A 115,343-nucleotide genomic window follows, 5' to 3' on the forward strand; every position below is an offset into this window, starting at 1 on the left:
TTCGCCTGGACGGATCGGCTCCGCCGATCGGGCGTCCGGATATCGATGGATGGGAAAGGTCGGTTCCTCGACAACATCTTCATTGAGCGGCTGTGGCGAACCCTGAAATACGAGTGCGTCTACCTGCATGCCTGGGAGACCGGATCAGAGACGAAAGCGGCCATCCGGAAATGGATGACCTTCTACAACCACCAGCGTCCTCACTCAGCCCTCGGCGGCAAGCCTCCGGTGCTGGCCTATTGGCAGAGAAATGATATCAACCAACCCGATCAGCAGGTGCAACGAGTAGCTTAAATTACGCCAGATCCTGTCCAGCCGATGGGGAGTAGCTCATTGGGCTTCATCTTCGTTCCTTCGTCACTACGACGAAGCCCAAATCCTCCTTAAATCACAACCTCAAATCTGTGCCATGAGCGCTGACGGGGAACAGTCAATCTGGTTCCGCCAAACCTGCGCGGTAAACAGGATTATAGTACTATCGCAATTCGTTAACCGAAACGTTGCAACTCGGCTGCGCCTTTTTCAGAACGCCAACGCAGTCTCCCCATTATCCCATCACGTTCCGGGCCACCGTCAAGCGCTGCGGCACCGGTAAATTTCGGCAGCTTTCCCAATCCGCCTTCTTACGGAGCGCTTTTGGAGAACGCCGACGACACTCTTCAATCGGCGTATCGCGCAAATACCTCAATGCACTCGACACCGTCGAGCAGATCCCGCACGGTTCTCTGTTCCGCCCGGACGGGGATAAAGGAGACAAGGGTCAAACGATCGGCTTCTGTAAACAGCCTGGCAACCCACCAATACATCGACTGTGTTCGACGTCCACGCCCAAGCGGTGAAACCGCAGGATCGCATCACCTGCCTGCTTGCACAGCTCGGCAACTTTTCCGATTTCGCTCGACCAGGTCACAATCTCTCCCCCACATCCCGTCATGCCTGCCCGGCACCTGGGGCCGTACCTCTTCGCTTGCGGCGGCTTTGTCAAGCGGAGACCCGGCCACGGCATTTCCTGCGGGAGAGAACCGACGCCCAGGCCTTTCCCCTCCCTCCTGCTGCCACCGTGCTGTCAGCAACGGTGCGGGGAGAGCGGAAATGCGCGGACAAGCCGCAAGCGCGGGGTTTTCCGGCCGAGGCTTTCGCCCCATATTGCCGCCATGGCCAAGCGACCCTCCTCCTCCCGTCCGAATGCCGGCGCGCCCGACCCCGACGCGCTGCCCACCGGCGACGATGCGCCCACTGGTTTCGGCGAAGCGCCTCAGGCTTCTTTCGAGGGCGCGCGCCTCTCCGGCGGGGTGTCCGATTGGGCGCGGCAGATATCCGAGGAAGACGGCGCTCCCACTTCCGCTGACAAGACCCAAGAACCGGCAGCTCCATCCAAGGCGAAGAAGGCCGACAAGGCCGCGACCAAGACGGGCGCCAAGGCCAAACCGGCCCGGTCGGCCCGGGGCACCTCCATGGGCGCCAGCAACGACCCGCGCGAACGCGCCGCCGGCGGGCTCAATCCGGTCGCCGGGCTCGACATCTCGCTGGAGGATGCCGAGGCGCTGCTGGAAAAGCAGGTCGCGGAGACGAAAAAGCGCAACAAGCGCAAGGGAAAGGCACCGCCGCCGGAGATGTCCGATGGCTCCACCGGCCATACCGAAACCGTGCGCGCCCTGTCGGTGCTGATCGAGAGCGGCAACCCGCTGCACAAGAACGGCGAGGCCTGGGCGCCGCACCGCCCGGTTCGCCCCGCAAAGTCCGAAGGCGGCGTGCCGATCAAGCTGGTCTCGGAGTACGAGCCGAAAGGCGATCAACCGACCGCCATCGCCGATCTGGTCGAGGGGCTTGCCGACGAGGACAAGACCCAGGTTCTGCTCGGCGTCACCGGCTCGGGCAAGACCTACACCATGGCGCAGGTGATCGCCCGCACCCAGCGCCCGGCGCTGATCCTGGCGCCGAACAAGACGCTGGCCGCCCAGCTCTACGGCGAGTTCAAATCGTTCTTCCCCGACAATGCGGTGGAATATTTCGTCTCCTACTACGACTACTACCAGCCGGAGGCCTATGTCCCGCGCACGGACACGTTCATCGAGAAGGAAAGCTCGATCAACGAGCAGATCGACCGGATGCGCCATTCGGCCACCCGGGCCCTGCTGGAACGGGATGACGTGATCATCGTCGCCTCGGTCTCCTGTATCTACGGTATCGGTTCGGTCGAGACCTATACGGCGATGACCTTCGCCATCGAGGTGGGCGAGCGCATCGACCAACGCCAGTTGCTCGCCGATCTCGTCGCTCTGCAATACAAGCGCAATGACGCCGCCTTCCAGCGCGGCACCTTCCGGGTGCGCGGCGACACCGTCGAGATCTTCCCCGCCCACTATGAGGACCGGGCCTGGCGGGTGTCGCTGTTCGGCGACGAGATCGAGGCGATCACCGAGTTCGACCCGCTCACCGGGCAGAAATCGGCGGAGATGAAGAGCGTCAAGATCTACGCCAACTCCCACTATGTGACACCGAAGCCGACGCTGGCACAGGCCACCAAGTCGATCAAATCCGAATTGAAACAGCGGCTGGAAGAACTCACCGCCCATGGCCGGCTGCTGGAGGCGCAGCGGCTGGAGCAGCGCACCCTGTTCGATCTGGAGATGATGGAGGCGACCGGCTCCTGCGCCGGCATCGAGAACTACTCGCGCTACCTCACCGGCCGGGCGCCGGGCGAGCCGCCGCCGACACTGTTCGAATACCTGCCGGACAATGCGCTCGTCTTCGCCGACGAAAGCCATGTGACGATCCCGCAGATCGGCGCCATGTACCGGGGTGACTTCCGCCGCAAGGCGACACTGGCGGAATACGGCTTCCGCCTGCCCTCCTGCATGGACAACCGGCCCTTGCGCTTCGAGGAATGGGACGCGATGCGGCCGCAGACCATCTGCGTCTCCGCCACCCCCGGCTCCTGGGAGATGGAAGAAGCCGGCGGCGTCTTCGCCGAACAGGTGATCCGTCCGACCGGGCTGATCGATCCGCAGATCGACATTCGCCCCGCCTCCTCCCAGGTCGACGATCTCCTGGGCGAGGTGCGCGTGGTCGCCGCCAAGGGCCTGCGCACGCTGGTCACCGTGCTGACCAAGCGCATGGCCGAGGACCTGACCGAATACCTGCATGAGAACGGCGTGCGCGTGCGCTACATGCATTCGGACATCGACACACTGGAGCGGATCGAGATCATTCGCGACCTGCGTCTCGGCGCCTTCGACGTGCTGGTCGGCATCAACCTGTTGCGCGAGGGATTGGACATTCCCGAATGCGCGCTGGTCGCCATTCTCGATGCGGACAAGGAAGGCTTCCTGCGCTCGGAGACCTCGCTGATCCAGACCATTGGCCGCGCGGCGCGAAACGTCGACGGCAAGGTGGTGCTTTACGCCGACCGGACCACCGGGTCGATGGAGCGGGCCATCGCCGAGACCAACCGGCGCCGGGAGAAGCAGACCGCCTACAACACCGAGCATGGCATCACGCCGGAAAGCGTGCGCCGGACCATCGGCGACATCCTGCAGAGCGTTTACGAACAGGATCACGTGACGGTGGACTCGGGCTTCGCCGAGGAGGACGGGCTCGTCGGCCACAATCTCAAGGCCCATATCGAGGATCTGGAAAAGCAGATGCGCGAGGCGGCCGCCAACCTGGAGTTCGAGACGGCGGCGCGGCTGCGCGACGAGGTCAAGCGGCTGCAGGAAACGGAGCTGGCCGTCGCCGACGATCCGCTGGCGCGCCAGTCGGCGGTGGAAGAGCGCAGCGGCGGCTATCGCGGCGACAAGAAATACGGCGCCAGCGCCAACCTGCCCACGGCCTCGAAGGTGCGCAAGAATACCCTCGATGAAATGACGGTGGGCCGGACGGAAGTGCCGTTGTCCGGCAAGCCGACGCCGCAGAAGCGGCGCCCCGATGCGGCCACGGCGGAAGAGGATGTCCGCCCGGTCGTGCGCGGCAAGATCGGCGCCGGCTCCTACGAGGACCCGACAGAAGAAAAACGCCATCGCGGCCGCCCGAAGAAAAGCGGCAGGCCGGGGCGGTAACGGCAACCCGCTCCTCCCGGCGTCATCCCGGGCAAGCTTTTGCGCGACCCGGGGTCGGAGAGCCGAAAGACGCGCGTTTGCAATGGACTGGACCCGACAGACCGTGGCTCGCCGATCCCGGATCTCCGCTTGCGCGTCGTCCGGGAGGACGCGGAGCGGGGGAAATGTCCGGGACAAGGCGGAGGACGCAGGCGCTCGCTGCAACGCCGAGGCAAAACCGACAGGACGGATACCGCACTTTCGGAGCGATGGCCCGCCCAGGTCGACCCTTCCGATCCCCTTTCGCCTTTTCCGATCACCGCCCGGAGCTTACAGTCGCGCGATGAGCATCTGTCCTGACATCACCTTCTCCGCCCCGCATCCGCCGGCCCGCCTGCGTCGGGCGTCCAGAGCCGCGCGGTGCGCCTTCGCCGGGGTACTGCTGGCGCTGCTGCCCTTCCCGCATGTCGCCTCAGCGCAGGACATGCCGGCCTGCGCCCAGACCGGCGCATCCTCGGTGATGATCAACGGCCGGCCCGCGCTACGGCTGTCGGATGTGGCGACCTGCCCGCCCGGCATGTTCGAGACCGTGCCGGGGATCATGGTCGAGGGGCAACCAGCGGTGCGTTTCATCGCGCCGGTGGAGGGCTGCGTGGCGGCCGGTTCGGCCGATGTGCTCATGGGCGGCGCACCGGCGGGCCGTGCCGGTGATGCGGCCTGCCCGCCGAAGTGACCCCTTGGGCGGAGCCTTATCCCTTCCCTCAGTTGTCGCCGCAGCTTGTGCTCCGAAGCGCGATTACCCGCCGAGGAACAGCAGCGCCGCCCCGAGCAGCACGAGCCCAGCTCGGAGCAGCGGATTGAGCGGGGCGATCACGCCGCAGGAGATGGCGGCAAGGCCGGCGCCGACCTTGACCATCGCCAGCAATGCGGCGACCGGGGCGGCGGTCAGCTCGATCAAGGCCGGATTGGCGATCATCCCCAGCGGCACGAGATAGAGGCCGAGCCCCAGCGCCATCGCCGAGATCGCCACCTTCAGCCAGTTTTCGCCGACCATGCCGGCGGCGATGAACACCGCGCCACAGACCGGCGGGGTGATGGTCGACAACAGCGCATACCAGAAGACGAAGAGATGGGCCTGCAGCGGTGACAGCCCCAGGTCGATCAACGCCGGGCCGGCGACGGACACACAGATCACGTAGGCCGCTGTCGTCGGCACTTCCATGCCCAGGATGAGACAGGCAATGGCGGTGAGCAGCAGCGCCGGCCAGAGCAGGCCACCGGAGCCGGACAGGATCAGCGAGGTGATTTTCACGCCGAGCCCGGTGAGGCCGAGCACGCCGATGATGATCGAGGCGCACAGGATGATGGCGGCGATGGTGGCGATCTGCCGCCCGCCGGTGATGCAGACGGTTTCGATCCGCCCCAGCGTGCGCCGGCGATCGAAGCTGAGCCGCACGTCAAGCGTCAGCAGCAGCGCCCCGGCGACGATGGCAAGACAGGCGGCGTATTGCGGGGTGACCCCGGCGCCGAACATGCCCCAGAGCAGAACCGAAAAGGGCACCAGGAAGAACGCCGAGGTGATCAGCACGAGACGCGGCGACGGGCGCTCGTCGGCCGGCAGCCCCTTCAGCTCATGGCGCAGGGAAAAGGCGTCGATACCGACCCAGACGGCAATGAAGTAAAGCAGCGCCGGCAGCGCCGCCGCCGCCATGATGCCCACATAGGGGGTGCCGGTCAGCTCCACCATGACGAAGGCGCCGGCGCCCATCAGCGGCGGCATGATCTGACCGCCCGAGGAGGCCACCGCCTCGACCGCACCAGCGAGCGCGCGCGGATAGCCGAGCCGGGTCATCGCCGGCAGGGTGATCGCCCCGGTGGAGGCGACATTGGCCGAGGCGGAGCCGGAGATCGAGCCGAACAGCGCCGAGGACAGGACGGACACCTTGGCGGCGCCGCCGCGCAGCCGTCCGGCGGCGGCGGCAGCCACATTCATGAAGCCCTGCCCGGCCTCGCCGGCATTGAGCACAGCGCCGAAGATCACGAAGATCGACACCACGGAGACGGACACCCCGGTCAGCGAGCCCCAGACCCCGCCTTCGGTGATGGTCAGGGTGCCGAACAGGCTGGACATCGGCAGGCCGGAATGGCCGAACTCACCGGGGATGTATTCGCCCCAGACCGCATAGGCCAGCGCCAGCGCGGCCACCAGCGGCAGCGGCCAGCCGATGGCGCGGCGGGCCATCTCCAGCACCACCGCCAGCAACACCAGCGCCAGCGCCATCTGCCCCGGCCCGGTCAGGTAGCCGTATTGATCGCCCAGCGCCGAAGCGTTCAGCGCGATCCACAGACAGACGCCGATGCCGATGGCGGCGATCACCGCGCCGGAGCGGCGCGCGGAGGCGCTGCCGGCCATCAGCACGAGGACGAAGGGCAACGCCAGCGCCATGTGCAGCGGCCGGGAAACCAGATTGGGCACCAGACCGGAGAACACCAGATAAAGGTGAAAGCCGATCGACAGCGCGCCAAGCGCCGTCCAGAACAGGCGGGCGGGGACAGACATTCGCGAACTTTCCGGAAAGACCGGCCCGGCCCCGTCCTGATCGATGGACGGGAAAGCCGGGTCCGGAGACCTTGCCGGCCACCAAAGGCGGCGACCGGTCAAGACGATGTCGTCACTTCTGCGCGTCAGTCAGGGCAACGCCCGCCTCGGCGTAGTAGCGCGCCGCGCCGGGATGGATCTTGCCGCTGATGTTGGCCAGCATCTCGGTGGTCACACCCTTCCACCAGGGCGCCGTATCGGCCATCTTCGCCTTCTCTTCCCAGAAGGTGCGGGTGATCAGATAGGCGGTGTCGTCGTCCATCGCCGTGGTGGTGTAGGCGATCACCGGCAGCGAGGTGGTGGTCACCGGCGCGTCCTGTCCGGCATAGGTGCCGGCGGGAATGACCAGCTTGGTGCGCTTGGTCTTGGCGATCTGCTCGTCGGAGAGCGACAGCAGCGTGATGCCGGTGCCGGCGGCGGCCTCGATCACATTCGGCGCCGGGTAGGACCCGGAGGTGACGAAACCGTCGATCTGGCCGTTCTTCAGGGCAGGACCGGCGTTCGACAGTTCCGCGTCGGCGAGCTTGACCTTGTCGGTCAGGCCGAAGAGCTCAAGATACTTGGCCCCTTCACGCGCGCCGAAGCTGCCCTTGCCGATCAGGATCGTCTTGCCGGCCATGCCGGGGAAATCCGTCACGCCGCTGTCGGAGCGCATGACGAAATGCATGGTCAGCGAGGGGATCGGGAACAGCGCCCGGATCTCGTCGAACTTCGGGTTGCCCTTGTCCTTGAACATTGCCTTGCCGCCCTGGGCGAGCCCGATCAGCGCCGGCGGCGAGGTGAAGAAGTAGTTCCCCGGACGCACCGCCGCTTCCATCACGTTCTGGACGGAGCCCTGGCTTTCCTCGACGGTGACGATCACCTCGCCATCGGTGCCGGCCTTGACCGCCTCGGCGATCTGCACCGCCATCTGGTAGTAGGACGATCCGGTCTTGGCGGCTTTGTAGGTGATGCGCGTTTCGGCGGCGGCCATCTGCGGCAGCAGCGCGGCGAGGCCGACAAGGGCAAACTTGCTCCAGAAGGTCATGAGGGCACCCGGGATCCTGTTCTCGTTGAATGGGAGCCAGAGACTACTTGCTCCCACGGCCCGATGCACCTGCAAGAGCGTCGGTTTTTCACCTTTTCTCCACAGGGCCTCACGGTTGCAGCTCCGGTGCATTCTCCCTTTTCCGGGAAAGACATCCACTATAGCCTTCAGACCGACACAAGAGAATCTTCCGGAGACGTGAGACCCCATGCTGGTCTATGCCGCCAAACGACTGGCCAGCCTGTCCGCAACGCTGCTGCTGGCGACGCTGGTGGTGTTCCTCGTTCTGGAAATCCTGCCCGGCGATCCGGCCGAACTGATGCTGGGCATGAATGCCAGCGAAGACACGCTGGCCGCACTGCGCGGCGAACTTGGCCTCGACCGGCCGGCCTTGCTGCGCTACGGCGACTGGGTCGCGGGCTTTGTCACTGGGGATCTCGGCATCAGCCACACCTATGCGGTTCCGGTCTCGGAGCTTGTCGCCGCGCGCCTGCTGGTCTCGCTGCCGCTGGCGCTCTTGGCGCTCGTCCTGTCCACCGCCATCGCCATTCCGGTCGGGGTGATCGCCGCCAGCCGGCGCGGAAGCTGGCAGGACAGCAGCCTGATGGGCCTTGCCCAGATCGGCATTGCCGTGCCGAATTTCTGGTTCGCCATGCTGCTGGTGTTCGTCTTCGCGGTGAGTTTGCGGCTCGTGCCCTCCGGCGGCTTTCCCGGCTGGGAAGCGGGGCTGGTGCCGGCGCTGAAGGCGCTGCTGCTGCCGGCCATCGCCCTGGCCCTGCCGCAGGCGGCGATCCTCGCCCGGGTGATGCGCTCGGCGCTGATCGACACGCTGGGCGAGGATTACATCCGCACCGCCCGGGCCAAGGGGCTGACTCGGCACGCCACCTTGTGGCGCCATGCGGTTCGCAACGCGCTGATCCCGGTGCTGACCATTCTCGGCCTGCAATTCTCCTTCCTGATCGCCGGCACCATCATCATCGAGAACGTGTTCTACCTGCCCGGGCTGGGGCGGCTGATCTTCCAGGCCATCACCCAGCGGGACCTGATCGTGGTGCGCAGCGTGGTGGTGCTGCTGGTCGCCACGGTGATCCTCGTCACCTTCCTGGTGGATCTGGCCTATGCGCTGGCCGATCCGCGCCTGCGGAGCCGCTGAGCCCATGGCCGTGCGCGCGTTCCTCCGCACCCTGCGGCAGCACCGGGCCCTGGCGGTCGGCGGCACCATCGTTGGCCTGGTCACTGCCGCCGCCGCGCTGTCGCTGGTCTGGACGCCCTACCCGATCGACGTTCTCTCGGTCGCCGACCGGCTGCAAGGCCCGTCCCTCGCCCATCCCTTCGGCACCGATCACTATGGCCGCGACATGCTGTCGATGCTGATGGTGGGCGCGCGCACCTCCATCGCCGTTGCCCTCCTCGCCGTGGGCATCGGCGCGCTCATCGGCGTGCCGCTGGGCCTTCTGGCAGCCGCGCGCGGCGGCTGGCTCGACGAAGCGCTGATGCGCCTCAACGATCTGGTGTTCGCCTTCCCGGCACTGTTGTCGGCGGTGATGATCACCGCGATCCTCGGGCCGGGCGCGGTCAACGCGGTGCTGGCCATCGGCATCTTCAACATCCCGGTGTTCGCCCGGGTGGCGCGTGGCGGCGCACTGGCGACCGGATCGCGGGAGTTCGTGCTGGCCGCGCGCGTGTCCGGCAAGGGGCAGCTGCGCATCACCGCCGAGCACATTCTGCCCAACATCGCCAACCTTCTGATCGTGCAGGGAACGATCCAGTTTTCGCTCGGCATTCTCGCCGAGGCCGGCCTCTCCTACGTCGGGCTCGGCGCCCAGCCGCCGCTCGCCTCCTGGGGGCGGATGCTGAACGAGGCGCAGACCATGATGATGATGGCGCCGTCGCTGGCGCTCTATCCGGGGCTGGCCATCGTCCTCACCGTGCTCGGGCTCAACCTGATGGGCGACGGCCTGCGCGATGCGCTCGATCCGCGCCTGAAGCGGCGGCGGTCGCAAGGGATGGCACCATGACGCTGCTGGACGCGCGCGGCCTGTCGCTGTCGATCCACGGAACGCCGATCCTCCGATCTGTCGATCTGAGCATCGCGCCGGGCGAAACCCTTGGCCTTGTCGGCGAGAGCGGGTCGGGCAAATCCATGACGGCGCTGGCGGCGATGCAATTGCTGCCTGAGGGGGCGGAGGTGCGCGGCACCTTGCGTCTTACCGGAGCGGACCTTCTTTCCATGCCCGAGCCGGAGCTGTGCCGCCTGCGCGGCCGGCGCATCGGCATGGTGTTTCAGGAGCCGATGACCGCGCTCAATCCGGTCAAGACCATTGGCGCGCAGATCGCCGAGGGGCTGATCTGGCATTTGCGGCTCTCCCGCAGTAAGGCGGCGGAGCGGGCCCGCGCCCTGCTCGACCGGGTGGGGCTGACCACCGCCGGGGTCGGTCCGGAGCGGTTCCCGCATCAACTATCCGGCGGACAGCGGCAGCGGGTGGTGATCGCCCTCGCCATCGCCTGCGATCCGGAACTGCTGATCGCCGACGAACCGACCACCGCGCTCGACGTCACCATCCAGGCGCAGATCCTCGACCTGATCCGCGATATCGTCGAAACCCGCAAGATGGGGTGCCTGCTGATCAGCCACGACCTGGCCGTGGTCGCGCGCATGGCCGACCGGGTGGCGATCATGAAGGCCGGCGAAATCGTCGAGACCGGGCCGACGGCCCATCTGTTCGCCAATCTCGCCCATCCCTATTCCCAGGCACTGCTGGAGGCGACGACCCATGTGCCTGCGCGCGCACCAGAGGCCCCCGCGGGACCGCCCTCACCCCAGACGGCGCCGCTGCTGTGCGTGCGCGATCTGGTGCGCTGCTATGCCGGACGGCGGCGGTCGCTGTTTCGCCGCCCGCCACCGGTGACGGCGGTCGATCGGGTCAGCTTCGACATTCATCCGGGCCAGAGCGTCGGGCTGGTCGGCGAAAGCGGCTGCGGCAAGTCCACGCTGGCGCGGGCGTTGCTCGGGCTTGAAGCGCCGGATGACGGCGCCATCTCCGTGCTCGGACAGGATCCGTTTTCCGCTCGGGGCGAAACCCGGGAGGCGGTGCACCGGACGGTGCAGGTGGTGTTTCAGGACCCCTATGGCAGCTTCAATCCGCGCCATCAGGTGGGGCGGATCATCGCCGAGCCGCTGCATCTGCTGCGCCGGGAGATCACCCCGGCGGAGAAACGCCAGCGGGTGCGGGACGCGCTCGACGAGGTGGGACTTTCCGCCACTGACGCGGGCAAATATCCCCATGAGTTTTCCGGCGGTCAGCGGCAACGCATCGCCATCGCCCGGGCGCTCGTCACCCGCCCGCGGCTGATCATCGCCGATGAACCGGTCTCCGCGCTGGATGTATCGATCCGGGCGCAGATCCTCGACTTGTTCGCCGACCTGCGCGCCCGCCTCGGGCTGGCCTATCTGTTCATCTCCCATGACCTGTCGGTGGTGCGGGCGATCACCGACGAGGTGATGGTGATGCGCGGGGGGCAAATCGTCGAACGCGGGCCGACCAGCGCGGTGTTCGACCAGCCCCACCATCCCTATACACGGGAGCTGGTGGCCGCCGCCCCCAGCCTCGACGCAGCCCTTGCGGCACGGCGCGCGGACGAAGCGGCGGAACGGGCGGACGGCACGCCAGCGCCAGCCGGGCGGAGATGACAGTGGACGGAGGAGTACCCATGCGGCTCGGGATCGACTGGGGCGGCACCAAGATGGAGATCATCGCGCTTGGTCTTGATGGCGAGGAACGCTTTCGCAAGCGGCTGCCGACCCCGCGCGGCGACTATGAGGGCTGCATCCGCACCGTCACCGATCTGGTCGCCGCCGCCGAACAGGCGGCCGGGCAACGCGGCACGGTCGGGCTCGGCATTCCCGGGTCGCTTTCGCCGGCCACCGGCCTCGTCAAGAACGCCAACTCCACCTGGATGAACGGCAAGCCGCTCGACCGCGATCTGGAGCAGGCGCTGGGGCGCCCGGTGCGGATCCAGAACGACGCCAATTGCCTGGCCGTCTCCGAGGCGACGGACGGCGCCGGGGCCGGCGCACGAATCGTCCACGCCATCATCATCGGCACCGGCTGCGGCTCCGGCATCGCCATCGACGGCAAGGCCCATCGCGGTGCCAATGGCATCGGCGGGGAATGGGGCAACATCTCCCTGCCGTGGATGCGCGAGGACGAGTTTCCCGGGCCGATGTGCTGGACCGGCCATCGCGGCACCATCGACCTTTTGTGTTCCGGCACCGGCTTTCAGCGCGACTACCGCGACAGCACCGGCGAGGAACTGACCGGCGCGCAGATCATGGAGCGGGTGCATGCCGACGAGCGGGCGGCGCAGGCAACGCTGGAGCGCTATATCAGCCGGCTCGGCCGGGCGATGGCGATGGTCGCCAACATCCTCGACCCGGACGTGTTCGTGCTGGGCGGCGGCATGTCCAACATCCCGGAGCTTTACGCCGCATTGCCGGAGGCCATGCAACCGCATATCTTCTCAGATCAGTATGACGTGCCGATCCGCAAGGCGATGCATGGAGACAGCTCCGGCGTTCGCGGCGCGGCCTGGCTGTGGAACGACTGATGAGGTGACGGCTATGGCGCACGCACGCCCCCGCCTCTGCTGGCTGACAACGGCCGGGCTGACAATGGCGCTTCGCCGGCTCGGCGCCGGCGCGCTGCTGCTGTGTCTCGTCCTTGCGCCAGCCAGCGCCGAACCCCGGACCTTCGTGATCGACCCGGCGCATTTTTCCATCGTCTTCAATGCCGAGCACATCGGCTATGAACGGCTCTGGGGCATGTTCCTGAAGGGCGAAGGCCGGTTCGTCTTTGATGAGGACACCCGGGCGCTGAGCGACCTTCGCGTTACCATCGATACGACCAGCGTGTTCAGCAATCACACCCAGCGCGACCAGCATTTGCGCAGTGCCGATTTCCTCGACGCCAAGCAATTCCCGCTGATGACATTCGTCATGACCGATGCCACGCCGGTGACCGACCGCACCGGCACCGTGACCGGCGACCTGACATTGCGCGGCGTGACCCGGCCGGTGACGCTCGATGTGACACTGAACAAGATCGGCCCCTACCCGTTCGGCGGAACCTATGTGGCCGGCATCAGCGCAAAAACCCGGCTGAAACGCTCGGATTTCGGCATGGTCTATGCGGTGGAGAACCAGCTTGTCGGCGACATGGTAGAGATCCATCTCGACCTTGAGGCCATCCGCCAGTAGCCCGGCTCATGTAACCCGCCTCAAGAGCCGGGGGGCGCGGTCACCGTCCGCAGATGGCCGGATTTGACATAGACCCGCGCGCCGGACGCGCCAGCCCGTGCGGCCAGCTCCATGCCCGGTGGCAGACGCAGCCATGCGTCCTTGCCAAGCAGCTCGCCGTCATGGGTGAAGCCGCCCTCCAGCACGAAGAGTTCCAACCCGCCCGCATCGGCAAGGCGAATGTCGCTGCCTGCGTCCCAGACCTCAATGCGCACATCCTCATGGGCATCGCGGTAGAGCGGCAACACCGACACGCCCGGCCGAGCGCGGTGGGGCACCGGCGCCGCCTTGCCGGTGTCGATGCGCACATGGGTGCGATCTTCCGGGTCGAACTGCCAGAGCTTGACGAAGATGGTGCAGCCGCCGGCCGCCGCTGGCGCATGGGAGGAACCCGGCGGATTGCGCACATAGGTGCCGGCCGGGTAGTCGCCGTGTTCGTCCTGGAACACGCCTTCCAGCACGAGGAACTCCTCGCCGCCCGTATGGGTATGGGCGGGAAACCGGCTGCCCGGATCGTAGCGGACGATGGAGGTGGCGCGGGCGACTTCGCCGCCGAGCCGGTCGAGCATCCGCCGGCTCACCCCCGCCATCGGCGAGGGGATCCAGTCGAGCCGGTCGGCATGAACCACCGCCGGCGCTGTAAAATCCGCATTCAGCTGCATGGCCCTCATCCCTCGCCGCGCTGGCTCCGCCGCGTCTCGCGCGGCGAAGCGTTCCGATATGTGGGGCGTCTCCCCTTTCAGGGAAAGGGCGTGCGGATCACACCCGGTTGAGCAGTCGCGCGCGGATCGTGCCGGACAGGCCCCGGATTTCCTCCAGAAGCTCGACCGCCCGGTCCACCGGCCCATCGGCGTCGAGCACCACATAACCGATCTCGCCATCGGTCTGGTAATGCTGGGCGGCGATGTTGATCTTCCAGGTGGCGAACAGGTCGTTCAGCTTGCCCAGCTCGCCCGGAAGATTGCGCTGCACCTGGATGAAGCGGGTGTTGTTGGTGCCCTTGGGCAGTTGCACCTGCGGGAAGTTCACCGCGCCGATGGTCGAGCCCACGTCGGAATATTCCACGAGGCGGCGGGAGACTTCCTCGCCGATGCGCTCCTGCGCTTCCTCGGTCGAGCCTCCCACATGCGGCGTCAGGATCACATTGTCGAGACCGCGCAGCGGGCTGACGAACTCCTCGTCATTCGACTTCGGCTCGGTCGGGAAGACATCCACCGCCGCACCGGCAAGATGCCCGTCCTTCAACGCCTCGGCCAGCGCCTCGATGTCGAGCACCGTACCGCGCGCGTTGTTGATCAGGTAGCTGCCCTTGCGCATGGACCGGATCTCGTCGCGGCCGATCATGCCCCGGGTTTCCGGCGTCTGCGGCAGATGGATCGACACCACGTCGGAGGCGGCCAGAAGCTCCTTCAGATCCGACACCGGCTCGACATTGCCGTGGCGCAGCTTGTCGGTCTGATCGAAGTAGATCACCCGCATGCCCATCGCCTCGGCCAGCATCGACAACTGGGAGCCGATGTTGCCGTAGCCGATGATGCCGAGGGTCTTGCCGCGTACCTCGTTGCTGCCGGCGGCGCTTTTCAGCCAGCGGCCGTTGTGGGCGGCGGTCGACTTGGTGAAGGCGCCGCGCATCAGCATGACGATCTCGGCGATGGTCAGTTCGGCGACGCTGCGGGTGTTGGAAAACGGCGCGTTGAACACGGTGATGCCGCGCCGGTTGGCGGCCACGAGATCCACCTGATTGGTGCCCACCGAGAAGCAGCCGACGCCGACCAGCGTCCCGGCGGCGGCGAGAACCTCTTCATCCACCTGGGTGCGCGAGCGGATGCCCAGCATGTGGACACCCTGCAGCGCCTCGATCAACGCCTTCTTGTCGAGCGCGGTCTTCAGATGCTGCACATTGGTGTAGCCGGCGGTGCCAAGCACATTGACGGCGGTCTGGCTGATGCCTTCCAGGAGCAGCCAGCGGATCTGATCCTTGGGGCGCGACAAGCCGATGTTCATGAGATCTTTCTCGTCCTTGGGACTTGGGGGAGTTCGAACAGTGCCGAAGTGAGGTGCCCCGTCCAGACGAAAAGATCAAGCGGACCTTGCGCAAAAAGCCGTTCAGCGGGCCGCGACCCAATCCCGCAGGCGTGCGGAAAATGCCTCCAGACGGCTGCACAGGGAGGCGAAACCATCCGTCTTCCGGTAGGTTTCCACATCCATGTAGAGCGCCCGGTTGACCTCGATCTGCAGCGAATGGCGCCCGGAGGCGGGATCGCCATGCCGGCGCAGAATCTCCGCCCCCCGGAACGGATCGTTGATCTGCACGGAAAACCCGAGGTCCAGGAGAATCGCCCGGGTCGCGTCAATGAAGTCTCCCGCGCAGCTCGTTCCCTCCCGGTCCGATAGTACAATGTCCGGCCGGGGCGCGCCGCCGGCATCCTCATGCATGACATTGGCCAACGGCTGCATCGAATGCAGGTCGAGGTGATAGACATGGGCGGCGCCCGTCTCCCGGCGCACCCGCTCGAACAGCGCCGATAGCCCGTCGTGATAGGGTTGCCAGACACGCGCAAGGCGGGCAACCACCATGGCCCCGGTCGGCGGCCGGGCAAGCAGCGGCGCGCCATCGGGCGGGGTCGCGGTCCAGATCACCCCCTTGCCGAGCCGCGCCTTGGGACCGGGGGCAAGGCTCAGCCCATCGGCCTCGCGCACCGCTGCCGGGTCGAGATCATCCGCCGCCCGGTTGACGTCGCAGTAGCTCCGACCGACACGGCAGGCCATCAGCGGAATGCCGAGGCCGGGCGCCGCGGCGAACAACTCGTCCACATACATGTCCTCCGCCCGGCGGTAGCGCTCGGGCGGCTGGGCCGGTTCGAAATCCTCCGGATACCAGGTGCCGGAATGCGGGCTGTCGAACAGCAGCGGCACCACCTTCCCTTGCGGATAGCGCAAGGTGAAGGCACCGTCTTCCGCACTCGCCATCTCCTCACCCCCTCTCGTCGTTGAGATGGCAGGCGGAGGTCCAGCCCGGCGCGATCTCGCGCAGGCGCGGCACTTCTTCGCGGCAGCGCGCCGTCGCATGTGGGCAGCGCGGATGGAAATGACAGCCGGAGGGCGGCGAGAGCGGCGACGGGATCTCGCCCTTGACCGGCTGGAACGCGCGCTTGCGCCGGTCGATGCGCGGCACCTCGTCCAGCAGGGCGCGGGCGTAGGGGTGGTTCGGCCCACCGAACAGCGCCTCGGTCGGCGCGCTTTCCACCACCCGGCCGAGATACATGATCACCACCCGGTCGGAGAGATGTTCGACGACGCCGAGATCGTGGGAGATGAACAGGTAGGTCAGGCCGAGATCGGTGCGCAGGTCCATGAACAGGTTGAGCACCTGCGCCTGGATCGACACATCGAGGGCGGCGATGCTCTCGTCGCAGACAAGGAAGTCCGGCTTGACCGCCAGCGCCCGGGCGATGCCGATGCGCTGGCGCTGGCCGCCGGAGAACTGGTGCGGATAGCGGGTCTTGTAGGCCGGATCGAGCCCCACCCGCTGCAGCATCTCATCCACATAGGCCGGGATATCGGCGGCGGGGACCAAGCCATGCACCCGGGGCGCTTCACCGATGATATCCGCCACCCGCATGCGCGGGTTGAGCGAGGACATGGGGTCCTGGAAGATCATCTGGATCTTCAGCAGCGCGTCGCGCCGCGCCGCGCCGGTGAGGCCGGAGACATCCTTGCCGCGCCAGATCACCTTTCCATCGCTGGGCTGATGCACCCCGGCCACCACCCGGCCGAGGGTGGACTTGCCGCAGCCGCTTTCGCCGACAAGGCCGACCACCTCGCCCTCGCGCACGTCGAGCGAGACATCGTCGACCGCGTGAACCACTTCCTCCCGGCGGCGACCACCGACGAGATTGACGAGTTTTTCCGCCGCATCGAGGTGCTTGGTGAAGCGCTTGGAAACACCTTCCAGACGGAGCAAGGGCTGTTCGCCGCTCATGCCCGTGCCCTCCCCGTCTCGCCGATTGCGCCGCCTGCCGCCTCGCCAGGCGGCAGATGCGGATGGTGGCAGCGCATCGCCCGGCCGTCTCCCGAGCCGACCAGATCCGGCATGACCGCACAGGCGCCATCGGCGCGCGCGCATCTGGGTGCGAAGCTGCAGCCCGGCGGCAACGACAACAGCGACGGCGCCATGCCGGGGATCTGGGTCAGCTTCTGGCCGCGCTGGTTCTGGCTCGGCACGGATCCGACCAGCCCATGGGTGTAGGGATGCAGCGGCCCATCGAGCACCGCGTCCACCGGCCCTTCCTCGACAATGCGCCCGGCGTACATCACCGCCACCTTGTCGGCGAGACCGCCAACCACCGCCAGATCGTGGGTAATCCAGATCATCGCCATTCCCGTTTCCGCGCAAAGCTTGCGCACCTCGTAGAGGATCTGCGCCTGGATGGTGACGTCGAGCGCGGTGGTCGGCTCGTCGGCGACGATCACATCCGGCTCATTGAGAAGGGCAATGGCAATCGCCACCCGCTGGCGCATACCGCCGGAGAACTGGTGCGGATAGGCGGCCAGCCGCTCGTCCGGCGAGGGAATGCCGACCCGGGCAAGCGCCGCCCGCGCCCGCTCCCGGGCATCCGCCTCCGACACCGGCGCATGGGCCCGGATCGCCTCGATCATCTGCGTGTCGATGCGCAGCACCGGATTGAGGGTCATCATCGGATCCTGGAAGATCATGGCGATGCGGGTGCCGCGTAGCGCCTGCCAGTCCCGCTCGGAGCGGCCGATCAGCTCCTCGCCGCCGAGCCGGATCGACCCGCCGACGATCCGCCCCGGCGGATCGACGAGGCCGAGCAGGGAAAAGCCGGTCACGGTCTTGCCCGACCCGCTCTCGCCGACCAGCCCCATCACCTCACCCCGGCCGAGGGAAAAGGAAACGCCGTCGACGGCTCGGGCAACGCCCGCCCGCGTGAAGAAATGGGTCTGCAGGTCCTCGACCTGGAGCACCGGTGAGGTCTGGCTCATGGTCGTCTCACTTCTGCAGGCGCGGATTGAGCACATCGCGCAACTGGTCGCCGACGATGTTGATGGAAACGATGGTCAGCAACAGCGCCACCCCGGGGAACACGGCGATCCAGTATTTGCCGGACAGCATGTATTCAAAGCCGTTGGAAATCAGCAGGCCAAGGGAGGGCTCGGTCAGCGGCAGGCCGACGCCGAGGAACGAGAGCGTCGCCTCAAGGGCAATGGCATGGGCGGTCTGCACCGTGCCGACGACGATCAGCGGCGCGACACAATTGGGCAGGATGTGGCGAAAGACGATCCGGGCATGGCCGAGACCGAGGCAGGCGGCGGCCTCCACATATTCCCGCCGCCGCTCCACCAGCGCCGAGGCGCGCACCGTGCGCGCGTAATAGGCCCACTGGGCGATCACCAGGGCGATGATGATCTTGTCGACGCCCTTGCCGAGAATGGCGAGCAGGATCAGCGCGATCAGCACCGCTGGCAGGGACAATTGCAGATCGACGACGCGCATGATCAGGGTTTCGGTGCGCCCGCCCGCATAGGCAGCGGCGAGACCGACGCTCATGCCGACGATGATGGCGATGATCCCGGACATCACGCCGACGGAGAGCGAGATGCGCAGCCCGTAGAAGATCGCCGACAGGAGATCGCGTCCGGCCCCGTCGGTTCCCAGCCAGAAGGTGGTGCCGTCCATGCTGGTGCTGCCGGGCGGCAGGCGCGCGTCGAAGATCGAGACCACCGCCAGATCATAGGGATCCTGCGGCGAGATCCAGGGCGCGAACAGGGCGATCAGGATGATCACCGCCAGCATCAGCGTCGCCAGCAGCGCCAGCCAGCTTGCGGAAAAGTCGGACAGGAAGCGCCGGAGCGGGCTTTCTACCGGGGGCACGGCGGGCATCGCCGCCGCCAGCGCGGAACCGCCGGGAGGCGTGGCGCCCGGTTGCGTGTTGGGTGTGGTCATGGCCGGATCTCACGCGCCGCGATCGCCGAGCCGCACGCGCGGATCGAGGATCGAATAAAGGACGTCCACCACCAGATTGATGACGACGAACAGGAACACGATCATCATCAGGTAGGCGACGATGACCGGACGGTCGAGCTGCTGGATGGATTCGATCAGCAGCTTGCCCATGCCGGGCCAGGCGAAGATGGTTTCGGTCACCACCGAAAACGCGATCAGCGAACCGAACTCCAGCCCAAGCACGGTCACCACCGGGATCAGGATGTTCTTCATCACATGAACGCCGACGATGCGGCCCCGCCCCAGCCCCTTGGCCCGGGCGAACTTGATGTAGTCCTGCAGCATCACCTCCCGGGTGCCGGCACGGGTCAGCCGGATCACCAGCGAAATCTTCAGAAGCGCCAGGTTGAAGGCCGGCAGGATCAGGTGGCGCAGACCGTCCAGAGTCAGGAAGGAAACGGGCACGCCCAGCACCTCGACGGTCTCGCCGCGCCCGGTGGAGGGCAGCCAGCCGAGCATGACGGCAAAGACCATGATCAGCATGATGCCGACCCAGAAGGTGGGCAGTGAAAAGCCGAGAATGGACCCGGCCATGATCGTGCGCGACACCGGGCTGTCGGGCTTGAGACCGGCGTAAAGGCCGAGCGGAATACCAAAGACGATCGCCATCAGAAGCGCGATGAAAGCCAGCTCCAGGGTCGCCGGCATCCGCTCCAGGATCAGGCCCAGCGCCGGCTGGCCGAAGACGAAGGACTGGCCGAGATCGCCTTGCAGGGCGCTGGTGACGAAGGCCCAGAACTGCTCCAGGATCGGACGGTCGAGACCGAGCGCGCGCACCACCTGCTCGATATCCGCCTGATCCATGTCGGGCGAGACGAACATGTCGACCGGATCGCCGACCAGATGCATTCCGAAAAACACGATGGCGGCCATCGCCACCATCACCAAAGCGCTCTGCATGAGGCGGCGCAGGATGAAAACACTCATGGGCCGGGATCTTTCCACGGGAGCGCAGAGGGGCGCGAAAGACGTGAAGACAGCGGAGAACGGGCGAACCGGGACAGGGGCTTCCCCCAAGAAGTCCGGCGGGGCGAAGACGGGCATCCGTCCCCGTCCCGCCGGACAGTCAGCCGTTACTGGGACCGGGCGTAATGGGCGAGCGTGTACTCGTCCGAACGCGGCGTGTAGACGATCCCCTCCCGCGAGGCCCAGGTGTTGACCTGGTAGTGGATCGGGATGATCGCCAGATTGGCCATCGCCAGTTCCGTCGCCTCGGCGAGCAGTGCCGCACGCTTGCCATCGTCCACGGTCTTCAGCGCCTGCTCGACCAGCTCATCCACCTTGGCATCGGAATGCCGGCCGCGATTGGCCGCACCCATGCCCTTTTCCTTGTCATAGGTGGCGATCAGCGAGCGCAGCGGCGAAGAAGCCTCGCCCGACCCGGCACCCCAGCCGACGAGGATCAGAGAGAATTCGGGCAGACCGCCCTCCGCGCCCGTGGAGGCGCGCTTGAAATAGACCGATCGCGGCATGGTCTCGACCTTGGTCTTGATGCCGACGCGGGTCAGCATCTGGGCGATGCCCTCGACGATCTTGGCGTCGTTGATGTAGCGGTCGTTCGGGCCATGGATGGTCAGCTCGAACCCGTCCGGCACGCCGGCCTCGGCCAGAAGCGCCTTCGCCCCTTCCGGATCGTAAGCCTCAGGCTTCAGCTTGTCGGAGACGCCGAAGAAGCCGTCGGGCAGAAGCTGACCGGCGGGAATCGACAGCCCTTCCATCACCCGGTCGCGGATCAGTTCGCGGCTGATCGCCTTGGAAATCGCCAGCCGCACCTTCTGGTCCATCAGCGGGTTCTTGATGTCGCCGCCACCGTTGGCCTTCACGAAGGGCGAATTCTCGCGGAACTGGTCCACATGCAGGTAGATCACCCGGTTGGACACACCCTGCGACAGAACGATGCCCTTGGTTTCCTTCAAGGTGCCGATGTCGGTGGTCGGCACGCCGCTGATCATGTCGACATCGCCGGCCAAAAGCGCGGCGACCCGCGACGGACCGGCCTTGATCGGCTTGATCGTCACCTTGTCCCATTCCGGACGGCCGCCCCAATAATTCTCGTTGGCCGCCAGCACGATGCGGTCGCCGGGCACGTATTCGACGAACTTGAACGGGCCAGTGCCCATCGCCGCCTTGCCGTCGTTGAAATCGGCGGTGGTGGCGCCGCAGCCGACCTCATCGGAAATCACCGGGATCACCGACAGGTCGTTGGCCATGGTCGGATAGGGCTCGTCGGTCGTCACATGGACCGTGAAGTCATCGACCTTCTTGAAGGTCTTGCCCTTGATGTAGGTGGAGAAGCTGGCCGGGGAATTGGGCACCTCCGGCGCCCGCGCGAAGGTGCACAGCACATCGTCGGCGGTGAAGGGCGAGCCGTCATGGAAGGTCACCCCTTCCCGCAGCTTGAACTCCCAGGTCGTGTTGTTGATCGGCTTCCACGACACGGCAAGGCCCGGCTCAAGCTGCTGCCGGTCGCCCTGGTTGATCAACCGGTCGAAGATCTGCGACGCGATCTGGTTGTTCGGTCCCAGATTGTGGAAATGCGGATCAATCGAGGTGGCTTCCGAGGCCACGCCGATTCGCAGATCGGATGCCAGCGCCGGGGCGCTCACGGCAGCCGCACAGGCAAAGGCCACGGCCGCGCGCAACAGCGGCGTTCGAACAGACGTCATTTGGTAGTCTCCCCTCCCGATCCCTTGTCGCTTTTGTGTTTCGCCGGGGCAGGATCGCGGTGAACCCCGGCAGCTTGTCGGGAAGGCTATTATGCGATTATATGATCGACAATCTGAAAACGATAACAAAACAACATACTGATATTCTCAAGGCAAATAGATGGATCGGGAACAAGCCGGCTCCGCCCGGCGCAACGGCTTCACATTGCGCGAGCTGGAAGTGTTGCGGGCGGTCATCAGCGAGGGCAAGACGACAGCGGCGGCGCATCGGCTGGGGATTTCCCAACCGGCGGTAAGCCGGGCGCTCGCCCAGCTTGAGGAGCGATTCGGCCGGCCGTTGTTCCGCCGCACCGGCAACCGGTTGCAACCCACCTCCGAGGGGCTGGCGCTGAACGAGGAGATCGAGCCGATCTTCACCACGCTGGCGCGGCTGCGCACCGCCGACAGCAACAAGCCCAACCCGAAACGCCTGCGGATCGCCGCGCCGCCGACCCTGAGCCACCGGCTGATGTCCTGGCTGTCCGGCTCGTTCCTGAAGCACAACCCTGGCACGACCATCCATCTGGAAATCGGCATGTCGAACAACGCCGTGGCGGCCGTGGCGGACGACAATGCGGACCTCGGGATCAGCGACGGCTTCATTCGCCATGACGGGCTGACCGTTCACCCGTTCCGCCACGCGGTGGCCCATGCGGCGATCCCGGCCGGGCACCGGCTGGCGGACAAGGTGGAGATCACCCCGGAAGATCTCGCGGACGAGCCGTTCATCGCCCTGACCCGGCGCTTTCACCAGCGCAACGTCTACGACCGGATCTTCACTGAGCGGGGCATCCAGCGCGACATCAGGGCGGAGACGGCCACCAGCATCGCCATTTGCGAGATGGTGCGCGAGGGCGTCGGCATCGGTCTCGTCAACCCGTTCCCGGTGTGCCTGCGCCCCTATGAGGGCCTGGTCTTCCGCCGGTTCTCGCCCCGGGTGGACTACGTCACCAAGTTCTTCGTGCCCGCCGGGCCGGTCACGCCGATCGCCCAGCGTTTCATTGAATACGCGCGCCGCACCGTGCCGGCGGATGCGTATTCGCATCCGGCCTGAACCGGCCACCAGAGGACCCTCATGCTGCAGACCGTGACCCCATCACCGACCGACATCCTCAGGGATCTCGTCAGCTTCGACACCACCAGCCGCAATTCCAACCTGGAGCTGATCGCCTGGGTCGAGGCCTTCCTGGAGGCGCGCGGCATCCGCTCGACGCGGATCTACGACGAGACCAGCGAGAAGGCCAATCTGCTGGCCACCATCGGCCCGGTGGATGTGCCCGGCTATGTGCTCTCGGGCCATACGGATGTGGTGCCTGTCGACGGTCAGGACTGGACCAGCGCGCCCTTTTCGCTGACCGAACGCGATGGCCGGCTCTATGGACGCGGTGCCTGCGACATGAAGGGGTTCCTCGCCTGCTGCCTGTCGAAGGTCGGCGAGATGGCCGCCCGCGATCTCAAGGCGCCGATCCATCTGGCCTTTTCCTATGACGAGGAAGTGGGCTGCAAGGGCGTGCCGAGCCTGATTGCCAAGCTGGTGGAAACGGTCGCCAAGCCCCGCGCCTGCTTTGTCGGCGAGCCAACGGAAATGCAGGTGGTGATCGGGCACAAGGCCAAGCGCTCCTACCGGGCCATCGTCACCGGCTATCCCTGCCACTCCTCGCTGGCACCGCACGGGGTGAACGCCATCGACTATGCCGCCCGGCTGTTGCTCCGAGTGCGGGAGATGGGGATCGCGCTGGCCGAAGGGCCGAGCGACGCGCTCTACGACATTCCCGTCACCACCGCCCATACCGGCACCATCGCCGGCGGCACGGCGCTCAACATCGTGCCCGAGCATTGCACCTTCGCCTTCGAATTTCGCGTGCTGCCGGATCAGGATGCGGATGCGCTGGTCGCCGAGGTGATGCGCTACGCCCGCGAGGAGTTGGAGCCGGAAATGACCGCCCGGGCCGCAGGCACCGGCATTGCATTCGAGGAGATTTCCTCCTTCCCCGGGCTCGCCACCGATCCGGAGGCCGAGATCACCCGGCTGACCAAGCGGCTTGCCGGCCGCAATGGCCACAGCAAGGTCGCCTATGGCACCGAGGCCGGGCGGTTCGTCGAGATCGGCGCCATCCCCACCATCGTCATCGGCCCCGGCTCCATTGAGCAGGCGCACAAGGCCGACGAGTTCATCGCCATCTCCGAGCTGGAGAACTGCACCGCGTTTCTCGACCGGCTGATCGAGGAAGCCTGCCGCTGACCCATCCGACGTTTTTTTGACAACAAACATTTCCACTTCCAAGGAGCCCGCCCGCATGGACGCCACGAGCACGCCCCCGTTCTCCATCGACCTGCCGAAGGTCGACATCACCCCCTACCGGGCGGGAAACATCGGCCTTGAGGGAATTACCACCCTCGACAGCGGCCGGCCGGGGCCGCATGTGGCGATCTCCGCCATCGTGCATGGCAATGAACTCTGCGGCCCCATCGCCCTCGACTGGCTGTTCCGTCAGGACGTGAAACCGCTCAAGGGGCGGCTGTCGCTGGTGTTCGTCAATCTCGATGCCTATGACCGGTTCGACCCGGCCGACCCGTTCGCCTCCCGCTGGGCCGATGAGGACATGAACCGGCTGTGGCAGCCGGAAACCCTTTCCGGCGGCGATACCGCGGAGCGTCGCCGCGCCGCCGTCTTGCGCCCGTTCTTCGACACGGTGGACCTGCTGCTCGACCTGCATTCGATGCAGAACGCCACCGCGCCGCTGATCCTGTCCGGCGCCCACCGCAAGGGCCGCGATCTGGCCCGGTCCTTGCGCGCGCCGCAGCTGGTTGTCAGCGACGAGGGACACGCGGCGGGCAAGCGCCTGCGCGATTATGCCGCCTTCGGCGATCCGCAGAGCCCGCGCAACGCCCTGCTCGTGGAATGCGGCCAGCATTGGGAAAAATCGAGCGCCGAGGTCGCCATTGACGCGAGCATCCGCTTCCTGCGCGCCTGCGGCACGGTGGAGACCGACTTCGGCGCCGAGGTGCTTGCCACCCGCCCGCTGCCGGAGCCGCAAAGCTTCATCGAGATCGTCACGGCGGTGACGGTGGAGAGCGACAAATTCCACTTTGCCGCCGAGTATCAGGGGCAGGAAGTCATCGAGAAGGCCGGCACCGTGATCGGCCATGACGGCGACCGGCCGGTCACCACGCCGGAGGACCGGATGGTGCTGATCATGCCGTCCCGCCGACTGACAAAGGGCATGACGGCGGTGCGTCTTGGCCGGTTCGTCGAGGACGACTGACCTCGGCCCGCAAAAACGGCCGGGAGAAAACTCCCCGGCCTGCTGGCAATCGGCCGTTGCGCGCGGCGGCCGATTGCGCTACTGACGATGCCATGAACACGATGATGACCCTGTCCAGCGGTTGGTGGTGGCGCCTCTCATAAAGGCGGCAATCGACAGCCCGTGACCTGATGTCACTCAAGCAGTTTCGAACAGACCGCCGCGGACCCCGCCGGCGGCTTTTTTGTATCCAGCAGCCTGCGGAGACCTCCAGCGGCAGCGGTACAGGAGAATGAAATGCAAGCGGGACACGCACAGACCTTCCAGACAGAGGGCGGCATCACCGTCTCCGTCGCCTCGCGGCCAGCCGACTACGCGGAAGGCATTTCCCGCTGGGTCGACCGGCTCGACAGCGAACGCGGCGTGGTCCTCTCCTCCTCCTATGAGTATCCCGGCCGCTACACCCGCTGGGACATGGCGCTGGCCAATCCGCCGCTGGTGCTGGAGGCGCAGGGACGCCGGGCCAATCTGCGGGCGCTGAACGCCCGGGGCGCGGTGCTGGTGCCGGCCATCGAGCAGGCGTTGCAAGGCCACCCGGACATCGCCCGCCTCGACCGCGATGGCGACACGCTCCTCATCAAGATCGCCGTGCCGAGCCGGGCCTTTGCCGAGGAAGAGCGCTCGCGCCAGCCCTCCGTGTTCTCGGTAATGCGGGCGATTTCCGCGCTGTTTGCCTGCGACGACCCGCATCTGGGTCTTTACGGCGCCTTCGGCTATGACCTTGCCTTCCAGTTCGAGCCGATCGACCTCGTCATCGAGCGCCCGGACGACCAGCGCGACGTGGTGCTCTACCTGCCGGACGAAATCCTGCTGGTCGACCACTATGGCCGCAAGGCGCATGTGCTGGAGTATGACTTTTCCTTCGGCGACCGTTCCACCGAGGGGCTCGCCCGCGATGGCGAGGCGGTGCCCTACCATCCGGCGAGCGAGGATCCGGGGCGCGGCGACCATGCCCCCGGCGAATACGCCGAGCTGGTGCGCGCCGCGAAGGAGTATTTCCGGCGCGGCGATCTGTTCGAGACCGTTCCCGGCCAGACCTTCTATGAGCGCTGCCCGGCGCCCCCCTCGGCGGTCAGCCGCAAACTGCAGGACATCAACCCCTCGCCCTTCGGCTTCTTCATCAATCTGGGCAATGCCGAATACCTCGTTGGCGCCAGCCCGGAAATGTATGTGCGGGTGACCGGCGGCCGGCGGGTGGAAACCTGCCCGATCTCCGGAACCATCCGGCGGGGCCGCAACGCCATCGAGGACGAGGCGCAGATCCGCAAGCTGCTGAATTCCGCCAAGGACGAGGCGGAGCTGACCATGTGTTCCGATGTGGACCGCAACGACAAGAGCCGCATCTGCGTGCCTGGATCGGTGCGGGTGATCGGCCGGCGGCAGATCGAGCTCTACTCCCGGCTGATCCACACGGTCGACCATATCGAGGGCACCTTGCGCGACGACCTCGACGCGCTCGACGCCTTCCTGTCGCACACCTGGGCGGTCACCGTCACCGGCGCACCGAAACGCTGGGCGATGGAGTTCATCGAAAAGCACGAACGCACCCCGCGCGCCTGGTATGGCGGGGCGATCGGCGCGATCCTGTTCAACGGCGAGATGAACACCGGCCTCACCTTGCGCACCGTGCGGATCAAGGATGGCGTGGCGCAGATCCGCGCCGGCGCGACGCTGCTCTACGACAGTGTGCCGGAAGACGAGGAAGCGGAGACCGAGCTGAAGGCCGAGGCCATGCGCACCGCCGTGCGCGAGGCGGGCCAGACCGGCCCCGCCGGCGGCAACACCGAGCGGGACCTGCCCGGTGCGGGCCTGCGCATCCTGCTGGTCGATCACGAGGACAGTTTCGTCCACACCCTTGCCAACTACTTCCGCCAGACCGGGGCGGAGGTCGCCACCTACCGCTCGCCGGTCAGTGACGCGGTGTTCCACGATGTCGATCCGGATCTGGTGGTGCTGTCGCCCGGACCGGGCAGCCCGAGCGATTTCGACTGCGCCTCCACCATCGGCCGGGCGCGGGCGCGCGGCCTGCCGATCTTCGGCGTCTGCCTCGGCCTGCAAGCGCTGACCGAGGCACTCGGCGGCTCGCTGGCCCAGCTTGAGGTGCCGATGCACGGCAAGCCTTCACCGGTGACCTTCACCGGGGATTCGCTGCTGTTTGCCGGACTTTCCTCACCGGTCACCGTCGGGCGCTACCATTCGCTGCATGCCCGGCGCGACACTCTGCCGGAGGGGCTGCGGATCACCTCCGAAAGCGCCGATGGGGTGATCATGGCAATCGAGCACGAACGCGAGCCGATCGCCGCCGTGCAGTTCCACCCGGAATCGATCATGTCGCTCGATCAGGAAGCCGGGCACCGGATCATCCGCAACGTGGTCACCAGGCTCGCCCGCGCGCGCCAGCCCCAGGTGGCCGCCAGCGCCTGACGCAAAACGAAAACCACCGGCGCGAAGGCCTTTCGCGCCGGCGGTTGCAATGGTCGTTGGCCGAGACAATCAGGCCGGCAGGATCGCCGTGCCCTCGATTTCCACCATCGCCTCGGGCTCCACCAGCGACAGGACCTGCACCACGGCCATCGCCGGGAAGTTCCGCCCCATCACCGAGCGATAGGCCGGGCCGAGATCCTTGAGGCAGGCGCGATAGGCCTCCATGTCGGTGACATACCAGGTCAGCCGGGCAATATGCTCCGGTCCGCCGCCGCCCGCGCGCACCACCGCCACGACGTTTTCCAGCGTCTGGCGGATCTGCTCGACGAAATCGGCGGAGAACTTGCCTTCGGTGTTCCAGCCGATCTGGCCGCCGGTGAGGACGAACCGCCCTTCCCCGGCCATGCCATTGGCATAGCCCTTCGGGGTCGGCCAGCCGTCGGGCTGGACCGGAGAGACTCCCGTTCCGGCAGGGTTGGTGTCGGGAACGGCGGTGGCGGCTTTGGCGCCGGCATTCAGGGTGGTGGTCAAGACGCGATCTCCGCTGTCGATCAGGAACAAAGGTTACGGGTCAGGACGCGGCACGGGCCGTGTCCTCATGGGAGGCGATCTCGCGCAGGGCGAAGCGTTGCAGCTTGCCGGTCTCGGTGCGCGGCAGCTTGTCGACGAACTCCACGGCGCGCGGATATTTGTAAGGGGCCAGCTCGGCCTTGATGTAGTCCTGCAGCTCCTTGACGAGCGCAGCATCGCCGGTGACCCCGGGCTTCAAGACCACATAGGCCTTGACGATGCGGCCGCGCTCCGGATCCGGAGCACCGACCACGCCGCATTCGGCCACCGCCGGATGGGCCAGCATGGTGCCTTCCACTTCCGGTCCGGCGATGTTGTAGCCGGCGGAAATGATCATGTCGTCGGAGCGGGCCTGATACCAGAAATAGCCGTCGGCATCGCGAATGTAGGTGTCGCCGGTGACGTTCCAGCCATCGACCACGTAATTCGCCTGCCGGTCGTCGGCCAGATAGCGACAGCCGGTGGGACCGCGCACGGCCAGCCGGCCCGGGGTTCCGTCCGGCACCTCCGCGCCATCGGGGCCGATCACCTTGGCCTCGTAGCCCGGCACCGGCTTGCCGGTGGCTCCGGGGCGCAGCTCGTCCTCGCGGGCGGCGATGAAGATGTGCAACAGCTCGGTGGCGCCGATGCCGTCCATGATCCTGATCCCGGTCGCCGCGAACCAGTCGTCCCAGATCGCCTTGGGCAGCGCCTCGCCGGCGGACACGCATTTGCGCAAGGACGAGAGGTCGGCGTCCCCTTTCCGGGCCAGGATCGCCCGATAGGCGGTCGGCGCGGTGAACAGAACCGTCGGGCGCATCTGCGGAATCGCCGCAAGCAACTCGTCCGGCCCGGCGCGCTCCAGGAGGATCGCCGTCGCCCCGACGCGGAAGGGAAACAGCACCAGCCCGCCCAGACCGAAGGTGAAGGCGAGCGGCGGCGAGCCGATGAACACATCATCCTCGCGCGGGCAGAGCACCTTTGCCGAATAGCAGTCGCAGATGGTCAGCATGTCCCGGTGGAAATGCATGGTCGCCTTCGGCTCGCCGGTGGTGCCGGAGGTAAAGCCGAGCAGGCAGACATCGTCTGCCGCCGTGTCACAGGGCGCGAATTCGGCCGAAGCCGCCGCCATGCGGGTTTCCAGCGCCTCCGCAGTGCCGCCACCGGCGTAGACAATCGTCTTCAGCCGGTCGGTGCGCCCGCGGGTCAGTTCCATTTCCTCCGCCAGCCGGTGATCGCAGATCGCCAGCGACAGCTCCGCCTTGTCGGTGATGGCCGCCAGTTCCTTGGCGCGCAGCAGCGGCATGGTGGCGACCACCACCCCGCCCGCCTTCAGGACGGCGAAATAGACCGCCGTCATCATCGGCGTGTTGGGGAACCGCAACAGCACCCGGTTGCCCGGCACCAGACCGAAATCGGTGACCAGAACATTGGCGATGCGATTGACCTTCTCCGCCAGCTCCGCATAGGTCCAGCGCTCGTCGGGAGAGACCAGCGCCAGCTTGTCGCCGCGCCCCTCGGCCACGTTGCGGTCGATGAGCTCGCTGGCGCAATTGAGCCGCTCCGGATAGCCGAGACGGTCGAGATTGATAAGGTCCGGCCACTGCGCGCGCGGCGGCAGGTTGTCGGCGGTGAAGGTATCGAGATGGGCTGACTTGGCCATAAGCCTCTCCTCTGGACGGTCTTCCCGCCGGTTTTCCGGCGGTATTGTTTGTCGTTATTCGGCTGCCGCCGCCTGTGCGCGGGCGGCATGGTCGGCAATCGCCTGGCGGGCAATCACGATCTTCTGGATTTCCGTGGCGCCCTCGTAGATCCGCAGGGCCCGGACATCGCGGTACAGCTCCTCCATCTTGCAGCCGACGCGCACGCCGTTGCCGCCATGCAGCTGCACCGCGCGGTCGACCACCTTCTGGGCGTTTTCCGTGGCCACCATCTTGGCCAGCGCCGCCTCGCGGGTGATGCGCGGCGCGCCCTGGTCCTTGGTCCAGGCGGCCCTGTAGACCAGCAGCGCCGCCGCATCCACATCGGCGATCATGTCGGCGAGGGTGCCTTGCGTCATTTGCAGGTCGGAGAGCGGCGCGCCGAAAAGCTGGCGCGTGGTGGTATGCGTCAGCGTGTCATCGAGCGCGCGGCGGGCAAAGCCCAGCGCCGCAGCCCCGACGGTGGAGCGGAAGATGTCGAGCGTCGCCATCGCCACCTTGAAGCCCTCGCCCGGCTTGCCGAGGCGCTGGCTGACCGGCACCCGCACGGTGTCGAAATCGAGGGTCGCCAGCGGATGCGGCGCCACGGTGTCGATCCGCTCGCGCACGGAAAAGCCCGGCGCGTCGGCATCGACGACGAAAGCGGACAGCCCGCGCGCGCCCGGCGCCTCGCCGGTGCGGGCGAACACCACATAGTGATCGGCGATGCCACCGTTGGAAATCCACGTCTTGTCGCCGCTGATGCGCACATGATCCGGCCCGTCCGGCTCGGCGGTGGCGGCAAGCGCTGCGACGTCCGATCCGGCGGCCGGCTCCGACAGGGCGAAGGCGGCGATCTTCTCACCGCGCCCGACCGGCGGCAGATAGCGGGCGCGCAGCTCCTCGGACCCGTAAAGGGAAATCGAGCCGGTGCCGAGCCCCTGCATGGCGAAGGCGAAATCGGCAAGGCCATTGTGGCGTGCCAGCGTCTCACGGGCGATGCACAGGGTGCGCACGTCCAGCCGCTCATGCAGCCCGCCCTCGGCCGCCGGGATGGCGGCACGCAGGAAGCCGGCCTCGCCGAGCGCGACCACCAGCCGGCGGCAACTGCCGTCGACATCATGGTGATCGACCAGCCCGGGCACCGTCTTGGCCGCCCAGGCATCGAGCCGGGCGGCAAAGACGCGGTGGCCCTCATCGAAGAAGGGCCAGTCGAGGAAGCTCATGTCGGTCATCGCAAAGCTCCTCAATTGCCTTCGAACACGGGCTTCTGCTTGGCGGCGAAGGCGTTGAAGGCCCGGGTGTAGTCCTCGGTCTTCATGCACACCGCCTGGGCCATGGCTTCCGCCTCGATCGCCTGATCGACGGACATGTCCCATTCCATGTGCAGCATCCGCTTGGTCATCGAATTGGCGAACGTCGGTCCGGCGGACAGGCTGTCGGCCAGCTTGCGCGCCTCGGCAAGAACGCTATCGGCCTCGGCGAGCCGGTTGAAGAAGCCCCAGCGCTCGGCCTCCTCGCCGCTCATCACCCGGCCGGTGTAGAGCAGCTCGCTGGCCCGGCCCTGACCGATAATGCGCGGAAGAATGGCGCAGGCGCCCATGTCGCAGCCGGCGAGGCCGACCCGGTTGAACAGGAAGGCGACCTTGGCGCCCGCTGTGCCGACGCGCAGATCCGAGGCCATGGCGATGATCGCGCCGGCGCCGACGCAGATGCCGTCGATGGCGGCCACGATCGGCTGCGGGCACGCGCGCATCGCCTTAACCAGTTCACCGGTCATGGTGGTGAACTGCAACAGGCCCGGCATGTCACGCGACAGGAGCGGTTCGATGATCTCGAACACATCGCCGCCGGAGCAGAAGTTGCCGCCGGCGCCGGTGATCACGATGGTCTTCACTTCCGTGTCGAACTGCAGGGCGCGGAACAGGTCGCGCAGCTCCGCGTAGGACTGGAAGGTCAGCGGGTTCTTGCGGTCCGGGCGGTTGAGGGTGATGGTCGCCGTCTTGCCGTCGACCTCCAGCAGGAAGTGCCGGGGCGTATAGTCCCGAACCGGCAGCGTGATCGCGTAGGTTTCCAGCGGAGCCATCTGCGGAGCCATGTCAGCCATGGGCGTCATCCTTGTCTGTAGAGGTCGGTAAGACCCGGGCCTGGGCAGCGCGGGCGGAGGTTTTTGCCTTGCCAAGAAGGCGCATCAGGGTGTCGATGTCGGCCTCGTCGAGACCGTCGAACATCTCGCCGATCCAATCGCCGTGATCGTGGGCCATCTCCTCGAACGCCTTCCGGCCCTTGTCCGTGAGATTGACCAGTGCCGACCGCCGGTCGCCAGGGGCGGGACGCCGGTCGACCAGCCCGTCCTGCACCAGACGCTCGACAAGGCCGGTGACATTGCCGGCCGACACCATCATGCGGCGCGACAGATCGCCGAGGGTCATGCCCTCGGGCGCCTTTTCAAGCTGGGCCATCAGATCGAAGCGCGGCAGGGTCACATCGAAGCGCGCCCGCAGCCGCGAGCGGATCTGGCTCTCGATCAGCGTGGTGCAGGTGAGAAGGCGCAGCCACAGCCGCAACTCGGCACGGTGATCCTCCCCGCCCTGCATCCGGGTTTCCGCATCGACTGTCATCGGGCCGGTATCCGGCATTGTCTCACCCATCACGACCTCACATCACTTCGCCGCCGGCCACGGCGATCGACTGCCCGGTGACCGCACCGGCACCGTCGCCGGCAAGCCAGGCCACGCAATCGGCCACCTCGGCCGGATCGATCAACCGCTTCTGCGGATTGTCGCGCACCATCTCCGCGATGATTTCGGCCTCGTCGCGACCGGTCTTTTCCCGAATCCGGGCAATGCTCTCGCGCACCAGATCGGTATCGGCGAAGCCGGGGCAGACCGCATTGACGGTGATGCCGGTTTCCGCCGTCTCCAGTGCCAGCGACCGGGTCAGGCCGACGACCGCATGCTTGGCGGTCACATAGGCCGAGACATAGCGATAGCCCTTCAGACCGGCGGTGGAGGCGATGTTGATGATCCGTCCGCCCTTCGCCGCGATCATGCCGGGCAACACCGCGTGACAGGCGGTGATGACGCTTTCCAGATTGATCGACAGCATTCGCGCAAATTGCTCGGGCGGCGTCTTCAGGAACGGTGCGCTTTCCGCCGCACCGGCGTTGTTGACCAGAACGGCGACACCGCCATGGCGCTCCTCGGCCTCGCGAATCGCGGCGATCAGCCCTGCCCGGTCGGTAACATCGGCGGCGGCGAAACCGGCGGCGCCGATCTCCCGCGCCATGGTCTCCGCCCGCACCGCATTGCGGCCCAGAATGGTCACCACGCCGCCTTCGGCCACCATCTTTCGGGCAATCGCCACGCCAATGCCGCGCGTGCCCCCGGTCACCAGAACATGCCGGCCGTCGAACGGACCCTTCGTCACGTCGCACCTCCTCTTCGAGCCGGCCCGTTTCGCCGGATTTCCGCCAATCCGGGCCCTTGCCAAATCGGCATTGCATCCTCAATTATTTTAAGCTTAAAATATCTCTCGAATGGACGCAAGCCGTCGTTGCCCGAAACCGGGGAGGCGGAACGGCAACTGGGAGAAGGGACAGGTCAATGCGTATTGAAGTGATCGGAGGCGGACCCGCAGGTCTTTATTTCGCGATTCTGATGAAGAAGGCGCGGCCGGAGGCCAGCATCACGGTCCATGAACGCAACCGTCCGGATGATACGTTCGGCTTCGGCGTCGTCTTTTCCGACCAGACGCTTGAGACTTTCGAGCAGTATGATGCGGAAAGCTATCGGGCGATCACCGAGAACTTCGCCTATTGGGACGACATTGCGATCCACTACAAGGATGCCTCGTTCCGCATCGGCGGCAACGGCTTCTGCGGCTGTTCCCGTCGCACCCTGTTGCTGCTGTTGCAGGAGCGGGCCCGGGAGCTGGGCGTGGAGATGCGGTTCGAGACCGACATCACCGACCTCTCCCAGTTCGCGGGCGCCGACCTGATCGTCGCCGCCGACGGCATCAACTCGGCGGTGCGCGAAGCCCATCGCGATCATTTCCAGCCGAGCGTCGACCTGCGCCCCAACAAGTTCACCTGGATGGGCTCGACCAAGCCGCTCGACGCCTTCACCTTCTATTTCAAGGAAACGCCGGCGGGCATCTTCATCGCCCATACCTACCAGTATGAGCCGGGCCGCTCGACCTGGGTGCTGGAGACCGATCCGGAGACCTTCGAGCGCTCCGGCCTCGGCGACATGAGCGAGCAGGAGGCCGCCACCTATCTGGAGGGCGTCTTCGCCGAGGAACTGGACGGCCATCCGCTCCTGATCAACCGCTCCATGTGGCGCAATTTCCCGATGATCCGCAACGCCCGCAGCACCATGGGCAACGTGGTTCTCCTGGGCGATGCCAAGTCGACCGCCCATTTCTCCATCGGCTCGGGCACCAAGCTGGCGATGGAAGACGCCATCGCCCTTTACGAAAGCGTGATGCGCACGGACGGCATCAGCGCCGCGCTGGCCGATTTCGAGGTCAGCCGCCGCGAGGACGTGGAAAAGACCCAGCACGCGGCGGATGTGTCGCTGGTGTGGTTCGAGCACGTCAAGCGCTACTGGCACATGGACCCGGTGACCTTCGCCTTCGGCGTGATGACCCGGTCCAAGGCCATTACCTATGACAATCTGGAGCTGCGCGCACCGGAGTTCGTCGCCGAGGCCACCCGTACCTTCGCCCGCAAGCTGCGCGACAGCGGTTTCGACATCGACACCGAAAACCCGACCGTGCCGGCCTTCCAGCCCTTCGCCCTGCGCGACATGACGCTGGCCAATCGCTTCGTCGTCTCGCCGATGTGCATGTATTCAGCCGTGGAGGGCGTGCCGCAGGACTTCCATTTCGTCCACTACGGCTCGCGCGCCATGGGCGGCGCCGGACTGGTCTTCACCGAAATGACCTGCGTCTCGCCGAGCGCGCGCATCACCCCCGGCTGCACCGGCCTGTGGAACGACGACCAGCAGGCCGCCTGGACCCGCCTCACCGACTTCGTGCACGGTCAGACCGATGCGAAGATCTGCCTGCAGCTCGGCCATGCCGGGCGCAAGGGCGCCTCGAAGCTGATGTGGGAGGGCATGGACCGGCCGCTGCCGGAGGCCGAGGCCTGGCCGATCCTGGCCGCCTCCGCCCTGCCCTATTACCCGGAAAGCCAGGTGCCGAAGGCGATGGACCGGGCCGACATGGATGCGGTCAAGGCGGATTTCGTCGCCAGCGTCGAGCGTGCCATCGCCTGCGGCTTCGACATGATCGAGCTGCATTGCGCCCATGGCTACCTGCTGGCCAGCTTCCTGTCGCCGGTCACCAACATCCGCGAGGATGAATACGGCGGCGCGCTGGAAAACCGGCTGCGCTTCCCGCTGGAGGTGTTCAAGGCCATGCGTGCCGTCTGGCCGGCCGACAAGCCCATGTCGGTGCGCCTGTCGGCAACCGACTGGATCGAGGGCGGCCTGACCGGCGAGGACAGCGTCGCCATCGCCAAGGCGTTCTCCGAGGCCGGCGCGGATCTGATCGACGTCTCCACCGGCCAGACCAGCCCGGAAAGCTCGCCGGTCTATGGCCGCATGTTCCAGACCTCCTTCGCCGACCAGATCCGCAACGAGGCCGAAATCGCCACCATGGCGGTCGGGGCGATCACCACGGCCGATCAGGCCAACACGATCCTGACCGCGGGTCGCGCCGACCTCATCGCCCTTGGCCGGCCGCATCTGGCCGACCCGGCCTTCACCCTGCGCGCCGCCGGCGAATACGGGGTGGATGATGTCTTCGCGCCGAAGCAGTACCAGCCGGGCAAGTTCCAGCTCCTGCGCAATGGCGAGCGGGCCCGCGAGGAGCTGCGCGAGTTGAAACTCAAGGCCAAGCCGAAGACCCACAATCCGGCCTTCCGCGAAGCGGCCGAGTAAGCCCGCAACACACCAACCGCCCCCGATCCTTCCCGACGTTGCGAAGGATCGGGGGCGGCCTTGCCGGGCCAGCATCCGGTTCGGGGACGAGGTGTTCGGGCTTCACGTGTTCGAGTGGCGGCCTCTTGCCATCGCCCGGCAAAGCGCCTACCTCCGAAATCATGCTGAACAAGACCCCTCCCCCCGCCGCCCCTTCCGAAACCCCGCGTGCCGAGAAGCGTCCCGTCACCCACGAGATCCACGGGATCGCGCGGACGGATGACTATGCCTGGCTGCGTGCCGACAACTGGCAGGAGGTAATGCGCCAGCCGGAAACGCTGGACGCCGGCATCCGCGCCTATCTGGAAGCGGAAAACGCGCATCTGGAAGCGGGCATGGCCGACACCGCCGGCCTGCAGGACACCCTGTTCGCCGAGATGAAGGGCCGGATCAAGGAGGATGACAGCTCCGTTCCCGCCCCCGACGGCCCCTATGCCTATGGCATCCGCTATGTGACCGGCGGCCAGCATCCGAAGCTGGTGCGCTGCCTGCGCGAGGGCGGCGCGGAAACCCTCATGATCGACGGCGACAAGGAGGCCGAGGGCAAGGCCTATTTCCGTCTCGGCGGAGCGATGCATTCGCCCGATCATTCCCGGCTCGCCTGGGCCTATGACGACAAGGGATCGGAGTATTACACGCTTCTGGTGCGCGATCTGGCCACCGGCGCGGATCTTGCCGACCGCATTCCCGACACCGGCGGCGGCGGTGTCTGGTCCGCCTGCGGCCGCTATCTGTTCTATGTGCGGCTCGATGACAATCACCGGCCCTCGAAGCTGTTCCGCCACGAGGTCGGCACCGATCCGGCCGGCGACGTGCTGGTCTATGAGGAGGCCGATCCGGGCTTCTTCATGGGCGTGGGCCAGACCCAATCGGCCCGCTTCATCCTGATCGACAGCCACGATCACGAAACCTCCGAGGTGCGGGTGATCCCGGCCGACGACCCGACCGCCGAACCGCGCCTGATCGCCCCGCGCGAAACGGCGGTGGAGTATTCGGTGGAGGATGACGGCGAACGCTTCGTCATCCTCACCAACGCCGATGGCGCGGAGGATTTCCGCGTCGTCACCGCGCCGGTGGACGCGCCCGGCCGCGACAATTGGCAGGACCTGGTGCCGCACCGGGAAGGCCGGCTGATCCTCTCCGTCACCGTCTACGCCAAGCACATGGTGCGGCTGGAGCGCGAGGACGGGTTGCCGCGCATCGTCGTGCGCCGGCTCGCCGATGGGCTGGAACACGCCATCGCCTTCGACGAGGAAGCTTATTCCCTCGGCATGTCGGACGGGTACGAGTTCAACACCAACCGCATCCGCTTTTCCTATTCGTCGATGACGACGCCGAGCCAGGTGTTCGACTACGACATGGAGACCCGCGAACGGGTGTTGCGCAAGACGCAGGAAGTGCCCTCCGGCCATGATCCGGCGGACTATGTCACCCGGCGCCTGCAGGTGCCCGCCGAGGATGGCGAGACCGTGCCGGTCACCCTGCTCTACCGCGCCGATACACCGCTCGACGGCAGCGCGCCCTGCCTTCTCTACGGCTACGGCTCCTATGGCATCTCGATCCCGGCGAGCTTCAACACCAACTGCCTGTCGCTGGTCGACCGGGGCTTTGTCTACGCCATCGCCCATATTCGCGGCGGCAAGGACAAGGGCTTTCGCTGGTACGCGGACGGGCGCCGGCAGGCGAAGGCCAACACCTTCACCGATTTCGTCGCCGCCGCCCGCTACCTCGCGGCGGAACGTTTCACCTCGGCGGACCGGATCGTCGCGCAAGGCGGCTCCGCCGGCGGCATGCTGATGGGGGCGGTGGTCAACATGGCGCCGGACGCCTTCGGCGGCATCATCGCCGAGGTTCCGTTCGTCGATGTGCTCAACACCATGCTCGACGACACCCTGCCGCTGACTCCGCCGGAATGGCCGGAGTGGGGCAACCCGATTGCCAGCGAGGCCGACTACCGGACGATCGCCGCCTATTCGCCCTATGACAACATTGCGGAAAGGGACTACCCGCCAATCCTCGCGCTTGGCGGTCTGACCGATCCGCGCGTCACCTATTGGGAGCCGGCGAAATGGGTGGCGCGGCTGCGCGAACGGCGCACCAATGACGCGCCGCTTTACCTGAAGACCAACATGGATGCCGGCCATGGCGGCGCCTCCGGCCGGTTCGACCGGCTGAAGGAGGTGGCGCTGGTCTATGCCTTCGCCCTGAAGGTGACCGGAAAGGCGTGATACCCGGCGCGCACCGATACCAGATACGAATGCGGCGCGAGGGGCTCCCTCGCGCCGCATCCACATCTCAAGGAAAGCCAGAGTCTCCGGAAGCCCCGTCCTGCTCCCTCACCCGGCCTGTTCCCGGGTCAGTCTGTCGGCCAATCCGCCTTGTCCGTCAATCTGCCTTGCAGGTGCGGATGCCGAAAACTGTGTACGCCGGGCACCATTTCAGAAAGGCGGTCAGGAGCGGCATGACGCCGATCCAGCCGACCCATTTCCAGGTGATGTCCGCCGGACCGAACAGCGCGAAGGCGATCAGCGCCACGCCAACGATGATCCGCACAATACGATCAGCCGTGCCCACATTGGTGGTTACCAGTGCCATGTCATGTCTCCCAGCATCAGGCGCGCGGCCTGCCGGATCCTCCGGCGCCGCCCGTTTTGTTTCGATTTCCCGAAATTATCAGATCCATCTGACAGCTGTCGGTGACTAGGTCACAGTTCCTCGGAGGATATCTCGCCCAAGCGGCGCAGTCCCTCCGGGCGCAACACGGCGATGGTGCCCCGTTGCCGCGCGACAATGCCCTCGCGCGCCCAGCGGGCGATCTGGCGCGACACCACTTCCCGCGCCGTTCCCAGCTCTCCGGCCAGCTCGGCCTGGGTGGCGGCGATCTCCTTCCCGTCTTCGGATTTTTCCAGCAGCAGGCGCGCCAGCCGGGCATCGATCCGGTGGAATACCGCGTCCTCCATCCGCTTCAGGATCTCGCCAAGGCGCTGGCCGAAGCCATTGAAGACGAGGCGCCGGAATGCAGGCGATTCGTCGAGAAAACGTGTCACCGAGGGCGCCGGCAGCATGAAGGCGCGGGTCGGCGCCTCGGTTTCGCCGGTGGCGGAATAAAGATCCTCGCCCAAGAGACAGGCGGTGGTCAGGACGCAGGTTTCGCCGCTCGCGACCCTGTAAAGCAGCATTTCCCGCCCGGTATCGGCGGTGAACGTAACCCGCACCGAGCCGGACAGAACCAAAAGCCAGCCCTGACACGCCTCTCCGGGGGCGAAAACCCGCTGCCCGACCGGGAGCTCAATGACCCGCCCGGCCTGCCAGAGCCGGTTCGCCGTGCCCTCGTCCAGTCCGGTGCCCCCCAGGGCTTGCAGGCTCGCGGCATTGGTCGCATTGTTCATCGAAGATACACTCGTGCCGGTGTGACTGTCGTGCCGACGCCAAAAGCGTCGACAGGCCCTGTCAAAGGGCTTACACCGTCGCGGCTCCCCGTGCCACGGTGGAGCCGCCTATCCGCCCAGAGGAGCCTCATGTCCAGACCGCTGACAGCCACCGTTCTCGCCGCCAGCCTCACGCTCGCCGCTTGCAGTCCGACCAGCACCACCACTGGCAGCGTGGTCGGCGATATCCTGTTCGCGCCGACCTATGACGAGGCTTATGTGCCGCAGACCTATGGCACGCGCTATGACTGCCGCGCCATGGCGGCGCAATACGGCGCGGACAACATCTGGCGCGGTCTGGTTGGCGGGCGCAAGCAGGTCGATTTCAAGACCCGCCCCTATTCGCGGGAAGGCTGCTTCCAGACAGAGGCGGAATGCCGTGCATTCGTGAGCTATATTTCCGGCTTCCTGCTGCAGACCTTCACCCGCGAATGCCGCAAGGGCTACTGAGCGCCAGCGCCCCCTATCCGCGGGACCCACAAAAAAGGCGGCCACCGGGGCCGCTTTTTTTTCAGACTGCCGCCAAAGGACAAAGGCAGCTGCCGCGAGGCCAACGGACTGACACCGAAACGCCGTGGCTCTCCGGTCCCGGATCTTCGCTGATGCTTCGTCCGGGAGGACGCGGAGTGTGGGGCGGTGTCCGGTGTCGGGCCGCCGTTGCCCATGAAGTGGCGTCGTCCGGAGCAAAGGCAACTCCTGCGTCATCCCGGTCCCCGAACCGGGATCGGAGAGCCGAAAGACCTGCGTTTTCAATCAGCAAGGACGAGGGGCCGTGCCTCTCCGCCCCCGGATCTTCGCTGACGCTTCGTCCGGGAGGGCACCCCTTGGGGGCATTGCCATCACAAAAAAGGCGGCCACCAGGGCCGCCTTTTCCGTATCCGGGGGCCTTTAAGAGGCTGCCTGGAACAGCTCGTCCACATAGTCCCAGTTGATCATGTTGTCGACGAAGGCTTCCAGGTACTTCGGCCGGGCGTTGCGGTAGTCGATGTAGTAGGAATGCTCCCACACGTCGACGCCGAGCAGCGGCGCGGCGCCATGCACCAGCGGATTCTCGCCGTTCGGCGTCTTCATCACGACCAGCTTGCCATCCTTCATGGCCAGCCAGGCCCAGCCGGAGCCGAACTGGGTGGTGCCGGCGGCGATGAAATCGGCGCGGAACTTGTCGAAACCACCGAGATCGCTGTCGATCTTCGCGGCCAGCGCGCCCGGCAGCGAGGAGCCGCCACCATTCGGCTTCATCCACTTCCAGAAATGAATGTGGTTGTAGTGCTGGCCCGCGTTGTTGAAGAGGCCGGCGTTCTTGCCGTAGCTCTCCTTGACGATGTCCTCCAGCGACTTGCCTTCCAGGCCGGAGTCCTTCAGCAGATTGTTGCCGTTGGTGACATAGGCCTGATGGTGCTTGTCGTGGTGATACTCCAGCGTCTCGGCCGACATATAGGGCCCCAGAGCATCATAGGCGTAGGGAAGGTCCGGGAGTTCAAATGCCATAAAGAGGTCCTCCGAATGGGGCATGTCTCTTGCCGAAGCCACGAACCGAGGGCCGGTCCGGCTTCGCTCACGGGAGGCAACTTAGGCATGTCTCCCGCGCTCGGCAATGTCCGATCAGGAAAATCCCCGATGTGTGCGACATTTACCCAGCGCTAGCTGCGGAGACTTCCCCCGCGTTTGGCGCCAGCGTGAAGACCGGCGCCGCACAAGGCACCGGTCTTCATGGTCGGATTGCCGCACGTGCGGCGAGGCCTGCCGGATTGCCGCCGGCGCGGCGAACCGGCCTCGGCCGGCCCTCAGTAGGTCATCATCGGCGCCAGCTCTTTCGCCTGCTCGACCCATTTCACCACGTTCTTCTCGCTGGGCACGAGGCGGACGAGTTTCTTCTCGTCGTTGACCTCTTTCATCTTCGCCGCGAGATTTTCCGCATTGCGGTGCTTCAGTTCCTTGACCGTATCGACGCCGGCCGCTTCCAACAGCTCCGAATACTCTTCGCCGACACCGCTGATGCGCATCAGATCGGCCATGTTGGCCCATTTCAGGATACGTTTGTCGTCAATGCCGGTCTCCTCGGCCAACGCCTTGCGCCCCTTGGGGTCCTTGGCCCGCTCCAGATAGTCGCCGGTGGTCTTGATCCCCACCGCCGTCAGCTTCTCCGCATAGACCGGGCCGATGCCCTCGATTTCGATAATGGGATACGACATCAGTTTCTCCACCAATGAAGCCGGCCTCAACGCAGCCGGCGTTGCAATGCCTGATTACAGGATCTGACCAAGACCTGGGATCGCGTCGACCACCTCGTCGACGAGCTCCGGTCCAGCCTTTTCGCGGGCGAAAGAGACCAATTCGCGGGTCACGCCCTGTACCTGCCCCATATCGAGGCCGACGTTGGTCAGCTTGTTGAGCGCGGCCATGGCCCCCATGCCGCCACCCATCATGCCGCCAAGGCTGCCGAGCAGACCACCACCACTGGAGCCAGCCTCATCAAGCAGTCCCTCGGCGCCGGGCAGGGCCGCCATCAAACGGGCCACCTGCTCCTTGGGACCATCCGAATTGAGGAAATTGAGGATAATCTTCACCGCCTGTCCGGCGACGTCTTCGCTCACGCCAACGGCGCTGGCGATGCGGCTGATGAGTTCGTCCATGCGCCTTCTCCAGAATCACGCTTCAATGCAGGACGTATCTGACAATAGACTGAAGCGGATCACAACGGCTGTACAGCGCCGTTACCGCAAGGTACATCACGGGTTGCCCCTATTCTGACCGGCCCTGCGGCGCATCTGTGACGCCCCCAACTACCGGCAAACAGCGGAGACCATGACGTGAGCGCTGACGACAGACTTTTCCTCGGCGGCTCGGTGAAGCCGGAATACCTGTCGCTGCGCCTTGCCAACCGCCATGGGCTGATCACCGGCGCCACGGGCACGGGCAAGACCGTCAGCCTGCAAATCCTCGCGGAAAGCTTTTCCAATGCCGGCGTGCCGGTGTTCTGCGCCGATGTGAAGGGCGACCTGTCCGGCATCGCCGCCGCCGGCGAGCCCAAGGATTTCCTGGAAAAGCGGGCAGCCGATATCGGTTTTCTCGAAGACTATGTCTATGAGGACTTCCCGACCGTGTTCTGGGACCTTTTTGGCGAACAGGGCCATCCGATCCGCACCACCGTGTCGGAAATGGGGCCGCTGCTGCTCGCCCGGCTGATGGATCTCAACCCCACCCAGGAAGGGGTTCTGAACGTCGCCTTCGAGCTGGCCGACGACGAGGGGCTCCTGCTGCTCGACCTCAAGGACCTTCAGGCCCTGCTCGCCCATGTGGCCGAGCGCTCCTCCGAACTGTCCAAGCTCTATGGCAATGTGTCGAAAGCCTCGGTCGGTGCGATCCAGCGCCAGCTTCTGGTGCTCGACCGCCAGGGCGGAGAAGCCTTTTTTGGCGAACCGGCGCTCGACATTCGCGACATGATGCGGATCTCGCGCGACGGGCGCGGCGTCGTCAGCGTGCTGGCCGCCGACAAGCTGATGGCCGCGCCTCGCCTCTACGCCACCTTCCTCCTGTGGCTGTTGTCGGAGCTGTTCGAGGAGCTGCCCGAGGTCGGCGACCCGGAAAAGCCCCGGCTGGTGTTCTTCTTCGACGAGGCGCATCTTCTGTTCGACGAGGCGCCGAAGGCGCTCCTCGACAAGATCGAACAGGTGGTGCGGCTGATCCGCTCCAAGGGAGTTGGCGTCTATTTCGTCACCCAGAACCCGCTGGACGTGCCCGAAACCGTGCTTGCCCAGCTCGGCAACCGGATCCAGCATGCGCTGCGCGCCTATACCCCGCGCGAGCAAAAGGCGGTGCGGGCCGCCGCAGAGACCTTCCGCCCCAACCCGGAGCTCGATACCGAGCAGGTAATCATGGAACTGGGGGTCGGCGAGGCGCTGGTCTCGACGCTGGAAGGCAAGGGCATTCCTTCGGTGGTGCAACGCACGCTGATCCGGCCGCCCTCCTCCCGCCTCGGTCCGCTGACCGCCAGCGAGCGCCGCGCGTTGATCCGGCTCAGCCCCGTCGCCGGGATCTACGACGAGGCGCGCGACCGGGACTCCGCCTTCGAGGTCCTGCGCCGGCGCGCCGAGGAGGCCGCCCGACTGGAAGAGCGCCAGCGCGACCGGGAAGCGCAGGAGACCAAGCGCCGAGGGGCGCCGCGCCGCACAAGATCGGGTTTTTCCGTGCCCGATTTCGGCCGGGACGACACGCCTGCCCCGTCGCGTAGCCGCAGCCGCAGCCGTCGCTCCGACAGCGTCACCGATACGGCGGTCAAATCGGTGGTGCGCTCGCTCGGTTCCGCACTTGGCCGGGCATTGGCCCGCGGTATTCTCGGTTCGATGAAGCGGGGATTTTAGGCTGCCCCCCCGAACGCAGGCGCAGGAGACAGGCATGCCCGCAAACGCCCACCCACCGCGCAGCGACATGGAGATCGAGGCTCGGGCCCTGACGGTCGGCAAATGGGCCAACCTCTTCATGGCGGTCGCCGGTGTCGCCACCGCGCTGCTGTCGCACTCCGATGCGATGCTGGTGGACGGGCTTTATTCCGCAGTCAACTTCCTCTCCGCCATCGTGGCCGCGCGCATTGGCCTGTCCATCGCCCGCCCCGCGAACCGGCGGCGCCCCTGGGGTTATGACTTCGACGAAGCGCTTTACGTCACCTTCCGCAGCATGATCCTGATCGGCATCCTGATCTTCGCCCTGTTCGTCAGCCTGTCAAAGATCGCCACCTATCTGACCGGCGGCACAGTGCCGACGCTGGTGTTCGGCCCGATCGCCGTCTATGCGGTCACCGTGGTCCTGATTTGCGCCGGTCTCGCTTACAATTACCACCGCGCCTACGTCACCACCGGACGGCGCAGCGCCATTCTCCAGACCGAAAGCAAGGCGTCGCTGATCGATGGGGCCATCAGCCTTGGCGCCGGCGGTGCGCTGCTGTCCCTGCCCTTCCTGCCTGGCACCGTGCTGGAACCGCTGATCCCGATCGGCGATGCCCTCATCGTCGTCACCCTCGTGGCGCTGATCATCTGGCAACCGGTCAGCCTGTTCCTGCGCTCGCTGGCGGACCTTGCCGGCATCAGCGCCCCTCCGGCAACGGTCGCCGCTGTCGCCCGCCGCACCCGCGCGGCTGCGCTGGAGACCGGCTTCCGCTACCTGCGCTGCGCCGTCCTGCGCGCCGGGCGCAGCCACTATGTGGCGGTCTATCTCGATCCGCAGCGTTCGGTCACGGCGGCCGAGATCGACGCCTTCCAGGCCCGGCTGCGCACGGCTCTGGACGAAGCCATCGGCTCCCTGCGGCTGGAGGTGATCATCACCGAACGGCGCGGGCCAGAAATAGGGGACGCCAGACTGTTGCCCTGACGCTTCCCTCAAGTTCTGCGACCCGCCTTCCGTCGGGTCTTTGGTCAAAGAAGCGCCAAACTCCCCTTTCGCGAGAAAAGATCAAGCGGTTTCAACCAACTATTAATTCTTGAGTCATTGACTCCTGTTTTGCCCCGGTCTATCGAGGCGCCCATGTTCTGACCTCCCGGTCAGGCCCTGACCTCTTCGGACCGCCCCCAGCTCCTCCCGCCAGGCCCGCGGCCGTTTCCATCACATCCCAGATTCGGAAAGTCCCGTTCACCGCCAGGTGGCGCGGAGCGAGCGCCTTCGCGCGCGCCGCTGCCCGCCCTGCGGCCCGGGAAGGCAACGCCATGACCCAGACCCTTCGCCGCCGGCCGGCGCTGACACTGACCACCACCGCCCTTTGCGGCTCCCTCGCCCTTGTTCCCCTCCTCGGCGCCAGTGCCCTTGCCGGGGATGGCAGCACCGGCGATACCCGCAAATGGGGGCCGCATATCGAGGTCGGCGGCAAGGCCGGCACCAAGCGGAGCATCGGCGAGACATCCGTGTTCGTGCCGCTGTTCCAGAGCTTCGACCGACTGATCTACACCGACATTCGCGGCACGTTCGGCAGCGAAGGCTCGCAGGAGGTCAACGCGGGCCTTGGTGTGCGCCAGATCATCGACGGGCGCTGGATCGCCGGCGCTTACGGCTTCTTCGACTACCGCCGCACCGAGCACAACAGCCACTTCACCCAGTTCACCCTCGGCGGCGAGGTGATGACCGAGGCGCTCACCTTGCGGGCAAATGCCTACCTCCCCTTCGGCAAGACCACCCAGTCCGTTGCGGCCTTCGACACCGCCAACGTGGGCGGCAGCGGCATCACGGTGCGCGAGGGTCAGGAACGGGCGATGACCGGCTTCGACGCCGAAGCCGGCGCCCTGCTCAAGGGCCTGAGCCTGCTGCCGGAGGGCAAGGACCAGCTCTGGCTTCACGCGGGTGGCTACGCCTTCTTCGACGACAAGGCGGATACGATCTGGGGGCCGCGGGTACGCGCCGAATACCGTATCGACGATGTGCTGGTGGAAGGCACCCGGCTCAGCCTTCTCGCCGAATACCAGTATGACGAACCACGCGGCAACCAGGGGTTCTTCGGCGCCCGCCTGCGCCTGCCGCTGCAGCGTGCGCTTGGCATGGACGAGGGCCCGCAGCTCAGCCCGCTGGAAAAGCGCATGACCGAGACGGTGGTGCGCGATGTCGACATCGTCGCTCAAGGGGGCGCCTATGGCCGGGCGGTCACCGGTGTGGATGCGGCAACCGGCGCCGCGCTCGACAATCTCACGATCCTCGACGCGGGCAGCGCAACGCTGGAAAGCGACATCGCGAGCGCCGGCTCCGCCCGCCAGATCTTCGTCCATGGCGGTACCGGCCCGGTGGACATCTCCGGCACCATCACCCTGTCCGACAACCAGCGCGTGGCCGGCGCCTTCGACGTGCGCAACCCGCTGACCGGGCGCAGCGTGCGGGTGGGCGGCGCCCACCTCAACGCCACCGACGCGGGTGCCGATATCTTCCAGATGGCCAATGACAGCTCCGTCACCGGCTTCACGCTGACGGGCGGACGGACGGCGATCACCGCGCAAGGCGCGAACGGGGTCACCGTGGCCGACCTGCGGCTGGCCGGCCAGGCGGTCGGCGGCGTCAACGTGGAGAACGGCGCTGGCCTGACGGTGCGCAACGTCGCCATGTCGGACATCAGCTTCGCCGGCGCGGACGGCTTCAGCAACTTCGACCCGACCGCGCTGGTCAAGGGCGTGGGCCTGCGTCTCGACCGGGTCGATGGCGCCGATATTTCGGGCGTCTCGATCAACCGGGTCGGCACCGGCTTCTTCGCCAATGTTTCGAAGAACCTCACCGTCCGCGACATGGCGATCACCGAGACCGCCAAGGAAGGCGCCGTCTTCCACTATGTGCACAATGCCGACCTGGAGCGGCTGAACATCGACCGGACCGGCGCGGACGGCTTTGCCTTCGTCGCCTCCGGCGACATCGCCTACCGCAATTCCTCCCTGACCAATCTTGGCGCGGTGACCAACCTGGGCAAGCGCAGCGGTATCAACATCAGCGGCTTCAGCGGCGATGGTTCGATCATCGTCGGCGCCGAATCGAACAAGGGCTATCACTTCGAGGGCCTCACGATCGCCAACGCCAGCAACAGCGGCATGATGATCCAGGAGATTCGCGATTCCGACTTCCGCGACATCTCGATTTCCAACGTCGACGTCATCGGCATCCAGTTGATGCAGATGATGAACCCCGCGGACAATCTGACCTTCGCGGATATCACCATCGACCGTGCCGCCAAGGCCGGCTTCTGGATGATGGGCACCTTCTCCGGAATGAACGGCAATGTGAGCGTGACCAACTCGGGCAACGATTGCGGCCGCTCCCCCTACATGGCGAGCGCGCTCAATCAGGCGGCGGGCGACGCCTTCTCGGTGAACGGCACGCAAATTACCAGCGCCAACATCGAAAGCGCCTGCGTCCAGGTGAGCAACTTCTAGGGCAAAGATCGCCTCTCCCGGACAGCCAATGCGCGGGGCCGTTTTCCGATCTGCGGAAAACGGCCCCGCCTGCGTCTTGCCTCGCCTGGTGATCTGTGGCCATGTACGGCCCTCAAATCCTGCCATCATCACATTGTTTCTGGAGCATCTCATGTCGCAGCTTGACCGGGTTCTCGCGCGGATTGACAGCGATCTCGACACCTCGCTGAACCGTCTGTTCGACCTTCTGCGCATCAAGAGCATTTCGACCGATCCGGCCTACAAGGACGACTGCCGCCAGGCGGCCGAGTGGCTTGCCCGTGAACTCACCGAGATCGGCATTCCCGCCACCGTGCGCGACACCACCGGCCATCCGATGGTGGTCGGTCACCGCAAGGGCGAGGGAAAGCCCGGACCGCATGTGCTGTTCTACGGCCATTACGATGTCCAGCCGATCGACCCGATCGAACTGTGGGAGGAAGACCCCTTCGCCCCGCGCATCGTTACCCGCGAGGACGGCAGCAAGATGATCGTTGCCCGCGGCGCGGCCGACGACAAGGGTCAGTTGATGACCTTCGTGGAGGCCGCACGGGCCTTTATCGCCGAAACCGGCGACCTGCCGCTCTCCGTCTCGGTGCTGCTGGAGGGCGAGGAGGAATCCGGTTCGCCCTCGCTGCATCCGTTCCTCACCGCCAACAAGGACGAACTGTCCTGCGACCTGGCGCTGGTCTGCGACACGGGCATGTGGGACCGGGAGACCCCGGCGATCACCACCATGCTGCGCGGAATGGTGAAGGAGGAGGTGACCGTCACCGCCGCCGACAAGGACCTGCATTCGGGCATGTTCGGCGGTGCGGCACGCAATCCGATCCATGTGCTCACCAAGGTCCTCACCGGGCTGCATGACGAGAACGGCCGGGTGACCCTGCCCCATTTCTATGAGGGCGTCGTGGAGATGCCGGAGGATGTCACCGCCCTTTGGGACAGCCTTGGCTTCGACCAGGAGGCCTTCCTCGGTGGGGTCGACCTGAAGGAGCCGGCGGGCGAGACCGATCGCTCGGTTCTGGAGCAGATCTGGACCCGGCCCACCTGCGAGGTCAACGGCATCTGGGGCGGCTACACCGGCGCCGGCTTCAAGACCGTCATTCCCTCCGCCGCCCATGCCAAGATCTCGTTCCGCCTGACCGGCGACCAGGATCCCGATCAGGTCCGGCTGTCGTTCCGCACCTATGTGCGGGCGCAGATGCCGAGCGACTGCACCGTGACGTTCCACGACCAGAGCGGCAGCCCGGCGCTGCGCATGCCGTTCGACAGCCCCGCCCTTGCCAAGGGACGCAAGGCGCTGTCCGACGAATGGGGCCGCGAAGCAGCTTTGATCGGCTGCGGCGGCTCGATCCCGATCGTCGGCGACTTCAAGACCATGCTCGGCATGGATTCCATGCTGATCGGCTTCGGCCTTGACGACGACCAGGTGCATTCGCCGAACGAGAAGTATGAAATGACCAGCTTCCACAAGGGTATTCGCTCCTGGGCCCGGGTGCTCGACGCCCTCGCGGCGGAGTGATCAGCGCCTGCTGACAGCCTTGAGCCCGGCGCGCCCAGCGGCGCGCCGGCACACGCCCTCCCGAGAAAAAAGGACAGGCAGTTGAAATCCATTTGTGTCTTTTGTGGCTCAAGCATGGGCGGACGGCCGGACTACCGGGCCGCCGCCGAACAGGCAGGTCAGGCGATTGCCCGCAGCGGCCGTCGTCTCGTCTATGGCGGGGCAAAGGTCGGGCTGATGGGCGTTGTCGCCGATGCCGCCCTTGCCGCCGGCGGTGAGGTGGTCGGCGTGCTGCCGGTCTCCCTGCAGGAAAAGGAACTGGCCCATGAGGGGCTGACCGAGCTGCATGTGGTCCGCTCCATGCATGAACGCAAGGCGATGATGGCGGATCTTTCCGACGGCTTCATCGCCCTGCCCGGCGGCGCCGGCACGCTGGAAGAGATTTTCGAGATCTGGACCTGGGGCCAGCTCGGCTATCACCGCAAGCCCTGCGGCTTTCTCAATGCCGCGGGCTATTACGACGGCCTTCTGAGCTTCCTCGACCTGCAGCGGGACGAGCAATTCGTGCGCCCGGAAATGCGCGCGATGGTGCTGGTCGACACCGATGCCGGTGCGCTGCTCGATGCGTTCGCCGCCTATCAACCGCCGTCAACGCCGAAGTGGATCGAACGCTCGCAAACCTGAGAGACGCCGAAAAAAGCCTGCTGGCGCCGGCGCTTCAGCCGAGCGCCAGCAGCCCGTTCAGGTCGGTCAGCACCGCCGCCGGCGGCAGATCGGCATATTCGTCGGCCGCGCCCGTGCGGTTGACCCAGACCGTGCGGAAGCCGAAGGCGCTGGCGCCGGCGATGTCCCAGCGGTTCGATGACTGGAACGACACGGTTTCCGGATAGATGCGGAACTGGTTGGTGACCAGTTCATAGACGTCCTGGCGGGTCTTGTAGGTGCGCAGGAGATCCGTGGAGAACACCTCGTCCAGCAGATCTTCGATGCCGGCGGCCCGCACCGCCGCTTCCAGCATCTGCGGCGAGCCGTTCGACAGGATCGCCAGCCGGTGCCCCTCATCCTTCAGCCGCTTCAGAACCGTCGGCACCTCCGGATAGCAATCCAGCTTCCAGTAGGCGTCGAGCAGCTTGCGCCGCAGTTCCGGGTTTTCCATGCCGACGATGGAAAAGGCGGTATCGAGCGCCTGTTCGGTCAGCGACCAGAAATCGACATAGCGATCCATCAGCGCCCGGGTCCAGGAATATTCAAGCTGCTTTTCCCGCCAGATCACCGACAGGCGCAGCGCCTCCGGGCCCATCCCGCTCGCGTGACGGCGCACCGCCGCATGAACATCGAACAACGTTCCATAGGCGTCGAACACATAGGCCGAGATCGGCTTTTGCGGGGAGAGAGACATGATGACCCTTTGCGCGGCATGCTTTTTCTTGTTCCGCTGCCAAGAAAACAGCCATCACAGACCAAGGTCAATGCTTTTGTGCGGCGCAAAAAGCCGCGTTCATCCTGCTGGCGGCGGCACTTGCATCCTGCCTGACGCATCGAGCGGAAAGACCGGATTGAAAGCAAGTTCCAGCAGATGCCCTCCGGGAATACGGACATAGCCTGAATAGCCGCCCCAGAAGACGGCCTGCGGTGGCTTGATCGGCTCCGCCCCGGCCGCCACCGCCTCGGCGAAGGCGGCATCGACCTCCGCCTCGCTGCGCCCGTTCCAGGCGATCGAAGTTGCAGTGAAGACGCCGCCATCGTCCGCAACGCCCGCATCCTGCGCGAGCGCCGCCCGGCCGAACAGCCCGAGGATGGAACCGCCGGTGTCATAGAACGCCACGTCGTCGCCGCCGAAGCCTGCGGGCCGCCAGCCCAGCCCCTCTTCGAAGAACCGGCGGGCCCCGGCGAGGTCCTCCACGCCCAGCGTCACCAGTGTCAGCCTCTGCTCCATGTCGCCCTCCTCGCCGTCGACGGACAATGCAACATTCAGATGAGAACATAAGAGAAACAACCGATCAATCCCGGCACCGCGAACACCTTCCCGGCCCGGGTCGCGCGTCTCGCGTTTCAAAACCTTCCCCCACAGGATTTCTTTCGCTTTTCGCCCCTTCAGGGGAAAAGTCACCCGAACGCGGCCGCGGGGCAGAACATTGTGGTTGTTTTCTCCCTTCCCGGTAGCAAGGCCTTGACCTTGTCGCGCGAAGGGCGTTCGATCCGGCGATCAACCGACCGGCCGCCAAGCGCCGGCGCCAACACGGGGAGACGCCCATGACCGAGAGGTCGACCACCTGGAACTGGATTGACGGCGAATGGCATCCGGGAAATCCGCCGATCATCGGACCGCGCAGCCACGCCTCCTGGCTCGGCTCCAGCGTGTTCGACGGCGCCCGTGCGTTCGAAGGGGTCACGCCAGATCTCGACCTGCACTGCCAGCGGGCGAATGACTCCGCCCGGGCGCTCGGCCTGACGCCGACCATGACGGTCGCCCGGATGATGGAACTCACCCGGGAAGGGCTGGAGCGCTTCGACGCGAACGCCGCCGTCTACATCAAGCCCTATTACTGGGCGGAGGGCGATGGCATCGGCACCATCGCGCCGGATCCGGAGAGCACCCGCTTCTGCCTGTGCCTGTTCGAAGCGCCGATGGCACCTGAAGGCACGGCGATCTCCGTCACGCTCTCGCCATTCCGGCGTCCGACGCTGGAGACCATGCCGGTCAACGCCAAGGCCAGCTGCCTCTACCCCAACAACGCGCGCGCCATCGTCGAGGCCAAGGGGCGCGGCTTCGACAATGCCATCGTGCTCGACATGCTCGGCAATGTGGCGGAGCTGACCACGGCCAATGTGTTCATGGTCAAGGACGGGGTGGTGCTGACGCCGGCCTGGAACGGCACCTTCCTCAATGGCATCACCCGGCAGCGGATCATCGGCCTGCTGCGCGCCGACGGCTATCAGGTGGAGGAACGCACCCTCGGCTATGGCGACTTCCTCGATGCGGACGAGATCTTCTCGACCGGCAATTACTACAAGGTGGTGCCGATCAACCGGATCGAGGACCGAGACCTTGCGCCCGGCCCGGTGGCCGCCCGGGCCCGGGAGCTCTATTGGGAATTCGCCAAGAGCTGACATCGGCCCAGAAAGCCGACTTTGACGAGGGCGTATCAGCCGCCCTCGTCACCCCCGATGCCGACAAGGCCCGCAGCCAGGACAAGGGCCACCGCGGCCGCCAGGGAGGGCAGGACAAAGCTGCCCGACAGATCGGCGCCGACACCGGCAAGCACCGGCCCGATCGCCTGACCGGCACCGAAACAGGCCGTCATCAACCCAAGCGCCTTGCGCGGATTGGCGGCGGACAAGCGCCGCGCCTCCATCAGGCCAAGGGCGGTGATCCCCATGAAGGTGCCGCCGAACAGGATCGCGGCCAGCACGAAGCCGCCAACACCGGTGACTGTGACACTGGCCACCACTCCCACGGCCTCCAGCACACAGGCGAGCGCGAACGCCCGCCCACCGCCGATCCGGGCGGCCACACGGTTCCACACCAGGATCGAGATTGCCGCACACAGGCCCACCAGCGCCCAGATGGGGGCCTCCAGCGCAGCCAGTCCCTCGCTGGTCCTGAGGATCGTCGTCAGGAAGGTCGCGGTCACCACATAGCCGACGCCGAACAGACCATAGGCAAGAGACAGGCGCAGCAGGGCCGTCGAGGGGGCGGGAGCCGCCGTCGCGCCGCTGTCCCCCTGCCCTGCCGGAACGCTCTGCGCCGCGCTTGCTGCATCTCCGGAACGCCGCGCGCCGCCGGCCTTGCCGCGTGCGCCAAGACTGAGGCCCACCAACAGGCAAAGCCCTGCGGACACCGCCCCAGCGGCCAGCCACAGGCCCGGCCAGGAAAACCCGAAACGCGACAGCGTTCCGACGACCGCTGCCGACAGCGCGATGCCGAGACCCACGCCGGCGAAATGCACCGCCGACAGGCCCGGGCGGCCATCGCGCGCCAGTTGTTCGAGCACCAGAACCGAGGAAAACACCAGCACATAGGCGCTGGCCACCCCGCCAGCGAAGCGAACCAGCGACAGAAACAGAAGATTGTCGCTGAGCCCCATGATCGCCGAGGTGGCGGCGCTGGCGATGAGCGCGAGGAAGAACCCGCGCCGCAGATGATCGGTGCCGCCGCGCATCGCCGCCAGCGCGCCCACCAGATAGCCAAGATAGTTGGCGGAGGCGATCAGCCCACCTTCCGCAGCGCTAAGCGGGATCCCCTCGATCATGAAGGGAAGCAGCGGGGTCAGCGCGAACCGGCCAATGCCCATCGCCGCCGCCATGGCGAACAGTCCGGCCAGCGCCGTGCGCAGCGGCGAAACGCCCGCCCCGCTCACAAACGGCCCTCGCCAGCGGGAACGCGGACCTCACGCAAGGCCGTCAAGGAAATCGCCCCCGCCCGTCGCCACACTGACAAACGGCAGGCGCGCTCCAGCCTCTTCCCTTCACTCACTTGACCTGTCCCCTGAGAATCATCGCCAACCATCGCCAGCCCGATCGCGGTGCGTGTTCCGGGCGACTCAGTTGTATGAGCGCAAGTTCAGCGCCTTCGGCGCGCGAATGCAACCGCCGAGCAAGAGCAAGTGCGATGTGGGGGAATAGCGGAGCGCCCGTTTACAACGGGCACCGCTCATGCCCGGTGCCGTCTGCAGGCGCTGCTGAGCTCAGAGGCGGATCTGGCCGTAGCGCAGGGCCTCGACCACCGTATGGGTCTTGTTCGACGCATTGAGCTTGGCGCTGGCGTTTTGCAGATGTGCATGCACCGTCCGCTGGGAGATCTCCAGAAGGCTGGCGATGTCATTCGCGGTCTTGCCCAGCGCCGTCAGTTCCAGCACCCGCCGCTCGCGCGCGGACAGATCACCCGGCCGCTGCGTCGAGATCACCCCAAGCTCGATCAGCCGCCGGAACGCGGCATTGCAGATCAGCTCCAGATTCGACAATTCGAGCTTGCCGCCATTGATCCGCTCGCCGCCGCCCAGCACCAGCGCCTGGAACGGATGCGCCTCGGTGATCGGCACGACGACGACCTGGGTGTCGGCGCCGATCGAAGCAAACAGCTCAGAATGGGTGGTGTCGCCGGCCGTCACGTCCCAGATGAACGCCCGAGACCGCATCAGCCCCAGCATCAGCGCGCTGTCCTCCGCGTCGATCCCCGAGCGCTCGATCCCGCCGAGCCGCTCATCCGCCCACCTGAGGCGATGCACCAGCCCTTCAATCGGGCGATTGGGCATCGGCAGCCCGGTTACCAGGATGTGAGAGGCCCCCATCCGGCGCAGCTGCGCCTCGATGACATCCAGAACGTGCTTGCCGGTCTGAGCCTCCGCAATCGCCGCAGCCTTGGACTGAATCTCTGTCGGGTCGGCCATGGTCCTGCCTTTCAGTGAACAACGTCGTCGGAGTATATCGAGCGCGGAGAAACTCGCCCTGATGATTCCCCGCAATCCTCTGGCTTTCTCTAATCCGGACAGCCAACCGGAACCTGCTGACAGAGCCACACCGCCACCTTCTCAGCGGAGCAAATGGCCACTCTGCCCTCGTCAAAACTATACACAGCAAGATACACGTTAACTCGTGGACGATCCAGATTCTTCGCAATTCAGCCCGAACGAGGAGTGCAATCTTCCGTAACGATTCTCAAACACCTCATCGCACCATATTAGTGTCTAATACCATTTCAATCAACCAATGATTGCGATTACACCTTCGATTCAAACCGGTTTTCCACGCCCCTTCTCCGGGGCAGCGTCGCCATGGCCCTTGCCTTGCCGCCTCACCCGGATGCACAAAAGACCCTCTCGCATTGCACTCCCGCGCGGGGATCGGTCGATTCGCACCGGCAACCCAGCGTAACCCCTTGAAAGATATCATGCGCTCCGCACTTCCCCTTATCTGTTGCATCCTTGCGGCATTCGTCGCCACCTGCTCCCCCACCTTCGAGGACACCGGCCCGGTCATCGTCGCTCGCACCTCCGATGTCACGCTGGTGCAGATTTCCGAGGCCGGCGTGGGCAATCTGAACGGGCAGACCGCCTATTCCGCCAAGGCCATCCAGGCAGCACTTCCGGGCTTCACCACCGAGGGTCTGCAATCTGCGACGGAGAACAAGACGGAATGGGCCATCGGCGCGTTCAATTCCGACGGTTTCCAGGTGCTGCAGGTGTTCAAGGGGGCGGATGGTAAAATTCGCGAAGTGCATGGCGTGACCCATCACCTGCAGGGGCCGAACGGCGAGCGCATCGGCATGACCTTCGCCGAGGTCGGCAGCCGTCGCGGCGACTGCCGGGTCGGCCGCAACCTGTGGCGTGGCATGGCCATCTGCAAGTCGAGGGGAGCGGACCGGGTCACCCTGGTCTATGCGATCTCGCAATACGCAGGCCCGTTCGACCGGCTGCCGCCGAGCGACCAGCTGGATAAAGCGATGATCCAACGCATCATCTGGACCGCTCCCTGATCCATCTTCCGGATCTGTCCCGGATCGGCACAGCGGGTCCGGCACGCCTCTTGCGCCCCACGGCGGGAACAAGAGGCAGATGGCATGATACGAGACAGGCAGGCCCGCCTTCGCGCGCCTGAAGACACGCAAACCGAGCATCTGCGCGGCCTGTCGCGCCGCAGCCTGCTGCTCGGCGGAGGCTTCGCCCTTGCCGCAGTGCCGGCGACGGCTCGGGCGGCCACCCGAATTGCCGGGCTGCGCGGCACGATCGAGGCCAGCGAATTTGGCGTGCGCCCCAATGCCGGCGACGACCAGAGCGCCTTGCTGCAACAGGCGATCAACGCCTCGGTGGAACGCGGCCGCGCGCTGTTCCTGCCTAGCGGGCATTATCCCGTGGCCAACCTTCGCCTGCCCGGCGGCGCCCGCCTTGTCGGCATCCCCGGCCAGACCTGGTTCGACTATCTGGGCGGCGGCCACCTCGTCTACAGCGAAAAGGGTGCGGCCATCGGCCTCAAAGGCATTCACTTTGATGGCGGCAACAAGCACCTTGGCGACTACACGCCGGCGCTGTTGCATTTCTCCGACGCGGCTGATCTGTCCCTCGAAAGCTGCACCATTTCCGGCAGCGCCAAGACCGGGTTGGCGCTGGACCGGTGCTCCGGGCGCATCATCGCCTGCACGGTGTCCGGCGCCCGGCAGGCGGGCATCCGCTCGGTGGAGGCAACCGGCCTTTCGATCACCGACTGCCACGTACACGACTGCGCCAATGCGGGCATCCTCGTCTACCGCTGGAGCGAGGGCGAGGACGGCACCCTGGTCTCCGGAAACCGGGTGGAGCGGATCGCCGCGAAGGATGGCGGCACCGGCCAGAACGGCAATGGCATCAACGTCTTTCGCGCCCATGGCGTGATCGTCAGCGGCAACCGGGTGACCGATTGCGCCTTTTCCGCGATCCGGTCCAATGCCGGATCGAACATCGTCATCAACGGGAATTCCTGCCTGCGCTCCGGCGAAACCGCGATCTACTCCGAATTCGCCTTCCAGGGCGCGGTGATCGCCGACAATCTGGTCGATGGCGGGACCATCGGCATTTCCATCGCCAATTTCCTCGATGGCGGCCGGCTGGCCACCTGCTCCGGCAATGTGGTGCGCAACCTGACCGTGGATGGCCCCTACCCGGCCGAGGTGCAGGGCTTCGGCATCGGTATCGCCGTGGAGGCCGATACCGCACTCACCGGCAATGTGATCGAGGAGGCGCCGCGCTTCGGCATTCACATGGGCTGGGGGCCCTACCTGCGCAATGTCACGGCGACGTCAAATGTGATCCGCGCCTGCCCGACCGGGATCGGCGTCACCGTGGTGGACGGTGCCGGACCGGCCTTGATCGCCAACAACATCATTCAGGACGCAAGCCGGGGCGCGATCATCGGCCACCGCTGGAAAGAGGCGGTGACCAAGGATCTGACGCAGGTGGGCGCGGAGGCGTTCCCGCATCTGACGATCCAGGGCAACGTGGCGGGCTGATCCGGGATCAGGCCGGATGCCTTGGCGGGAGGTCTCAGGCGGGACAGGTCAGGCGAGCGCACGCAGCGGCGCGAACGCCTCTGCCACTGGCCGCACCGCGCCGACGGCGCGCCCGTTCCAGTTGTCGAGACGCGGGTGCAGCCAGGGCTCCAGCCCCTTTCGCTCGTCCTCGTCGAGATCCAGAAGCGCCTCCAGCACGGCGGCCATCATCACCTGCGAGGCGCGGGTGCCGCCATCCTCGCATTTCAGCGCCACGCCGAAGCCAAGCTCCGGCAGCGCGGCGGTGAAAACCCCCTCAGCGCCGGTCTTGACGAAGACACGGCCGCCGAACAGCTCCATGACGCCGGTGCAGAACCTCTCCGTGCCGGCGACCATGAAGGGCGTCTCGACGCAGGCGTCATAAAGCCGCTCCGCCGCTTCCGCGCGCAAAGGCGGCAGTCCGGCGCCCGTGCCAAAGCGGGCGAAGGCCAGCGCCAGCGCATCGAGCGGCATGGCGTAGGTGGGGATCGAACAGCCATCCGTACCGCGGGCGGCCTGGGTGAGCGAGACGCCGCTGATTTCCTCCAGCACGGCCCGCACTTCCTGCTGTACCGGATGCTCCGGCTCCACATAGCCTTGCGTCGGAACGCCAAGGGTACGGGCAAGGCCGAGGAAGCCCGCATGCTTGCCTGAGCAGTTGTTGTGCAGCGGACAGGGGCTTTCATCACGCTGGTGCAGGTGGGCGACATCCTGCATGCGCTTCGGCCAGTGGCTGCCGCATTCCAGCGCGCTCTCATCGAGCCCCGCTTTCATCAGCATCACCCGCGCCGCGTTGACATGCACCTGCTCGCCATTGTGCGAGGCGCAGGCGAGCGCCAGCTCCGCCGGCGACAGGTCGAGCGCGTCGGCCGCGCCCGATTCCACCAGCGGCAGCGCCTGCAGCGCCTTGACGGCGGAGCGTGGGAATACCGGTGTCGCGACACCGCCGATGCTGGCGACCAGCGCGCCATCGGCGTCGACCACCGCAAGGGCGCCCCGGTGCCGGCTTTCGATGGTTTCGCCGCGCAGCACCTCCACCAGCACCGGATTGTCCATCAGATGTCTCCAGCCGCCGCGACCTGGCGTTCCCGGTCAGCGCCCGCAGCGGTGCGGCGGCTTGCCACCCAATCGCCGAGCCGCTCCAGTGCCCCGTCAATCACGCTGTCGCGCTTGCAGAAGCAGAACCGGACAAAGTTGGACGGCGCATCGGACACATAGAAGGCCGAGACCGGCACGACCGCCACCCCCGCCTCTTCCACCAGTTGCTGGCAGATGGCGACGTCATCGCCCTCCAGTCCGAGCGGCGAGACATCGCAGGTCACGAAATAGGTGCCGGCACAGGGCAGCACGCCAAAGCCCAGCGCGGCAAGCCCGCGCGAGATCCGGTCACGCTTTTCCTGCAGGTCGTCGCGCAGCTCAAAGAAGTAATCGTCCTCCTTCGCCAGCCCGTAGGCCACTGCCTTTTGCAGATTGGGCGGGGTGGTGAAGGTCACGAACTGATGCGCCTTGGCGATCGGGTCCAGAAGGTTCGGCGCGGCGGTGATGTAGCCGACCTTCCAGCCGGTCAGCGAAAAGGTCTTGCCGGCGGACCCGATCCGCACGCAGCGCTCGCGCATGCCCGGAAAGGCCATCAGCGGCATGTGCGCGCGGCCGTCGAACAAGAGGTGCTCATAGACCTCGTCGCAGATCGCATAGACGCCATACTCGATGCACAGCCTGGCGATCTCCGATAGCTCATCCTCGCTGAACACCTTCGCCGCCGGGTTCATCGGGTTGTTGATGAGGATCGCCTTGGTGTTTTCGGTAAAGGCACCGGCCAGCGCCTCAAGGTCGAGACGCCAGTGCGGCGGGGTCACCCGCAGGCGCACCGGAATGCCGCCGGCCCGCTTCACCAGCGGCAGGTAGCAGTCGTAAAGCGGCTCGATCAGGATTACCTCATCGCCCGGCTCCAGCAGGGCAATCAGGCTGTCGGCCAGCGCCTCGGTGGCTCCCGAGGTGACCAGCACCTCGCTCTGCCAATCGACATCAAGGTCGTAGAACCGCTTGTTGGTCGCCGCCACCGCCTGACGCAGCTCCGGCAGGCCGAGCATCGGCGGATACTGGTTCGGCCCGTCGATCAGTGCGGAGGCGGCGATACGGCGCACGTCCTCCGGGCCGTCCACATCCGGAAACCCCTGACCAAGATTGATCGCGCCGTTGGCATTCGCCATCCGGGACATGGTTTCGAAAATGGTGGTTTGCAGGCCGGTGAACACCGGATTGGTCGGCTTCATGCTGGCATGTATCCCTCACCTGCCACGCGGAGGACCCGCGCGGCGGACGCCGCGTATGTAGCCATTCAGCACCGCGCCGTCGAGCATGGAAGCACGAAACGGGGCAGGTTTTTCAGCGTCGCCTGCTCTTCATTGGCGGGATTCCGCCAATGAAGAGCCTTGCCGAATGGCGCGGGCGACATCTTACCCGAAATACCGAAGGTTGTCCGCCCCCTCTGGGACACGCCCCCTACCGGTATTCGGCTTTGCCGTGATTCCGCCGGACGTCAGCGCACCAGCATGTTGCGGAACTGCCAGGGGTCGCTTTCGTCGATATCCTCGGGAAAGAGGCCCGGCCGGTCGGCAAGCGGGGTCCAGTCGGTGTAGTAGCCCTTCACCGGCCCCAGATAGGGCCTCTGGATCTCCAGACAGCGGCGATAATCCATCTCGTCAGTCTCGACGATACCCGCCTCAGGGTTTTCCAGCGCCCAGACCATGCCGGCGATCACCGCCGAGGAGACCTGCAGGCCCGTCGCGTTCTGGTAGGGCGCGAGCTCCCGGGTTTCCTCGATCGAAAGCTGCGAGCCATACCAATAAGCATTGCGGGCGTGCCCATAGAGCAGGACGCCGAGTTCATCGACGCCGTCGACGATCTCGTCCTCTTCCAGCACGTGGAATTCCGGCTGCACCTTTCCGGCCGCGCCGAACAGCTCATGCAGCGACAGCACGGCGTCATTGGCCGGGTGATAGGCGTAATGGCAGGTCGGCCGATAGACCGCCTTCTTGTCCTTCTTCACCGTGAAGTAATCGGCGATGGAGATCGATTCATTGTGGGTGACGAGGAAGCCGTACTGGGCGCCGGGCGTGGGGCACCAGCTCCGCACCCGGGTGTTCGCCCCCGGCTGCAGCAGATAGATCGCCGCCTTGCAGCCCTTCTTGTGCTTGCGCGCGTTCTTCGGCGCCCATTTTTCGTGGGTGCCCCAGCCAAGCTCGGAGGGCTGGAAGCCTTCGGAGACGAAACCTTCCACCGACCAGGTGTTCCAGAACACGTTCATCGGCTTGGGCGCGCGGGCACGCTGGGTGTCGCGTTCGGCAATGTGGATGCCCTTGACCCCGACCTTGCGCATCAGCTTGGCCCAGCCCTTGCGCGTGGTCGGCTCCTCAAAGGCGGTGCCAGTGTCGCGGGCGATGTCGACCAGCGCCTGCTTGACGAACCAGGACACCATGCCCGGATTGGCGCCGCAGCAGGAAACGGCGGTGGTGCCGCCCGGGTTCTTCTTCTTCTCGCGGCGCACGGTCTCGCGCAGCGCGTAGTTGGTCCGCGCTTCCGGCCCGGCGCTGTCATCGAAATAAAAGCCGAGCCAGGGCTCAACGACCGTATCGATGTACAGCACCCCCAGTTCGCGGCACAGCTTCATCAGATCGAGCGAAGAGGTGTCGACCGACAGGTTGACGCAGAACCCCTGCCCGGCGCCCTCGGTCAAGAGCGGCGCCAGCACCTCGCGGTAGTTGTCCGGCGTGATCGCCACCTTGCGGAAGGCATAGCCCCGCTCCTCGACCAGCGCACGGGCGTCATCGACCGGGTCGATCACCGTGACCCGCGCCGGATCGAAGCGGAAGTGGCGCTCGATCAGCGGCAACGTGCCCTTGCCGATGGAGCCGAAGCCGATCATCACGATCGGGCCGGAAATGGTGCCATGAACCGGATGCGCCTTGCCGGACGAGGCCGGTGCCGGCGCCACTTCCACGCCTTCCGGTGCGGCCGCCGCGTCCACCTCTGTGCGATCGGTCGTCATGCGGGGGATCCCCTTTTTTCTGAAGAATGAGCGGTCGGGACCGCCGGTGTTACCGGCGGCCGCGATCAGATGACATAGGAGCGGAGCGGCTCGAAGCCATTGAACGCCACCGAGGAATAGGTGGTGGTGTAGGCTCCGCAGGCCCCAATCAGCACCTTGTCGCCAATCGACAGGGAAACCGGCAGCTCATAGGGGGTCTTTTCATAAAGGACATCGACGCTGTCGCAGGTCGGCCCGGCCAGGATGCATGGCGCCCGGTGATCGTGATCCTTGTCCGTGCGGATCGGATAGCGGATCGCCTCGTCCATGGTTTCGGCCAGCCCGTTGAACTTGCCGATGTCAAGATAGACCCAGCGCAGCTCGTCCTCATGGTCGGACTTGCGCGAGATCAGCACCACTTCCGCTTCGATCATCCCGGCATCGCCGACCATGCCCCGCCCCGGCTCGATGATGGTTTCGGGGATCTGGTTGCCGAAATGAGTGCCAAGCGCGCGGAGGATGGCCTCGCCGTAGTGCGGCACGCCGGGCATGTCCTTCAGGTAGCGGGCGGGAAAACCGCCGCCGAGATTGACCATGGCCAGGTGGATGCCACGCTCCGCCATTTCGCGGAAGATCCACGCGGCAGTGGACAGCGCCCCGTCCCAGGCCTCGACATTGGCCTGCTGCGAGCCGACATGAAACGACACACCATGGGCGACCAGACCGCCGCGATGGGCGTGTTCCAGCACGCGCGGCGCCATTTCCGGCGCGCAGCCGAACTTGCGCGACAGCGGCCAGTCGGCCCCGACACCGTCGCACAGAATGCGGCAGAACACCCGGGCACCCGGTGCGGCGCGGATGATCTTGTCGACCTCCGCCTCGCAATCGACCGCGAAGAGGCTGACGCCGAGTGCGTGGGCGCGGGCGATGTCGCGCTCCTTCTTGATGGTGTTGCCGAAGGAGATACGCTCCGGCCCGGCGCCGGTGGCCAGCACCATCGCGATCTCGGCGAGCGAGGCGCAGTCGAAGCAGGAGCCGAGATCCGCCAGAAGCTGGATGATCTCCGGTGCCGGATTGGCCTTGACCGCGTAGAACACGCGGGTGTCCGGCAGGGCATGGCTGAAGGTCAGGTAGTTGTCGCGCACGATATCGAGATCGACGACAACACAGGGGCCGTCGGATCGTCGCTGGCGGAGGAAGTCGAGGATGCGCTCGCTCATGGCATTCACCCGTTCGGTTCAAGTCGCAGGGCGCGCATGCACGAAGGGCCTCGACCGCGATGGAGACGGGCAAGACATTTCCTGCAAACACGATCGGTCGGGCGCCTGACAACCTCGTGTCAGTGGCCGTCCCGCGATTGAGCTGCCTTGGATTGGAACGGGGTCCCCGCACCGCACGGCCGGCAATGATGTAATAAGTGCCTCTTCAGTGACCCCGGGACTTGGAACCCCGGCAGAGACCAAAAAAGCCCTCTTACGTCGTTGCTTTAAGCCGTTCGTTTTGCCGCTCTCTCCGGATGGGTCCGGGCCCTTGAGCGGCTGCCATCGGTTGACCGATTGAACGACCACGGGCACGTGCGAATTTGGGCAAGCCGGTATATGCGGCAAGGGGGCGTCACATTCAAGCGGAAATCACGCGACGCACCGTGTTTTTTTGACCATGGGGCCATGCTTTTCTTACCATGGGGAAAGGCGCGAAACCTCACGTTCCGCGCCTTGTCCGTCACCTTGCCTCACAGCCGCCGGTCAGACGGCGCGCAAGGGCCTCAGTTGTTGCCGCCGCGGTTCATGCCCTGGCCCTGTCCGCCGTTGCCGCAATCGCCGCCGCCGCGTTTGCCGCGCATACCTTCACCGCGCTTGCCGTGATGACCGCGCATGCCCTTTCCATACCGGCCGCGATCCTCGATCGACAGCGCGTCGTCGCCGTTGCGGTCCATCCGCTTGACGATGCTTGCCATCGGCTCGGTGGCCTCTTCCCGGGTCACCGACAGGTTGCCGTCCCGGTCGAGACGCTGGAACATGCGCACCATGCGCCGGTCGGACCGCGCCACCCAGACCGCCTCGTACTCTTCAAGGGTCAGCGCGCCATCGCCATCCTTGTCCGCATCGGCGAACAGCTTGGCACGGGCTGCCTCGACCTCTTCCCGGGTCACGTTGCCATCGCCATCGGCATCGAAGTCCTGCATCTGGCCCATGCGACCCATGCCGTCCGGACCCCGGCCGGCGCCCTTGCCGCCGCCGCGTTTTTCCATCCTGTCCATCATCCGGTTCATGCGCCGGTCGAATTCGGCCTTGGTGAGCTTGCCGTCGCCATCCACGTCATGACGCTGGAAGCTGCGCACCTTGCGATTGGCGAATTCGGCCGCATAGGCCTTCTTGAACTCCTCCAGCGACACGCCGCCGCTGGAATCCGCGTCGGCCTTGGCGAACATGTCCACCAGCGTGGCGTCGATTTCCGCCTGGGTGACGCGGCCGTCCTTGTCCGTGTCGAACCGCACCACGAACCACTGTGCCATGCCCTGGTGTCCGCGCCCCATGCCCATGCCGTGGTGCCCGGATCCCATGCCCTTGCCCATGCCATGGTGCCAGCCGCCCTCGCCCCCACGGCAACCGCCACGATCGGCGAGTGCGGGGACAGCGAGGCTGCCGACGAGCGTGGCAGCAACGGCGGCAACGGCGAATTTCCTGAAATTACTCATCGCGAGACATCCTTTCGGGTTTCGATGCGATGCCCCTGAGATAGGGAGCGTTTGTCGCAGAACTATGCCGGGAAGACCACGCATGTGTCGCAATCTGTCTTGCCCTGCCGGCCTGATACAGTTGATTACAATTGCCCTTCCCCGCCGGCGGCGCGACCGACTACCTATAGAGCAACGAAACAGGCGCAGACCCAGCCGGACCGAGCATGACCGACCACAGCCCCCATATCCTCGTCGTCGACGATCACCGCGACATTCGCGAGACGCTGGCGCGGTATCTGCGCAAGAACGGCTTTCGCGCCTCGGCCGCCGATAGCGCACTGCAGGCCCGCAAGTTCCTCAAGGCGGCTGCCGTCGACCTGATCGTGCTCGACATCATGATGCCGGGCGAGGACGGGCTGTCGCTGTGCCGGCATCTGGTCGAAAGCGACACCATTCCGGTGATCCTCCTGACGGCCATGGCCGAGGATACGGACCGGATCGTCGGGCTTGAGATCGGCGCAGACGATTATGTCACCAAACCATTCAATCCGCGAGAGCTGCTGGCCCGCATCCGGGCGGTGCTGCGCCGGTCGATGCAGGTGCCGAAGGACCGGGACCCGGTGGAAGCAGAAACCCTTGCCTTCGCCGGCTGGCGCCTCGATGTGCCCAAGCGGCTCCTCACCGGCGCCGACGGGGTGGCGATCCCGCTGTCGACCGGCGAGTTCCAGCTCCTCGTCGCCTTTCTCAAGCGTCCGAAGATGGTGCTGTCGCGCGATCAGTTGCTCGACCTCACGTCCGGCCGCAGCCCGGGCGTCTTCGACCGATCCGTCGACAATCAGGTCAGCCGATTGCGGCGCAAGATCGAGGCCGACCCGAAGACCCCGGAGCTGATCAAGACCGTCTGGGGGGGCGGCTACACCTTTACCGCCGATGTCGAGGACGGGACCGAATGACGAACTGGCGCCTTTCCCTCTGGCCCCGGTCGCTCGCCGGCCAGCTGATCGCCCTGCTGCTCATTGCCCTTGTGGTGGCGCAGGTCTTCACCTTGTGGATCTTCGCCGGCGAACGACGGGTGGCGCTGGTGGAGATGGCGCGCAGCACCTTCCTGGCACGGGGCGCGTCGCTGGTGCGGGTGCTGGAAGAGGCGCCGCAGTCGCAGTATCCGGAGATCCTGAAGGCCGTCTCCAGCCACTTCCTCTGGTTCCAGGTGGACAGCAAGCCGGCGCTCGCCGCCAGCGGAACGCGGCCGGCGGAGCGCCGCCTGGTGGAGATGTTCCGCGAGGAACTGGGAGACGACCGGGACATCCGCATCGATGTGATGGCCAAACCGCCCAGCTCCATCCGCCATCCGCGCGCCACGGAGAAATGGGCGCAGCGTCGCGACACGGAGGGGCGCGAGCGGCGTGACATGGAGGCGCGAGACCGGCGCCGGCGCACCGGCATCATTGCGCTGGCGATGAGCGTGCCCCTCAAGGACGGCCAGTGGCTGAACGCGGCCACCCGTTTCCGTCTGCCGCGCCACACCTATCTGCCGATGCTGGTCTCCATCGGCCTGATGGCGGGCGCCATCGTGCTGATCATCGCCGTCACCATCCGCCGCCTGACCCGCCCCTTGCGCGAGTTGGCCGCCGCCGCCGACCGGCTCGGGCGCGGCGAGGATGTGGATCCGCTGCCGGAGACCGGTCCCGCCGAGGTGCGCGGCACGATCCATGCCTTCAACGTGATGCAGGACCGGCTGACCCGCTTCGTCCGCGACCGCACCCGCATGCTCGGTGCCATCAGTCACGACCTGCGCACGCCGATCACCTCCTTGCGCATTCGTGCAGAGTTCATCGAGGACGACGAAAACCGCGAGAAGATGATCGAGACCCTCGACGAAATGCAGCACATGGTCGAGGCGACCCTGGCGCTGGCGCGCGACCAGTCCTCGCGCGAAGCGGCGGCGAAGACGGACCTTGGCGAATTCGTCGATGCCATCGCCGACGACTACCGCAGCACCGGCCGCCCGGTTACCTTCGAGCGGCCAGAGGCGCGCATCGTCACCACCATTCGCCCGATCAGCCTGAAGCGGGCCCTGCGCAACCTGATCGACAACGCGATCCGCTACGGCGGCACGGCGGAGCTCAGTCTGGAAAGCCGTCCGGACAGCCTCGTGCTGTCGGTGCGGGACAGCGGGCCGGGCATTCCCCCGGATCGGCTCAAGGACGTGTTCGACCCGTTTGTGCGCATCGAGGAATCCCGCTCTGAGGAAACCGGCGGCATCGGTCTTGGCCTGTCGATCGCCCGCTCCATCGTCCATGCCCATGGCGGCACGCTGACGCTGGAAAACCGGAGAGAGGGCGGTCTCAACGCCCGGATCAGCCTGCCGCGCTGCGCCGCAGCATAAGTGTCCAGCGCGCAACACCCAACCCTGCGTAGCGGCCACGCCCCATTAAATACAACATACAGGTTGTATGTTTTCGCCTGATATGTGATGACCAAGCGCGCATCCGGCCCGGTAGTGACCGATGCTCGCCTCGATCGGCCTCGGTTTCGAGTCAACGATCCATGGTACGATTGCCCGACACACGGGCCGATCAACGATTGGCAAGCACCCGGGAGGACTGCTGGCAGATGAAAGATGGTATCGCGCAGCGCCTGCCAGTCCCACTCGGACCGGCAACCGGAACCCAGCCTCATGAGCGGCGTCAGGCGCCGCGCGCCCGCGCCGCCTGTCAGGTGATGGTCATCACCATGAAGGGGCCCGTCCCGGCGCGGATGCTCGACATCAGCGTCACCGGCTGCTGCATCTCCTCGCACCTGTTGCCCGACGTCGCCGTCAGCGCCCGCATCGCCATCGTCTCACACGGGCTGGAGCTTCAGGCCGAGCAACGCTGGAAGGATGGCATTCTATCCGGCTGGCGCTTCGTCTACAGCGATGCGGAACAAGAGCGCCTGCGCCGCCTCCTCGCCCCGCACGGCCGGACCCGGACGCGCCGGGCGGACCGGCATTTCGGCCGCGCCATCACCTGACCGGATCGGGCACGGCCGCGCCGGTCACCGAAGACCGGCCGCCGCCTTGGCTTCCAGCCGGCGCGCGTGCAACACCGGCTCGGTGTAGCCGGAGGGCTGTTCGCGCCCCTTGAACACCAGATCGCAGGCCGCCTTGAAGGCAATCGAGCCATCGAAATCCGCCGCCATCGGCCGGTAGAGCGGATCGCCCGCGTTCTGGCCGTCGACCACGGCGGCCATGCGCTTCATCGTCTCCATCACCTGATCGGCGCTGCAAACCTCATGGCGCAGCCAGTTGGCGATGTGCTGGGAGGAAATGCGCAAGGTCGCCCGATCCTCCATCAGGCCGATGTCGTTGATATCCGGAACCTTGGAGCAGCCGACGCCCTGGTCCACCCAGCGCACCACGTAGCCGAGAATGCCTTGGGCGTTGTTGTCCAGTTCCGCCTGGATCTCGTCCGCCGTCCAGTTGGGACGTGCGGCCAGCGGGATCGACAGGATATCGTCAAGGCTGGCCCGTCCCCGCGCGCGCAGTTCCTGCTGGCGCGCCGCGACATCGACCAGGTGATAGTGCAGCGCGTGCAGCGTGGCGGCGGTGGGCGACGGCACCCAGGCGGTGTTGGCGCCGGCCATCGGGTGGCCGATCTTCTGCTCCAGCATCGCATGCATCAGGTCCGGCATGGCCCACATGCCCTTGCCGATCTGCGCATGGCCCGGCAACCCACATTCCAGACCGATATCCACGTTCCAGTTCTCATAGGCCTGGATCCAGGCCGCCCCCTTCATGTCGCCCTTGCGGATCATCGGCCCGGCTTCCATCGACGTGTGCATCTCGTCGCCGGTGCGGTCGAGGAACCCGGTGTTGATGAAGCAGACCCGGGCGGCAGCGGCACGGATGCACTCCTTGAGATTGATCGTGGTGCGCCGCTCCTCGTCCATGATGCCCATCTTCAGGGTGGCAGCGGCAAGGCCGAGCACCTCCTCGATGCGGGCGAACAGATGATCGGCGAAGGCCACCTCGTCCGGGCCGTGCATCTTCGGCTTGACCACATAGAAGGAGCCGGCACGGGAGTTCATCCGCAAGCCGCCACCATCCGCGCCGCCGGTGCCGATGTCATGCATCGCAATCGTCGCCGTCACCAGCCCGTCGAGGATGCCTTCGGGGATTTCCGCTCCCGAGGCGTCCAGCACCGCCGGGGTGGTCATCAGGTGACCGACATTGCGCACCAGCATCAGCGACCGGCCGTGAAGCGAAAATTCCGTGTCCCCCCCCGGCGCGGTGTAGCTGCGGTCACCGGCCATCTTGCGAACGACGGACCTGCCGCCCTTGTCGAAGGCGGCGACCAGATCGCCCTTGTTGAGGCCGAGCCAATTGCGATAGGCGACGACCTTGTCGTCCGCATCCACCGCCGCGACCGAATCCTCGCAGTCCATGATGGTCGAGACGGCGGCTTCCAGCACCACATCGGCGATGCCGGCGGGATCCTCTCCGCCGATCGGGTGCGTCGGGTCGATGACAATCTCGATATGCAGGCCATTCTTGCGCAAAAGCACCGCTTCGGGAGATGCCGCATCGCCGCGATAGCCGACGAACTGGGCCGGATCGGCCAGGGTCATCGCCCCGCCCGTGCCGTTCTCCACCCGCAAGGCGCCCTCCTCGACACGCAAGCCCGACGCCGCGGTCCAGTCGCCGGTCAGCGGCACGCGCTCGTTCAAGAGAGTCCGGGCGAAGGCGATCACCTCCGCCCCGCGCGCCGGATCGTAACCGCCGGCCTGCGGCAAACTGCCCATGGCATCGGTGCCATAGAGCGCGTCATAGAGTGATCCCCAACGGGCATTGGCGGCATTGAGCGCATAGCGGGCGTTGGTGATCGGCACCACAAGCTGCGGCCCGGCAAGCTCGGCGATCTCCGGATCCACATTGGCGGTGGTCACCGAGAAATCCGCGCCTTCCGGCACCAGATAGCCGATCTCGGTCAGGAAGGCCTTGTAGGTCGGCGCATCGACCGGCCCCGGATTTGCCCGGTGCCAGGCGTCGATCCGGCTTTGCATGTCGTCGCGGATCGCCAGAAGCTCGCGATTGCGCGGTGCGAATTCCTCGACGAGCCCGGCAAGACCGCTCCAGAAACGTTCCGCATCGACGCCGGTGCCCGGAAGCGCCTCCTCATTGACGAACCGATAAAGGTTCTGCGCAACCTTGAGGCCAGCAATCTCGATCCTGTCCATGGTGTCGGGCTCTCCAGCAATGTTCGGGCGCCAGCACCGTGACGGATGGCGGCGGCGACGATGTTTGAAATCGGGACCGCATCATCGAAAAGCGGACATACCCCGTCAATTGTTCCCTAATCGAAAAGACTTCCTCCCTGAGGGAAACAATCCAGCACGCGGGGGGAGCGTGGAAGGGACAGCCGACGCTTGCAACCGGGCAGCGCATTCGTCATACGATAGCACTCTCGGCCCACCGCCTTCGCCCGGGCCCTTTCCCGATCCGGCCGTTCGCCGCGACGCCCCTCCCGGTCGTCCTCACCTTGATGAGATCCCATGCCCGTCACCGGTCCATCCCTTCTGACCCGCTTTTATGCGCGCCCCATCCTGCTGCTGGTACTGGTCACCCTGTTCTGGGCCGGCAACACCATCGCCGGCCGCCTTGCCATTGGCGAGGTCTCGCCGCTGGCGGTGGTGTTCCTGCGCTGGGTGATGGTGTCGGGCCTGATGGTGGTGCTTTACGGGCGTCAGGTGAAGGCCGAATGGCCGATGCTGAAGCAGCACCTGCCGGTAATGGCGCTGATGGGAACCCTTGGGTTCACCGCCTTCAACGCGCTGTTCTATGTCGCCGCCCACAGCACCACCGCGCTCAATCTCGGCATCCTGCAAGGGTCCATGCCGATGTTCGTGCTGCTCGGCGCCCTGGTGTTGCTGCGCGCGCCGGTGCGCGCGGTGCAGGTTCTCGGCGTGGTGGTGACCATGGCCGGGGTCGCGCTGATCGCCAGCCAGGGCGATCTGTCCCGGCTGGCCACGCTGGAGGTCAATCCCGGCGACGGGCTGATGATTCTCGCCTGCCTGTTCTATTCGGTCTACGCGGTGCTCTTGCGCAACCGGCCGGCTGTGTCCGGCATGGTGTTCTTCACAGTGCTGTCGGTGATCGCCGCCCTCGTCTCCCTGCCGGTCTTCGCCATAGAACTGGTGCAGGGAACCCAGCAATGGCCAACCGCCAAGGGATGGCTGGTGGTGGGCTATATCGCCCTGTTCCCCTCGTTCCTGTCGCAGATCTTCTTCATGCGCGGGGTCGAGCTGATCGGACCCGAGCGGGCCGGCGTCTTCATCAACCTGGTGCCGATCTTCTCCTCGTTTCTCGCCGTCGCCCTTTTGGGAGAGCCATTCCACCTCTATCATGCGGCGGCACTGGCGCTGGTGCTGCTGGGCATCGCGCTGTCGGAACGCAAGCCGCGACCGGTCATGGGCTGACCGGATCCGCGCCGGTCGCCGGCAACGACCAGGATGGCCAAAATCAGGCAAGCGGGCGACAAATTCTCGTAATTTCGCCTCGCAACTGTCGCATCAAGCGGCGATAGGGAGAGTATGAACGCACCGCTCGTCACCGTCGGCATCGCCGGACTGCTCGTCGTCATCTCGCTGATCCAGCCGCTGGCGCGGCGCCTGCGGGTTGCCCCTTCCGTTCTGCTGGCCGTGGTCGGCGTCGCCATCGGCCTGCTCGCCACCTGGCTGCTCTATACGCCGAAGACCAACACCTTCAACGAAATCGCCGGGCTGTTCGTCAACTTCCCGATGGATTCCCAGGCGATCCTCTATGTCTTCCTGCCGCTGCTGCTGTTCCAGACCACCCTGACGCTGGACGTGCGGCGGATGGCCGAGGATGGCGGGGTGATCTTCGTCATGGCGGTGGTCGCGGTCTTGGTCGCCACCGCCTTCATCGGTCTGGCCCTTTCGCCGTTTACCAGCGTGTCGCTCATCGCCTGCCTGCTGCTCGGCGCCATCGTCGCCACCACCGACCCGGTAGCGGTCGTCGCGATCTTTCGCGACATCGGCGCCCCGGCCCGGCTGGGACGGCTGGTGGAAGGCGAAAGCCTGCTCAACGACGCGGCCGCGATCGCGCTGTTCACGATCCTGCTCGGCGTGCTCACCGGCTCCGCCACGGCGGATGTGGAAACCGGCCTGATCCTTTTCCTCAAGAGCTTCGGCGGCGGTCTGGCCATCGGCTATATCGGCGGCCAGGTGCTGATCCACGTGTTGCCGCTGGTGCGCGATTTCCGCCTGGCGCAGGTGACCCTCAGCGTCGCCCTGCCTTATCTGGTGTATGTGGTCGCCGAGCATTTCGCCGGGGTGTCCGGTGTGGTCGCGGTGGTTGGCGCCGGCATCCTGATCAATCTGGTCGGCCCCTCCCGGGTCACCCCCGATGGCTGGACCTACCTCAACGACGTGTGGGAGCAGATCGCCTTCTGGGCCTCCTCCCTGATCTTCGTGCTGGCCTCGATCCTCGTGCCCAAGCTGCTGGTCGATGTGGGCTGGAACGATATCCTGCTGCTGGCGATCGTCGTCGTCTCCGCCCTGGCCGCGCGGGCGGTGATCCTCTATGCGCTGCTGCCGGTGCTCGCCGCGCTGAAGCTGACACAGCCGGTCAGCCGCCCCTTCATGGCGGTGATCCTGTGGGGCGGCATGCGCGGCGCCATCACCCTGACCCTGGCGCTTGGCGTGACCGAGAACCCGGCGATCGATCCGGAGGTGCAGCGGTTCGTTGCCGTTCTGGCCACCGGCTTCGTGCTGTTCACGCTGCTGGTCTACGGCACCACGCTGAAGTCACTGATCAAGCTGCTGAAGCTCGACCGTCTGGCGCCGCTCGACGCGGCGATGCGCAACCAGGTTCTGGCCTTCGCGCTCAACAACGTGCGCGAGGGGGTTGCCCGGGCGGTAACCCAGTATCACATCGCCCCCGGCCCGGCGGATCAGGTGGACGCGCCCTACCGGGCCCGCGCGGCGGAAGCCGCCGATGGCGCCGCCCGTTCGGAGGATATTCTAGACCGGGACCGGGTCACCATCGGCCTGGTGGCGATTTCCAACCGGGAGCGGGAAATCGTCCTGCGCCACCTGCGCCAGCGCACGGCCTCGATCCACACCGCCGAGAACCTTCTGGCCAAGATCGGCCGGATCGGCGACCGGGCGCGGGCCGGCGGCCGTGTCGAATACAACCGCGGCGCCCGGGACTCCCTCGACTTTCCGATCACCATGCGGCTGGCGCAATGGGTACAACGGCGGCTGAAATACGAACGCTGGCTGGCCCGCCTGCTGGCGGACCGCTACGAAAGCCTGCTGCTCAGCCGCATCGTGCTGGATGAGCTGATCGCCTTCACCGGCGACAAGATCCCTCCGCTGCTCGGCAGCCGGGTCGGGGAAATCCTGACGGAAATCCTCGCCAACCGGCGCGAGGCGACGACCACTGCGCTGGAGGCCCTGCGCCTGCAATACCCCGACTACGCGGACAGCCTCGACCAGCGCTTCCTGCAAAAAGCCGCCCTCAGGCTGGAGGAAGACGGCTATCGCGCGCTGTTCTCGCAGAACCTGATCGGCGCCGAGCTTTATTCGCACCTGTCGCAGAGCGTTCAGGAAGCGCGCGCGGAAGCCGACCGCCGTCCCCGGCTCGATCTTGGCATGCGCACGGAGGAACTGACCGCGAACCTGCCGCTGTTCCATGACCTGCCCGCCGATCGCATTGCCGCGATTTCCCGTCTGATGCGCCCGCGGTTCGCCGTTCCGGGCGACCTACTGGTGCGCAAGGGCGAGCGGGGCGATGCGGCCTATTTCATCTCCTCCGGCGCCGTCGAGGTCGCGACGGGCGACCGGCGCATCCGGCTTGGCCGGGGAGACTGTTTCGGCGAGATCGCCCTTCTGACCGGCGGACCACGCACGGCGGATGTGCGTGCGCTCGGCTACTGTCACCTTCTGGTGCTGTCGCGCAGCGATTTTGACAAGCTGACGGCAAAAGATCCGACGTTGCGCCAGCACATCAGCGAAATTGCCCGTCAGCGCCAGGCGATGAACGCGCTGCCGGCCGATGACGGCCCGGCGCAGGAGGAGATTGCGGCCAGTGACGCCACCGGGGCCGATACGGAGCGCAAGACGCGCCCGTCGGCCGCGGATTGAACGGCGTGCGAGGACGCAGAAAAGCTCACTCGCCCGGGCTTTTCTGCTCCTGTCCCCAGATCTGGATGCGCCGGTAGAGCGTCGAGGGGCTGACGCCCAGCGCATTCGCCGCCCGGGGGATGTTGCCGCCGCAGGCCTCGATGGCACGCTCGATGGTCCGGCGGATCACCTGATCGAGTGGCTCGATCGCCTCAGGCGCAGGTGGCGGTGCACCGCGTCCCAAGCCTCCCGAGCCCACAGGCGCATCCCCGGCGGCAGCCGCCGGGACCGCAGGCTCGGAGCCTCCGGCGAACACCGGCAGCATGGTTTCATCCATCATCTCGCCATTGTTGAGCACCACCGCGCTGCGGATCACGTTCTGCAACTGGCGAATGTTGCCCGGCCAGGGATAGGTCAGAAGTCGCTGTTCGCAGGCGGGCGTAAACCCCTTGAAGCCCTTGCCGTCCTCGCGGGAAAACCGATCCAGGAAATGGCGGGCGATCAGAATCACATCATCGTCGCGGTCGCGCAGCGCCGGCAGTTCCACCGGCACCACATGCAGCCGGTAATACAGGTCCTCACGGAACCGGCCGGCGGCCACTTCCCCGATCGGATCCCGGTTGGTCGCGCAGACGATGCGCACATCGACGGGCCGCACCTTGTCCTCGCCCACCCGCTGCACGGTCTTTTCCTGCAGGAAGCGCAACATCTTCGATTGCAGCCGCGCATCCATCTCGCACACTTCGTCGAGAAACAGCGTGCCGCCATCGGCGGAGAGCACCGCCCCTTGCCGGTCCGCGAGGGCGCCGGTGAAAGCGCCCTTGACGTGGCCGAAGATCTCGCTTTCCAGAAGATCGCGCGGGATCGCGGCGCAGTTGATCGAGATCATCGGCCCATCGGCCCGCTTGCTGAGCCGATGCAGGGCATTGGCACAGAGTTCCTTGCCCGTGCCACTTTCCCCGGTGATGAACACGGTGGCATTGGTCGGCGCCGCATTGCCGATGATGCGGTAGACAGTCTGCATGGCGTAGGATCGGCCGATCATGCCCTCGAACCGGTCCGAGCCCAATTCCTGCAGCCGGTTGGCCAGGTTCAGGCGGTCGAAGGCATTGCGGATGGTCACGCGCAGTCGGTCGGCGCTGAACGGCTTCATGACGAAGTCGAACGCACCTTCGCGCATGGCCTCCACCGCCATGCTCACCGAGGCCTTGCCGGTGATGATCACCACCTCGCACGGAATCTCCCGCGCCTTGATCTGCCTGAGCAGATCGAGGCCATTGCCGTCCGGCAGATTGACGTCGAGAACAACGACGCCGGGCGCCTCATGGCCAATGAAGGCCATCGCCTCGGCACCCGTCGAAACCGCATGGACGTCCCACCCCTGAGGCGCGAGATACGCCTTGTAGGTTTCCGCCAATGCGCACGTGTCCTCCACGAGCAGAACCTTGGGTTCGCTCCGAATCATGTCTGGTCACCCACCCCTGTTCACGCCATGGAACGCCGCAGCGGTCAGCAGAAACCTCCAACTCCGGGGAGGTTATCCGGCGCACCATACGGCGACCTTAGGGCATCGGGCTCCGGCATGAAACCGGCCAGATACACAATCACGGGTTAAACGCCGATGCAAACACACCAGAGAGCCTCCGCCTCCCCCGGCAGGCCCTCGTTTTCCTCCCGACAGCTCCTCCTACCCATGCCATCGGGTGCCAGATCTGCACCTGGCCTCTCTCACCTTCGCCGAAGCGCTTTCGCAGTGCCGAATAACGATCACATCACAGCATCAGCGTCCGTTCAATCTGGATGCCTACACTGTACGACGGTGGAACCGGCATGGAGGCGACAGGATCATTGCCTGGTCGACCGCCTTGGACACAGGCCCCCAGGTCGCCACAGCCATCGGCGCGCCTGTCGTCGCAAAAGGAAGCCGCGCTGTGGGGTGACACGCTGACGACAGCATAGACATCGCCCCCTACCGGGCCATCGCAATCACCGATCCGCCGCCGCTGCTGTATTTCCTGGTCGAGGCAACCGCGTCCAACAACGGCCACAGACCGGGGCCACTCGCATGGATTGCAATTGCAAATGCCACCTACCAATACCTTGACGATCATACCCACAAGGCGTCTAATTCCGTGGTTGCCGGGGAGGCGGCCAAGGTGGTTTTCGGCCCGGACGTCCCCAACACCATGCTGGAGTTGATAAAATGGACAGACCGCAATCTGAATATGAGAGAGAAGACTTTCAGGTGCAGAGCGCTCCCTCTTTCATGACCTCCACATCACGTAAGGAAAGCCCTCCCGCACCACAGCAATTCGAGCGCATCAAGATCCACGATCACAAGGCGTTCGGCCGGCTGATTGCCGACTACGCTATCGGTCGCAAGCCCTGGCCGGAGACCCTTGCCGAGTTCAAGGCCGAGGTCGAAGGGCGGAACATCGCTTCGGTGCCCGACCGGCTCAAGGCGATTCAGGTGGTGCAGCCCTCGGAGGAGGTCTTCTTCCTGCGCCTGCCGCCCCGCAAGATCATCGCCCAGTCGCTGGACCGGTTCGCCCGTCACGACGCCGACGGCTCGACCGAGCGCTATCCGCTGCCGCCCTTCTACGCCGACATGGTCTGCGGCGAGGAGCAGCTCACCCATTCGGACTTCTTCCTCAGCCGGGTGGCCGATTACACCATCGCCGTGTGCACCTGACCGGCATCCGCTCTGGTAGCCGGGCGCGCCCCTTGCACGGCGCTCGCCCGGCCCCGCGTCAGGAGCCAGCGGGGGCCGGCTCGGATGGCGGCGCCAGATCGGACGGCAGGGTCAACCCAGCCTGGGACAGCCCGTCCTGCAGGCTTTGCCAGACCGCCGGATCACTGATTGGAAAACAGTTGCCGACCCAGCGGGCGATCTCCTCGCGGGAGGGCTTTTCCGGACGCACCCAGCGTTCGGCGATGTGCTGTTCAAGCTCCCGGCGCTGCGCCTGCGCCTCGGCGACATCGCCGATCTGCGCGAGAGCGGCAACATACCAGGCCTCAACGCCGAGATAGCCACCGCTGAGATAGCGAAACGCAGTGATGCAGGCCTGGTAGTCGCCGCAAAGGAACATGATGCCGACGTAGTAGCTCCAGTGCAGCGGCGAGGTCAGCAGACCGGTCTGGCGCTGCTGGCGAGCGATCCGCCCCGCCTCCTCCCGATACCCGTAGTAGGCCAGCCCGTGCGCTGCCGAAAGCGCCGTCCAGGGGTCGTTGTCATTGAGTTCGAGCGCCTGGCGGTGATGTGCCTCGGCCTGTTGGAAACGGCGCTGCAAGGCAGCGGTCCAGGCCATGCACAGATGCGCACGGGAATCGAACGGGTCTAGCCCCAACGCCGTGCGCGCGAGTGCCGCCGCGTGATCGAGGGTCTCCGGCGACTGGCGCGCCCCGGGAAAGATGATGTGCCGGGAATTGATGATCTGTGCGAGGCTGCTATAGGCCGGCCCGAAATCCGGATTTTCCTTGATGATCTCGGAGATCATCGCCTCGGCCCGCCGCGATTCCTCGATTTTCCAGGTGAAATGCAGCCGCTGCCCCATCAGCAGCCGGTCATAGTGATCGAGCGTGGCCTCTGGCATGCGCGACAGATTGGCGAGCCGTTCGGCGGAAATGTTGACGTTCATGGCCAGCGCGATCTCGGCGACGAGGCTGGACTGGCGCGTGAACAATTCGCCAATACCGACCTCGGAGTTACGGCCCCAGACATAGGCATTCGTACGCCAGTTCTTGACCGTTACCGAATAGGAAACGCTGTGCTGCGAGCGCATGGCACTGATCGCCACCCGGTAAAGCGGTGTCGACGAAGCCGACAGCTCTTCCGTCAGCCCGTCGGCGACCGACCATTCGCGAAACCGCACGAGGCGGGAGATCAGGTCATGCCGGAACACGCGAGCCAGGCGAGCGTCCGCTCCGGTTTCGTCGACCTGCAGGATCTCGTCGACGATGATCACCGGGCGCGGGCCATCGGCCGGATGCACAGCGCCCTCCCCGCCGCCGCTTGTCACAGGCTCGGCAGCAGGAGCCGCGCCGCCCTCGGCCGCGGGGGTCTGACGCAGCCAGGAGGGGAAGCGGCCGAGCTTGATGTCAACGATCAGCGCCTGTGTCTCCCGCGCCGGCTGGGTGTCGAACTCCTCTTCAAGGACGTTCCACAGATCCTCATAGGCCCTCAAGGCCGCCGTATAGTCGCCACGCGCGGCGCGGGCGGTGATGAAGGCACGACACGCCGGCTCGTGGGTCGGGTCGAGGTTGAGAAGGGCCACCGCCGCATCCTCGACCTGGTCCCAGTTGCCCTCACGTACCACAATCATCGGCTCCAGCATGCCACGCAGCCGGTCATGCACCTGCTGGCGGCGGACACGCAGCCAGGCGGTGAACGGATCGGCGAGCATCTCGCCGCCCTCGAACAAGCGCTCCGACAGTCGCTTTTCCGACAACAGCCGCGGGGCGATTGCCGTCCCAGCCTCCAGAACCTGATCGAGATCGATCCGCACGCGCGACAGGTCGATGCTGATGCAGACCTTGTCGGAGCTCAGCGCATCGAAGCCGACCACCTCCAGATTGCGCCGGAGAATCAGCAAGGTCTGGCGCAGCGAGGAGCGGGCGTGATGCTCGGAGCTATCGCCCCAGAACAGATTCGCGGCCAGCTCCCGCGACAGCCGCCCGTCCGGGCTGAGGCACAGATAGCCCAAGAGCCCCTCCGCCTTGCGCGAGCGAAAGACGATCGGCTTCCCGCCAATCTCGAAACGCGGCGTCCCCAGCAGCCACGCATGGAGGAGCGGCCGGACACCATCGGGTCCGGGAACCGCATCCCCTTGTGCCTGCTCAGCCGCCCTGGCGTCATCCACGATCGCTGCCATCCCGCATCTTGCGCGCGCGATTGCCGACAGGTTATCCCGCCGGGCAATGCACTCCTTGCATTTCTTTTTTCCAAGGCTCCCCCGACACGGAGGCGCCTCGTCGCCAGCGCCCCCACCCCGCCCACCATCCGGGGTGCTAGTAAAGCCCCACCCGTTCGGCGGCCGTATCATCTCCACTGGATCGCCTTTGAGTTGCCAAACGCTCCAATACCACATCCGAGGGGTCAGGTTGCAATCCGGTGATCAACATACGCGATACATAAATTCCGATGTCCTGCCGGGTCAGATCCACCCGATGCACGGCAAATCCCTGCCCCGCCAAGCGCTCCACCAGATCGGGCAACAGCGCTTCCGGCTCTTCCGGCAAGGGCGCTGCCGGTGGCAGGGCAGGCCCAGCGGGATGCAGGATCGGCCAATCGCCCGCAACCCCGGTGCTGCGGCGCAGGTGCCGCCGATCCATGTCGTTCAGCGCCTCCTCCCCGCTTTCCAGCCGTTTCGCCGCCACGACCCGGTCGGCAAGCTCGATCTGCATCAGCTCTTCCAGCGCGGCAAGGCGCGCCGCATCCGGACACGCGCGCGCGGCAAAGCCATAGCAAAACCCCCGTCCCTGACTGTCCACCGACAGGGCGGCGGCAACGGGAACGCCAATCTCGCCGGTAAGGTCGAGAAACCACGTCCGCCGATCCCGCGCATCGGCACGATACCGCGTCAGCCTGGCTCCCGTCTCGCCGGAAAGAAGCTCCTCCAGCGACACCGCGCGGCCGCGCCGCCCTCCGCGCCACCACAGCGCCACCGCATCCCGTTCGATCCACTCCAGGATCGCCCGGCAATCGGCTTCCCACCCGTTCCGACCGGCTGCGACACCGAGCCCCATGGCGAAACTCAGCCCATTGGCGAACCGTCCTTGCGAGCGACGCCAGCACAGGGCGGCGGGAAGACGCACCCAAACCCCGTCGGCCAGGCGCAACGCCGCGATATCGTCGCCGGCCCGCAGCTCCGCCGTCCCCAGCAGCGGCCACAAGGGCGCGCATTCTTCCTCGGTCGACGTCAGGGTCTCGTCTGCGGGCTGGGCACGGGTTTCCCCCTCGGTCTCGAATTGGGAGACGAACTCCACGGCTTCGGCAACACAGGCGCGAAACGCGCTCAGCCGATCTGAGCCAACGCCGGAAACGGAGGTACGTGCATCATGCAGCGCGCCAAAGGCCGCGCTGGAAACCTGTGCTCCGAAACAACCGAGTCCCGGCGCATCCGGAACCGGAAGTTCGAACAACCGGTCAAGCCGCGCCGCTGCCCGCAGCAATGCCGCGAAATCGCGATCCGCGTCCCTGACCTCTGCCTCCCCGGCCCCGACGCCGCGCAGCAGGCGCCAGGCAGCACCCGCAACCGCCTCGGGCAATGGCAGGCCGGCCACAAGATCGGCTGCGGCCCTCAGGGCCTCTCGGGTTTCCTCGCGCATTCGGTTCCCTCCAGATAGGTTCGGGACAAGCCCACAACCGCTTATCCTACCGGCGTTTTCCCCTCGCCGCAGACCCGACACATTCGCATATTTGAAAATCACGCACAGATAACGCTGGCTGGTGTTGGATGCATCCGTGGCAACGACGAGGCGTTGTCGCGGCTTGGAAGATATCGGTTTTTCAGTTTGACGAGTGCCCTTGAGGGCTGCGGTCGGCTCTCCGCCGCATGTCGGGATGGTTCGCCCCGTTCCGGCAGAATGCAGACCTCAAGACACATGCGGACCGCCTTGAACTTGTTTCAAGCCTCCGGATCGCACGTGACCCAACTGGGCCGGGTTGAACCTCAACCCGGCCCGTTTTTCACCTCGTCAAACAGCAGTCGGAGCGACTATCGCCCCGGCATAGGGGGGCGACAGAACAGAACCTGATGTCCCGACGCCAGTCGGGACGGTCTGGCGGATGAAGGTGCCTGAGGTGGAGCAGGCCTGAAATGAGGCACACGGGCAGGCGGTGTATGGCTTGCTGCATGTGGTCTCGGGATGGAATGAGCGCCTGACGGCAGATCTTCCATCCTCCATGTCGTTTCGAGGAGGATTCGGCATGGCATCCGCCGACCATTTTTCTACCCGCGGGTCATGCCGTGACAGATCACTGCATTGTATCCGATGGGCGACAGCGTAGCCTGCGGCGCAATCTGAAAAAAGCCTGCAGGCACGAGGGCGATAGAAACGGCGAGCAGACGAAAACAGGCAGACCGGGGGAAGTTGGGGGGAATTTCAGAGCGCTTCGGCGCAGGGTTTATTTGCCTGACGGCACAGGAAGTTTCACAAAGTCATAGTCCGACCTTTGCAATCTGGATCGACCGCTCGCCCTCTCCAAACAAGGGCGGGCGGTTTTTTCTGACCAGGGGCACGTCCTTTTCCGTTCCGAAGAACTTTTCCATAACGGCAGTTCCAGGGTCCAGTTTCATAGATGAGTTCGAATTGGCTTGAGGCGGATTGCGCCTGACCAAGAAGCGGAAGCGCAGGAAATGCGGTTCATTTTCAAGCCTTTCGCGACCTATGAGCAGGCGCGAGCCGGTCAATCCTCACAAACGGCCAAGTCCGAGGCCTGCCCGGGAGGCAGGCAAAAGCCGAACGCCTCCGCCAGATCACGCCACGGCAAACCCGTCCGCGTGATCCGGAAGATGCCGTCCGGAACCTTGCGATGATCGTGCGGCAGACGGCCGCCGCGCGAACGCAGCTCAATCAGGAGCGGTGCGAAGAACGCCCGATCCACGTCGCTCAGCAGTCCTCGAACCAGCGCTGCCCTCCTCAAAGGGCAGCGTTGAACCATGGCTTCGGCGGATCGCCAATGCAGCACGGAGGGCCCAATTCACCCGAGACCAATGCTTTATCGGTGCTTGAGCTCCATGAACCGAATGCGGTTATTGAAGGGATCGATGACCTGCAGTTCTATCCGGCCATCCTCCTCCTGAAGTCCAGGCTTCATGTAGCGATAATCCTGGGCCTGAAGCTCTTTGTGAAGGTTGCGGATGCCCGTCATGTGGACGCACATGTTGCCACCGGGGCTCGCATCTCCCGCATGTTCAGATAAGTGCAGCCTGAGCCCTGATCGCGAGATCTGCATGTAGAGCGGGAAGTTGTCGCCGTAGCGGTGCTCCCAATCGACGGTGAAACCGAGAAATCCGAGGTAGAACTCGTTCGCCTTCTCGACATCGAAGATACGGACGATGGGCACCGCCTGTTCAAGGGAAATTCCCTCGTCGGATCGCGCGACCTCGTCATCGTCAATTTTCGCCGACAGGACATTCCAGTTCGACAGCCCGAACTGACGGGCGATGATTTCCAGTGCCTCGCTATGGGTGATCGTCGCCCCACGCTCGGCAAGTGCTTCCCGCATGGCTTTTGCCATGGCCTTTGCATCGCGATAGTCGCGCATGGCCGCTTCCTTCGTCCCGGCGAAGTCTTCGTCAGCGCCCGCATTGCCAACGCCTTCGCCCGACGGTTGAACGGTCAGGAAGGATTGAACGGGAGGCATTCGCCATTCCCCCTTTAGGGGGCGCGGGCTGCTGGCCGCCTCCAGCCATAAAGCCAGCATAGCGATGGGGTCCGCTGTTGTCAGCAAAGACGTTTCACAACGAAGATGGATCAGGTTTGTCCACACGACTTGGCGCCATGGCCCTCCCCGGGCTTGCCCGCTCACGATTCGCCGAGGGCAAAGGGCAAGACAGTGGATCCGGGGCGCGCCCGCTTTGGGGCAACCGCAAGCAAGACGCCTGGCAAGATCAGCGGTCAGACCGGCCACAGCGTCGCGTGACGGCAACAAAGGTTCGCGGCGAGCGCCGGTTTCCCGCAAAGGTTCGCGGTGGAGGCCGCTTCGGCTATTCTCCCGCTGGAGGAGGTGCCGGCAACACTCGGCACGCGGGAGACAGGACAATCATTTGAGCAATTTGCCCCCCATCGACCTTGCCGACCTGCGCGTTCTGGTCTCGCTGGCGGCGGAACGGCATTTCGCCAAGGCCGCCCGGGCCTGCAACATGTCCCAGCCGGCGCTGTCGGCACGTATCCGGCGCATGGAGGAGGCCTTCGCCGCGCCGCTGGTCGAGCGCGGCCAGCGCTTCGTCGGTTTCACCGAAGCCGGCGAGCGGGTACTGATCCGCGCACGCCGGGTGCTGGCGGACCTTGACGGGCTGCGGCAGGATGTGGCGGGCGGTGCCAGCCTGACCGGTCGGCTTCGCCTTGGCGTGGTACCGACGGCCACGCCGCTGGCAGGCCGGCTCGCCGCCATGCTGGCGGAGCGCTACCCCGGCATCCAGACCATGTGTGCCAGCCTGACATCGCGCGCCATCGAGGACGGCCTTGCCGACTTCACCCTTGATGCGGGGCTCACCTATCTCGGCAACGAGCCGCTCTCGCAGGTCGATACGCTGCCGCTGTTGCGCGAGACCTATTGCCTTGTCGGCCCGGAGCATCTGCTTGCCACCGCCGACGACCCGGTGCCCTGGAGTGCGCTCGACCAGTGGCCGCTTGCCCTCCTGACCCCGGACATGCAGAACCGCCGGATCCTCGACATTGCCTTTTCCAAGGCGGGGATCACCCCGAGGATCGCCTTTGAATCGAACAGCTTCCTGTCGATCCTCAGCCGTGCTGGCGTTGGCGCAAAGCGGGCGCAGACCGTCGCCATCCTGCCACGTCTCATCGTCGACATGCTGGGTGTCGCCCCGCTTGCCGTCAGGCCCCTCGCGCCGCATCCGTCGCGGCCACGGATCGGCCTGGTGGTGCCACAGCGACAGCCGGTCCCGCCCTTCGCCGAAGCCATCTGGCAGGTCGCCATGGAGGCGCGCGAGCCGCACGATAACCTGGCCTGATCAACCGATAGGCATTCGCGATTTGATTTTGCCGCCGAACCTCCGCCTCCTTCCCGCAAGGGCAGTACCGCCATTTCCCAAAGGTCTGGCGAGTTCTGCTCCAGAACATTGATCGAAATCGAGGTTTCGTCCTTGCACCAATACAATGGCGAGGATGACGGGAGCAGGACGGGAACAGCGCCATCATGGCAGGAGCACGCCAGGGAACAGCATTTGCGAAACACGGGCGCGTCAAGGGACGCCCACTCGACGACGCGGCACTGGACGAGATCCGGAGCCTTTTGGGCAATGCCCCACGCCGGCGCGACCTTTTGATCGAGTACCTGCACCTGGTCCAGGACAAATACGGCCATCTCTCCGCCGCCCATATGAAGGCCCTTGCGACCGAGATGCGCCTTTCGGAGGCCGAGGTCTTCGAGGTTGCCAGCTTCTATCACCATTTCGATATCGTCGCCGAGGGAGAGACACCGCCGCCAGCGGTGACGATCCGGGTGTGCGATTCCCTCTCCTGCATGCTTGCCGGTGCGGACACGCTGATTACCGAGCTGGAACAGGGCACCCGGCCGGAGGAGGTGCGGATCCTGCGCGCACCCTGCCAGGGGCGCTGCGCCGAGGCACCGGCCGCCCAGATCGGCCGCAACGAGATCGGCCATGCGCGGGCGGACACCCTGCTTGCCGCGCTGGCCGCCGGCGAGACCGCCGTCCGGGTGCCGGACGCCCTGCGTCTTGACGCCTACCGGGCCGAGGGGGGGTACCAGTTGCTGCGCGCCTGTCTCGACGGCCGGCGCAGCCGCGAAGAGGTGATCGCCGACTTGTCCGGCGCGGGCTTGCGCGGGCTTGGCGGCGCCGGCTTTCCCACCGGGCGGAAATGGGAGCTGGTGCGCGCCCAGCCCGGGCCCCGGCTGATGACGATCAATGGCGATGAAGGCGAGCCCGGCACCTTCAAGGACCGGTTTTTTCTCGAACGGGACCCGCACCGGATGCTGGAGGGCGCGCTGGTCGCCGCCTGGGCGGTGGAGGCGGAGCGGATCTACCTCTACATGCGCGACGAATACCCGGGCGTCCTGGAAATCCTGCGGCAGGAAATCGACGCGCTGGCGGCAAGCGGTCTGTCCGACCACGCCCCGATCGAGCTGCGGCGCGGCGCCGGCGCCTATATCTGCGGCGAGGAAAGCGCGATGATCGAATCGGTGGAGGGCAAACGCGGCCTGCCCCGCAACCGACCGCCCTATGTCGCCGAGGTCGGCCTGTTCGGGCGCCCCACCCTCAACCACAATGTGGAGACGCTGCACTGGATCCGCGACATCCTGGAGCGCGGGGCCAACTGGTTCACCGAACAGGGCAAGGAGGGGCACAGCGGCTTGCGCTCCTATTCCGTTTCCGGCCGGGTCCGCGATCCGGGGGTCAAGGTGATGGCCTGCGGCAGCACCATCAACGAGATCATCGCCGAATGCGGCGGGATGCAGGAAGGCCACAGCTTCCGCGCCTTCCTGCCCGGCGGCGCCTCCGGTGGCATCTTCCCGGCCTCCATGGCCGATCTGCCGATGGATTTCGGCACCTTCGAGAAACATGGCGGCTTCATTGGCTCCCATGCGGTGGTGATCCTGTCCGACCAGGACGATCTGCGCGGCGCGGCGCTCAACCTGCTGCGCTTTTTCAAGGATGAGAGCTGCGGCCAGTGCACCCCCTGCCGCGCCGGGACGGAAAAGATGGTGGCCATGCTGGAGGCCGGCGACTGGGACGATGCGCGTCTCAAGGATCTGGAGCAGGTGATGCGGGATGCCTCGATCTGCGGCCTCGGTCAGGCGGCAAGCAACCCGGTCCGGTCGGTCCTTACATTCTTTGCCGGGGAGGAAACCCGATGAGCGAGACACTTTCCTTCACCCTCGACGGCACCGAGGTCGAGGCACAGACCGACGAGACGATCTGGCAGGTGGCGCAGCGCTGCGGCACGGCGATCCCGCATCTGTGCCACAAGGATGCACCGGGCTACCGGGCGGATGGCAACTGCCGCGCCTGTATGGTGGAGATCGACGGCGAGCGGGTATTGGCCGCCTCCTGCATCCGCAAGCCGGCGCCGGGCATGGTCGTCAAGACCGGGTCGGACCGGGCGGTCAAGGCGCGCCAGATGGTGTTCGAACTGCTGGCGGCGGACATGCCGGAGCGGACGGAAGCTCCGGATGCGGAGGCCGACTTCTGGATCTGGTCCGACCGGGTCGGCGTTGCCGGTTCGCGCTATGCCAGCCGCTATGCACAAACGGGCGACGGCGCGGCGGCGCAAGGCATCGACCGCGCCGCCCGCTACGATGCCTCGCACCCGGCCATCGCCGTCAATCTGGATGCCTGCATCGCCTGCGGCCTGTGCGAGCGGGCCTGCCGCGAGGTGCAGATGAACGACGTCATCGGCATGGGCTATCGCGGCGGCAGCGCACGGCCGATCTTCGACCTCTCCGACCCGATGGGCGCTTCGACCTGCGTTGCCTGCGGCGAATGCGTGCAGGCCTGCCCGACCGGGGCACTGCTGGAAAAATCGGTGATGGACAGTGCGGCCCGGCACAAGACCCTGACCGCCGATCGGACCGTCGATACGCTCTGCCCGTTCTGCGGCGTCGGCTGCCAGACCACCGTGCATGTGAAGGACGACAAGATCGTCAAGGTGGACGGGCGCAACGGTCCGGCCAACGAGAACCGCTTGTGCGTCAAGGGCCGTTTCGGCTTCGACTATGTGCACCACCCGCACCGGCTGACAAAGCCGCTGGTGCGCCGCGACGATGCGCCGAAAGACGGCCAGGAGATGCTGGACCCGGCCAACCCCTATGAGGTGTTTCGCGAAGCCACCTGGGAGGAAGCGCTGGAGCGGGCGGCCGGCGGCCTGCGGCAGATCCTCGACCAGTCGGGCGGTTCGGCTCTGGCCGGCTTCGGCTCGGCCAAGGGCTCGAACGAGGAAGCCTATCTGTTCCAGAAGCTGGTGCGGCAGGGCTTTGGCACCAACAATGTCGACCACTGCACCCGGCTGTGCCACGCCTCCTCAGTGGCAGCCCTGATGGAAGGGGTCGGGTCCGGCGCGGTTTCCGCGCCATTCATGGCGGCGAAAGACACCGATTGCATCATCGTCATCGGTGCGCGGCCGACCCAGAACCACCCGGTTGCCGCCACCTATCTGAAGCAGGCGGCCAAGCGCGGCGCGGCGCTGATCGTGATGGACCCGCGCGGTCAGGACCTGATGCGCCATGCCAGCCACGGCCTGCGCTTCAAGGCCGGAACCGATGTGGCGATGCTGAACGCCATGCTGCATGTGATCATCGAGGAGCGGCTCTACGACGAGCAGTATATCCAGGCCAATGTGGACGGCTTCGCGGCGCTGCGCGAGAAGGTGCGCGACTTCTCCCCCGAGGCAATGGCGGAAGTCTGCGGCATCGACGCGGCCACCTTGCGTGAGGTTGCGCGGCTTTACGCCACCAGCCCGCGCTCGATCATCTTCTGGGGGATGGGCGTCTCGCAGCATGTGCATGGCACGGACAATTCCCGCTGCCTGATCGCGCTGGCGCTGATCACCGGCCAGATCGGCCGGCCCGGCACGGGCCTGCATCCGCTGCGCGGCCAGAACAACGTGCAAGGCGCCTCCGATGCCGGCCTGATCCCCATGGTGTTCCCCGACTACAAGTCGGTGGAGGACCCGGAGATTCGCGCCGCCTATGAAGATGCCTGGGGCCGGCCCCTAGATCCCAAGAGCGGCCTGACCGTGGTGGAGATCATGGATGCGATCCATGCGGGCGAAATCCGGGGCATGTACATCATGGGCGAAAACCCGGCGATGTCGGACCCGGACCAGATCCACGCCCGCGCCGCGCTTGCCAAGCTCGATCATCTGGTGGTGCAGGACATCTTCCTGACCGAGACCGCCTGGCACGCGGATGTGGTGCTGCCGGCCTCCGCCCATGCGGAAAAACTCGGCACCTACACCAATACCAACCGGCAGGTGCAGCTCGGCCGACCGGCGATCCCGCTGCCCGGCGCGGCGCGGCAGGACTGGGAACTGATCGCCGAGATCGCCAATCGGATCGGCCTTGACTGGTCCTATAGCCATGTGGGCGAGGTTTACGAGGAAATGCGCGAGCGGATGCCCTCGCTCGACAATATCTCCTGGGACCGGGTCGTCGCGGAAGGCTGCGTCACCTATCCGGCGGAAAGCCCGGATGAGCCCGGCTCGGAGATCATCTTTGCGCAAGGCTTCCCGACGCCAAGCGGCAAGGCGCGGATCGTGCCGGCGGACCTTCTGCCGCCGGACGAGTTGCCCGACGACACCTTCCCGCTGGTGCTGACGACCGGGCGGATGCTGGAGCATTGGCATACCGGCGCCATGACCCGGCGCTCCACCGCGCTCGATGCGCTGGAGCCGGAACCGATCGCGGCCATGAACCCGTTCGAGATCCGCCGCCAGGGCTTCACGGCAGGAGAAAGCGTGACCGTGACCACACGGCGCGGGGCAATCACGGCAACCCTGCGGGCCGACCGCGAGGTTGCCGATGGCATGGTGTTCGTGCCGTTCTGCTTCTTCGAGGCGCCGGCGAACCGGCTGACCAACCCGCAGCTCGACCCCTACGGCAAGATCCCGGAGTTCAAGTTCTGCGCGGCCCGGGTGAGCCAGTACCGGTCGGACCGGGCAACCGCGGCCGAATAGTCCACGCCCCCCAAAAGGCTCGGGCCGGCCCAGAGAAAAGGACCGGCCCAGGCGGAACGTTCAGCAAGGTTCCCTTTCGAGGGAACCGCCTGCGCTCAGGCCGCGTGCGCGCCGCCTTTCTCGCCCGCCACCTCACGGATTTCGGAAAAGAACGCACGGACCTGGTTGGATATATCCGATGACTGGGAGCGCAAGGTCGCGGAAACGGTGAGGAAATCCTCCGCCGCCTTGCCGGTTGCATCAATCGCCGCATTGACGCCCGTCACATTGGCCGACAGCGTTACCGTTCCCTGCGCCGCATTCTGCACATTCTCGGAAATCTCGCGCGTCGCCGCCCCCTGCTGCTCGATCGCGGTTGCAATCGCCGAGGTCAGTTCATCGATCTCGCCGACCGTCGAGGAAATGGCGGAAATGGCATCGACCGCATTGGCCGTCGAGGACTGCACTTCGGAAATCTGCTTGGCGATGTCTTCCGTCGCCTTCGATGTCTGGCCGGCGAGTTGCTTCACCTCCTGAGCGACGATGGCAAAGCCGCGCCCCGCCTCGCCTGCCCGCGCCGCCTCGATGGTCGCGTTGAGGGCCAGAAGATTGGTCTGCGCCGCAATATCGGTGATCAGACGCACCACGTCGCCGATTTTCTGCGCGGCTTCGGACAGGCGCGCCACCTCCCGCGAGGTGGTATCGGCCATGCCGTTGGCACGGCGGGCCACCTCCGAGGCACCGGCCACCTGCCGGGCAATTTCCTCGATCGAACTGGACAGCTCCTCCGCGGCCGAGGCAACCGTCTGCACGCTGACAGAGGTTTCTTCCGAAGCGGCCGATGCGGAGACCGCCTCATCCGTGGCCGATCCGGCGACGCCGGACAACGTCCCGGCCTGCTCCTGCATCCGGTTCGCGCTGACCTCGACGTTTTGCAGCGCGCTTTCCACCTTGACCTTGAAGGTCTCCACAGCCGCGTTCAGCCGGTTGGTCTGGGCCACACGCTGTTCGATCAGCATCTGCTGATAGGTGGAAATCGCAAAATCGAGATCGAGCAGAACAACCTTGTTCAGCGCGACGATGGCAGCCGAGGTCTTGCGCGCGGAAAAGCGGAACCTGCCGACAACCAGCTCGGCCAATTCGTTGAGAACGAATTGATAGCCGGCGATGTACCAGCGTGGCTCCAGACCGATGCGGCCATGAGCGCGGCCAATGCGGTCGATGCTGCGGACGTAGTCATCATCGAACCGCCCCGAGAACAGCCGCTGCCAATGCGACGTCTGCGCCGACTGCAAGCCCGTTACCCGGCCTTCCAGCATCGCCTTCAGCGAGGGTTCTTTCATGAGATGCGCGTAAAAGCGCTCAAGGATGCCCGGGAGCGCCTCCTCAACCATCGGCCAGAGCGTCTGCACCAGCCGTCGCGTCTCCGCGTCGATCCGGGCGAAACCGATCCGACCCGCCAAATCCGGCGACCCCAAGTCTGACATTCCAAGAACTCCGATAGATTGCAGAAATCAACCTCCGCAATTGGAATTCTAAGCTGCCATATCTTATGGATTGATTAAAGATACACACTTATCAACATGCTTTCACCACAGGTCATAAAGCAAAAATCAGATAAATTGGGAAATTGAACAAATCAAAAAATACAACCTTGCGCCATAAATCGAAAAAGAAAAATATACCCTTGCGTCATGATGAAATTTAACGAAATTGCCCCTAAGACAGATTTTGTATTTCCCAGAATCCCCCTTTCCACGGAGGAGAATAGCCCAGCGGCTAGGCGGTAACCGTCGTGGCCGTTGGCGCAAGATTCTTCGCGCATTGCACGCATGTATCGCGGCGGCGCCCCTGCAAGATTGGCGCACGCAGCGCGACACGCTAGGCGCGAAAGTAATCTGGCATGGCGAAAAGCGCTGGTCGGACTCGTGGAGGTGGCTCGAGAGGTATGCCGCCATCGCTTTCCGTTAAGACAGATCAGACCGCATCGGGAGGGATCATGACCCCGACAAGGCGACGCGCAGGCCGAGCGCGATCAGCAGGGCGCCAAAAACACGGGCAACCGCGCGCTGACTGCTCTCAAGGGATTTGCGAACCAGGCGGAGATCGAGCGTCTGCACGAAAATCAGCCAGAATCCGGCACTAATGCCCATCATGACGGCAACCAGAAGCCCCATCGCCGACCAACCCGTTTCCGGCGTGATGACCATGGTGAAAACGCCCAGATAAAACAGCGTCCCCTTGGGATTGAGGATGTTGTTGAACAGCCCCTGCAGGACCCACGCGCGGCGGCGGACCTCCCCGGCAGCAGGCTCCAGCTCGATCTTTCGCGCAGCGGTGCGGAAACTCATGATCCCGAGATAGATGAGATAGGCCGCACCGGCATAGCGCAGCAGCGAGAACGCCAGCAAACTCTGGGAAATCAGCCAGCCGATGCCGATGGCGCAATAGGTGATGTGGACCAGATTGCCAAGGAGCACCCCAAGGGCGGTCTCCAGCCCCGCGCGGCGTCCGCCAAGCAGCGTATTGCGCATGACGATGATCATATCCGGCCCGGGACTGATCATCACCAGAGCGGTCAATCCTGCCACGATCAGTATCTGGTCAAGCATCTGCGCCTTCTCCGCATCGCGGTTCCTGAAGTCTTGCCCCACCATTGTGGCGTTCGACATTATTTCTGCGAAGCGGAAATATCAGGCAGATGCATCCATGACGCCCGCCCCCGACGGGTCGCGACCGGATCAGGGGGCCTAGCAAAAGACTGGAACGGAGAGGATGGCTGGGGCGGCAGGATTCGAACCTGCGAATGGCGGCACCAAAAGCCGCTGCCTTACCACTTGGCGACGCCCCATCAGACCGGTCGCTTGTATAGCGATCCGCCCGGCATCGCGCAAGCACCGCATTGCCGCCGGGGGGACGCTCATCCACACCCAACACAGCAGGCGGCAGCGGATGGGCCATCCGCACCCCGCCTCAACGCCGCTCGCTCCGGGGCCCCGCCGGTTATTCACAGGTCAATGTCGCACCCGGCCATAAGCAGGCTTGCGAAGCCTGAAAACGGGTGTTATGTACCCGCCACACGACGAGAGAACGCCGCCACCCGAGACGGCACCAAGCAGTTCTCCCCGTGATGTCGGAGTGTAGCGCAGCCTGGTAGCGCACCTCGTTCGGGACGAGGGGGTCGCAGGTTCAAATCCTGCCACTCCGACCATTCTTTCCAAAGACTTAGATTAGCATTGCCTGCCGGGCCGAGCTGTCCGGACAGAAACACCGACGTTTGCGTCGTTTCTGTTGCACGCATTCAAAGCCCCCGTCGCCATGGGCGGACCCGCATCGCGCATTCAAGACCATCACGTCTAAAGACTGTCCCGATAGCCCCCGCCTCACCTCCCGCCGTTGTGCCTGACAACCGCCGGATGACCGACGGCGCAAACCTCTTTGCATCGGTCAGCGCGCTCAGGGGCGTGTGCGGCTCGAGAAGGCGTCACCACCGGCAGCGCCGAGCTCCTGCATGTGCAGATCGAGACGATCCAGGCCGTTCCGAGGGTCGTAGTCCGGTGCGCGCGAGGCCTTGTGCGCCCATTGACGGAGCACCATTGCGGTCCACACCTGCTCGACTTCCGGGAACCTTGCCAGGCGCTCACGCAAAGCTTCCGGGCGATCAAATCCAAGGCAATGGACGAGCGCGATCATGTCCGTTTCCCCGGCGATAGACCAGGCTCCGACCAGCTCGGGCCAGCCCTTGAGCCGCTCATAGACACGTTTGCAAAAGGACCCCTTCAACTTCATGTGGAAGAAGGCCACTTCGCCATCGCGGCTCTCATCGTTCCCGGCTTTGACCTTGATCGTGAACTGCTCGATGATCCCGCGATCCACCCGCCTGTCGATCCGGTTTTTGACGGTCATCCGCGAGACGTTCAGCATCGCCGCCAGCTCGGTATTGGAGCGCCGCGCGTTCTCCGTGAGAAGCTGAATCAATCCGCGGTCGATCTCGCTGAGAGAGGTGTCCGCCCCCGTCTCGTGGATCATGGATATACCCTCGCACAAAACGCAACCCAAGGATGATCAGGCTTGCACTTCGCCAGATGGCTGTCAATTTGCGATGTTTGGTTTGGCGTATCGGGCGGCTATCAAAGTCCTGGTTCAGGATCGAGGAGGCCAGACATGGAACACCCCACACGCCAATTCATCCTGTTCTCGACCAGGATCAATCGCGCCCTGTTCGAAGGCGAGATCGACAAGGCACTGCTGTTGATCGGCCATTATATGCAAGAGAACAGAATCACCGCGTCCATCGAAGCGCTCGCCGCCATTCCGGTTGAACACCACCGGACAGGCGAAAGCCCGCTTGTGTCGTAGCGGTACGTCGATAGCGGCGGCCGGTGCGGATGGTTGCTCACCCGCCGCTGAAATGTCCTGCGCACCCGATGGGGCGACCGTAGCCGTCCCATCGAGCAATCAAGTATCGGAGGTTGGGTTTTCTCTAGAACCGTGCGGAGAACGCCGCGCGGGCCCCCTGATCCAGCGCGTTGGCGCCAAACTCGCCGCGATAGGTCAGATCGACGCCCATGCCCTTGCCAAGATCGAACCGGACGCCGGCCTCCACCAGGCCCGTATCGCGATCAATCGGCGTGCCGGCAATGGTGAACGGCGTTCCGCCGGAAAGCAGCATCCGCGCGTCCGGGGAAATATCGCCAAACGCATGCCGCCAGCCAAGCGACCCGGTGAGCATTGTCGTCACGTCCCCTGAGGTGGCAAGGCGGGTTTCTCCGCGCACACCCAGCGTGGTCACGCCAAGGGTCTGCGATGACGAAGACACCGTCAGTGCCGCCGCACCGCCCGCTTCCGTGAAGCGGTCCGCCCGCTGGTGGATCAACGCCACCCCGGCGAAGGGCTCCAGCCGGGCAAAGGCGGTGTCCAGCGAATACCCGACCTCGGCAAACGCCTGCGCCGTGGCCCCATTGTAATCGGCGGTCAGACGATCGGTGAAACCGCCGAAGGCGACATCGCGGGTGGTGTCGATGTCCTGCCAGGTATAGGCGGCACCAAGGCCAAGGGTGACGGGGCCGAACCGGTTGCCGCCATAGGCGCCGAGCGAGTAGTTGTCGACCTTGGCACTGGAGGCACGGGCGTCCACCGAGGCGTCAGTGTGGCCGTAGCCGGCAACAAGTCCGGCACGCCAGCCCTGGCCAAGCTCGGCATCGGCGCCGAAGAACACCCCGCCGGCGCTGCGCTCGATGGTCGCCGCATTGCCGTCAGTGTCGTTCCGGCCCCAGGCACCATAGGCCTGCCCCCAGATGACGGTCCCTCCTGTGTCCTGCGGGGCGACGCCGCTGCCGCCATGGAGGGCAAGCTGCGGCATCTCGGCGGCGGCCACGCCAGCGAAGGCGGCGCGAATACGGTCCTTGGCAGCATCGCGGACAAAGCGGCTGTCCTCAGCCAGCGTGCCCTGCAACGAGGCATGGACCTCACCCGACACTGCGTCGAAGGCCCCCCGGGCCTGGCTTGCGCTAAGCCCAAGCACCGTGTCGAACAGGATATTCCCCTGTCCGAGGCTCTCGGTGCCACCAGCGGCGGCCGCCTGGTTCCGGGTTCCCGCCATGGACGCGAAGCTGAAGTTGTTGCGCACAAGGGTCAGATAGACGTTGTTGGCGTCATAGCTGAGAGACGAGTCAAGGAAGGCAAAGTTGTCGGAGACGGAGCCAAAGGTGCCATTGACCGCAGTATCGGCGGTGAGGATCGTGTAGGTGGTCGGGCTCGCGTAGGTCTTCCCGGCATCCGCGCCGTTTTCCGGGCTGACCATGACGGTCGCATCGCTGTCGAGGGTCACCGTTCCGGTTGCATGCAGCAGATCGTTGTTGACGCCCGCCACCGAGCCGCCGTCATTGACCTCGACCGCATAGGTGCTGCCGGCGCCGAACGACACATCGCCGGCGACATTCAGCGTGCCGATGGAATTGCCGGGCGCGAGCGTCGCACCGGAGTCGAGCGTCACATCGCCCACCGTTCCAGTGCCGCCGAGGGCGCCGCCGCTCAGCACCGAGACGGCCCGGTTGAAGGCTGTGTTGACCAACAGCGTCCCGCCGGACACGGTGGCCGAACCGGTGAAGCCGGCATAATCGCCGGTGAGACGGGTGGTTCCGGCCTCGTGCAGGATCGTGCCGGTTCCCGCGACCCCGGTGGTGAAGTCATAGGCCGTCTCGGTATGATTGAAGACGAGCGTGCCAGTGCCCGCGCCGAAGGCAAGTGTTGACACATTCAGCGTGCCGGCGGCGGCGGCCGCGTCTCCCGATGCCGCACCGATGTTCACCGTGCCGGTCGAACCGAAAGTCGCAGCAACCATCACCGTGAAGGCGCCATCGACGGTGCCGCCATCGCGAATGGTCAATGTCCCGGCGCCTCCGTGGCCGACCGTGAGAATGCCGGTATTCGCCCAGATCGAGCCAGGGCCTGTGACGATAACGCCCCCATCCCCGTGGGGGTCAAAGCCGATGATGCCGTTCTTGTTCTCGACCTTGCCGCCGGCCTCGATTGTCAGCGTGCCGTTTCCAGCATCTCCAACATAGATGTCACTACTGCTGAACCAGGTCGAGCCGGCCCCGGAGACCGTCGCGGTCCCTTGTGCGCCCGCTCCGACCCCGATCACGCCCAATCCGCTTTCAACCCGGCCACCTGCCTCGACGTTCAACGTGCCGTTTCCATGCCAGCCGACAAGGGTACTGGTGAGACTGGACCAGACCGAACCGGCGCCGGTAACGGTGACCAGCCCGTCGGCGTCTGCCCCGCCGCCGATGAAGCCGACGGTGCTCTCGACCCTGCCACCGGCCTCAACCCGCAGCTTGCCGCTTGCAGAATTGCCGACGTAGAGATCACTGGCATTGGCCCAGACCGAACCGGCCCCTGTGACCGTGACCTCCCCCGCAGATCCGGTGAGAAAACCAATGTAACCGATCCGGTTCTCCACCCTGCCGCCGTCCTCGACCCTCAGCACGCCGCTTCCGGAATCGCCAACGTAAAGGTCACTGCTGTTGGACCAGATCGAGCCAGCGCCCGTGACCGTGGCGCTTCCATTCGAACCTGCGCCAGAACCAACATAGCCGACACCGCTCTCAACCCTGCCACCGGCCTCGATGTTCAGCGTACCTTTTCCCAAATCGCCGACCACGAGACTAAAGGAACTGGACCAGATCGAGCCAGCCCCCGTGACCGTCACGCTCCCGTGCCCGCCTGGAACAGAGCCAATGTAGCCGAGATCGCTCTCGACTCTGCCGCCTGCCTCGACGTTCAACGTGCCTTTTCCCAAATCGCCGACCACGAGGCTGACGGTGTTGGACCAGACCGAGCCAGTGCCGGTGACCGTGACGGTCCCTTGTGAGCCTGCTTCGGTACCGATGGTGCCGAACGCGTTCTGGACCCTGCCGCCGGCCTCGATGCTGAGCGAGCCGTTTCCGGTGTCGCCAACGTATAGGTCTCCAGCGATGTTCCAAGGGCTGCCGATGGTGCCGCCACCGGTGCCGATCACGGTCTCATCGGTGCCGTCGATAATCTCGTCAGCCAGCGCGGCCGGCCCGCAGCACACAAGCGCGCTGGTGGTCAAAAGCACGGCCAGGCGCTGGAATTTGGGGCGCAAGTTCTGATGTGAAAGACGGAAGTCGGTCTGAAAGGTGTTCATCAATCGTACTTTGGCTTGATCCATGGGGTGCCTGGCGCTGCCCCCCCGAAATACCGGGAAGAAACTGCGCTAGGGCGGTTGCCGCCAGACAGCATCCCGAATCGGGCCAGCTCACCGGCAACGGCTTGCAGCTCGCCAATACGGCGTACCAGCCGGATTACGCAACCTGAACAAGGAGTTATCGAGTGCAAGGGCCACGGCCAGGATGCACTGCGCCAACACCGCAACCAGGCCGCGACGCAGCGGAACGCTGCGCCGCGCGCCGCTCCGGAAACGGGATCCCTTGACGAAACTGCGGCGATCCGTCGCGCCCGGGCGCGGAGCATGCCGGCCGCGATCATGCGGCCGGTCATGGCCTTGATGATCAAAGGCTTCCCGGCCGGCAGCGGTGCCTGCCTTTCGGTCAGCCGGTGCCGTCCCAGCCGCTGACGGCCTTGACCTCCAGAAACTCCTCGATGCCCCAGAGCCCGCCTTCGCGGCCGCTGCCCGATTGCTTGTAGCCGCCGAACGGCGTACGCCAGCTACGCCCCACACCGTTGATCTCGACCATGCCGGAGCGCAGCGCCCGCGCCACCCGCCTTGCCCGGTCGAGATCGGCGCTCTGCACATAGTTGGTCAGACCGAACACCGTGTCATTGGCAATGGCGATGGCCTCCTCCTCGCTGTCGAAGGGAATGATCACCTGCACGGGACCGAAGATCTCCTCCCGCGCGACCGTCATGTCATTGGTGCAATCGGCAAGGACGGTGGGCCGGACGAAATACCCTATCTCCAGCCCCTCGGGACGGCCGAGGCCGCCGGCCACCAGCCGCGCGCCCTGTTCCAGCCCCGAAGCGATCAGCCCCTGGATGCGCTCATACTGCGCCCGGGAGACAACCGGGCCGATATGGTCGCCGGGACGGCTGGCTGGCGCCACCTGAACGGCGCGCGCGATCTCTGCCGCTTTTGCGACGGTTTCCTCATAGATCCCGCGATGCACCAGCATGCGCGAGGGTGCATTGCAGCCCTGCCCGCTGTTCAGGAAGCAACTGGCGAGCCCGCGCGCCACCGCCTCTTCATCGGCATCGTCGAACAGGATATTGGCGCCCTTGCCGCCGAGCTCCAGACTGACCCGCTTGATCGTGTCGGCCGCAGTCTTCGAGATGGCAACGCCTGCGCGGTTGGAGCCGGTGAACGACACCATGTCGACGCGGGGATGGGCGGTCAGCGCCGAACCGACACCGGCGCCATTGCCATGCACCAGATTGAACACCCCGGCGGGGATCCCCGCTTCGGCAACCATCTCGGCGAAAAGATGCCCGGACAGAGGCGCGATTTCCGAGGGTTTCAGCACCACCGTGCAGCCGGTGAGCAGCGCCGGCACCACCTTCAGCGCGATCTGGTTCATCGGCCAGTTCCACGGCGTGATCAGCGCCACCACGCCAATCGGCTCCTTGAGGATCCGGTGGCAGTGGCTGTCCGCTTCCAGCCACTCTTCGAATTCGAAGCCGCCGATCAGGTCGAGGAAGGTCTGGAAGTGACCGCTGCCGGACCCGACCTGTGCGGTTGTCGCCAGATCGATGGGCGCGCCCATCTCACGGCTGATCGCCGCGCCCATCTCCTCGGCGCGCCGCTGGTAGACCTCGGCCAGACGAACCACCGCCGCCTTGCGCTCCTTGAGCGGGGTTTCGCTCCAGCTCAGGAACGCCCTTGCAGCCGCCGTCACGGCCCGCTCCACATCCTCTTCAGCGCCAAGCGCCAGCGAGGCGATGGGCTGTTCGGTCGATGGATCGACAACCTCGATGGCGTTCAGCCGATGCGGCGGCACCCAGGCCCCATCGATGAAAAAGTGATGGAGGTGCTGCATCAGTTTGCCTCTTTCGTTGGTGTATCGGGCAGGTCCTGCCAGATCACATCGGCGACTTCGATGGTCTGGCCTTCGAACAGCGCCGGCTCCGGTCCGTAATTGAAGACAAAGCGATGGGTCCGGCTGTCGCGCACACGCAAGCCCCCCGAAAGCTGCAAGGTGGGGATCCCCTCCCCGGCACAGGCGGTCTCCAGCACCCGCTGCAGCGCCGCGTCGTCCGGCCAGCCGGCGAGATAGATCACCTTGTTCTCGGCAACGATGGCCGGCTCGCCGCTGGCAAGACGGTCGACCACCGCCGCCTGCGTCTCCAGCGCTTCGAACCAGTGGTGCATGGCGCCGCCGCCGCTGAGCGGCCGGCGGACACCCGGGCGCAGGCTTTCCACATGGGCGACGGTGCAGATGCGGCCCGGCATTTCCGGCGGCAATTCGGCCGGGATGCGGAAATCCCCGGTCTTGGAGCCAGTGCGCGGCCCGGCGATCACCGTGCCGCCGAAGGCCCGCAGCGCCTGCTGCAAGGCATCGGGCACCTGCATCAGGCCCGGCATGGCCACCAGATCATATTGGCTGAGGTCCGGGCAATCGGGGGCGATGATATCGATCGACAGGCCAAGGCGGCGCAGGGCGCGGTAGAAGTCGAACACCAGGTTGAAATATTCGAACCCCTTGCCCTGCGGCTGGATCTGCCAGGCCCAGACAGACTGGTAGTCGAACACCAGCGCAACACGCGCGCGGGCGGTTTCGGCCTCCGGCAACGCAGCCATTTCGGCCGCGACCTTTCGCACCTCGGCAATGGCCGGCGCGTCGGCGCTGTCCGGGCGCAACAGGCCCGCGTGCATCTGCTCCTGCGCGAACGGCGCCTGGCGCCAACGGAAGAAGCACACCGCCTCCGCCCCGTGGGCGAACGCCTCCCAGGCCCACAGGCGCGGCATTCCGGGCAAGGGCGCGGGGTTGTAGACGGCCCAGTTCACCGGCCCCGGCTGCTGCTCCATGATCCACCAGCGCCCGCGCCCGACGGCGCGATAAAGATCGTGGTGAAAGGCCTGGAAGTCCGGATCGCCCTGCTGTGCATAGCGCTCGATCCACGCCTCGCCGAGCGCCGAATGCTTTTCCAGATAACCGAGCGGATAGCTGTCCCAACTGGCGATATCGAGATCGGCCGCGACCTTGTAGTGATCGAAATCGGTCGACTTGCTCATGAAGTTATGGATCAGGGGCGCGTCGCTGTGGGCGCGCAGGATCGCGCTCTGGACGCGGTTGAACGCCGCCACCTGATCGGAACTGTAGCGCAGGAAGTCCAGCCAATGGCTGGGGTTGGCTTCGGCGACCGTCCGGTTGGGCAGATCGACCTGCTCGAAGCTGTCGTATTCCATCGACCAGAAGACATTGCCCCAGGCCTCATTGAGCGCATCGATGGTCCGATACTTGTCGGCAAGCCACTGGCAGAAGCCTTCGCGCGCCGCCGCACTGTAGGACACGGTGGTGTCGTGGTTGCCATACTCATTGTCGAGCTGCCAGCCATGCACCCGCCCGTCGCGGCCATAGCGTTCGGCCATCTTCCGCGTGATGACGGCGCATTCCTCGCGAAAGCCCTGATGGGAATAGCAGTAGTGGCGGCGCGATCCGAACTTGCGCACATGGCCATCGCGGCCGACCGGCAGCATGTCCGGCCACTTGTCCAGCATCCAGCGCGGCGGCGTGGAGGTCGGCGTGCCGAGAATGACCTTCAACCCGGCCCCGGCCAGCGTCTCGATGGCACGGTCCAGCCAGTCCCATCGATACTCGCCGGGCTTCGGCTCCATGCGCGCCCAGGCGAATTCGGCGATGCGGACATAGGTCAGCCCGGCCTCGGCCATCCGCCGGGCGTCGTCCGCCCACTGCTGCTCCGGCCAGTGTTCAGGGTAGTAGCAAACTCCAAGCGCGCGCTGCATGTCAGGCTTTCCCAGGTTTGGAGAGGAGAGAGGTGTTCGGGGGCGGCTAGAAACCGGCCGCTACTTGACCGCGCCGAGCGTCAGGCCGGCGATGAAATGCTTCTGCATCAGGAAGAACATCAGCACCGGCGGCAAGGCGGCAACCACGGAACCGGCCGACACGAGATGCCAGGCGGCGATCCATTCGCCGTTCAGCGACTTGATCCCGGCGGTGATCGGCTGCGCATGCGCGCCTTGCGTGAGCACCGTGGCCCAGAAGTAATCGTTCCAGACGAAGGTGAAGACCAGAACGGACAGCGCCGCCAGCGCCGGCCGCATCAGCGGCAGCACCACGTACCAGAAGATGCGCAGGTCCGAGACCCCTTCGATCCGCGCCGCCTCGATCAGATCGAACGGCAGGGTGCGGATGAAATTGCGCATGAACAGGGTGCAGAACCCGGTCTGGAAGGCGATATGGAACAGGATCAGCGCATAGATGGAATTGTAGACGCCAAGCTGGATCGACAGATCGCGCACCGGCACCATCAGGATCTGGAACGGAATGAAGTTGCCGGCGACGAACAGGAAGAACACGAACAGGTTTGACCGGAACTTGTAGATCCCGAGCGCAAATCCGGTCAGCGAGGACAGGGCAATCGCACCGAGAACCGCCGGGATCGTCACCTTGAAGCTGTTGAGCAGATAGGCGGCGAGCGGCGAATTGGTGAAGATGGCCGTGTAGTTCTCGACGAGATTGAACGAGGTCGGCCAGCCCCAGTAGTTGCCGGAGGTGATGTCGGCGGAGGAGCGCACCGAGGTCAGCGCCACCGCCAGAAGCGGCAAGAGCCACAGCAGGAGCGCCACAGGCAGTGCAACCTTGTAGGCAACGCGGGTGGCAGACGATGTCTTGTCGATCGGTGTTGGAAACATCTTACCGGCCCTTCTCGTCGCGGTACATCTTGGCCAGGAAGAAGCCGATGTAGATCAACATGATGGCGAACAGCACCACGGCGATGGCGGCGCCATAGCCCATGCGGAAGCCGTATTCGGAGAAGGCCTGCTCATACATGTAGTAGGCCAGCACCTGGCTGGAGCCCCAGGGCCCGCCGCCGGTCATGATCGAGATCAGGTCGAAAGAGCGCAGGGCGCCGATCACCGTCACCACCAGGGCAATGAAGGTGGCCGGTCGCAGCTGCGGCAGGATCACGTACCAGAGCATCCGCCAGCCGCGCACGTTGTCGAGCCGCGCGGCCTCGATCTGCTCGCCGTCGACGGCATTCAACCCGGTCAGGTAGAGGATCATGCAATAGGCGATCTGCGGCCAGAGACCGGCGATGATCACGCCGTAGGTGACAAAGCGCTCGTCGGCCAGAACCGGGATTGGCGACAGGCCGATCTTCATCAAGCCTGTGTTAAACAGGCCGAAGCTTGGATCGTAGAACCAGGAAAAGACCAGCCCCACCACCACCTGGCTGATGACGAAGGGAAAGAAGAACAGGGATTTGTAGATGCGGATGCCACGGGTCGTCTGATTGAGGAACAGCGCCAGAAACAGCCCGGCCGGCAAGGCGAGCAGATACAGCACCAGCCAGATCACGTTGTTCTGCAGGGCGGTAAAAAAGATATCGTCCCGCATCAGCTCCCGGTAGTTCTCCAGGCCGATGAAGGTCTTTTCCCCCAATCCGTCCCAACGATAGAAGGAAATCGCAATCGACTGAAAGATCGGGATCACGATGTAGATCGCGAACATGAGGATGCCTGGCAGCAGGAACAACCATGGCGTGATCGTGGTTTTATGGTCTTGCCAGACACGGGTCACATAAGACATTGCAGAGTTCCGTCTTGAGCCAGATGCGGGGCTGCGCGCACGCAGCCCCCTGAGCGCTACTGGGTCTGGCGCTGGCGCACCGTTTCAAGACGCGCCAGGACCTTGTCGAGCCGCTCCGGCTTGACCATGAATTCCTGGAACCCCTCCATGCCGGCCTTGGCCATCGCCGCCGAAGCGTCCCGGTCAAAGAACTGCGCCAGACCGCCATCGACATTCGACAGCATCTTGAAGCCCGCCTGCAGATAGGGATCGTCGGAAACGCTCGACTTTGCGTTGACCGGCAGCTGCCCCATGATCTCATTCATCCTGGTCTGCACATCGGCGCGGGCGATATAGGCGAGGAACTTCTTGGCCTCGGCAACGTTGCGCGCGCCCGCCGCCAGATGCAGCGTGTTGGCCGGCGCGTCCTCGGCCATGGCGATGGCCGGATCGATGGCGGGAAACTGGAAGAACCCCAACTGATCCTCGGTCAGTCCCGCTTCCTGCAAGGGGGCGACGATGAAGTTGCCCATCAGGTACATGCCCGCATCGCCATTGACGAGGGCGGGCAAGGCCTCCTGCCAGCTGTAGGCTGCATGGTTTTCCAGGAAGAAGCCGGCTTTCAGCAGCTCTTCCCAATGCCCCATGGTCTTGCGAATGCGTTCATCGGTCCACGGGATCTCGCCGCGCGTCACCGCCATGTGGAAGTCGTATCCGTTGGTACGCAGGTTGAGATAGTCGAACCAGCCGGCGGCCGTCCAAGGGAACTTGGTGCCGATCGCCACGGGCGTAACGCCATTTTCCTGGAGCTTGGCACCGGCGGCCTTGAACTCTTCCCAGGTGGTCGGCACGTCGATGCCGAATTTCGCGAAGAGATCCTTCCGGTAGTAGACCCCCCACTGATAGTAGGTGTAGGGGACCGCCCACTTGGTCCCATTGAAGGTGACCGCGCTTTCCGCCGCCTTCAACGTCTTGTCGAGCCCGTTTTCGGCCCAGACATCGTCAATCGGCGCAAACAGCCCGGCATTGACGTAAGGCAACATGCGGTTTCCCGCGAACCATGTGGCCAGATCCGGAGACTCCGCCGACAGGAAATTTCGGATCGCCGACTTGTAGGCCTCATTGTCAAAGACGTTCCAGGTCACCTTGATGTCGGGGTTCTCCTGTTCGAACCCGGTGACTGCCGACTGGAACGCCTTCTTCACCGCGGGAAATGACGAATCCGTGTTGATCACCAACTCGCCAGCCATCGCCGTCCCGGCCAGCGCGGGCAAGGCAATCAGCGCCGATGTGGTCAAGGCCACCATGGCCGATCTGACCTTGCGAATTCCGGATTTGATCGACATTTCGTTCCCTCCTTTTGGTTGTCTCAAATAATGAAACTTAGTTTTATTATAAGAAATCTTCTCCAGAGCCCTTCGAGTTGTCAAGAGACGATTCCTGTGTTTTTTCAATGAGTTCCAATGTGACCATGCGAGACAGACCGCTCACTCCGACCCGTGATCGGGAGCGTTGCCTCACACCTTCGCTCGCCATCGCAGCCTGTTGGCTGCGGGCGGGTTTTTGGTCTCAGCGCAGGCGCAGCTCGGTCCGCGCGTCGAACAGGAGCAGGCGATCCGGCCCCATGCGCAGCCCGACCTCCCCTTGCAGCCCGACCGCTTCGGCTTCCGGAACCTCGACCACGATCCGCTCGCCGGTCGGCGCTTCCAGATAGGCGTGGAACATTGCCCCCAAGGCCTCCTTGACGATCAGCGTGTGGCTGGCCCCTTGCGGGTCGATGGCGATGTGATGCGGGCGCACCCCGACCAAGAGATCCGTGCCGTTTGGCGGCAACGCGATATCGACGGCGAACGCCTCGTCCGACAGGCCGGGAGCATGGACCCGGCCATCGCGGACGGTCGCCTTGACGAAATTCATCGCCGGACTGCCGATGAAGCCGGCCACGAACCGGTTGTCCGGATCATGATAAAGATCGAGCGGGGTTCCGACCTGCTCGATGCGCCCCGACCGCAGCACCACGATCTTGTCGGCCAGCGTCATCGCCTCGACCTGATCATGGGTCACATAGACCATGGTGGCGCCGATCTCCTTGTGCAGGCGGGCGATCTCCACCCGCATCTCGACGCGCAGTTCGGCATCGAGATTGGACAGGGGCTCGTCAAACAGGAACACCTCCGGCCCCCGCACGATGGCGCGACCGATGGCGACCCGCTGGCGCTGGCCGCCGGACAAAGCCTTGGGCTTGCGCTCCAGATAGTCGTTGAGCTTGAGGATATCGGCCGCCGCCTTGACCTTGGCGGCAATCTCCGCCTTTGGGTGGCCGTTCATGCGCAGGCCGAAGCTCATGTTTTCCGCAACCGTCATGTGCGGGTAAAGCGCATAGGTCTGGAACACCATCGACACGCCGCGGGCCGCCGGATCGAGCCGGGTCACATTGCGCGAACCGATATGGATGTCGCCGCCGGAGGTCTCCTCCAGACCGGCCACCATGCGCAGCAACGTGGACTTGCCGCAGCCGGACGGCCCGACCAGCACGCAGAACTCCCCGTCCTCGATCTCCAGATCGATGCCATGGATGACGTCCACGGCCCCGTATCGCTTGATGGCCTTGTTGAGCGTTATGCCTGCCATTACCTGAGTGATCCCCCCGTTTCCCGGCACCCTTTCCGGGCCTTCCGTGCACAAACCTCCGGCGTCAGATGCCGGGATAATGCCAATCCTGCGCGTCGTGACCGATCCGCTCGACCGTCTCACGCAACAACGGCAGCTTTTCCTTCAATGCGGCCCAGGTGGTGCGCAGCACCGTGTCGGTGATCGACACACTGCCCAGCACCCGCCCCGACCCGTTGAGCACCGGCATGGCGATGCAGATGATGCCGGTCTCATGCTCCTCCTCATCCAGCGCATAGCCTTGCGTCCGAATGGTTTCGAGACGGGCGCGCAGGGCTTCCGGCGTCACCAGCGTGTGCGGCGTGAAGCGGTGAAAGCTTTGCAGCGCGATTACCCGCTCCTGCTCCTCCGGCGTCAGGAAGGCGAGCATCGCCTTGCCGACACCGGTGCAGTAGGTCGGCCCCACCTTGCCGGCCTGCGAGTACATCTCCACCGGATCGCGGGCGTTGCGCTTGTCGAGGTAGAGCACCTGCCCCTGATCGAGCTGCGCCAGATGGATGGTCTCGGACACCTGTTGCCCGAGCCGGTCGATGTGCGGCCGGGCGATGGAGGCGAGCGAAAACTGCGCCCAGGCAACATGCGCCAGCTTCAGGAGCCGGCGCCCAGGCATGTAGGTGTCCTTGTCCGCGTCATGATCCAGCATGCCAAGGTCGGCCAGCGTCCTGACCAGCCGGTAGAGAGTCGGCTTGGGAAAGCGTGAAACTTCCAGGATCTGCGAAAAGCGCACCGGCGTCCCGAACCGGGCGACGCAATCCAGCACCTCCATGGCCTTGCCAACGGTGCCACCTTTCTGCGACGGGCTTTCAGCGGTCATTCGGGCACGGCTCCTGTCATTGGCGGCATGTTCGACGCACTGTTCATGTTGACTTCTTTAGCGCCATTCCTCACTAATATCAATATATGGATTTTAGTTTCATTATTTGAGACTAAATGATTTTGGGGGAGAGAGCGCCGCATGAGCAACGACCGCCACACGAGCACCGGCCAGGACGAACTGGACGCGGGGGGCGATCCCGGCTTTTCTGTAGGTGGAGAGATCCGCCCTGCCTTGCGGGAGGGCCGTTGATGTCGGGCACAAGTCTGTTTCGCGATCTGGAAGGCCAGTCGGTGTTCATCACCGGCGGCGGTTCGGGCATCGGCGCCGCGCTGACCGATGGTTTCCTGCAGCAGGGCGCGCGCGTCACCTTTGTCGGGCGATCCGACGCCTCCGGCTTCTGTGTCGAAATGGCCGACAAGCATCCCGGCAACCGCCCGCAGTTCATCCGCTGCGACATCACCGACACGCCGGCCTTCAAGGCCAGCATCGCACAAGCGGCCGAGCGCCACGGTCCGGTGACGGTGCTGGTCAACAACGCTGCCAATGACACGCGCCACACCAGCGAGGAGGTCACGCCCGAGTTCTGGGACTGGATGCAGGCGATCAATCTGAAGGCCTATTTCTTTGCCTGTCAGGCGGTCGTCGCCGGGATGCGCGCCAAAGGCGGCGGCGCGATCGTCAACTTCTCCTCCATCAGCTACATGATGGGCAACACCGGCTATCCCGCCTACACGGCGGCCAATGCGGGCATCACCGGGCTGACCCGCTCGCTGGCCCGGGAATTCGGTCCCGACCGGATCCGGATCAATGCTCTCGCCCCGGGCTGGGTCCTGACCGAGCGCCAGAAGGACCTCTGGGTGACGCCGGAGGGGCTCGCCGCGCATCTTGAGCGGCAATGTCTCAAGGAGCCGCTGGATCCGCAGGATATCGTCGATGCGACCCTGTTCCTGTCATCGCGGGCGAGCCGCATGATCACCGGCCAGACCCTGGCGGTGGATGGCGGCGTCGTGGTGTCAGGATGAGCGCGGCCACCTTGACCGACATCGCCTGGGTTGCGGTCGACTGGGGCACCACGCATCTACGCGCCCTCGCCATGGACGCACAGGGGCGCGACCTTGCTGCCCTTGCGTCGCGCCAGGGCATGGGCGCGCTTGACCGCGACGACTATGAGCCGGTGCTGCGTGCCTTGCTGGCGCCCTGGCTGGGTGAGCGGGTGTTGCACGTCATTGCCTGCGGCATGGTCGGCTCGCGCCAGGGCTGGATCGAAGCCCCCTACCAGCCCGTCCCCTGCCCGGCTCGCCCGGTACGACTGGTGCAAGCGCCGGTCAGACTGCCCGGGCTGAGGGTCGATATCGTTCCCGGCCTGCGCCAGGACGAGCCGGCCGACGTGATGCGCGGCGAGGAAACCCAGATCGCCGGTTTTCTGGCAGGCAATCCGGATTTCGACGGCCTGATCTGCCTGCCGGGCAGTCACAGCAAATGGGCCCGGGTGCGCGACAATCAGGTCCTTTCCTTCCAAACGTCCATGACCGGCGAGTTGTTCGCGGCCCTGTCTCGACACACGGTGCTGCGCCATTCGATCGCCGAGACGGGCTTTGCGCTTGCCGCCTTCCGGCCGGGTCTGAGAGCCATGCTGCGCCAACCGGAAACCCTCTCCCTCAACCTGTTTTCCCTGCGCGCACAGCATCTGCTTGGGCGAATCGACCCGGCAGCCGCACGCGCGCGCCTGTCCGGCCTGCTGATCGGTGCGGAGCTGGCGGCGATGCGCAGCCAGTTGCAGGCCCATCCGGTGGCGATCATCGGCGCGGCGCATCTGAGCGAGCTTTATCGCATCGGCCTTGCCGAACTCGCCGTCGCCGCCAGCTGCCATGATGCGGCGGAGATGACCAGGGCCGGTCTTCACGCCATCCACCAGACATTGGAGACAAATGGATGACCCGTCCGCTTATCGCCATCTTGCGCGGCATCACCCCGCAGGAGGCCGCCGACGCCGCCAGCGTTCTGATCGAGGCCGGCATCGACCAAATCGAAGTGCCGCTGAACTCCCCCGACCCCTTGACCAGCATCGGCACCATGGCGCGCCTTTATAGCGATCAGGCTCTGATCGGCGCCGGCACGGTTCTGACGCCGCAGGAGGTCCGGCAGGTGCATCAGGCTGGAGGCCGGCTGGTGGTCTCACCCAATTGCAATCCCGAGGTTATTGCCGCCACCAAGGCGCACGGGATGCAGAGCTTCCCCGGGGTCCTGACCCCGAGCGAGTGTTTTACCGCCCTTGAGGCCGGCGCCGACGGCGTGAAGATCTTCCCCGCGTCCCTGCTGGGCCTTGATGGCCTGAAGGCGATCCGTGCGATCCTGCCCGCGTCAACCAAGGTTTTCATGGTCGGCGGCGCCGGGCCGGACAACTTTGCCGACTGGATCGCCGCCGGCGCCGATGGCTTTGGGATCGGCACCGCGCTTTACAAGCCCGGCATGACCACTGCCGACATCGCCGCGCGGGCGAAGCGCCTGGTAGAAGCCTATGACGAGGCCGCAAAGTGATCCACGACGACCGCATTTGCGAGCTTGGCGAAGGGCCGTTGTGGCACCCGCGCCGCCAGCAACTGTTCTGGTTCGATATTCTGGGCAAGCGACTGCTCGCCCGCACCGGGGACGGCCTGCAAACGCACCACGAGTTTGACGAACATGCGTCCTCGGCTGGCTGGATCGATGACGTGACCCTGCTGATCGCCACGGAAAGCGGGCTTTATCGTCTCGATATCGAGAACGGTGCAAGGTCCCTGATCGCGCCGCTCGAACCGGACAATCCGCTTACCCGCTCCAATGACGGTCAGGCCGATCCCTGGGGCGGGTTCTGGGTCGGCACGATGGGCAAGAACGCGGAACCGGGTGCCGGTGCGCTCTACCGCCTCTACCGCGGCGAGGTCCGTCGGCTGTTCGCCGATCTGACCATTCCCAATGCGATTTGCTTTTCTCCCGATCGGCGCTTTGCCTATTTCACCGACACGGCCAAGGCAGAGATCCTGCGGGTTCCTCTTGCACCCGACACCGGATTTCCCGCAGGCGACGCGGAGATCCTGATCGGCAGGCCACAGATGTCGGGCGGCCCCGACGGCGCGGCGGTCGACAGGGCCGGCAATCTGTTCGTGGCACAATGGGGCGCGGGGAAGATTGCGGTTTTTTCGCCGGATGGCCAGTTGCTGCGAAATCTGGACGTGCCCGCACAGCATGTCAGTTGCCCCGCCTTCGGCGGGCCGGATTGCACCACGCTCTATGTCACCTCGGCGCGTGCGGAGCTGAGCGCGCAGCAAATTGCGGCAAACCCACAAAACGGCATGACGTTCCAGATTGCCGCCGCCGGTCAGGGACGGCCGCCTCCCTGCATCCGGCTCTGAAACTCTCCTCCCCCAGACCGATACGCAAGGGTCAGCGCGAACTGCTGATGCATCCCAGAAACAGCGGCGGGATGCTTGCCTTCGCGGTCGAAATTCTGCATCGTCGCCGCCGATGGTTCCGCCAAGCGACGTGCGGCGGATTAAAAGGGAACACGGTGAGAGCTACCCATCAGGGGCCAAGACCGTGGCTGCCCCCGCAACTGTGAGCGGCAAGCGACACCCATTTTGCCACTGGCTCAAGAGCTGGGAAGGCGGGTGACGACGCGATCCGCAAGCCAGGAGACCTGCCATCGGCTTCGTGCGGCCTCGCACAGTCTTCACCCCTCTCGCACGGTGGGTGCGCACAGGAGAGTTTCATGCATATCGAACCCGGCGTCGTTGACGGCGCCAAGATCGTCCTCAGCTACGCAACGGCTGCCGCCTCGCTTGGACTGATGGCCAAGATGGCCGTCGATACCATCCGTCACGACGGCGGCTTCTCCGCACTGGTGATGCGCAGCCTGGCGACCACCGCCCTGGTCTTCTGCTTCTTCGAGTTGATGCCGCATTATCCTGTCGGCGTCTCCGAGGTGCACTTCATCCTCGGCTCGACGCTCTATCTCGTCTTCGGCGCGGGACCGGCGGCGATCGGTCTGGCTGCGGGCCTTCTCCTGCAGGGCGTTTTCTTCGCCCCCTTCGACCTGCCGCAATACGGCATGAACATCACCACACTGGTGGTGCCGCTCTGGGCGGTCAGCCTGCTTGCCCGGAAGATCATTCCCGCCCGCACGCCTTATGTCGACGTGACCTACTGGCAGGCCCTGGCGCTCTCCACCGCCTATCAGGGCGGAATTGTCGTCTGGGTGGCCTTCTGGGCATTCTACGGCAGCGGCTTCGGAGCGGAGAACCTCAGTGCCATCGGCTCGTTCGGCGCCGCCTACATGATGGTGATCATTCTGGAGCCGTTGGCGGATCTCGCCGTTCTGGCCATCGCCAAGACACTGGCGCCCTATGCCAAGAACCCGATGCTGTACCACCGGCTGCACCACGCGGCCGGCTAAAGCCCAAGCACCCCGAGGGCATGGCCGTCGGGGTGCCTGCCCTGTCCATCCGGGCGCTTTCCTCCCCCTTTTGGGGCTCTTGATCGAAACCGGAACACAAGGCAGGATTCTCTCTTGAACAAGGGAGACACATCATGACCTCGTTCCCGTTCAATCGTCACTCACCTGCTTTGCTAACGACGCTCACGGCAAGTGTCGCTCTCGCGATCGCCAGCCTGCCGGCTCAGGCGCGTCCCGACACAAGATCGATGACCTGTGCACAGGCACAGGCCTTCATCCAGCAGCATGGTGCCGTCGTCATGTCGACCGGGACCTACACCTATTCCCGCTTCATCGCAGACCGGCGCTACTGCCCGCACTACGAGATTCTGGAGCCGAACTACGGTCCGACGCTGGACAATCCGAAGTGCCCGATTGGCTATGGCTGCCGCCGGGTGGACCGACCCGGACCCGGCCCACGTTAAGGTCAGAGCCCGCGCCCTCAGACCACCGCGCGCGCCGGCGGCGGGCTTGTCTGGCAATCCAGATCGGTCAGCGTGACGATGCGGTTGCCACGCAGATCGTTGACGCAGACAATATAGCCCTGCTCTTCCATATGGGTCAGCAGCCAGCGCGCCCGTCCGGGAGAGCGTGTGCCATAGGCCCGGGCGATCTCCGCATCCGGCGGGCACGGACCTCCTTCCAGCGCGGCCTTGGCCAAGAGCAGGTAGACCCCGCGCATTTCTTCCGGCAGATTCTGGGCCACCGTCTCCGCCGTCGCCCAGGTCTGCGGGTCGATCTGATGCTGCTCGACACCGGCGCGCACCATCGCCACCCGCTGGCGAAAGTCGGCGAGTTCGGGTGGTTTTCCGGCGAGCCGGGCAATCCGGCAGCGCACGAGGAAATCCTGATAAAGCGCCGCGACGGGCTGGAACGCCGCCTCGCCGTCGGTCAGAAGTTCGGCGATCACCGCGTCGATGGCCTTTTCCCGCGCTTCCAGATCGAGCGGTTCGGCTTCCACCACCTCGCGCGCCGCGGCCTGCCGGGTCAACCGGTCGAGCACCTCCGAGGCCGGCATCACCGGCTGCGGTTTGGGCTCTTCGACCGCCGTCCGCTCCTCCCGACTGGCCGGCTGGAACAGAAGATCACGCACCTCCTCGGGCCGCGCCTGCGGCAAGGGCGTCAGCTTCGGCCCCCCACCACGTCCCGCCGTTTCCACCTGGCCGATACGGATCGTCAGCGGCCGGCGCGAGATCGCCGGACCAAGCGCGACGAAATGGCCGCGGTCGAGATTGCGGAAGGCCTCCGCCTGCCGCTTTTCCATGCCCAGAAGATCGGCCGCCCGCGCCATGTCGATATCGAGGAAGGTGCGCCCCATCAGGAAATTCGAGGCTTCCGCCGCGACGTTCTTGGCCAGCTTCGCCAGACGCTGGGTAGCGATCACCCCGGCGAGACCGCGTTTGCGGCCGCGGCACATCAGATTGGTCATGGCCCCCAGCGACACCCGGCGCGCGTCCTCGCCGGTATCGCCGGATGCCGCCGGCGCGAACAGTTGCGCCTCATCCACCACCACCAGCATCGGATACCAGTGGTCGCGCTCGGCCTCGAACATGGCATTGAGGAAGGTGGCCGCCGCCTTCATCTGCCGGTCCGGTTCCAGCCCCTCCAGATTGAGCACCACCGACACCCGGTGCGCGCGCACCCGCGCGGCGATCACCGCCAGATCGCGTTCGCTGGCCGCTGCGTCGATCACCACATGGCCGAACCGGTCGGCGAGCGTGACGAAATCGCCCTCCGGGTCGATCACCGCCTGCTGAACCCAGGCCGCGCTCTGCTCCAGCAGCCGGCGCAGGAGATGCGACTTGCCGGAGCCTGAATTGCCCTGCACCAGAAGCCGGGTGGCGAGCAGTTCCTCAAGATCGAGGCAGGCACCGCCCGCACCTGCCAGACCGCCGCTGGTTGCCTCTCCCATATCAATGCTAACGGTCATGCTTGCCGCGTGTCCTGCTGGATCGTCATGTCGATATCGATGTGGGGCCGCGCGCCATCTCCGCCAAGCGCGTTTGGCAGGCTGCGGCCGAGTTGATCCGGCCGCCCGTCCGCGCCATCCGTGCGGCGGACCCGGCCCCGTTTGCGGCAGTATCGGCGATTCGCGCCGCCACGACAAAAGCTGCGCTGCCTTCGCAGCATTTCCGCGCCGTTTCGCCAGGCTTGCCCCCTTGCCCCACTCGCATGACCAGCAAAAACCCGTAGAGAGAAGCAGGCGGCTGGTTAGGGGATTTTTCATGGATATCGCCAAATGTGGCCGTAACACACCGATAAGCCGGTTACAGACCCTGGGGATCGCCTGCATGAACGTTCACATGACCAACGCCGCACCAGAGACGGCCGCACGTTCTCTCACCGAGGCAATTACCGGCTTCATGGCGCCCGACAAATTCGACGAGGCTCAGGCAAGGAATGTCTGGAAGGAGCTGATGCCGGTCATGCCGGACATCCTCGGCAGCTTCTACCAGGCGATCGACCGGACTCCGGAGCTGGCCGACAAGATCGGCGGATCGCAGGAAAAGGTCACCCGTCTCAAATCCGCGCAGATGGCGCATTGGGACCATATTTTCAATCACGCACCGGATGGCGAGTTCGAAGCCCGGGCCAAGCGCATCGGCGAGGCACATGTGCGCATCGGCCTCGACGTGCAATGGTATCTGGCGTCCTATGGTCGGCTGCTGGTGGATGCCATCCCCGCCCTGGCCCGGCGCCACCGGCTGTCGCCGGGAAAGCTCGCCGCGACCCTGCAGGTGATGATCAGCCGGGCCTTCCTCGACATGATCATGTCCTATGATGCCTACGAAACCGGCGTGCTGCGGCTCAGGGCGGAGGAAAACCGGCGCGAAAACGACCTGACCAGCCTGCGCACCCTTGCCGGCACTGCCGCCGACATCAACCGGATGACCGTGGCCATGGCAACCCTGTCGCAGAATACCCAGCGGGCCACCGAAAGCGGCCAGGCGATCTCCGCCGCTGCGTCGCAGCTTGTCGCCTCGGTGGAGCAGATCGCGGAAAACAGCGACGGCGCGGCACAGGAAGCCAATGCCACCAACGCCACGGTGAGCGCGGGCCTCGATGCCATGGAGGATGTCTCCGCCCGCATCGGCGACATTGCCGCGGCTTCCGATGAAAGCGCGGCCAACCTGAGCGAGTTGCACAAGGCATCGGAGCAAATCGGCGAGTTCCTCGGGGTGATCGAAAACATCGCCAACCAGACCAACCTTCTTGCCCTCAATGCCACGATCGAGGCCGCGCGGGCGGGAGAGGCCGGACGCGGCTTCGCCGTGGTCGCCAGCGAGGTCAAGAACCTGGCCACCCAGGCGGCGCAGGCCACCGAGGACATTGCCCGGCGGATCGAGGCACTGCAGGCGGGCATGGTGACCACCCAGCAATCGATCGCCGCCTCACGCGAAGCGGTCGACCGGGGGCAAGCGACCATTGCCGGTGCCAATGAGCGGATGCAGACCGTCGGCGATCAGATCGGCGCCGTTTCGGCACGCATGCAGGACATCTCCTCGATCCTTCAGCAGCAGAAGGAGGCAAGCCATGAAATCGCCGCCGGCATCACCGGCGTTGCCGACCTTGCCGAAGAAAATGAAAACCGTCTGCGGGACATGAGCCTCACCCTGGAAAGCAGCAACGAGCGCTTCTCAAGCCATGCCGCGGCCTGGGGCGACGTCTCCTCCCATCGCTCCATGTGCGCAATGGTGAAAATCGACCATATCCTGTTCAAGCAGCAGGTCGTCGATACGGTTCTGGGGCGGGCCTCAACCACGCCTGTCACCATTAACGACCATCATGGATGCCGGCTTGGGCACTGGCTCGATGGCATCACCGAACCGACCATCCGCCGGCATGCCGCCTATCAGGCCGTCGCGGTGCCGCATCAGCGTTGCCACGAGGCAGCGCGGGCCGCCCTCGACACCCATGCTGAAGGAAACGCAGCCCAGGCCGCGCAACAACTGAGCGCCCTGGAGGAAGCGAGCGAAGAGCTCATGCATGCGCTCGATGCCTTCGCCAAGGCCTTCGATACGGAGTTGCGCGCTCTCGACCGGCGCACGGACGCGGCCTGACGCCCGCCCTCCCCGTCACACCCCTGAGACGAAACGGTTCAACGCCGCGCAACCCGCGCGGCGTTTTTTCTTGCCTTATGCGTTCACATTCGAAATCATCTATGTGACTTTCGAGCCGACACGCAAAAGCTGCAAGGCTCGCTCAAGGGGAGGAAGAAACATGAAACGATCCGTAGTCCTGGCCGGCGCCGCCCTGCTGGCGCTGCTGTCGACCCCCGGCTATGCCGCCGACGGTCTTCAGATCAGCCCGAAGGTCACCTCCGTCACCATCGAGACCGACGAGGGACCGGTCGAGATCACCCGCCAGAAGAACGACATGCAGCTGATCGGCGGCGTCCTGCAGCCGATGGTTCCGGTTGCCGGCGTCCATCCGGTCGGCGAGCTGGAAGTGCTGGAAGCATTGCAGGATGACGGTGCCGCGGTCGTCGACATGCGGACGATGGAATGGCGGGTGAAGTCGACCATTCCCGGCTCCATTCACATTCCCTATACCGAGGTGGCGATGCGCCTCGATGAGTTGGGCTGCAGCGGCGCACAAGGGGCGTGGGACTGCGCCAAGGCGATCAAGGTGTTTGCCTTCTGCAACGGCCCGGCCTGCGCCCAGAGCCCGATGGCCATCGCCGCCATGGTCCGCGAGGGCTTCCCGGCCGACAAGATCTACTACTATCGCGGCGGCATGCAGGACTGGCAAGTGCTGGGTCTGACCACCGCCGAGGACATGTTCTAGAAAACCGGAAGCTTCCAGCCTCTCCGGCAAAGGCGGGTCATGGACAAATGTCCGCGACCCGCCAACGTCTCAATGGGAATGCCCATGCCCGGCTTCGAAGGACAGCGTCGCGAAATGCTGGATGCGATCAGCATCCGGATCGTTCTCCAGCGGCACCTCATGCGCCACGGCAATGACATTCAGCCCATTGTTGCGGACCGTGATCTCGACCTCACCTGAAGGGTCGGTCGCATCCAGCTTTGTCTCCGACATGTTGACGTAGTCGGCAATGAGCCTTGCCCCTGCCAGCGGTTTCCCCTTGTAGAGAACGCGCAGCCGCAACGGCTTGCCGGCGCTCAATTCGGTCGGATTGCCCAGCGGCACGATCTGCAGATCCTGTTCGGGCAGCTTCGGCATCTCACCATGCAGGTGCCGGATCGCCAGGGTGTGCTTGAAATAGCGGCCTGCCTGACGGGCGCCCTCCACTTCGCTTTTCGGCCGGTTCACCCATTTGCCGTCGCTGCCCTCGGTGTAGAAGCCGTTGTCGAAGTCGACCAGGACCACCGCCGCCTCGCTTTCCGGGGCCAGCAGCACATGGCTTTCCTGCTTCACAACCTGCACCGGCACCGGCTTACCGGTCTCATCCAAGGCCTTCGCCGTCGCGACCTTGGCGGGATCATAAGGGTCATCGGAAGCGCCGTGGCCATAAACAAGGCCAAGCTCGCCCCACCGCTCGGCAACCCAGACCCCATGGGCATTCGCCACCTGAACCGCCCCGAAAACCACCAGCGCGGCAACCGCCGCCATCGAAACTCTCATCTGAACCTCGCGAATCGTAATGTTATTACATTTCGACTCTTATGATCTGAACCCCGCCGTGTCAACGCGGACGGAGCGCCAGCCCCCACGGGTGCGGCGCGCGGCGCACGGCGCGCCTAAGGGGCACAAACAAAAACGCCCGCCGAAAGCGGCGGGCGTTCTTCTTTCAGGCAGAGACCGGTCGCGAAGACGCCGGTCAACCGGCGCCGAACGTGTCCTTGAACTGATCGCGCAGCACGTTCTTCTGGATCTTGCCCATGGTGTTGCGCGGCAGTTCGGGCAGCAGGTAGACCTGCTTCGGCTGCTTGAACTTCGCCAGCTTGTCGGCCAGCGGGGCGATGACCTTCTCCGGGGTCAGCGCCGCCCCCTTGTGCGCCGCGACCACGGCAACCACCCCTTCACCGAAGTCCGCGTGGGGCACGCCGATCACCGCGCTTTCGGCGACGCCATCGATCTCGTCGATCACTGCCTCGACCTCAGCCGGGTAGACATTGAAACCACCGCTGATGATCAGATCCTTGGCCCGGCCGACGATCGACACATAGCCGCGCTCGTCGATCCGCCCCATGTCGCCGGTGATGAAGAACCCGTCGGCACGGAATTCCGAGGCGGTCTTTTCCGGCATCCGCCAGTAGCCCTTGAAGACATTCGGACCGCGCACCTCGATGCCGCCGACCTCGCCATCGGGCAGAACCTTGCCGGTCTCCGGATCGGCGATGCGCAGTTCCACCCCCGGCAACGGCAGGCCGACAGTGCCCGGACGCCGGTCGCCATCGTAGGGGTTGGAGGTGTTCATGTTGGTTTCGGTCATGCCGTAGCGTTCCAGGATCGCATGACCGGTGCGGGCACTGAATGCCTTGTGCACTTCCGCCGACAACGGCGCGGAACCGGAGACGAACAGACGCATGTGCTGAGCCAGGTCCCGGGTGAAGGCATCAGACCCCAGAAGCCGGGCATAGAAGGTCGGCACGCCCATCATGGTGGTGGCCCGGGGCATCAGTCGCAGGACCTCCGCCAGATCGAACTTCGGCAAGAACAGCATCGACCCGCCGGCCAGCAGGGTCACATTGCTGGCAACGAACAGCCCGTGGGTGTGGAAGATCGGCAGGGCGTGCAGCAGCACATCCTTATCGGTGAAGCGCCAGTAGTCGACCAGCATCCGCGCGTTGGAGGCCAGGTTCTCATGGCTGAGCATGGCGCCCTTCGACCGACCGGTGGTGCCGGAGGTGTAGAGGATCGCCGCCAGATCATCCGGCCCGCGCGGCACATCGGCGAAGTCGCCGGCGGCCTCATCGGCCAGGGTCGCCAGCGAGCCCTTGCCATTCCCGTCAAGGGTTTCCAGCCGGCAACCGACCTTGCCGGCAATGGGCGTGAGCGCTTCGGTTCGCGCGGGATCGCACACCAGAAGTGCCGGCTCGGCATCGCCGACGAAATAGGCGACCTCCGCCGGGGTATAGGCGGTGTTCAGCGGCAGGAACACCGCACCGGCCCGCACGGTGCCAAGATAGAGCATCAGGGCCTCGGCGGATTTGTCCACCTGCACGGCCACCCGGTCGCCGGGGACCACACCGAGCGCCGTCAGCGCATTGGCATAGGCACCAGAGCGCTCCAACATGTCCGCATAGCTGGTGATCTCGCCGGACGGGGCCTGCAGGAACGGCGCAGCAGGATCGCGCACCGCCTCACGAATTTCGGAAAAGAGATGATTTTTCTGCGTCATGCGACCGGATCCGGAGCCTTCTTCTTTTCAGGGACAGCCTTGAGCAAACGGGAGACCGCGCTTGCCGCCGCCACCGATCCGGTCGCGGCAAAGGCTTCGTGGTTCTTCTCGATATGCCCAAGGTCATAGAGATAATTGACCATCATCCCACAGGACTGGCGCTGGCCATTGCGGGAGGGATCGGCGTC

General features: G+C 65.4%; 92 protein-coding genes, 2 tRNA genes and 1 riboswitch (1 of these 95 running past the window's edge). Of the genes, 42 read left to right on the forward strand and 52 right to left on the reverse strand.

Going from position 1 to position 115,343, the window contains the following annotated elements; translation table 11 throughout:
• From LC062_RS08440 to LC062_RS08450, 3 genes are all read left to right on the forward strand, one after another.
• On the forward strand, window positions 1-294 hold a 294-nt coding region (locus LC062_RS08440), incomplete at its 5' end, for an integrase core domain-containing protein (RefSeq protein WP_224910597.1).
• Between the two features lie 860 nt (window positions 295-1,154).
• Window positions 1,155-4,058: an excinuclease ABC subunit UvrB gene (gene uvrB, locus LC062_RS08445; protein ID WP_224910598.1), complete on the forward strand. Its 2,904-nt coding sequence runs from the start codon at window positions 1,155-1,157 to the stop codon at window positions 4,056-4,058.
• A 322-nt stretch (window positions 4,059-4,380) separates the two neighbouring features.
• A complete protein-coding gene (locus LC062_RS08450; RefSeq protein WP_224910599.1) occupies window positions 4,381-4,770 on the forward strand; it encodes a PAAR domain-containing protein in 390 nt (129 codons plus the stop codon).
• 63 nt (window positions 4,771-4,833) lie between these two features.
• Here LC062_RS08450 and LC062_RS08455 read toward each other — a convergent pair whose 3' ends face one another.
• Complete coding sequence (locus LC062_RS08455) at window positions 4,834-6,597, reverse strand: TRAP transporter permease (RefSeq protein WP_224910600.1); 1,764 nt, start codon at window positions 6,595-6,597, stop codon at window positions 4,834-4,836.
• Window positions 6,598-6,709: 112 nt separating this feature from the next.
• Window positions 6,710-7,663: a TAXI family TRAP transporter solute-binding subunit gene (locus LC062_RS08460; RefSeq protein ID WP_224910601.1), complete on the reverse strand. Its 954-nt coding sequence runs from the start codon at window positions 7,661-7,663 to the stop codon at window positions 6,710-6,712.
• 208 nt (window positions 7,664-7,871) lie between these two features.
• Here LC062_RS08460 and LC062_RS08465 point away from each other — a divergent pair, with 208 nt between their 5' ends.
• From LC062_RS08465 to LC062_RS08485, 5 genes are read left to right on the forward strand one after another with little or no spacing between them, the layout of a single operon-like run.
• Entirely contained in the window at window positions 7,872-8,816 is a 945-nt protein-coding gene (locus LC062_RS08465; protein ID WP_224910602.1) for an ABC transporter permease, read from the forward strand.
• Between the two features lie 4 nt (window positions 8,817-8,820).
• Window positions 8,821-9,681: an ABC transporter permease gene (locus tag LC062_RS08470; RefSeq protein WP_224910603.1), complete on the forward strand. Its 861-nt coding sequence runs from the start codon at window positions 8,821-8,823 to the stop codon at window positions 9,679-9,681.
• Entirely contained in the window at window positions 9,678-11,354 is a 1,677-nt protein-coding gene (locus LC062_RS08475; protein WP_224910604.1) for an ABC transporter ATP-binding protein, read from the forward strand. Before LC062_RS08470 ends, LC062_RS08475 begins: the two co-directional genes overlap by 4 nt.
• Before the next feature lie 20 nt (window positions 11,355-11,374).
• Window positions 11,375-12,271, forward strand: coding sequence for an ROK family protein (locus LC062_RS08480; RefSeq protein WP_224910605.1), 897 nt, complete (start codon window positions 11,375-11,377; stop codon window positions 12,269-12,271).
• Window positions 12,272-12,284: 13 nt separating this feature from the next.
• A complete protein-coding gene (locus tag LC062_RS08485) occupies window positions 12,285-12,920 on the forward strand; it encodes a YceI family protein (RefSeq protein ID WP_224910606.1) in 636 nt (211 codons plus the stop codon).
• Between the two features lie 20 nt (window positions 12,921-12,940).
• Here LC062_RS08485 and LC062_RS08490 read toward each other — a convergent pair whose 3' ends face one another.
• From LC062_RS08490 to LC062_RS08525, 8 genes are all read right to left on the reverse strand, one after another.
• On the reverse strand, window positions 12,941-13,621 hold the full coding sequence (locus tag LC062_RS08490) for a cupin domain-containing protein (protein ID WP_224910607.1): 681 nt from the start codon (window positions 13,619-13,621) through the stop codon (window positions 12,941-12,943).
• 97 nt (window positions 13,622-13,718) lie between these two features.
• Window positions 13,719-14,963, reverse strand: a complete 1,245-nt coding sequence (gene serA, locus LC062_RS08495) for a phosphoglycerate dehydrogenase (protein ID WP_224910608.1) — start codon at window positions 14,961-14,963, stop codon at window positions 13,719-13,721.
• A gap of 102 nt (window positions 14,964-15,065) precedes the next feature.
• A complete protein-coding gene (locus tag LC062_RS08500) occupies window positions 15,066-15,929 on the reverse strand; it encodes an N-formylglutamate amidohydrolase (protein ID WP_224910609.1) in 864 nt (287 codons plus the stop codon).
• A gap of 4 nt (window positions 15,930-15,933) precedes the next feature.
• Window positions 15,934-16,941: an ABC transporter ATP-binding protein gene (locus LC062_RS08505; RefSeq protein ID WP_224910610.1), complete on the reverse strand. Its 1,008-nt coding sequence runs from the start codon at window positions 16,939-16,941 to the stop codon at window positions 15,934-15,936.
• A complete protein-coding gene (locus tag LC062_RS08510; protein WP_224910611.1) occupies window positions 16,938-17,963 on the reverse strand; it encodes an ABC transporter ATP-binding protein in 1,026 nt (341 codons plus the stop codon). The genes LC062_RS08505 and LC062_RS08510 overlap by 4 nt, the downstream gene beginning before the upstream one ends.
• A 7-nt stretch (window positions 17,964-17,970) precedes the next feature.
• Entirely contained in the window at window positions 17,971-18,861 is an 891-nt protein-coding gene (locus LC062_RS08515) for an ABC transporter permease (RefSeq protein ID WP_224910825.1), read from the reverse strand.
• 72 nt (window positions 18,862-18,933) lie between these two features.
• Window positions 18,934-19,911, reverse strand: a complete 978-nt coding sequence (locus LC062_RS08520) for an ABC transporter permease (protein WP_224910612.1) — start codon at window positions 19,909-19,911, stop codon at window positions 18,934-18,936.
• A 146-nt stretch (window positions 19,912-20,057) separates the two neighbouring features.
• Window positions 20,058-21,650 (reverse strand): ABC transporter substrate-binding protein, encoded by a 1,593-nt coding sequence (locus LC062_RS08525; protein ID WP_224910613.1) that lies wholly within the window; start codon window positions 21,648-21,650, stop codon window positions 20,058-20,060.
• A 160-nt stretch (window positions 21,651-21,810) separates the two neighbouring features.
• Here LC062_RS08525 and LC062_RS08530 point away from each other — a divergent pair, with 160 nt between their 5' ends.
• The 4 genes from LC062_RS08530 (at window position 21,811) to LC062_RS08545 (ending at window position 27,418) form a co-directional block, all read left to right on the forward strand.
• The gene (locus LC062_RS08530; RefSeq protein WP_224910614.1) at window positions 21,811-22,743 is read left to right on the forward strand and encodes a LysR substrate-binding domain-containing protein; all 933 of its coding nucleotides are present in this window, start codon (window positions 21,811-21,813) and stop codon (window positions 22,741-22,743) included.
• Window positions 22,744-22,764: 21 nt separating this feature from the next.
• Entirely contained in the window at window positions 22,765-23,931 is a 1,167-nt protein-coding gene (gene argE, locus LC062_RS08535; protein WP_224910615.1) for an acetylornithine deacetylase, read from the forward strand.
• A gap of 55 nt (window positions 23,932-23,986) precedes the next feature.
• Complete coding sequence (locus tag LC062_RS08540; protein ID WP_224910616.1) at window positions 23,987-24,955, forward strand: M14 family metallopeptidase; 969 nt, start codon at window positions 23,987-23,989, stop codon at window positions 24,953-24,955.
• A 276-nt stretch (window positions 24,956-25,231) separates the two neighbouring features.
• Complete coding sequence (locus LC062_RS08545; protein WP_224910617.1) at window positions 25,232-27,418, forward strand: anthranilate synthase; 2,187 nt, start codon at window positions 25,232-25,234, stop codon at window positions 27,416-27,418.
• 69 nt (window positions 27,419-27,487) lie between these two features.
• On the opposite strand, the gene LC062_RS08550 is transcribed toward LC062_RS08545, so the two are convergent.
• Genes LC062_RS08550 through LC062_RS08575 form a run of 6 tightly spaced genes read right to left on the reverse strand, consistent with a single transcriptional unit; the run spans window position 27,488 to window position 33,075 of the window.
• The gene (locus tag LC062_RS08550) at window positions 27,488-27,949 is read right to left on the reverse strand and encodes a RidA family protein (RefSeq protein ID WP_224910618.1); all 462 of its coding nucleotides are present in this window, start codon (window positions 27,947-27,949) and stop codon (window positions 27,488-27,490) included.
• Window positions 27,950-27,989: 40 nt separating this feature from the next.
• Window positions 27,990-29,630 carry a benzoate-CoA ligase family protein gene (locus tag LC062_RS08555; protein WP_224910619.1) on the reverse strand — a complete coding sequence of 547 codons (1,641 nt, stop codon included), beginning with the start codon at window positions 29,628-29,630 and terminating at the stop codon, window positions 27,990-27,992.
• A gap of 54 nt (window positions 29,631-29,684) precedes the next feature.
• Complete coding sequence (locus LC062_RS08560; RefSeq protein ID WP_224910620.1) at window positions 29,685-30,881, reverse strand: acyl-CoA dehydrogenase family protein; 1,197 nt, start codon at window positions 30,879-30,881, stop codon at window positions 29,685-29,687.
• An 11-nt stretch (window positions 30,882-30,892) separates the two neighbouring features.
• Entirely contained in the window at window positions 30,893-31,744 is an 852-nt protein-coding gene (locus LC062_RS08565; protein WP_404829701.1) for an enoyl-CoA hydratase family protein, read from the reverse strand.
• A gap of 1 nt (window position 31,745) precedes the next feature.
• Window positions 31,746-32,267, reverse strand: coding sequence for a MarR family winged helix-turn-helix transcriptional regulator (locus tag LC062_RS08570; RefSeq protein ID WP_224910827.1), 522 nt, complete (start codon window positions 32,265-32,267; stop codon window positions 31,746-31,748).
• 37 nt (window positions 32,268-32,304) lie between these two features.
• Window positions 32,305-33,075, reverse strand: coding sequence for an SDR family NAD(P)-dependent oxidoreductase (locus LC062_RS08575; RefSeq protein WP_224910621.1), 771 nt, complete (start codon window positions 33,073-33,075; stop codon window positions 32,305-32,307).
• A 176-nt stretch (window positions 33,076-33,251) separates the two neighbouring features.
• On the opposite strand from LC062_RS08575, the gene LC062_RS08580 reads away from it, so the two are divergent.
• Together LC062_RS08580 and LC062_RS08585 are read left to right on the forward strand one after the other, a co-directional pair.
• Window positions 33,252-35,591 (forward strand): bifunctional salicylyl-CoA 5-hydroxylase/oxidoreductase, encoded by a 2,340-nt coding sequence (locus LC062_RS08580; RefSeq protein ID WP_224910622.1) that lies wholly within the window; start codon window positions 33,252-33,254, stop codon window positions 35,589-35,591.
• 161 nt (window positions 35,592-35,752) lie between these two features.
• The gene (locus LC062_RS08585; protein WP_224910623.1) at window positions 35,753-37,858 is read left to right on the forward strand and encodes a S9 family peptidase; all 2,106 of its coding nucleotides are present in this window, start codon (window positions 35,753-35,755) and stop codon (window positions 37,856-37,858) included.
• Window positions 37,859-38,015: 157 nt separating this feature from the next.
• On the opposite strand, the gene LC062_RS08590 is transcribed toward LC062_RS08585, so the two are convergent.
• Window positions 38,016-38,225 (reverse strand): YgaP family membrane protein, encoded by a 210-nt coding sequence (locus LC062_RS08590; RefSeq protein WP_224910624.1) that lies wholly within the window; start codon window positions 38,223-38,225, stop codon window positions 38,016-38,018.
• A gap of 110 nt (window positions 38,226-38,335) precedes the next feature.
• Entirely contained in the window at window positions 38,336-39,019 is a 684-nt protein-coding gene (locus tag LC062_RS08595) for a Crp/Fnr family transcriptional regulator (RefSeq protein ID WP_224910625.1), read from the reverse strand.
• A 129-nt stretch (window positions 39,020-39,148) separates the two neighbouring features.
• Between LC062_RS08595 and LC062_RS08600 the strand changes: the two genes are divergently transcribed.
• Complete coding sequence (locus tag LC062_RS08600; protein WP_224910626.1) at window positions 39,149-39,508, forward strand: hypothetical protein; 360 nt, start codon at window positions 39,149-39,151, stop codon at window positions 39,506-39,508.
• A gap of 438 nt (window positions 39,509-39,946) precedes the next feature.
• Here LC062_RS08600 and LC062_RS08605 read toward each other — a convergent pair whose 3' ends face one another.
• From LC062_RS08605 to LC062_RS08615, 3 genes are all read right to left on the reverse strand, one after another.
• On the reverse strand, window positions 39,947-40,546 hold the full coding sequence (locus LC062_RS08605; RefSeq protein WP_224910627.1) for a superoxide dismutase: 600 nt from the start codon (window positions 40,544-40,546) through the stop codon (window positions 39,947-39,949).
• 296 nt (window positions 40,547-40,842) lie between these two features.
• Entirely contained in the window at window positions 40,843-41,250 is a 408-nt protein-coding gene (locus tag LC062_RS08610) for a DUF4332 domain-containing protein (protein WP_224910628.1), read from the reverse strand.
• Window positions 41,251-41,304: 54 nt separating this feature from the next.
• Complete coding sequence (locus LC062_RS08615; RefSeq protein ID WP_224910629.1) at window positions 41,305-41,691, reverse strand: DUF2267 domain-containing protein; 387 nt, start codon at window positions 41,689-41,691, stop codon at window positions 41,305-41,307.
• A gap of 177 nt (window positions 41,692-41,868) precedes the next feature.
• Here LC062_RS08615 and LC062_RS08620 point away from each other — a divergent pair, with 177 nt between their 5' ends.
• The 5 genes from LC062_RS08620 (at window position 41,869) to LC062_RS08640 (ending at window position 49,153) form a co-directional block, all read left to right on the forward strand.
• Window positions 41,869-43,419 (forward strand): helicase HerA-like domain-containing protein, encoded by a 1,551-nt coding sequence (locus LC062_RS08620; protein WP_224910630.1) that lies wholly within the window; start codon window positions 41,869-41,871, stop codon window positions 43,417-43,419.
• A gap of 34 nt (window positions 43,420-43,453) precedes the next feature.
• Window positions 43,454-44,422 (forward strand): cation transporter, encoded by a 969-nt coding sequence (locus tag LC062_RS08625; protein WP_224910631.1) that lies wholly within the window; start codon window positions 43,454-43,456, stop codon window positions 44,420-44,422.
• 332 nt (window positions 44,423-44,754) lie between these two features.
• The gene (locus tag LC062_RS08630; protein WP_224910632.1) at window positions 44,755-46,947 is read left to right on the forward strand and encodes an inverse autotransporter beta domain-containing protein; all 2,193 of its coding nucleotides are present in this window, start codon (window positions 44,755-44,757) and stop codon (window positions 46,945-46,947) included.
• A 151-nt stretch (window positions 46,948-47,098) separates the two neighbouring features.
• Window positions 47,099-48,490 carry a M20/M25/M40 family metallo-hydrolase gene (locus LC062_RS08635; RefSeq protein ID WP_224910633.1) on the forward strand — a complete coding sequence of 464 codons (1,392 nt, stop codon included), beginning with the start codon at window positions 47,099-47,101 and terminating at the stop codon, window positions 48,488-48,490.
• An 81-nt stretch (window positions 48,491-48,571) separates the two neighbouring features.
• Entirely contained in the window at window positions 48,572-49,153 is a 582-nt protein-coding gene (locus LC062_RS08640) for an LOG family protein (protein ID WP_224910634.1), read from the forward strand.
• 34 nt (window positions 49,154-49,187) lie between these two features.
• On the opposite strand, the gene LC062_RS08645 is transcribed toward LC062_RS08640, so the two are convergent.
• Together LC062_RS08645 and LC062_RS08650 are read right to left on the reverse strand one after the other, a co-directional pair.
• Window positions 49,188-49,868, reverse strand: a complete 681-nt coding sequence (locus tag LC062_RS08645; protein ID WP_224910635.1) for a haloacid dehalogenase type II — start codon at window positions 49,866-49,868, stop codon at window positions 49,188-49,190.
• Window positions 49,869-49,967: 99 nt separating this feature from the next.
• Window positions 49,968-50,405, reverse strand: coding sequence for a VOC family protein (locus tag LC062_RS08650; protein ID WP_224910636.1), 438 nt, complete (start codon window positions 50,403-50,405; stop codon window positions 49,968-49,970).
• Window positions 50,406-50,722: 317 nt separating this feature from the next.
• Between LC062_RS08650 and LC062_RS08655 the strand changes: the two genes are divergently transcribed.
• Entirely contained in the window at window positions 50,723-51,580 is an 858-nt protein-coding gene (locus tag LC062_RS08655) for a branched-chain amino acid aminotransferase (RefSeq protein ID WP_224910637.1), read from the forward strand.
• 35 nt (window positions 51,581-51,615) lie between these two features.
• Here LC062_RS08655 and LC062_RS08660 read toward each other — a convergent pair whose 3' ends face one another.
• Both LC062_RS08660 and LC062_RS08665 read right to left on the reverse strand, forming a co-directional pair.
• Complete coding sequence (locus LC062_RS08660) at window positions 51,616-52,830, reverse strand: YbfB/YjiJ family MFS transporter (protein WP_224910638.1); 1,215 nt, start codon at window positions 52,828-52,830, stop codon at window positions 51,616-51,618.
• Window positions 52,831-53,157: 327 nt separating this feature from the next.
• Window positions 53,158-53,859 carry a helix-turn-helix transcriptional regulator gene (locus LC062_RS08665; RefSeq protein ID WP_224910639.1) on the reverse strand — a complete coding sequence of 234 codons (702 nt, stop codon included), beginning with the start codon at window positions 53,857-53,859 and terminating at the stop codon, window positions 53,158-53,160.
• Window positions 53,860-54,293: 434 nt separating this feature from the next.
• On the opposite strand from LC062_RS08665, the gene LC062_RS08670 reads away from it, so the two are divergent.
• Together LC062_RS08670 and LC062_RS08675 are read left to right on the forward strand one after the other, a co-directional pair.
• A complete protein-coding gene (locus LC062_RS08670; RefSeq protein ID WP_224910640.1) occupies window positions 54,294-54,944 on the forward strand; it encodes a DUF1131 family protein in 651 nt (216 codons plus the stop codon).
• A gap of 84 nt (window positions 54,945-55,028) precedes the next feature.
• Entirely contained in the window at window positions 55,029-56,450 is a 1,422-nt protein-coding gene (locus LC062_RS08675; protein WP_224910641.1) for a TIGR03808 family TAT-translocated repetitive protein, read from the forward strand.
• A gap of 48 nt (window positions 56,451-56,498) precedes the next feature.
• Here LC062_RS08675 and LC062_RS08680 read toward each other — a convergent pair whose 3' ends face one another.
• The 5 genes from LC062_RS08680 to LC062_RS08700 all read right to left on the reverse strand — a co-directional run bounded on the left by LC062_RS08680 (window position 56,499) and on the right by LC062_RS08700 (window position 63,193).
• The gene (locus LC062_RS08680) at window positions 56,499-57,524 is read right to left on the reverse strand and encodes an asparaginase (protein WP_224910642.1); all 1,026 of its coding nucleotides are present in this window, start codon (window positions 57,522-57,524) and stop codon (window positions 56,499-56,501) included.
• Window positions 57,524-58,741 carry an aminotransferase gene (locus LC062_RS08685; protein ID WP_224910643.1) on the reverse strand — a complete coding sequence of 406 codons (1,218 nt, stop codon included), beginning with the start codon at window positions 58,739-58,741 and terminating at the stop codon, window positions 57,524-57,526. The genes LC062_RS08680 and LC062_RS08685 overlap by 1 nt, the downstream gene beginning before the upstream one ends.
• Window positions 58,742-59,007: 266 nt before the next feature.
• Window positions 59,008-60,393 (reverse strand): homospermidine synthase, encoded by a 1,386-nt coding sequence (locus tag LC062_RS08690; RefSeq protein WP_224910828.1) that lies wholly within the window; start codon window positions 60,391-60,393, stop codon window positions 59,008-59,010.
• A gap of 188 nt (window positions 60,394-60,581) precedes the next feature.
• Entirely contained in the window at window positions 60,582-61,715 is a 1,134-nt protein-coding gene (locus tag LC062_RS08695; protein ID WP_263625551.1) for a type III PLP-dependent enzyme, read from the reverse strand.
• A 545-nt stretch (window positions 61,716-62,260) separates the two neighbouring features.
• Window positions 62,261-63,193 (reverse strand): EF-hand domain-containing protein, encoded by a 933-nt coding sequence (locus LC062_RS08700; RefSeq protein WP_224910645.1) that lies wholly within the window; start codon window positions 63,191-63,193, stop codon window positions 62,261-62,263.
• Between the two features lie 206 nt (window positions 63,194-63,399).
• Here LC062_RS08700 and LC062_RS08705 point away from each other — a divergent pair, with 206 nt between their 5' ends.
• The 3 genes from LC062_RS08705 (at window position 63,400) to LC062_RS08715 (ending at window position 66,187) form a co-directional block, all read left to right on the forward strand.
• A complete protein-coding gene (locus LC062_RS08705; protein WP_224910646.1) occupies window positions 63,400-64,128 on the forward strand; it encodes a response regulator in 729 nt (242 codons plus the stop codon).
• Window positions 64,125-65,561: an ATP-binding protein gene (locus LC062_RS08710; RefSeq protein ID WP_224910647.1), complete on the forward strand. Its 1,437-nt coding sequence runs from the start codon at window positions 64,125-64,127 to the stop codon at window positions 65,559-65,561. The genes LC062_RS08705 and LC062_RS08710 overlap by 4 nt, the downstream gene beginning before the upstream one ends.
• A gap of 227 nt (window positions 65,562-65,788) precedes the next feature.
• Window positions 65,789-66,187 carry a PilZ domain-containing protein gene (locus tag LC062_RS08715; RefSeq protein ID WP_224910648.1) on the forward strand — a complete coding sequence of 133 codons (399 nt, stop codon included), beginning with the start codon at window positions 65,789-65,791 and terminating at the stop codon, window positions 66,185-66,187.
• 24 nt (window positions 66,188-66,211) lie between these two features.
• On the opposite strand, the gene LC062_RS08720 is transcribed toward LC062_RS08715, so the two are convergent.
• A complete protein-coding gene (locus LC062_RS08720; RefSeq protein ID WP_224910649.1) occupies window positions 66,212-68,392 on the reverse strand; it encodes a malate synthase G in 2,181 nt (726 codons plus the stop codon).
• 315 nt (window positions 68,393-68,707) lie between these two features.
• On the opposite strand from LC062_RS08720, the gene LC062_RS08725 reads away from it, so the two are divergent.
• Together LC062_RS08725 and LC062_RS08730 are read left to right on the forward strand one after the other, a co-directional pair.
• The gene (locus LC062_RS08725) at window positions 68,708-69,631 is read left to right on the forward strand and encodes a DMT family transporter (protein WP_224910650.1); all 924 of its coding nucleotides are present in this window, start codon (window positions 68,708-68,710) and stop codon (window positions 69,629-69,631) included.
• A gap of 114 nt (window positions 69,632-69,745) precedes the next feature.
• Entirely contained in the window at window positions 69,746-72,322 is a 2,577-nt protein-coding gene (locus LC062_RS08730; RefSeq protein WP_224910651.1) for a cation:proton antiporter, read from the forward strand.
• 25 nt (window positions 72,323-72,347) lie between these two features.
• On the opposite strand, the gene LC062_RS08735 is transcribed toward LC062_RS08730, so the two are convergent.
• Window positions 72,348-73,766 carry a sigma-54-dependent transcriptional regulator gene (locus tag LC062_RS08735; RefSeq protein WP_224910652.1) on the reverse strand — a complete coding sequence of 473 codons (1,419 nt, stop codon included), beginning with the start codon at window positions 73,764-73,766 and terminating at the stop codon, window positions 72,348-72,350.
• An 801-nt stretch (window positions 73,767-74,567) separates the two neighbouring features.
• On the opposite strand from LC062_RS08735, the gene LC062_RS08740 reads away from it, so the two are divergent.
• The gene (locus LC062_RS08740; protein ID WP_224910653.1) at window positions 74,568-74,993 is read left to right on the forward strand and encodes a hypothetical protein; all 426 of its coding nucleotides are present in this window, start codon (window positions 74,568-74,570) and stop codon (window positions 74,991-74,993) included.
• 58 nt (window positions 74,994-75,051) lie between these two features.
• Here the strand turns inward: LC062_RS08740 and LC062_RS08745 are convergent, their stop codons facing one another.
• The 4 genes from LC062_RS08745 to LC062_RS08760 form a co-directional block, all read right to left on the reverse strand.
• Window positions 75,052-77,172: a BTAD domain-containing putative transcriptional regulator gene (locus LC062_RS08745; protein ID WP_224910654.1), complete on the reverse strand. Its 2,121-nt coding sequence runs from the start codon at window positions 77,170-77,172 to the stop codon at window positions 75,052-75,054.
• Between the two features lie 136 nt (window positions 77,173-77,308).
• Window positions 77,309-78,628, reverse strand: a complete 1,320-nt coding sequence (locus LC062_RS08750) for a YcaO-like family protein (protein WP_224910655.1) — start codon at window positions 78,626-78,628, stop codon at window positions 77,309-77,311.
• A gap of 1,081 nt (window positions 78,629-79,709) precedes the next feature.
• The gene (locus tag LC062_RS21350) at window positions 79,710-79,907 is read right to left on the reverse strand and encodes a transposase (protein ID WP_404829698.1); all 198 of its coding nucleotides are present in this window, start codon (window positions 79,905-79,907) and stop codon (window positions 79,710-79,712) included.
• A 114-nt stretch (window positions 79,908-80,021) separates the two neighbouring features.
• Window positions 80,022-80,570, reverse strand: coding sequence for a glyoxalase superfamily protein (locus LC062_RS08760; RefSeq protein ID WP_224910829.1), 549 nt, complete (start codon window positions 80,568-80,570; stop codon window positions 80,022-80,024).
• Between the two features lie 502 nt (window positions 80,571-81,072).
• Between LC062_RS08760 and LC062_RS08765 the strand changes: the two genes are divergently transcribed.
• The 3 genes from LC062_RS08765 to fdhF all read left to right on the forward strand — a co-directional run bounded on the left by LC062_RS08765 (window position 81,073) and on the right by fdhF (window position 86,680).
• The gene (locus tag LC062_RS08765; protein WP_224910656.1) at window positions 81,073-81,999 is read left to right on the forward strand and encodes a LysR family transcriptional regulator; all 927 of its coding nucleotides are present in this window, start codon (window positions 81,073-81,075) and stop codon (window positions 81,997-81,999) included.
• A gap of 185 nt (window positions 82,000-82,184) precedes the next feature.
• Window positions 82,185-83,864 (forward strand): NAD(P)H-dependent oxidoreductase subunit E, encoded by a 1,680-nt coding sequence (locus LC062_RS08770; RefSeq protein ID WP_224910657.1) that lies wholly within the window; start codon window positions 82,185-82,187, stop codon window positions 83,862-83,864.
• Window positions 83,861-86,680, forward strand: a complete 2,820-nt coding sequence (fdhF, locus tag LC062_RS08775) for a formate dehydrogenase subunit alpha (RefSeq protein WP_224910658.1) — start codon at window positions 83,861-83,863, stop codon at window positions 86,678-86,680. Before LC062_RS08770 ends, fdhF begins: the two co-directional genes overlap by 4 nt.
• A 95-nt stretch (window positions 86,681-86,775) precedes the next feature.
• On the opposite strand, the gene LC062_RS08780 is transcribed toward fdhF, so the two are convergent.
• The 3 genes from LC062_RS08780 to LC062_RS08790 all read right to left on the reverse strand — a co-directional run bounded on the left by LC062_RS08780 (window position 86,776) and on the right by LC062_RS08790 (window position 89,510).
• The gene (locus tag LC062_RS08780) at window positions 86,776-88,146 is read right to left on the reverse strand and encodes a globin-coupled sensor protein (RefSeq protein WP_224910659.1); all 1,371 of its coding nucleotides are present in this window, start codon (window positions 88,144-88,146) and stop codon (window positions 86,776-86,778) included.
• A gap of 510 nt (window positions 88,147-88,656) precedes the next feature.
• Entirely contained in the window at window positions 88,657-89,271 is a 615-nt protein-coding gene (locus LC062_RS08785; protein WP_224910660.1) for a LysE family translocator, read from the reverse strand.
• A 164-nt stretch (window positions 89,272-89,435) separates the two neighbouring features.
• Window positions 89,436-89,510 (reverse strand) — tRNA-Gln (locus LC062_RS08790).
• Window positions 89,511-89,793: 283 nt separating this feature from the next.
• Between LC062_RS08790 and LC062_RS08795 the strand changes: the two genes are divergently transcribed.
• Window positions 89,794-89,870: transfer RNA gene (locus LC062_RS08795), tRNA-Pro, on the forward strand.
• Between the two features lie 245 nt (window positions 89,871-90,115).
• Here LC062_RS08795 and LC062_RS08800 read toward each other — a convergent pair.
• The gene (locus tag LC062_RS08800; RefSeq protein WP_224910661.1) at window positions 90,116-90,688 is read right to left on the reverse strand and encodes an Lrp/AsnC family transcriptional regulator; all 573 of its coding nucleotides are present in this window, start codon (window positions 90,686-90,688) and stop codon (window positions 90,116-90,118) included.
• A gap of 135 nt (window positions 90,689-90,823) precedes the next feature.
• Here LC062_RS08800 and LC062_RS08805 point away from each other — a divergent pair, with 135 nt between their 5' ends.
• The gene (locus tag LC062_RS08805; protein ID WP_224910662.1) at window positions 90,824-91,018 is read left to right on the forward strand and encodes a hypothetical protein; all 195 of its coding nucleotides are present in this window, start codon (window positions 90,824-90,826) and stop codon (window positions 91,016-91,018) included.
• A gap of 124 nt (window positions 91,019-91,142) precedes the next feature.
• Here LC062_RS08805 and LC062_RS08810 read toward each other — a convergent pair whose 3' ends face one another.
• The 8 genes from LC062_RS08810 to LC062_RS08845 all read right to left on the reverse strand — a co-directional run bounded on the left by LC062_RS08810 (window position 91,143) and on the right by LC062_RS08845 (window position 103,375).
• A complete protein-coding gene (locus LC062_RS08810) occupies window positions 91,143-94,331 on the reverse strand; it encodes an autotransporter domain-containing protein (RefSeq protein WP_224910663.1) in 3,189 nt (1,062 codons plus the stop codon).
• Between the two features lie 403 nt (window positions 94,332-94,734).
• On the reverse strand, window positions 94,735-96,177 hold the full coding sequence (locus LC062_RS08815; RefSeq protein ID WP_224910664.1) for an aldehyde dehydrogenase family protein: 1,443 nt from the start codon (window positions 96,175-96,177) through the stop codon (window positions 94,735-94,737).
• Window positions 96,177-98,105 carry a beta-galactosidase gene (locus tag LC062_RS08820; RefSeq protein ID WP_224910665.1) on the reverse strand — a complete coding sequence of 643 codons (1,929 nt, stop codon included), beginning with the start codon at window positions 98,103-98,105 and terminating at the stop codon, window positions 96,177-96,179. The genes LC062_RS08815 and LC062_RS08820 overlap by 1 nt, the downstream gene beginning before the upstream one ends.
• 60 nt (window positions 98,106-98,165) lie before the next feature.
• Window positions 98,166-99,014, reverse strand: a complete 849-nt coding sequence (locus LC062_RS08825) for a carbohydrate ABC transporter permease (protein WP_224910666.1) — start codon at window positions 99,012-99,014, stop codon at window positions 98,166-98,168.
• Between the two features lies 1 nt (window position 99,015).
• Entirely contained in the window at window positions 99,016-99,912 is an 897-nt protein-coding gene (locus LC062_RS08830; protein WP_224910667.1) for a carbohydrate ABC transporter permease, read from the reverse strand.
• Window positions 99,913-99,968: 56 nt separating this feature from the next.
• Window positions 99,969-101,237, reverse strand: a complete 1,269-nt coding sequence (locus LC062_RS08835; protein WP_224910668.1) for an ABC transporter substrate-binding protein — start codon at window positions 101,235-101,237, stop codon at window positions 99,969-99,971.
• Window positions 101,238-101,460: 223 nt separating this feature from the next.
• On the reverse strand, window positions 101,461-102,522 hold the full coding sequence (locus LC062_RS08840; protein WP_224910669.1) for an ABC transporter ATP-binding protein: 1,062 nt from the start codon (window positions 102,520-102,522) through the stop codon (window positions 101,461-101,463).
• 64 nt (window positions 102,523-102,586) lie between these two features.
• Window positions 102,587-103,375 carry an IclR family transcriptional regulator gene (locus LC062_RS08845; protein WP_224910670.1) on the reverse strand — a complete coding sequence of 263 codons (789 nt, stop codon included), beginning with the start codon at window positions 103,373-103,375 and terminating at the stop codon, window positions 102,587-102,589.
• A 251-nt stretch (window positions 103,376-103,626) separates the two neighbouring features.
• Here LC062_RS08845 and LC062_RS08850 point away from each other — a divergent pair, with 251 nt between their 5' ends.
• From LC062_RS08850 to LC062_RS08875, 6 genes are all read left to right on the forward strand, one after another.
• Window positions 103,627-104,400, forward strand: a complete 774-nt coding sequence (locus LC062_RS08850) for an SDR family NAD(P)-dependent oxidoreductase (protein WP_224910671.1) — start codon at window positions 103,627-103,629, stop codon at window positions 104,398-104,400.
• Window positions 104,397-105,314 carry a 2-dehydro-3-deoxygalactonokinase gene (locus tag LC062_RS08855; protein ID WP_224910672.1) on the forward strand — a complete coding sequence of 306 codons (918 nt, stop codon included), beginning with the start codon at window positions 104,397-104,399 and terminating at the stop codon, window positions 105,312-105,314. The genes LC062_RS08850 and LC062_RS08855 overlap by 4 nt, the downstream gene beginning before the upstream one ends.
• The gene (locus tag LC062_RS08860) at window positions 105,311-105,916 is read left to right on the forward strand and encodes a 2-dehydro-3-deoxy-6-phosphogalactonate aldolase (protein WP_224910673.1); all 606 of its coding nucleotides are present in this window, start codon (window positions 105,311-105,313) and stop codon (window positions 105,914-105,916) included. Before LC062_RS08855 ends, LC062_RS08860 begins: the two co-directional genes overlap by 4 nt.
• On the forward strand, window positions 105,913-106,770 hold the full coding sequence (locus LC062_RS08865) for an SMP-30/gluconolactonase/LRE family protein (RefSeq protein ID WP_224910674.1): 858 nt from the start codon (window positions 105,913-105,915) through the stop codon (window positions 106,768-106,770). The genes LC062_RS08860 and LC062_RS08865 overlap by 4 nt, the downstream gene beginning before the upstream one ends.
• A gap of 96 nt (window positions 106,771-106,866) precedes the next feature.
• Window positions 106,867-107,076: riboswitch (cobalamin riboswitch) on the forward strand.
• 50 nt (window positions 107,077-107,126) lie between these two features.
• A complete protein-coding gene (locus LC062_RS08870) occupies window positions 107,127-107,810 on the forward strand; it encodes an energy-coupling factor ABC transporter permease (protein ID WP_224910675.1) in 684 nt (227 codons plus the stop codon).
• 248 nt (window positions 107,811-108,058) lie between these two features.
• The gene (locus LC062_RS08875; protein ID WP_224910676.1) at window positions 108,059-108,274 is read left to right on the forward strand and encodes a hypothetical protein; all 216 of its coding nucleotides are present in this window, start codon (window positions 108,059-108,061) and stop codon (window positions 108,272-108,274) included.
• Window positions 108,275-108,291: 17 nt separating this feature from the next.
• Here the strand turns inward: LC062_RS08875 and LC062_RS08880 are convergent, their stop codons facing one another.
• Entirely contained in the window at window positions 108,292-109,779 is a 1,488-nt protein-coding gene (locus LC062_RS08880) for an ATP-binding protein (protein ID WP_224910677.1), read from the reverse strand.
• 361 nt (window positions 109,780-110,140) lie between these two features.
• Between LC062_RS08880 and LC062_RS08885 the strand changes: the two genes are divergently transcribed.
• Entirely contained in the window at window positions 110,141-111,910 is a 1,770-nt protein-coding gene (locus tag LC062_RS08885; protein ID WP_224910678.1) for a methyl-accepting chemotaxis protein, read from the forward strand.
• 160 nt (window positions 111,911-112,070) lie between these two features.
• A complete protein-coding gene (locus tag LC062_RS08890; protein ID WP_224910679.1) occupies window positions 112,071-112,637 on the forward strand; it encodes a rhodanese-like domain-containing protein in 567 nt (188 codons plus the stop codon).
• 69 nt (window positions 112,638-112,706) lie between these two features.
• Here the strand turns inward: LC062_RS08890 and LC062_RS08895 are convergent, their stop codons facing one another.
• From LC062_RS08895 to LC062_RS08905, 3 genes are all read right to left on the reverse strand, one after another.
• Window positions 112,707-113,435, reverse strand: coding sequence for a DUF4198 domain-containing protein (locus tag LC062_RS08895; RefSeq protein ID WP_224910680.1), 729 nt, complete (start codon window positions 113,433-113,435; stop codon window positions 112,707-112,709).
• A gap of 196 nt (window positions 113,436-113,631) precedes the next feature.
• On the reverse strand, window positions 113,632-115,155 hold the full coding sequence (locus LC062_RS08900; RefSeq protein ID WP_224910681.1) for a malonate--CoA ligase: 1,524 nt from the start codon (window positions 115,153-115,155) through the stop codon (window positions 113,632-113,634).
• Window positions 115,152-115,343 carry the final stretch of a malonyl-CoA decarboxylase gene (locus LC062_RS08905; RefSeq protein ID WP_224910682.1) on the reverse strand. It continues 1,167 nt past the right edge of the window, so the window shows 192 of its 1,359 coding nt (coding positions 1,168-1,359); its start codon lies off the right edge, out of view — the gene reads right to left on this strand; its stop codon occupies window positions 115,152-115,154. Before LC062_RS08905 ends, LC062_RS08900 begins: the two co-directional genes overlap by 4 nt.

Origin of the sequence: Stappia indica (assembly GCF_020177335.1) — a bacterium.
GTDB classification, from domain to species: domain Bacteria; phylum Pseudomonadota; class Alphaproteobacteria; order Rhizobiales; family Stappiaceae; genus Stappia; species Stappia indica_B.

Excerpts from the sequence above, each read along its gene's own strand:
- uvrB (WP_224910598.1), top strand. The coding sequence starts at position 1,155 with ATGGCCAAGCGACCCTCCTCCTCCCGTCCGAATGCCGGCGCGCCCGAC.
- LC062_RS08450 (WP_224910599.1), top strand. The coding sequence starts at position 4,381 with ATGAGCATCTGTCCTGACATCACCTTCTCCGCCCCGCATCCGCCGGCC.
- LC062_RS08455 (WP_224910600.1), bottom strand. The coding sequence starts at position 6,597 with ATGTCTGTCCCCGCCCGCCTGTTCTGGACGGCGCTTGGCGCGCTGTCG.
- LC062_RS08460 (WP_224910601.1), bottom strand. The coding sequence starts at position 7,663 with ATGACCTTCTGGAGCAAGTTTGCCCTTGTCGGCCTCGCCGCGCTGCTG.
- LC062_RS08465 (WP_224910602.1), top strand. The coding sequence starts at position 7,872 with ATGCTGGTCTATGCCGCCAAACGACTGGCCAGCCTGTCCGCAACGCTG.
- LC062_RS08470 (WP_224910603.1), top strand. The coding sequence starts at position 8,821 with ATGGCCGTGCGCGCGTTCCTCCGCACCCTGCGGCAGCACCGGGCCCTG.
- LC062_RS08475 (WP_224910604.1), top strand. The coding sequence starts at position 9,678 with ATGACGCTGCTGGACGCGCGCGGCCTGTCGCTGTCGATCCACGGAACG.
- LC062_RS08480 (WP_224910605.1), top strand. The coding sequence starts at position 11,375 with ATGCGGCTCGGGATCGACTGGGGCGGCACCAAGATGGAGATCATCGCG.
- LC062_RS08485 (WP_224910606.1), top strand. The coding sequence starts at position 12,285 with ATGGCGCACGCACGCCCCCGCCTCTGCTGGCTGACAACGGCCGGGCTG.
- LC062_RS08490 (WP_224910607.1), bottom strand. The coding sequence starts at position 13,621 with ATGCAGCTGAATGCGGATTTTACAGCGCCGGCGGTGGTTCATGCCGAC.
- serA (WP_224910608.1), bottom strand. The coding sequence starts at position 14,963 with ATGAACATCGGCTTGTCGCGCCCCAAGGATCAGATCCGCTGGCTGCTC.
- LC062_RS08500 (WP_224910609.1), bottom strand. The coding sequence starts at position 15,929 with ATGGCGAGTGCGGAAGACGGTGCCTTCACCTTGCGCTATCCGCAAGGG.
- LC062_RS08505 (WP_224910610.1), bottom strand. The coding sequence starts at position 16,941 with ATGAGCGGCGAACAGCCCTTGCTCCGTCTGGAAGGTGTTTCCAAGCGC.
- LC062_RS08510 (WP_224910611.1), bottom strand. The coding sequence starts at position 17,963 with ATGAGCCAGACCTCACCGGTGCTCCAGGTCGAGGACCTGCAGACCCAT.
- LC062_RS08515 (WP_224910825.1), bottom strand. The coding sequence starts at position 18,861 with ATGCCCGCCGTGCCCCCGGTAGAAAGCCCGCTCCGGCGCTTCCTGTCC.
- LC062_RS08520 (WP_224910612.1), bottom strand. The coding sequence starts at position 19,911 with ATGAGTGTTTTCATCCTGCGCCGCCTCATGCAGAGCGCTTTGGTGATG.
- LC062_RS08525 (WP_224910613.1), bottom strand. The coding sequence starts at position 21,650 with ATGACGTCTGTTCGAACGCCGCTGTTGCGCGCGGCCGTGGCCTTTGCC.
- LC062_RS08530 (WP_224910614.1), top strand. The coding sequence starts at position 21,811 with ATGGATCGGGAACAAGCCGGCTCCGCCCGGCGCAACGGCTTCACATTG.
- argE (WP_224910615.1), top strand. The coding sequence starts at position 22,765 with ATGCTGCAGACCGTGACCCCATCACCGACCGACATCCTCAGGGATCTC.
- LC062_RS08540 (WP_224910616.1), top strand. The coding sequence starts at position 23,987 with ATGGACGCCACGAGCACGCCCCCGTTCTCCATCGACCTGCCGAAGGTC.
- LC062_RS08545 (WP_224910617.1), top strand. The coding sequence starts at position 25,232 with ATGCAAGCGGGACACGCACAGACCTTCCAGACAGAGGGCGGCATCACC.
- LC062_RS08555 (WP_224910619.1), bottom strand. The coding sequence starts at position 29,630 with ATGGCCAAGTCAGCCCATCTCGATACCTTCACCGCCGACAACCTGCCG.
- LC062_RS08560 (WP_224910620.1), bottom strand. The coding sequence starts at position 30,881 with ATGACCGACATGAGCTTCCTCGACTGGCCCTTCTTCGATGAGGGCCAC.
- LC062_RS08565 (WP_404829701.1), bottom strand. The coding sequence starts at position 31,744 with ATGGCTCCGCAGATGGCTCCGCTGGAAACCTACGCGATCACGCTGCCG.
- LC062_RS08570 (WP_224910827.1), bottom strand. The coding sequence starts at position 32,267 with ATGACAGTCGATGCGGAAACCCGGATGCAGGGCGGGGAGGATCACCGT.
- LC062_RS08580 (WP_224910622.1), top strand. The coding sequence starts at position 33,252 with ATGCGTATTGAAGTGATCGGAGGCGGACCCGCAGGTCTTTATTTCGCG.
- LC062_RS08585 (WP_224910623.1), top strand. The coding sequence starts at position 35,753 with ATGCTGAACAAGACCCCTCCCCCCGCCGCCCCTTCCGAAACCCCGCGT.
- LC062_RS08590 (WP_224910624.1), bottom strand. The coding sequence starts at position 38,225 with ATGGCACTGGTAACCACCAATGTGGGCACGGCTGATCGTATTGTGCGG.
- LC062_RS08595 (WP_224910625.1), bottom strand. The coding sequence starts at position 39,019 with ATGAACAATGCGACCAATGCCGCGAGCCTGCAAGCCCTGGGGGGCACC.
- LC062_RS08600 (WP_224910626.1), top strand. The coding sequence starts at position 39,149 with ATGTCCAGACCGCTGACAGCCACCGTTCTCGCCGCCAGCCTCACGCTC.
- LC062_RS08605 (WP_224910627.1), bottom strand. The coding sequence starts at position 40,546 with ATGGCATTTGAACTCCCGGACCTTCCCTACGCCTATGATGCTCTGGGG.
- LC062_RS08610 (WP_224910628.1), bottom strand. The coding sequence starts at position 41,250 with ATGTCGTATCCCATTATCGAAATCGAGGGCATCGGCCCGGTCTATGCG.
- LC062_RS08615 (WP_224910629.1), bottom strand. The coding sequence starts at position 41,691 with ATGGACGAACTCATCAGCCGCATCGCCAGCGCCGTTGGCGTGAGCGAA.
- LC062_RS08625 (WP_224910631.1), top strand. The coding sequence starts at position 43,454 with ATGCCCGCAAACGCCCACCCACCGCGCAGCGACATGGAGATCGAGGCT.
- LC062_RS08630 (WP_224910632.1), top strand. The coding sequence starts at position 44,755 with ATGACCCAGACCCTTCGCCGCCGGCCGGCGCTGACACTGACCACCACC.
- LC062_RS08635 (WP_224910633.1), top strand. The coding sequence starts at position 47,099 with ATGTCGCAGCTTGACCGGGTTCTCGCGCGGATTGACAGCGATCTCGAC.
- LC062_RS08645 (WP_224910635.1), bottom strand. The coding sequence starts at position 49,868 with ATGTCTCTCTCCCCGCAAAAGCCGATCTCGGCCTATGTGTTCGACGCC.
- LC062_RS08650 (WP_224910636.1), bottom strand. The coding sequence starts at position 50,405 with ATGGAGCAGAGGCTGACACTGGTGACGCTGGGCGTGGAGGACCTCGCC.
- LC062_RS08655 (WP_224910637.1), top strand. The coding sequence starts at position 50,723 with ATGACCGAGAGGTCGACCACCTGGAACTGGATTGACGGCGAATGGCAT.
- LC062_RS08665 (WP_224910639.1), bottom strand. The coding sequence starts at position 53,859 with ATGGCCGACCCGACAGAGATTCAGTCCAAGGCTGCGGCGATTGCGGAG.
- LC062_RS08675 (WP_224910641.1), top strand. The coding sequence starts at position 55,029 with ATGATACGAGACAGGCAGGCCCGCCTTCGCGCGCCTGAAGACACGCAA.
- LC062_RS08680 (WP_224910642.1), bottom strand. The coding sequence starts at position 57,524 with ATGGACAATCCGGTGCTGGTGGAGGTGCTGCGCGGCGAAACCATCGAA.
- LC062_RS08685 (WP_224910643.1), bottom strand. The coding sequence starts at position 58,741 with ATGAAGCCGACCAATCCGGTGTTCACCGGCCTGCAAACCACCATTTTC.
- LC062_RS08690 (WP_224910828.1), bottom strand. The coding sequence starts at position 60,393 with ATGATCGGCTTCGGCTCCATCGGCAAGGGCACGTTGCCGCTGATCGAG.
- LC062_RS08695 (WP_263625551.1), bottom strand. The coding sequence starts at position 61,715 with ATGAGCGAGCGCATCCTCGACTTCCTCCGCCAGCGACGATCCGACGGC.
- LC062_RS08700 (WP_224910645.1), bottom strand. The coding sequence starts at position 63,193 with ATGAGTAATTTCAGGAAATTCGCCGTTGCCGCCGTTGCTGCCACGCTC.
- LC062_RS08705 (WP_224910646.1), top strand. The coding sequence starts at position 63,400 with ATGACCGACCACAGCCCCCATATCCTCGTCGTCGACGATCACCGCGAC.
- LC062_RS08710 (WP_224910647.1), top strand. The coding sequence starts at position 64,125 with ATGACGAACTGGCGCCTTTCCCTCTGGCCCCGGTCGCTCGCCGGCCAG.
- LC062_RS08715 (WP_224910648.1), top strand. The coding sequence starts at position 65,789 with ATGAAAGATGGTATCGCGCAGCGCCTGCCAGTCCCACTCGGACCGGCA.
- LC062_RS08720 (WP_224910649.1), bottom strand. The coding sequence starts at position 68,392 with ATGGACAGGATCGAGATTGCTGGCCTCAAGGTTGCGCAGAACCTTTAT.
- LC062_RS08725 (WP_224910650.1), top strand. The coding sequence starts at position 68,708 with ATGCCCGTCACCGGTCCATCCCTTCTGACCCGCTTTTATGCGCGCCCC.
- LC062_RS08730 (WP_224910651.1), top strand. The coding sequence starts at position 69,746 with ATGAACGCACCGCTCGTCACCGTCGGCATCGCCGGACTGCTCGTCGTC.
- LC062_RS08735 (WP_224910652.1), bottom strand. The coding sequence starts at position 73,766 with ATGATTCGGAGCGAACCCAAGGTTCTGCTCGTGGAGGACACGTGCGCA.
- LC062_RS08740 (WP_224910653.1), top strand. The coding sequence starts at position 74,568 with ATGACCTCCACATCACGTAAGGAAAGCCCTCCCGCACCACAGCAATTC.
- LC062_RS08745 (WP_224910654.1), bottom strand. The coding sequence starts at position 77,172 with ATGGCAGCGATCGTGGATGACGCCAGGGCGGCTGAGCAGGCACAAGGG.
- LC062_RS08750 (WP_224910655.1), bottom strand. The coding sequence starts at position 78,628 with ATGCGCGAGGAAACCCGAGAGGCCCTGAGGGCCGCAGCCGATCTTGTG.
- LC062_RS08760 (WP_224910829.1), bottom strand. The coding sequence starts at position 80,570 with ATGCGCGACTATCGCGATGCAAAGGCCATGGCAAAAGCCATGCGGGAA.
- LC062_RS08770 (WP_224910657.1), top strand. The coding sequence starts at position 82,185 with ATGGCAGGAGCACGCCAGGGAACAGCATTTGCGAAACACGGGCGCGTC.
- fdhF (WP_224910658.1), top strand. The coding sequence starts at position 83,861 with ATGAGCGAGACACTTTCCTTCACCCTCGACGGCACCGAGGTCGAGGCA.
- LC062_RS08780 (WP_224910659.1), bottom strand. The coding sequence starts at position 88,146 with ATGTCAGACTTGGGGTCGCCGGATTTGGCGGGTCGGATCGGTTTCGCC.
- LC062_RS08785 (WP_224910660.1), bottom strand. The coding sequence starts at position 89,271 with ATGCTTGACCAGATACTGATCGTGGCAGGATTGACCGCTCTGGTGATG.
- LC062_RS08800 (WP_224910661.1), bottom strand. The coding sequence starts at position 90,688 with ATGATCCACGAGACGGGGGCGGACACCTCTCTCAGCGAGATCGACCGC.
- LC062_RS08805 (WP_224910662.1), top strand. The coding sequence starts at position 90,824 with ATGGAACACCCCACACGCCAATTCATCCTGTTCTCGACCAGGATCAAT.
- LC062_RS08810 (WP_224910663.1), bottom strand. The coding sequence starts at position 94,331 with ATGAACACCTTTCAGACCGACTTCCGTCTTTCACATCAGAACTTGCGC.
- LC062_RS08815 (WP_224910664.1), bottom strand. The coding sequence starts at position 96,177 with ATGCAGCACCTCCATCACTTTTTCATCGATGGGGCCTGGGTGCCGCCG.
- LC062_RS08820 (WP_224910665.1), bottom strand. The coding sequence starts at position 98,105 with ATGCAGCGCGCGCTTGGAGTTTGCTACTACCCTGAACACTGGCCGGAG.
- LC062_RS08825 (WP_224910666.1), bottom strand. The coding sequence starts at position 99,014 with ATGTTTCCAACACCGATCGACAAGACATCGTCTGCCACCCGCGTTGCC.
- LC062_RS08830 (WP_224910667.1), bottom strand. The coding sequence starts at position 99,912 with ATGTCTTATGTGACCCGTGTCTGGCAAGACCATAAAACCACGATCACG.
- LC062_RS08835 (WP_224910668.1), bottom strand. The coding sequence starts at position 101,237 with ATGTCGATCAAATCCGGAATTCGCAAGGTCAGATCGGCCATGGTGGCC.
- LC062_RS08840 (WP_224910669.1), bottom strand. The coding sequence starts at position 102,522 with ATGGCAGGCATAACGCTCAACAAGGCCATCAAGCGATACGGGGCCGTG.
- LC062_RS08845 (WP_224910670.1), bottom strand. The coding sequence starts at position 103,375 with ATGACCGCTGAAAGCCCGTCGCAGAAAGGTGGCACCGTTGGCAAGGCC.
- LC062_RS08850 (WP_224910671.1), top strand. The coding sequence starts at position 103,627 with ATGTCGGGCACAAGTCTGTTTCGCGATCTGGAAGGCCAGTCGGTGTTC.
- LC062_RS08855 (WP_224910672.1), top strand. The coding sequence starts at position 104,397 with ATGAGCGCGGCCACCTTGACCGACATCGCCTGGGTTGCGGTCGACTGG.
- LC062_RS08860 (WP_224910673.1), top strand. The coding sequence starts at position 105,311 with ATGACCCGTCCGCTTATCGCCATCTTGCGCGGCATCACCCCGCAGGAG.
- LC062_RS08870 (WP_224910675.1), top strand. The coding sequence starts at position 107,127 with ATGCATATCGAACCCGGCGTCGTTGACGGCGCCAAGATCGTCCTCAGC.
- LC062_RS08875 (WP_224910676.1), top strand. The coding sequence starts at position 108,059 with ATGACCTGTGCACAGGCACAGGCCTTCATCCAGCAGCATGGTGCCGTC.
- LC062_RS08880 (WP_224910677.1), bottom strand. The coding sequence starts at position 109,779 with ATGACCGTTAGCATTGATATGGGAGAGGCAACCAGCGGCGGTCTGGCA.
- LC062_RS08885 (WP_224910678.1), top strand. The coding sequence starts at position 110,141 with ATGAACGTTCACATGACCAACGCCGCACCAGAGACGGCCGCACGTTCT.
- LC062_RS08890 (WP_224910679.1), top strand. The coding sequence starts at position 112,071 with ATGAAACGATCCGTAGTCCTGGCCGGCGCCGCCCTGCTGGCGCTGCTG.
- LC062_RS08895 (WP_224910680.1), bottom strand. The coding sequence starts at position 113,435 with ATGAGAGTTTCGATGGCGGCGGTTGCCGCGCTGGTGGTTTTCGGGGCG.
- LC062_RS08900 (WP_224910681.1), bottom strand. The coding sequence starts at position 115,155 with ATGACGCAGAAAAATCATCTCTTTTCCGAAATTCGTGAGGCGGTGCGC.